At 43.3% G+C, this 115,343-nt stretch carries 123 protein-coding genes (2 of these 123 only partly in view); 24 read left to right on the top strand and 99 right to left on the bottom strand.

The annotated features are described in order from the left end of the window. Nucleotides 1–54: the final stretch of a hypothetical protein gene (locus NSS87_RS13800; RefSeq protein ID WP_339247799.1), read on the top strand. Its footprint begins 441 nt before the window's first position; the window shows 54 of its 495 coding nt (coding positions 442–495); the start codon falls outside the window, past its left edge; it ends in the stop codon at nucleotides 52–54. A 97-nt stretch (nucleotides 55–151) separates the two neighbouring features. Continuing rightward, nucleotides 152–910 (top strand): hypothetical protein, encoded by a 759-nt coding sequence (locus NSS87_RS13795; protein WP_339247797.1) that lies wholly within the window; start codon nucleotides 152–154, stop codon nucleotides 908–910. A 71-nt stretch (nucleotides 911–981) separates the two neighbouring features. Here NSS87_RS13795 and NSS87_RS13790 read toward each other — a convergent pair whose 3' ends face one another. The 4 genes from NSS87_RS13790 to NSS87_RS13775 form a co-directional block, all read right to left on the bottom strand. Next, complete coding sequence (locus NSS87_RS13790; protein ID WP_339247794.1) at nucleotides 982–1,455, bottom strand: GNAT family N-acetyltransferase; 474 nt, start codon at nucleotides 1,453–1,455, stop codon at nucleotides 982–984. 24 nt (nucleotides 1,456–1,479) lie between these two features. Next, on the bottom strand, nucleotides 1,480–2,175 hold the full coding sequence (locus NSS87_RS13785) for an HAD-IA family hydrolase (protein WP_339247792.1): 696 nt from the start codon (nucleotides 2,173–2,175) through the stop codon (nucleotides 1,480–1,482). A 78-nt stretch (nucleotides 2,176–2,253) separates the two neighbouring features. Further along, nucleotides 2,254–3,300, bottom strand: a complete 1,047-nt coding sequence (locus NSS87_RS13780; RefSeq protein WP_339248557.1) for a Gfo/Idh/MocA family oxidoreductase — start codon at nucleotides 3,298–3,300, stop codon at nucleotides 2,254–2,256. An 18-nt stretch (nucleotides 3,301–3,318) separates the two neighbouring features. Further along, complete coding sequence (locus NSS87_RS13775) at nucleotides 3,319–4,206, bottom strand: sugar phosphate isomerase/epimerase (RefSeq protein ID WP_042127341.1); 888 nt, start codon at nucleotides 4,204–4,206, stop codon at nucleotides 3,319–3,321. A 123-nt stretch (nucleotides 4,207–4,329) separates the two neighbouring features. On the opposite strand from NSS87_RS13775, the gene NSS87_RS13770 reads away from it, so the two are divergent. Next, nucleotides 4,330–5,214 carry an AraC family transcriptional regulator gene (locus NSS87_RS13770; protein ID WP_042187825.1) on the top strand — a complete coding sequence of 295 codons (885 nt, stop codon included), beginning with the start codon at nucleotides 4,330–4,332 and terminating at the stop codon, nucleotides 5,212–5,214. A 64-nt stretch (nucleotides 5,215–5,278) separates the two neighbouring features. Here the strand turns inward: NSS87_RS13770 and NSS87_RS13765 are convergent, their stop codons facing one another. From NSS87_RS13765 to NSS87_RS13740, 6 genes are all read right to left on the bottom strand, one after another. Further along, the gene (locus NSS87_RS13765; protein WP_339247789.1) at nucleotides 5,279–6,106 is read right to left on the bottom strand and encodes a hypothetical protein; all 828 of its coding nucleotides are present in this window, start codon (nucleotides 6,104–6,106) and stop codon (nucleotides 5,279–5,281) included. A gap of 75 nt (nucleotides 6,107–6,181) precedes the next feature. Then, nucleotides 6,182–7,285, bottom strand: coding sequence for a Gfo/Idh/MocA family oxidoreductase (locus tag NSS87_RS13760; protein ID WP_339247787.1), 1,104 nt, complete (start codon nucleotides 7,283–7,285; stop codon nucleotides 6,182–6,184). Nucleotides 7,286–7,305: 20 nt separating this feature from the next. Further along, entirely contained in the window at nucleotides 7,306–8,028 is a 723-nt protein-coding gene (locus NSS87_RS13755; RefSeq protein ID WP_339247784.1) for a ThuA domain-containing protein, read from the bottom strand. 49 nt (nucleotides 8,029–8,077) lie between these two features. Beyond that, complete coding sequence (locus NSS87_RS13750) at nucleotides 8,078–9,238, bottom strand: Gfo/Idh/MocA family oxidoreductase (protein ID WP_339247782.1); 1,161 nt, start codon at nucleotides 9,236–9,238, stop codon at nucleotides 8,078–8,080. Between the two features lies 1 nt (nucleotide 9,239). Then, nucleotides 9,240–10,340 carry a LacI family DNA-binding transcriptional regulator gene (locus tag NSS87_RS13745; protein WP_339247779.1) on the bottom strand — a complete coding sequence of 367 codons (1,101 nt, stop codon included), beginning with the start codon at nucleotides 10,338–10,340 and terminating at the stop codon, nucleotides 9,240–9,242. Nucleotides 10,341–10,450: 110 nt separating this feature from the next. After that, nucleotides 10,451–11,326, bottom strand: coding sequence for a LysR substrate-binding domain-containing protein (locus NSS87_RS13740; RefSeq protein ID WP_042187813.1), 876 nt, complete (start codon nucleotides 11,324–11,326; stop codon nucleotides 10,451–10,453). 129 nt (nucleotides 11,327–11,455) lie between these two features. Between NSS87_RS13740 and NSS87_RS13735 the strand changes: the two genes are divergently transcribed. Further along, the gene (locus NSS87_RS13735) at nucleotides 11,456–12,349 is read left to right on the top strand and encodes a DMT family transporter (RefSeq protein WP_042187811.1); all 894 of its coding nucleotides are present in this window, start codon (nucleotides 11,456–11,458) and stop codon (nucleotides 12,347–12,349) included. A gap of 84 nt (nucleotides 12,350–12,433) precedes the next feature. Here the strand turns inward: NSS87_RS13735 and NSS87_RS13730 are convergent, their stop codons facing one another. The 4 genes from NSS87_RS13730 to NSS87_RS13715 form a co-directional block, all read right to left on the bottom strand. Further along, on the bottom strand, nucleotides 12,434–13,933 hold the full coding sequence (locus NSS87_RS13730; RefSeq protein ID WP_042187809.1) for a DHA2 family efflux MFS transporter permease subunit: 1,500 nt from the start codon (nucleotides 13,931–13,933) through the stop codon (nucleotides 12,434–12,436). Nucleotides 13,934–14,177: 244 nt separating this feature from the next. Continuing rightward, nucleotides 14,178–14,927, bottom strand: a complete 750-nt coding sequence (locus tag NSS87_RS13725; protein WP_339247775.1) for a DUF3887 domain-containing protein — start codon at nucleotides 14,925–14,927, stop codon at nucleotides 14,178–14,180. 126 nt (nucleotides 14,928–15,053) lie between these two features. Continuing rightward, a complete protein-coding gene (locus NSS87_RS13720) occupies nucleotides 15,054–15,818 on the bottom strand; it encodes a M15 family metallopeptidase (RefSeq protein WP_339247772.1) in 765 nt (254 codons plus the stop codon). Nucleotides 15,819–15,863: 45 nt separating this feature from the next. Further along, nucleotides 15,864–16,769, bottom strand: a complete 906-nt coding sequence (locus tag NSS87_RS13715; protein WP_339247770.1) for a hypothetical protein — start codon at nucleotides 16,767–16,769, stop codon at nucleotides 15,864–15,866. Nucleotides 16,770–17,004: 235 nt separating this feature from the next. Here NSS87_RS13715 and NSS87_RS13710 point away from each other — a divergent pair, with 235 nt between their 5' ends. Both NSS87_RS13710 and NSS87_RS13705 read left to right on the top strand, forming a co-directional pair. Continuing rightward, complete coding sequence (locus NSS87_RS13710; RefSeq protein ID WP_339247767.1) at nucleotides 17,005–17,538, top strand: PadR family transcriptional regulator; 534 nt, start codon at nucleotides 17,005–17,007, stop codon at nucleotides 17,536–17,538. A 58-nt stretch (nucleotides 17,539–17,596) separates the two neighbouring features. Further along, complete coding sequence (locus NSS87_RS13705) at nucleotides 17,597–18,415, top strand: SDR family oxidoreductase (protein ID WP_339247765.1); 819 nt, start codon at nucleotides 17,597–17,599, stop codon at nucleotides 18,413–18,415. Nucleotides 18,416–18,574: 159 nt separating this feature from the next. Here NSS87_RS13705 and NSS87_RS13700 read toward each other — a convergent pair whose 3' ends face one another. Both NSS87_RS13700 and NSS87_RS13695 read right to left on the bottom strand, forming a co-directional pair. After that, complete coding sequence (locus NSS87_RS13700; protein WP_042193817.1) at nucleotides 18,575–20,029, bottom strand: DHA2 family efflux MFS transporter permease subunit; 1,455 nt, start codon at nucleotides 20,027–20,029, stop codon at nucleotides 18,575–18,577. Nucleotides 20,030–20,078: 49 nt separating this feature from the next. Further along, nucleotides 20,079–20,648 carry a TetR/AcrR family transcriptional regulator gene (locus NSS87_RS13695; RefSeq protein ID WP_042187803.1) on the bottom strand — a complete coding sequence of 190 codons (570 nt, stop codon included), beginning with the start codon at nucleotides 20,646–20,648 and terminating at the stop codon, nucleotides 20,079–20,081. A gap of 162 nt (nucleotides 20,649–20,810) precedes the next feature. On the opposite strand from NSS87_RS13695, the gene NSS87_RS13690 reads away from it, so the two are divergent. After that, on the top strand, nucleotides 20,811–21,245 hold the full coding sequence (locus tag NSS87_RS13690; protein ID WP_076298904.1) for a DUF4395 domain-containing protein: 435 nt from the start codon (nucleotides 20,811–20,813) through the stop codon (nucleotides 21,243–21,245). A gap of 3 nt (nucleotides 21,246–21,248) precedes the next feature. Here NSS87_RS13690 and NSS87_RS13685 read toward each other — a convergent pair whose 3' ends face one another. From NSS87_RS13685 to NSS87_RS13595, 19 genes are all read right to left on the bottom strand, one after another. After that, nucleotides 21,249–21,782 carry a hypothetical protein gene (locus NSS87_RS13685; RefSeq protein ID WP_042187799.1) on the bottom strand — a complete coding sequence of 178 codons (534 nt, stop codon included), beginning with the start codon at nucleotides 21,780–21,782 and terminating at the stop codon, nucleotides 21,249–21,251. A 103-nt stretch (nucleotides 21,783–21,885) separates the two neighbouring features. Next, on the bottom strand, nucleotides 21,886–22,761 hold the full coding sequence (locus tag NSS87_RS13680) for a serine/threonine protein kinase (protein WP_339247761.1): 876 nt from the start codon (nucleotides 22,759–22,761) through the stop codon (nucleotides 21,886–21,888). A gap of 22 nt (nucleotides 22,762–22,783) precedes the next feature. Beyond that, on the bottom strand, nucleotides 22,784–23,041 hold the full coding sequence (locus NSS87_RS13675) for a GNAT family N-acetyltransferase (RefSeq protein WP_081951111.1): 258 nt from the start codon (nucleotides 23,039–23,041) through the stop codon (nucleotides 22,784–22,786). A gap of 92 nt (nucleotides 23,042–23,133) precedes the next feature. Further along, nucleotides 23,134–23,400 carry a PQ-loop domain-containing transporter gene (locus tag NSS87_RS13670; protein ID WP_042187794.1) on the bottom strand — a complete coding sequence of 89 codons (267 nt, stop codon included), beginning with the start codon at nucleotides 23,398–23,400 and terminating at the stop codon, nucleotides 23,134–23,136. A gap of 87 nt (nucleotides 23,401–23,487) precedes the next feature. Continuing rightward, nucleotides 23,488–24,462: an ROK family protein gene (locus NSS87_RS13665; RefSeq protein ID WP_042187792.1), complete on the bottom strand. Its 975-nt coding sequence runs from the start codon at nucleotides 24,460–24,462 to the stop codon at nucleotides 23,488–23,490. A gap of 106 nt (nucleotides 24,463–24,568) precedes the next feature. Continuing rightward, nucleotides 24,569–26,077 carry a PLP-dependent aminotransferase family protein gene (locus NSS87_RS13660; protein WP_042187790.1) on the bottom strand — a complete coding sequence of 503 codons (1,509 nt, stop codon included), beginning with the start codon at nucleotides 26,075–26,077 and terminating at the stop codon, nucleotides 24,569–24,571. Nucleotides 26,078–26,110: 33 nt separating this feature from the next. Beyond that, nucleotides 26,111–26,422: an AzlD domain-containing protein gene (locus NSS87_RS13655; protein ID WP_042187788.1), complete on the bottom strand. Its 312-nt coding sequence runs from the start codon at nucleotides 26,420–26,422 to the stop codon at nucleotides 26,111–26,113. Beyond that, nucleotides 26,419–27,162 carry an AzlC family ABC transporter permease gene (locus tag NSS87_RS13650; protein ID WP_042187786.1) on the bottom strand — a complete coding sequence of 248 codons (744 nt, stop codon included), beginning with the start codon at nucleotides 27,160–27,162 and terminating at the stop codon, nucleotides 26,419–26,421. The genes NSS87_RS13655 and NSS87_RS13650 overlap by 4 nt, the downstream gene beginning before the upstream one ends. A gap of 147 nt (nucleotides 27,163–27,309) precedes the next feature. Then, nucleotides 27,310–28,413: a PRK06851 family protein gene (locus tag NSS87_RS13645; protein WP_042187784.1), complete on the bottom strand. Its 1,104-nt coding sequence runs from the start codon at nucleotides 28,411–28,413 to the stop codon at nucleotides 27,310–27,312. A gap of 91 nt (nucleotides 28,414–28,504) precedes the next feature. Next, entirely contained in the window at nucleotides 28,505–28,960 is a 456-nt protein-coding gene (locus NSS87_RS13640; protein WP_042187782.1) for an NUDIX hydrolase, read from the bottom strand. Between the two features lie 151 nt (nucleotides 28,961–29,111). Beyond that, the gene (locus NSS87_RS13635) at nucleotides 29,112–29,732 is read right to left on the bottom strand and encodes a thermonuclease family protein (protein WP_339247756.1); all 621 of its coding nucleotides are present in this window, start codon (nucleotides 29,730–29,732) and stop codon (nucleotides 29,112–29,114) included. Between the two features lie 171 nt (nucleotides 29,733–29,903). Beyond that, nucleotides 29,904–31,082: an MFS transporter gene (locus NSS87_RS13630; protein ID WP_042187780.1), complete on the bottom strand. Its 1,179-nt coding sequence runs from the start codon at nucleotides 31,080–31,082 to the stop codon at nucleotides 29,904–29,906. A gap of 82 nt (nucleotides 31,083–31,164) precedes the next feature. Further along, the gene (locus NSS87_RS13625; RefSeq protein WP_060624147.1) at nucleotides 31,165–31,476 is read right to left on the bottom strand and encodes a winged helix-turn-helix transcriptional regulator; all 312 of its coding nucleotides are present in this window, start codon (nucleotides 31,474–31,476) and stop codon (nucleotides 31,165–31,167) included. 47 nt (nucleotides 31,477–31,523) lie between these two features. Continuing rightward, nucleotides 31,524–32,477 carry a phospho-N-acetylmuramoyl-pentapeptide-transferase gene (mraY, locus tag NSS87_RS13620; RefSeq protein WP_042187778.1) on the bottom strand — a complete coding sequence of 318 codons (954 nt, stop codon included), beginning with the start codon at nucleotides 32,475–32,477 and terminating at the stop codon, nucleotides 31,524–31,526. Nucleotides 32,478–32,798: 321 nt separating this feature from the next. Beyond that, on the bottom strand, nucleotides 32,799–33,428 hold the full coding sequence (locus NSS87_RS13615; RefSeq protein ID WP_339247753.1) for a hypothetical protein: 630 nt from the start codon (nucleotides 33,426–33,428) through the stop codon (nucleotides 32,799–32,801). Between the two features lie 114 nt (nucleotides 33,429–33,542). Then, entirely contained in the window at nucleotides 33,543–34,286 is a 744-nt protein-coding gene (locus NSS87_RS13610) for an ABC-2 family transporter protein (protein ID WP_179085851.1), read from the bottom strand. 48 nt (nucleotides 34,287–34,334) lie between these two features. Then, entirely contained in the window at nucleotides 34,335–35,084 is a 750-nt protein-coding gene (locus tag NSS87_RS13605) for an ABC-2 family transporter protein (protein WP_042193809.1), read from the bottom strand. A 127-nt stretch (nucleotides 35,085–35,211) separates the two neighbouring features. Further along, a complete protein-coding gene (locus NSS87_RS13600) occupies nucleotides 35,212–36,267 on the bottom strand; it encodes an ABC transporter ATP-binding protein (protein WP_042187774.1) in 1,056 nt (351 codons plus the stop codon). 78 nt (nucleotides 36,268–36,345) lie between these two features. After that, the gene (locus tag NSS87_RS13595) at nucleotides 36,346–37,125 is read right to left on the bottom strand and encodes a GTP cyclohydrolase II (protein ID WP_339247749.1); all 780 of its coding nucleotides are present in this window, start codon (nucleotides 37,123–37,125) and stop codon (nucleotides 36,346–36,348) included. Between the two features lie 193 nt (nucleotides 37,126–37,318). Here NSS87_RS13595 and NSS87_RS13590 point away from each other — a divergent pair, with 193 nt between their 5' ends. After that, complete coding sequence (locus tag NSS87_RS13590) at nucleotides 37,319–37,645, top strand: helix-turn-helix domain-containing protein (RefSeq protein ID WP_042127276.1); 327 nt, start codon at nucleotides 37,319–37,321, stop codon at nucleotides 37,643–37,645. Between the two features lie 91 nt (nucleotides 37,646–37,736). Here NSS87_RS13590 and NSS87_RS13585 read toward each other — a convergent pair whose 3' ends face one another. From NSS87_RS13585 to NSS87_RS13500, 18 genes are all read right to left on the bottom strand, one after another. Continuing rightward, on the bottom strand, nucleotides 37,737–38,621 hold the full coding sequence (locus NSS87_RS13585) for an ABC transporter permease subunit (protein ID WP_042187770.1): 885 nt from the start codon (nucleotides 38,619–38,621) through the stop codon (nucleotides 37,737–37,739). Continuing rightward, nucleotides 38,618–39,580, bottom strand: coding sequence for an ABC transporter ATP-binding protein (locus NSS87_RS13580; protein WP_339247748.1), 963 nt, complete (start codon nucleotides 39,578–39,580; stop codon nucleotides 38,618–38,620). Before NSS87_RS13580 ends, NSS87_RS13585 begins: the two co-directional genes overlap by 4 nt. Then, the gene (locus NSS87_RS13575; RefSeq protein WP_339247747.1) at nucleotides 39,577–40,698 is read right to left on the bottom strand and encodes a hypothetical protein; all 1,122 of its coding nucleotides are present in this window, start codon (nucleotides 40,696–40,698) and stop codon (nucleotides 39,577–39,579) included. Before NSS87_RS13575 ends, NSS87_RS13580 begins: the two co-directional genes overlap by 4 nt. A gap of 53 nt (nucleotides 40,699–40,751) precedes the next feature. Then, on the bottom strand, nucleotides 40,752–41,270 hold the full coding sequence (locus NSS87_RS13570) for a sigma-70 family RNA polymerase sigma factor (RefSeq protein WP_076286416.1): 519 nt from the start codon (nucleotides 41,268–41,270) through the stop codon (nucleotides 40,752–40,754). Between the two features lie 173 nt (nucleotides 41,271–41,443). Beyond that, nucleotides 41,444–41,761, bottom strand: coding sequence for a hypothetical protein (locus tag NSS87_RS13565; RefSeq protein ID WP_339247744.1), 318 nt, complete (start codon nucleotides 41,759–41,761; stop codon nucleotides 41,444–41,446). A gap of 146 nt (nucleotides 41,762–41,907) precedes the next feature. After that, nucleotides 41,908–43,365, bottom strand: coding sequence for an N-acetylglucosamine-specific PTS transporter subunit IIBC (gene nagE, locus NSS87_RS13560; RefSeq protein ID WP_339247741.1), 1,458 nt, complete (start codon nucleotides 43,363–43,365; stop codon nucleotides 41,908–41,910). Between the two features lie 48 nt (nucleotides 43,366–43,413). After that, a complete protein-coding gene (locus tag NSS87_RS13555) occupies nucleotides 43,414–43,920 on the bottom strand; it encodes a PTS glucose transporter subunit IIA (protein WP_042187759.1) in 507 nt (168 codons plus the stop codon). A gap of 22 nt (nucleotides 43,921–43,942) precedes the next feature. Next, nucleotides 43,943–44,815 (bottom strand): PRD domain-containing protein, encoded by an 873-nt coding sequence (locus NSS87_RS13550; RefSeq protein WP_042187757.1) that lies wholly within the window; start codon nucleotides 44,813–44,815, stop codon nucleotides 43,943–43,945. A gap of 215 nt (nucleotides 44,816–45,030) precedes the next feature. After that, the gene (locus tag NSS87_RS13545; RefSeq protein WP_042187755.1) at nucleotides 45,031–45,417 is read right to left on the bottom strand and encodes a DivIVA domain-containing protein; all 387 of its coding nucleotides are present in this window, start codon (nucleotides 45,415–45,417) and stop codon (nucleotides 45,031–45,033) included. A gap of 93 nt (nucleotides 45,418–45,510) precedes the next feature. Continuing rightward, on the bottom strand, nucleotides 45,511–45,870 hold the full coding sequence (locus NSS87_RS13540; RefSeq protein WP_042187753.1) for a helix-turn-helix transcriptional regulator: 360 nt from the start codon (nucleotides 45,868–45,870) through the stop codon (nucleotides 45,511–45,513). 308 nt (nucleotides 45,871–46,178) lie between these two features. After that, nucleotides 46,179–47,195, bottom strand: coding sequence for an extracellular solute-binding protein (locus NSS87_RS13535; protein ID WP_339247735.1), 1,017 nt, complete (start codon nucleotides 47,193–47,195; stop codon nucleotides 46,179–46,181). A gap of 109 nt (nucleotides 47,196–47,304) precedes the next feature. After that, entirely contained in the window at nucleotides 47,305–48,387 is a 1,083-nt protein-coding gene (locus NSS87_RS13530) for an ABC transporter ATP-binding protein (RefSeq protein ID WP_339247734.1), read from the bottom strand. A gap of 23 nt (nucleotides 48,388–48,410) precedes the next feature. Beyond that, nucleotides 48,411–50,066, bottom strand: coding sequence for an iron ABC transporter permease (locus tag NSS87_RS13525; RefSeq protein ID WP_339247732.1), 1,656 nt, complete (start codon nucleotides 50,064–50,066; stop codon nucleotides 48,411–48,413). 91 nt (nucleotides 50,067–50,157) lie between these two features. Continuing rightward, nucleotides 50,158–51,195: an ABC transporter substrate-binding protein gene (locus NSS87_RS13520; RefSeq protein ID WP_339247730.1), complete on the bottom strand. Its 1,038-nt coding sequence runs from the start codon at nucleotides 51,193–51,195 to the stop codon at nucleotides 50,158–50,160. A gap of 22 nt (nucleotides 51,196–51,217) precedes the next feature. Then, nucleotides 51,218–52,006, bottom strand: coding sequence for a DUF3919 family protein (locus tag NSS87_RS13515; RefSeq protein WP_042187743.1), 789 nt, complete (start codon nucleotides 52,004–52,006; stop codon nucleotides 51,218–51,220). 61 nt (nucleotides 52,007–52,067) lie between these two features. Beyond that, a complete protein-coding gene (locus NSS87_RS13510) occupies nucleotides 52,068–53,483 on the bottom strand; it encodes a HAMP domain-containing sensor histidine kinase (protein WP_339247726.1) in 1,416 nt (471 codons plus the stop codon). Between the two features lie 3 nt (nucleotides 53,484–53,486). Next, a complete protein-coding gene (locus tag NSS87_RS13505) occupies nucleotides 53,487–54,152 on the bottom strand; it encodes a response regulator transcription factor (protein ID WP_076298889.1) in 666 nt (221 codons plus the stop codon). 267 nt (nucleotides 54,153–54,419) lie between these two features. Further along, entirely contained in the window at nucleotides 54,420–54,995 is a 576-nt protein-coding gene (locus NSS87_RS13500) for a GNAT family protein (RefSeq protein ID WP_339247722.1), read from the bottom strand. Nucleotides 54,996–55,116: 121 nt separating this feature from the next. Here NSS87_RS13500 and NSS87_RS13495 point away from each other — a divergent pair, with 121 nt between their 5' ends. After that, on the top strand, nucleotides 55,117–56,007 hold the full coding sequence (locus tag NSS87_RS13495) for a GNAT family N-acetyltransferase (RefSeq protein WP_339247719.1): 891 nt from the start codon (nucleotides 55,117–55,119) through the stop codon (nucleotides 56,005–56,007). Between the two features lie 113 nt (nucleotides 56,008–56,120). On the opposite strand, the gene NSS87_RS13490 is transcribed toward NSS87_RS13495, so the two are convergent. The 5 genes from NSS87_RS13490 to hrpB all read right to left on the bottom strand — a co-directional run bounded on the left by NSS87_RS13490 (nucleotide 56,121) and on the right by hrpB (nucleotide 61,853). After that, complete coding sequence (locus NSS87_RS13490) at nucleotides 56,121–57,065, bottom strand: GNAT family N-acetyltransferase (RefSeq protein WP_339247716.1); 945 nt, start codon at nucleotides 57,063–57,065, stop codon at nucleotides 56,121–56,123. A 407-nt stretch (nucleotides 57,066–57,472) separates the two neighbouring features. Then, nucleotides 57,473–57,601 carry a hypothetical protein gene (locus NSS87_RS13485; RefSeq protein ID WP_256716254.1) on the bottom strand — a complete coding sequence of 43 codons (129 nt, stop codon included), beginning with the start codon at nucleotides 57,599–57,601 and terminating at the stop codon, nucleotides 57,473–57,475. Between the two features lie 26 nt (nucleotides 57,602–57,627). Continuing rightward, nucleotides 57,628–58,494: an NAD(P)-dependent oxidoreductase gene (locus tag NSS87_RS13480; protein ID WP_339247714.1), complete on the bottom strand. Its 867-nt coding sequence runs from the start codon at nucleotides 58,492–58,494 to the stop codon at nucleotides 57,628–57,630. Nucleotides 58,495–58,679: 185 nt separating this feature from the next. After that, nucleotides 58,680–59,264, bottom strand: a complete 585-nt coding sequence (locus NSS87_RS13475) for a general stress protein (protein ID WP_339247711.1) — start codon at nucleotides 59,262–59,264, stop codon at nucleotides 58,680–58,682. 96 nt (nucleotides 59,265–59,360) lie between these two features. Next, nucleotides 59,361–61,853, bottom strand: a complete 2,493-nt coding sequence (gene hrpB / locus NSS87_RS13470; RefSeq protein ID WP_339247710.1) for an ATP-dependent helicase HrpB — start codon at nucleotides 61,851–61,853, stop codon at nucleotides 59,361–59,363. A gap of 157 nt (nucleotides 61,854–62,010) precedes the next feature. Here hrpB and NSS87_RS13465 point away from each other — a divergent pair, with 157 nt between their 5' ends. After that, nucleotides 62,011–62,430, top strand: a complete 420-nt coding sequence (locus NSS87_RS13465; RefSeq protein ID WP_042187724.1) for a GNAT family N-acetyltransferase — start codon at nucleotides 62,011–62,013, stop codon at nucleotides 62,428–62,430. A gap of 115 nt (nucleotides 62,431–62,545) precedes the next feature. On the opposite strand, the gene NSS87_RS13460 is transcribed toward NSS87_RS13465, so the two are convergent. Then, on the bottom strand, nucleotides 62,546–62,944 hold the full coding sequence (locus NSS87_RS13460; RefSeq protein WP_042187722.1) for a DnaJ family domain-containing protein: 399 nt from the start codon (nucleotides 62,942–62,944) through the stop codon (nucleotides 62,546–62,548). A gap of 1,053 nt (nucleotides 62,945–63,997) precedes the next feature. Between NSS87_RS13460 and NSS87_RS13455 the strand changes: the two genes are divergently transcribed. Continuing rightward, nucleotides 63,998–64,474, top strand: coding sequence for an SRPBCC family protein (locus NSS87_RS13455; RefSeq protein ID WP_339247708.1), 477 nt, complete (start codon nucleotides 63,998–64,000; stop codon nucleotides 64,472–64,474). Here the strand turns inward: NSS87_RS13455 and NSS87_RS13450 are convergent. From NSS87_RS13450 to NSS87_RS13435, 4 genes are all read right to left on the bottom strand, one after another. Then, nucleotides 64,466–65,275 carry an SDR family NAD(P)-dependent oxidoreductase gene (locus NSS87_RS13450; RefSeq protein ID WP_042187718.1) on the bottom strand — a complete coding sequence of 270 codons (810 nt, stop codon included), beginning with the start codon at nucleotides 65,273–65,275 and terminating at the stop codon, nucleotides 64,466–64,468. The two genes, NSS87_RS13455 and NSS87_RS13450, sit on opposite strands and share 9 nt — an antisense overlap. Before the next feature lie 138 nt (nucleotides 65,276–65,413). Then, nucleotides 65,414–66,280, bottom strand: a complete 867-nt coding sequence (locus NSS87_RS13445) for a transglutaminase family protein (protein WP_042187715.1) — start codon at nucleotides 66,278–66,280, stop codon at nucleotides 65,414–65,416. After that, nucleotides 66,277–67,230, bottom strand: coding sequence for an alpha-E domain-containing protein (locus tag NSS87_RS13440; protein WP_042187712.1), 954 nt, complete (start codon nucleotides 67,228–67,230; stop codon nucleotides 66,277–66,279). Before NSS87_RS13440 ends, NSS87_RS13445 begins: the two co-directional genes overlap by 4 nt. A 72-nt stretch (nucleotides 67,231–67,302) precedes the next feature. Further along, nucleotides 67,303–68,766: a circularly permuted type 2 ATP-grasp protein gene (locus tag NSS87_RS13435; protein ID WP_042127226.1), complete on the bottom strand. Its 1,464-nt coding sequence runs from the start codon at nucleotides 68,764–68,766 to the stop codon at nucleotides 67,303–67,305. A 353-nt stretch (nucleotides 68,767–69,119) separates the two neighbouring features. Here NSS87_RS13435 and NSS87_RS13430 point away from each other — a divergent pair, with 353 nt between their 5' ends. Next, entirely contained in the window at nucleotides 69,120–70,007 is an 888-nt protein-coding gene (locus tag NSS87_RS13430; protein WP_052404267.1) for a DUF1835 domain-containing protein, read from the top strand. 127 nt (nucleotides 70,008–70,134) lie between these two features. Here the strand turns inward: NSS87_RS13430 and ftsY are convergent, their stop codons facing one another. From ftsY to NSS87_RS13370, 12 genes are all read right to left on the bottom strand, one after another. After that, nucleotides 70,135–71,133: a signal recognition particle-docking protein FtsY gene (gene ftsY / locus NSS87_RS13425; RefSeq protein ID WP_042187710.1), complete on the bottom strand. Its 999-nt coding sequence runs from the start codon at nucleotides 71,131–71,133 to the stop codon at nucleotides 70,135–70,137. A gap of 105 nt (nucleotides 71,134–71,238) precedes the next feature. After that, the gene (gene smc, locus NSS87_RS13420; protein WP_339247702.1) at nucleotides 71,239–74,808 is read right to left on the bottom strand and encodes a chromosome segregation protein SMC; all 3,570 of its coding nucleotides are present in this window, start codon (nucleotides 74,806–74,808) and stop codon (nucleotides 71,239–71,241) included. Between the two features lie 171 nt (nucleotides 74,809–74,979). Continuing rightward, the gene (gene rnc, locus NSS87_RS13415) at nucleotides 74,980–75,684 is read right to left on the bottom strand and encodes a ribonuclease III (protein WP_042127220.1); all 705 of its coding nucleotides are present in this window, start codon (nucleotides 75,682–75,684) and stop codon (nucleotides 74,980–74,982) included. A gap of 12 nt (nucleotides 75,685–75,696) precedes the next feature. Then, nucleotides 75,697–76,935 carry a beta-ketoacyl-ACP synthase II gene (gene fabF, locus NSS87_RS13410; RefSeq protein ID WP_076282776.1) on the bottom strand — a complete coding sequence of 413 codons (1,239 nt, stop codon included), beginning with the start codon at nucleotides 76,933–76,935 and terminating at the stop codon, nucleotides 75,697–75,699. 218 nt (nucleotides 76,936–77,153) lie between these two features. Then, nucleotides 77,154–77,387, bottom strand: coding sequence for an acyl carrier protein (locus NSS87_RS13405; RefSeq protein WP_036686493.1), 234 nt, complete (start codon nucleotides 77,385–77,387; stop codon nucleotides 77,154–77,156). Between the two features lie 224 nt (nucleotides 77,388–77,611). Further along, nucleotides 77,612–78,361, bottom strand: coding sequence for a 3-oxoacyl-[acyl-carrier-protein] reductase (gene fabG, locus NSS87_RS13400; protein ID WP_042187706.1), 750 nt, complete (start codon nucleotides 78,359–78,361; stop codon nucleotides 77,612–77,614). Nucleotides 78,362–78,413: 52 nt separating this feature from the next. Further along, nucleotides 78,414–79,337: an ACP S-malonyltransferase gene (fabD, locus tag NSS87_RS13395; protein ID WP_339247699.1), complete on the bottom strand. Its 924-nt coding sequence runs from the start codon at nucleotides 79,335–79,337 to the stop codon at nucleotides 78,414–78,416. Between the two features lie 37 nt (nucleotides 79,338–79,374). After that, nucleotides 79,375–80,364 (bottom strand): beta-ketoacyl-ACP synthase III, encoded by a 990-nt coding sequence (locus NSS87_RS13390; protein WP_139328492.1) that lies wholly within the window; start codon nucleotides 80,362–80,364, stop codon nucleotides 79,375–79,377. An 8-nt stretch (nucleotides 80,365–80,372) separates the two neighbouring features. Next, nucleotides 80,373–81,362: a phosphate acyltransferase PlsX gene (gene plsX / locus NSS87_RS13385; RefSeq protein ID WP_042187701.1), complete on the bottom strand. Its 990-nt coding sequence runs from the start codon at nucleotides 81,360–81,362 to the stop codon at nucleotides 80,373–80,375. Further along, nucleotides 81,346–81,942 carry a transcription factor FapR gene (fapR, locus tag NSS87_RS13380; RefSeq protein WP_042127208.1) on the bottom strand — a complete coding sequence of 199 codons (597 nt, stop codon included), beginning with the start codon at nucleotides 81,940–81,942 and terminating at the stop codon, nucleotides 81,346–81,348. The genes plsX and fapR overlap by 17 nt, the downstream gene beginning before the upstream one ends. Before the next feature lie 423 nt (nucleotides 81,943–82,365). Further along, nucleotides 82,366–82,539 carry a 50S ribosomal protein L32 gene (gene rpmF / locus NSS87_RS13375; protein ID WP_019911234.1) on the bottom strand — a complete coding sequence of 58 codons (174 nt, stop codon included), beginning with the start codon at nucleotides 82,537–82,539 and terminating at the stop codon, nucleotides 82,366–82,368. Nucleotides 82,540–82,608: 69 nt separating this feature from the next. Next, a complete protein-coding gene (locus tag NSS87_RS13370) occupies nucleotides 82,609–83,121 on the bottom strand; it encodes a DUF177 domain-containing protein (protein WP_042187699.1) in 513 nt (170 codons plus the stop codon). Between the two features lie 218 nt (nucleotides 83,122–83,339). On the opposite strand from NSS87_RS13370, the gene NSS87_RS13365 reads away from it, so the two are divergent. Then, complete coding sequence (locus NSS87_RS13365; RefSeq protein WP_042187697.1) at nucleotides 83,340–84,578, top strand: nucleotidyltransferase; 1,239 nt, start codon at nucleotides 83,340–83,342, stop codon at nucleotides 84,576–84,578. On the opposite strand, the gene NSS87_RS13360 is transcribed toward NSS87_RS13365, so the two are convergent. Beyond that, complete coding sequence (locus NSS87_RS13360) at nucleotides 84,568–85,605, bottom strand: SepM family pheromone-processing serine protease (RefSeq protein WP_042187695.1); 1,038 nt, start codon at nucleotides 85,603–85,605, stop codon at nucleotides 84,568–84,570. The genes NSS87_RS13365 and NSS87_RS13360 overlap by 11 nt on opposite strands. 152 nt (nucleotides 85,606–85,757) lie before the next feature. Between NSS87_RS13360 and NSS87_RS13355 the strand changes: the two genes are divergently transcribed. Next, nucleotides 85,758–86,984: a nucleoside recognition domain-containing protein gene (locus NSS87_RS13355; RefSeq protein WP_339247693.1), complete on the top strand. Its 1,227-nt coding sequence runs from the start codon at nucleotides 85,758–85,760 to the stop codon at nucleotides 86,982–86,984. On the opposite strand, the gene coaD is transcribed toward NSS87_RS13355, so the two are convergent. The 8 genes from coaD to NSS87_RS13315 form a co-directional block, all read right to left on the bottom strand. Then, nucleotides 86,956–87,474, bottom strand: a complete 519-nt coding sequence (coaD, locus tag NSS87_RS13350) for a pantetheine-phosphate adenylyltransferase (RefSeq protein ID WP_076282781.1) — start codon at nucleotides 87,472–87,474, stop codon at nucleotides 86,956–86,958. The two genes, NSS87_RS13355 and coaD, sit on opposite strands and share 29 nt — an antisense overlap. Then, nucleotides 87,458–88,066 carry a 16S rRNA (guanine(966)-N(2))-methyltransferase RsmD gene (gene rsmD / locus NSS87_RS13345; protein WP_060624086.1) on the bottom strand — a complete coding sequence of 203 codons (609 nt, stop codon included), beginning with the start codon at nucleotides 88,064–88,066 and terminating at the stop codon, nucleotides 87,458–87,460. The genes coaD and rsmD overlap by 17 nt, the downstream gene beginning before the upstream one ends. Nucleotides 88,067–88,658: 592 nt before the next feature. Then, on the bottom strand, nucleotides 88,659–89,114 hold the full coding sequence (locus NSS87_RS13340) for a DUF6773 family protein (protein ID WP_042187687.1): 456 nt from the start codon (nucleotides 89,112–89,114) through the stop codon (nucleotides 88,659–88,661). Nucleotides 89,115–89,491: 377 nt separating this feature from the next. After that, a complete protein-coding gene (locus NSS87_RS13335) occupies nucleotides 89,492–89,596 on the bottom strand; it encodes a sporulation protein YjcZ (protein ID WP_081951108.1) in 105 nt (34 codons plus the stop codon). A gap of 120 nt (nucleotides 89,597–89,716) precedes the next feature. Continuing rightward, nucleotides 89,717–90,139 (bottom strand): hypothetical protein, encoded by a 423-nt coding sequence (locus NSS87_RS13330; RefSeq protein ID WP_042187685.1) that lies wholly within the window; start codon nucleotides 90,137–90,139, stop codon nucleotides 89,717–89,719. Nucleotides 90,140–90,250: 111 nt separating this feature from the next. Further along, a complete protein-coding gene (locus tag NSS87_RS13325; RefSeq protein WP_339247685.1) occupies nucleotides 90,251–90,535 on the bottom strand; it encodes a holin in 285 nt (94 codons plus the stop codon). Nucleotides 90,536–90,555: 20 nt separating this feature from the next. Then, on the bottom strand, nucleotides 90,556–91,365 hold the full coding sequence (locus tag NSS87_RS13320; RefSeq protein WP_339247683.1) for a glycoside hydrolase family 73 protein: 810 nt from the start codon (nucleotides 91,363–91,365) through the stop codon (nucleotides 90,556–90,558). A gap of 579 nt (nucleotides 91,366–91,944) precedes the next feature. Then, entirely contained in the window at nucleotides 91,945–92,553 is a 609-nt protein-coding gene (locus NSS87_RS13315; RefSeq protein ID WP_042187679.1) for a pentapeptide repeat-containing protein, read from the bottom strand. A gap of 123 nt (nucleotides 92,554–92,676) precedes the next feature. Here NSS87_RS13315 and NSS87_RS13310 point away from each other — a divergent pair, with 123 nt between their 5' ends. After that, a complete protein-coding gene (locus tag NSS87_RS13310) occupies nucleotides 92,677–93,057 on the top strand; it encodes a PilZ domain-containing protein (RefSeq protein ID WP_042187677.1) in 381 nt (126 codons plus the stop codon). A gap of 113 nt (nucleotides 93,058–93,170) precedes the next feature. On the opposite strand, the gene NSS87_RS13305 is transcribed toward NSS87_RS13310, so the two are convergent. Genes NSS87_RS13305 through NSS87_RS13285 form a run of 5 tightly spaced genes read right to left on the bottom strand, consistent with a single transcriptional unit; the run spans nucleotide 93,171 to nucleotide 96,680 of the window. After that, nucleotides 93,171–93,899, bottom strand: a complete 729-nt coding sequence (locus NSS87_RS13305; RefSeq protein WP_042187675.1) for a hypothetical protein — start codon at nucleotides 93,897–93,899, stop codon at nucleotides 93,171–93,173. Beyond that, nucleotides 93,893–94,594, bottom strand: coding sequence for an ABC transporter ATP-binding protein (locus tag NSS87_RS13300; RefSeq protein ID WP_339247678.1), 702 nt, complete (start codon nucleotides 94,592–94,594; stop codon nucleotides 93,893–93,895). The genes NSS87_RS13305 and NSS87_RS13300 overlap by 7 nt, the downstream gene beginning before the upstream one ends. Nucleotides 94,595–94,607: 13 nt before the next feature. After that, on the bottom strand, nucleotides 94,608–94,982 hold the full coding sequence (locus NSS87_RS13295) for a GntR family transcriptional regulator (protein WP_042187671.1): 375 nt from the start codon (nucleotides 94,980–94,982) through the stop codon (nucleotides 94,608–94,610). Nucleotides 94,983–94,984: 2 nt separating this feature from the next. Then, nucleotides 94,985–95,731: an ABC transporter permease gene (locus NSS87_RS13290; RefSeq protein ID WP_339247674.1), complete on the bottom strand. Its 747-nt coding sequence runs from the start codon at nucleotides 95,729–95,731 to the stop codon at nucleotides 94,985–94,987. Beyond that, a complete protein-coding gene (locus NSS87_RS13285; protein WP_339247672.1) occupies nucleotides 95,724–96,680 on the bottom strand; it encodes an ABC transporter ATP-binding protein in 957 nt (318 codons plus the stop codon). The genes NSS87_RS13290 and NSS87_RS13285 overlap by 8 nt, the downstream gene beginning before the upstream one ends. Nucleotides 96,681–96,879: 199 nt before the next feature. Here NSS87_RS13285 and NSS87_RS13280 point away from each other — a divergent pair, with 199 nt between their 5' ends. From NSS87_RS13280 to NSS87_RS13270, 3 genes are all read left to right on the top strand, one after another. Then, nucleotides 96,880–97,251 (top strand): hypothetical protein, encoded by a 372-nt coding sequence (locus NSS87_RS13280; RefSeq protein ID WP_339247669.1) that lies wholly within the window; start codon nucleotides 96,880–96,882, stop codon nucleotides 97,249–97,251. Between the two features lie 131 nt (nucleotides 97,252–97,382). Next, nucleotides 97,383–97,754 carry a hypothetical protein gene (locus NSS87_RS13275; RefSeq protein WP_076282790.1) on the top strand — a complete coding sequence of 124 codons (372 nt, stop codon included), beginning with the start codon at nucleotides 97,383–97,385 and terminating at the stop codon, nucleotides 97,752–97,754. 99 nt (nucleotides 97,755–97,853) lie between these two features. After that, on the top strand, nucleotides 97,854–98,690 hold the full coding sequence (locus tag NSS87_RS13270) for a sulfurtransferase (RefSeq protein WP_042187660.1): 837 nt from the start codon (nucleotides 97,854–97,856) through the stop codon (nucleotides 98,688–98,690). Between the two features lie 417 nt (nucleotides 98,691–99,107). Here NSS87_RS13270 and NSS87_RS13265 read toward each other — a convergent pair whose 3' ends face one another. Then, nucleotides 99,108–99,248, bottom strand: a complete 141-nt coding sequence (locus tag NSS87_RS13265; RefSeq protein WP_339247668.1) for a hypothetical protein — start codon at nucleotides 99,246–99,248, stop codon at nucleotides 99,108–99,110. A 127-nt stretch (nucleotides 99,249–99,375) separates the two neighbouring features. Continuing rightward, nucleotides 99,376–100,059, bottom strand: coding sequence for a hypothetical protein (locus tag NSS87_RS13260; RefSeq protein ID WP_042187659.1), 684 nt, complete (start codon nucleotides 100,057–100,059; stop codon nucleotides 99,376–99,378). 677 nt (nucleotides 100,060–100,736) lie between these two features. Here NSS87_RS13260 and NSS87_RS13255 point away from each other — a divergent pair. The 5 genes from NSS87_RS13255 to NSS87_RS13235 all read left to right on the top strand — a co-directional run bounded on the left by NSS87_RS13255 (nucleotide 100,737) and on the right by NSS87_RS13235 (nucleotide 107,364). Next, nucleotides 100,737–100,937: a hypothetical protein gene (locus NSS87_RS13255; RefSeq protein ID WP_339247666.1), complete on the top strand. Its 201-nt coding sequence runs from the start codon at nucleotides 100,737–100,739 to the stop codon at nucleotides 100,935–100,937. Between the two features lie 561 nt (nucleotides 100,938–101,498). Next, on the top strand, nucleotides 101,499–102,158 hold the full coding sequence (locus NSS87_RS13250) for a response regulator transcription factor (RefSeq protein ID WP_339247663.1): 660 nt from the start codon (nucleotides 101,499–101,501) through the stop codon (nucleotides 102,156–102,158). Between the two features lie 2 nt (nucleotides 102,159–102,160). Then, a complete protein-coding gene (locus NSS87_RS13245) occupies nucleotides 102,161–103,564 on the top strand; it encodes a HAMP domain-containing sensor histidine kinase (protein ID WP_339247662.1) in 1,404 nt (467 codons plus the stop codon). 61 nt (nucleotides 103,565–103,625) lie between these two features. Beyond that, nucleotides 103,626–104,708, top strand: coding sequence for a hypothetical protein (locus NSS87_RS13240; RefSeq protein ID WP_339247659.1), 1,083 nt, complete (start codon nucleotides 103,626–103,628; stop codon nucleotides 104,706–104,708). Between the two features lie 379 nt (nucleotides 104,709–105,087). Further along, nucleotides 105,088–107,364, top strand: a complete 2,277-nt coding sequence (locus NSS87_RS13235) for a DEAD/DEAH box helicase (RefSeq protein WP_339247657.1) — start codon at nucleotides 105,088–105,090, stop codon at nucleotides 107,362–107,364. A gap of 23 nt (nucleotides 107,365–107,387) precedes the next feature. On the opposite strand, the gene NSS87_RS13230 is transcribed toward NSS87_RS13235, so the two are convergent. From NSS87_RS13230 to NSS87_RS13195, 8 genes are all read right to left on the bottom strand, one after another. After that, entirely contained in the window at nucleotides 107,388–107,573 is a 186-nt protein-coding gene (locus tag NSS87_RS13230; RefSeq protein WP_042187647.1) for a hypothetical protein, read from the bottom strand. Between the two features lie 115 nt (nucleotides 107,574–107,688). After that, the gene (locus tag NSS87_RS13225; protein WP_339247655.1) at nucleotides 107,689–108,942 is read right to left on the bottom strand and encodes an MFS transporter; all 1,254 of its coding nucleotides are present in this window, start codon (nucleotides 108,940–108,942) and stop codon (nucleotides 107,689–107,691) included. Nucleotides 108,943–109,175: 233 nt separating this feature from the next. Beyond that, nucleotides 109,176–109,940: an ABC transporter permease gene (locus tag NSS87_RS13220; RefSeq protein ID WP_042187644.1), complete on the bottom strand. Its 765-nt coding sequence runs from the start codon at nucleotides 109,938–109,940 to the stop codon at nucleotides 109,176–109,178. Continuing rightward, nucleotides 109,937–110,881, bottom strand: a complete 945-nt coding sequence (locus NSS87_RS13215; RefSeq protein WP_042187642.1) for a daunorubicin resistance protein DrrA family ABC transporter ATP-binding protein — start codon at nucleotides 110,879–110,881, stop codon at nucleotides 109,937–109,939. The genes NSS87_RS13220 and NSS87_RS13215 overlap by 4 nt, the downstream gene beginning before the upstream one ends. Before the next feature lie 11 nt (nucleotides 110,882–110,892). Continuing rightward, entirely contained in the window at nucleotides 110,893–111,246 is a 354-nt protein-coding gene (locus NSS87_RS13210; RefSeq protein ID WP_052404266.1) for a DUF1048 domain-containing protein, read from the bottom strand. Then, nucleotides 111,239–111,568, bottom strand: coding sequence for a PadR family transcriptional regulator (locus tag NSS87_RS13205; RefSeq protein ID WP_042187640.1), 330 nt, complete (start codon nucleotides 111,566–111,568; stop codon nucleotides 111,239–111,241). Before NSS87_RS13205 ends, NSS87_RS13210 begins: the two co-directional genes overlap by 8 nt. 229 nt (nucleotides 111,569–111,797) lie before the next feature. Next, nucleotides 111,798–114,035: a M56 family metallopeptidase gene (locus NSS87_RS13200; protein ID WP_339247651.1), complete on the bottom strand. Its 2,238-nt coding sequence runs from the start codon at nucleotides 114,033–114,035 to the stop codon at nucleotides 111,798–111,800. 5 nt (nucleotides 114,036–114,040) lie between these two features. Continuing rightward, on the bottom strand, nucleotides 114,041–114,418 hold the full coding sequence (locus tag NSS87_RS13195) for a BlaI/MecI/CopY family transcriptional regulator (protein WP_042187637.1): 378 nt from the start codon (nucleotides 114,416–114,418) through the stop codon (nucleotides 114,041–114,043). Between the two features lie 298 nt (nucleotides 114,419–114,716). Between NSS87_RS13195 and NSS87_RS13190 the strand changes: the two genes are divergently transcribed. After that, nucleotides 114,717–115,343 carry the 5' end (the start) of a 4-hydroxyphenylacetate 3-hydroxylase N-terminal domain-containing protein gene (locus tag NSS87_RS13190; RefSeq protein WP_339247648.1) on the top strand. Its footprint extends 864 nt past the window's final position, so 627 of the gene's 1,491 nt are visible here — the first part of the coding sequence; its start codon is at nucleotides 114,717–114,719; the stop codon falls past the right edge of the window.

Here is a 115,343-nt window from a genome sequence, read left to right as displayed (position 1 = left end):
GTGCAAGGAGATCGTTTTGACTCGGAGGCTTTAATGAAATTGATTTATGACTAAACACCCTTCATATACCATATTATTACTGGAACATATTGTCTAACAATAGTAATATTAATTTCCAGTACATAGTAATATGATAAGGAGCTAATGAGTCATGAAACGAACTGCATGGATCATAGTAACATTACTTTTATTATTGGGGAGTATTCCAATTACTGCGTCAGCAAAAGAAGCAACTGCAAAATCATGGAAGACACTTTACTCTGAGTATATCAAGAAAACGTTAATGGATGCTACTAGAGATAGGTCTTATGACGGTGACTTCAATTATTTCACTTTAGTAGATTTGAACTTTGATGGTACTCCTGAACTTATACAGGGGTATTCTTTACGATTCATTCAGCCCATCAACATTGCTCTAACCGTCCAAAATGGAAAAGTCATTCCATTCAATTATCAAGGAAAACTGAAGGATATTTCAGAGGGTATATTTAATGTAGGTATGGGTGGATTTCTACCACGCGATGAAAATCGTGGCCTGCATCTCTATAAGAACAAAAAAGATGGAACATTACGTTATATCGCTTTTGTAGATGGCAGTGGTTCGTACAATTCTAATTTGCAGGTTTATGAGATTAGTATCCAAGGAACCAAATTTAATGACAAAGAGATATTCTTGGCCGACATTCCAGATCAAGAAAAAACGGATGATTTGCCAAGCTATTATGTAAATCAAAAAGAAGTGAATAAATCCGCCTATGATAAGGCGTATAAGCAATATTTTTCAAACTTGACGTTAGTACCAAGTAAAGTTATCACTGCAAACTATACAGACCTGTTTAATAATGAAGTTAACAAATTCGTTCCAAATGGAGTCGCTAATTTTATAAATCGTTATTCTTCATCCAAATAAAGCTTGTTGATTGATCCTCCTTCATTAGATAAAAAAAGCAGACTGCTCACCATAGCAATCTGCTTTTTTGATTAAATTAGCTTTTTACTCATCCGATAATTAACTAACAGCACTCCTTTTCGTTCTACATTTTGTTTCATCATAAGCTGGTATCCCTGTCGTTCAAAAAAGGGTCTAGCTGTAATACTTGCTTCGGTATCCATTTCATGAAGACCAAGCTCTCTCGCCTTCATTTCAAGCTTGTTCACGAGAGCAGAGGCTACGCCTTGGCCTTGGAAATCTTTGTGGACATAAAGACGATCCAAATGTCCTTCCAACGTCATATCCGAAAAGCCAACTATGTACCCGTTAATTTCGGCTACATAAGTAATATTTTGACGTAAAGAAGTGCTCCAAGCATCAAGTTTGAGGGTCTTTTCTTCTTTAGGTGCCCAAGCATCAAGCTGTTCTTGTGAATAATGTTGTTTGTTTACGAAATGAACTGTCTCATAGAACAATGAGATAAGCTGACTAATATCCGATTCTTGATAAGCTCTAATTTCCATTGTGTGTTCTCCTTGATCGCATTGCTACAACCCCACTACATCTTTAAGCTCCAGAAGAGAAGTAATCATATAGTTAGGCTTGAGGTCTTTAGGAACCTCTATATTCTGGCGATTGTAATAGCAGAAGTCAATGTCAGAATTCACAGCACCATGGTAATCATCTTGTAAAGAATCCCCAACGAACAGCACTTCATGATTGCTTAGCTGTAGATCTATTAAAGACATTTCAAAAATCCTTTTATCAGGTTTTCGGATGCCTACCTCATCAGAGATCATTATGGATTTGAATATTTCATAGATCTTACCGGCTTGCAGTCTTTTTCTTTGTGCCTCACTGATCCCATTGGTGATAATCCCCAGAGCATACTTATCTTTAAATGAAGTTAAGATCTGTTCCGCTCCTTCTTCAAAATAACAGGAATTGCAAAAATAATCCCAATAAGTATCTGACAGTTTGCTATGAAAAAGTTCCTCCTGTTTAAGAGTGTCTCTAAAAGAATACCTCAATACCTCTCCTATAGTCTTCATCTCACCACCACCCACAAAGTTCATCCAATGGCGAAAATTATGACCGGAAAACTCTCCATAAAATAAAGACCACGCCTCAATATCTTCTACGAAGAGATTATGATCGTTACAGGTTCTTTTCATCGCTTCGATTTCACAAGTACTATAATTTATTAATGTATTATCTAGATCAAATATAATGGCTTTGTACATAATATCCTCCCCGAATAATGTTCTTATCTATCATAACATGAACATTAAAGTTTGGATAAAATTAACAAAAGGTTTTGATCACTCTGAGGTACACATGAACTCTACTAGATCAATTTTCTGACCTGTTTTAGCACTTTCCAGCGCTCCAAATACCATTGCCATACTATACCGATTATCTCTACAATTCGTCTCTGCTGAACGCTCTTCTGCTAGGGACAGGAACATTTCCTCCAAACATCCTTGATGGAAGGTTTTGTCCATATCAACAGCTTCTCCATTTACACGCTCAACATCACGAATAAATCTATCACTCTGATCTCCTGCTACGACTACCTCTGCATATGGCATGTCATGACCATCCCAAATCGCAGTTCCTTTTTCCCCATTCAGACGCCAAGCTGCTTCCCAAGAGGTAGAGGCACCTTCTGCACACCAAGACCCCTGATAAGTAAATACAGATCCGTCCGACATCTCAAAGATACACACTGCCGACGCATTCCCCTTATACCATGATCCAGGAGGATTAAACTCCTGACAGTAAACGGAAATCGGATTGGCTCCACTAATAAATCGGGCCTGATCAAAGGTATGAATCGCCATATCCAGCAGCAGAGGACTTTCCATGACATCACGGAACCCTCCGAAATGAGCGCCGAGGAAAAAGCTAGAACTGATGTATCCTACTCTACCAATGGTGTCAGACTCGATTAAGTTGCGTAAAGAACGAATACGCGGATCATATCGGCGATTTTGCATCACAGCATGGGCATTTCCGGTTCTTTCTGAGATCTCAACAATCTTAGTGCACTCTTCCATAGTCTCGGCCAGTGGTTTCTCACTAAACACATTACATCCGAGTGCTAATGCAGTGCTAGAAATGCTGTAATGGCTTCCCGGAACTGTAACGTCAAACACAAGATTAGCTCCAGTCGCCTGAATCGCTTCTTTAATGTCAGTAAACGTTAGACAGGAAATCTCATGCTTTGCCGCCATCGCTTGTGCTGACTCCAATCGTATATCTACAAGAGCAACAATCTGAGTATCTGAACGTGATAAAGCGTATTCAATCCAGGCGTTAGCCATTCCTCCGCAACCTGCAACCGCTACACGGTACTGTGCTGTCATCATTCTCCCCCTCTACGGTTACAGCGGATTAGGTACAAAGCTACCGCCCCGGCATTGTTTTAAATAATTTAAAGCATGTACTTGTCCCATCATTTCCAGCTCATCCCGATAAACAGGATCATGCCAGCCTTCAATATCAATCGTACCTTTATAACCTGCCTGACGCAAAATAGAAATAACATCAGTCCAGTTCGTATCTCCAAAGCCGGGAGTACGGTGCCATACATAAGGATTGGGGCCATGAATTCCATATTCTTTTACGATATCCCAAGCGATGGTGGCATCCTTACCATGTACATGGAAGATCTTATCTGTCCATTTACGAAGCTGCGGAATCGGATCAATCAATTGGACCATCTGATGACATGGCTCCCATTCGAGTCCTATATTATCAGCAGGCACAGCATTGAACATCTTCTCCCAAGCTAATGGATTGTGAGCAATATTCCAGTCACCTGATCCCCAGTCTCCACCCATGGAACAGTTCTCGAAAGCAATTCGCAAACCGCGATCCGCTGCTCTTTTGGACAACTCTCCAAACACCTCGGTGAACTTCGGAATAGATTCATCAATGGATACCCCTGGTAACCTTCCTGTAAAACCTGATACCATATCCGTTCCGAACAAATGAGCATGATCAATCAGTCGCTCCCAGCTCGCGATTGCATCGGAATTATCACCAGTATTCGTCAAAGGATTGCCGAAGATCCCAACAGATGAGATCACGAAGTCATGTTCTGCTGCAAGCTCTTGCACACGCTTTCCAGTTTCCACGAGATCTGTTTCCCCTGTTGTTTGCCAGAAGGTTAAGCTAAAAGATTCAAATCCATGTCCTACAATTTGTGGAATCACTCTTACAGCGTCGCCGCCGCCTACTAATGTTCCAATTCGCATTGTATCCTTCATCTTGTGACCACTCCAATATTGGTTTATAGTAAGTGCTACAACCCGAGTATATACTGCTTCTGAGCTTAAAACTCTTATTATCTTGTGTTTATATAGTCGTATCTTGTGGGAGTTGAGTGATTTATGAGTTACCCTAATGATCTTAAAGAATATCCTCAATTAGAAGAAAAAACGTATCCATTCCGATTATTTTTTAATGAATGCAAGAACGCAAAGATCGGTCAGAATATCCTGTATTTACACTGGCACGAGCATTTCGAAATCATCATTATGCAAGAAGGCAGCGCCATTTTTCACATAGACAGCAAGCCCTATGAACTGCATGCCGGAGAGGTATTGTTTGTTCCCTCTGGAGGATTGCATGTTGGGTACAGTCTGCGGGATGATCATGTTCGTTTTATCTCTGTCGTATTCCATAGTTCTTTGTTTAAGGATTGGAAGCAGGATCCTCAGCATGAGCAGTTTGTAATCCCTTATTTAGAGAATCGTTATCAGCTGCCGGTCAAACCTGCAGAGCTTGTTCCGACCTGCTCCACATATTTTTCTCTTCTGGATACCATCGTTGATGAAGTACTGCAGAAGGGACCTGCTTTTCAACTGGTCATCAAGAATCAACTGCATTTACTCTTTGTGCTGCTCTCTCGCACCTTTCTACCTGAACAAGTATCCGGTAGAACGAATGAGCGGCACTCCTTTAATCGCGAACGTTTTAAGCCACTTCTAGAGTACATGGAGAATCATTTCGATGACAAAATGACCGTAGAAAGCGCCGCAAGATCCGTAAATCTAAATCCATATCATTTCTGCAAAACCTTTAAGAAGCTAACAGGTCGAACCTTCATCGATTATGTTAATCTTTGCCGAGTAAATGAAGCAGAGCGATTGCTGCTCGAGACCAATTTTACAGTGACTGAGATTGCAGGTAGAGTCGGCTGCGACAATCCCAATTATTTTACCAAGCTGTACAAGCAGTACAAAGGGATCACCCCTTCAGGGGTTCGAAAATAGGCGATTCTCTCTATTCACGAAAAATAGCACCGTTTGCCTCTCCCAAACGGTGCTGGCTATTGGATTATTCCGTAGCATTAAGCTGTAACCTCCGCACACTTGCAAGCGCGGGAAAAGATTCATCCACCATACCGGTACTCCATAGCTCAACCTGCTGGCCAACCTTCAAATCCTTAAAGCTAATCGATTCTCCAGCTTCATTAAACAATGTTGACTTCTGATTGAATGAGAACCAGTAAGAGGGATCTTCCATGCCAGGTTCAAGGATGAGAATCCGCTTCGCCTGTTTGGTATCGATATCTACGATTTGACCTATTACATGTGGTTCGCCTAGCTCTGAAATGTCGTAGGTCAACATATCCGGAGCGATCCATTTTTCTATCTCAAGTATGGCCGTGTCAGCATAATCAGATGGAATTGTGATCGTTACTTTATTACCAATCGTGTCCACACCGGAACCGTATAGATTAAGCTTCTGATAGAGTTCTTGTTTATGCAAAAGCTCTTGTGCAGCTAATAACTCTTGCATCGAATATTTAACATCATGGAGCTCATAAGTACCTGCCGCGAAAGTCTGAGCAAACCGCTGCTCAATCTGCGAGTTCAAACCCACTATATTGATATGAATCTTATTATCCTGTAGATAGATATCTCCGTTAGGAATCTTCTGAGCGGATAGGAAAGCTTTAATCGCTTCAGGATCACTGGAGTAAAGTACTTTTTCAGCTTTAGGATCTTCTATTCCAGCGCTCGCAGTAGGCAAGATATCTGGAGTTGCAGTAATTGCAGCAGCTGGAGCCGGCTCCTTATTCGATTGTTGATCTTCTGAACAACCAATTATGAAAAGAATAACAACTGAAATCCATATCCAGCCACCAAGCCTCTTACGCATCCTTGTCACTCCCTCACTCTTTATCTTCTCAAACGGAGATTGGAAGTGATAGGTTGCAGATTCAGAATGAATTCTCTAATCTAATGTGTAAGGAGCGAGTCCAATCGGAAGAGCTTCAGGACGGGTGCAGGTACTCTTCATTTCGTAGAATGAATGAGCATCTGAAGAATCATGGAATGCCCACATCGCTTCTAGTACATGATAAGCCAATTCTCCACTGGCACGGTGCTTTCTTCCCGTCCGAATGGCATAAGCCATATCCGCTGGACCAATCCCCCGTGTGTTCTGATCATATCCAGGTAGTAGCGGCTGTTCCGTCCAGTCATTCTCACCCATTAGGCGGTACTTCACTGGACCTCCAAAGTTATTTGGATCTGGAACCTGTATCGTTCCAAGTGTTCCATAGATTTCTATATGCGGCAGATTACTTCCGCCAAAGATATCAAAGCTTGTAATCAACGTTGCAATGGCACCCTTCTCAAATCTTAATGTTCCGGCAACGTGAGTTGGAATTTGAACAGGAATTTTATTACCCGATTTCTTCTCACTTGTAATCGTACGTTCTTCTAGTGCTTTTCCAGTCATCCCGCTAACCGTACGAATTGGACCCAATAACTGCACCAATGCAGTCAAATAGTATGGTCCCATATCGAACATTGGACCTCCTCCAGCAGCATAGTAGAATTCAGGATCTGGATGCCAATGTTCATGTCCACGACCCATCATAAACGAGGTGGCTGCAACGGGCTGACCAATTACACCCTCATCGATCAGGTTCAATACGGTTTGGATGCCCGATCCAAAGAATGTTTCCGGTGCGCTGCCTACTAGTACGCCCTTTTCTCGAGCCGCTGACAGAACTTGGCGTCCTTCTTCTCTCGTCACAGCAAGTGGCTTCTCAACATACACATGTTTACCCGCTTCGATAGCTTTCAGGCATACATCCGCATGAACAGCTGGAATCGTCAGGTTGATAACGATCTCTATCTCTGGATCATTCAGTAATTGCTCTGTGGTGTAAACGCTTGGAATATTGTATTTATCGGCTTGTTCCTTCGCTCTCTCCAAGTCCAAGTCCGCACATGCAACTAGATCAAGAATCTCGAACTTCTGACAGTTCTCCATATATATGCTACTGATTTTACCGCATCCGATAATTCCTACTTTGACTTTATCCATTCGTTGATCGCTCCCAGAGATTATTGACTGTCTGCCATTCCGCTATAGGTAATACTAACCGCTGAAATTTGGGATTGTGCGCGAACTTTACCTTCGGCAGCCCATAGCAGTCCTCTGCGCATCATTTCCTTTACCTGTGGCATAGCTACAATATCGGCATGATGTCCGAGTGAATTATAATACACTCTGCCATGACCCCACCGCTTGGTCCAGGCTACTGGCATATCCACGGCTTTGTTGAAAGAATGTGGGCCTTCAACAACTGGAAAACGAGTCGTTGCAAGTACTTCTACAGCTGGATCTACATGCAGATAATATTGCTCTGAACAAACGGTGAAGTCTTCTAATCCTTCTACGAGAGGACTTGAGCTTTGGCAAATCTCTACGGTGTAGTTCACACCATCATTGCCGGGATGAGCTACCCATTGCCCCCCGGTCATAAACTGCCAATCCACATTATTTCGGAAAGAATCACACATCCCGCCATGGCAACCCGCAAGTCCCGTTCCGTTCTGAACAGCTGCCGAGACATTATTCACAAGATTCTGTTCGATTGTACCCATCGTCCATACCGGAACGATCAAATCTAGTTCAAGAAGCTTCTCCGCATCGGCAAAAGCCTCAAGTGTATTCGATACCTCAACTTCAAATTGTTCCTCTTGCAGTACCTTAGCGAATATATCAGCTACCTGTTCAGGCTCATGACCATCCCAACCGCCCCATACTATCAATGCTTTTCTCATCTTTCGCACTCCTTCTAATAGAGATTGTTCAAACACGCATTTTTGTTGATTACATCTCAGAGATATCGACCCACCGGCGCTGTTCAATAGAGCGTTCTACCGCTTCTAACACAGCTTGGCATTTCACTCCATCATGGAAATTAGGTACAGGCTGACGTCCTTCTTCAATCGCGTTAGAAAGCTCCAACATTTCGTGAATAAACGTATGTTCAAAACCAATTGTATGACCCGGCGGCCACCAAGCCTCCGCATATTCATGAGCTGGGTCCGTTGCTAGCACACGCCGAAAGCCCTGAACATCCTCTGTATCTGAGGTTAAATAAACCTCGAGTTCATTCATTCGCTCGAAATCAAATTTCACACTGCCAAGGCTTCCGTTGATCTCAAAAGAATTGGTAGAGCGATGACCTGCTGCGAATCTTGTAGCTTCAAAACTACCTAAGGCACCGTTATCAAAACGGGCTAAAAACAATGTGGCATCATCTACAGTTACCTTGCCCTTAGGAGCATCCTTATCCCCTTTGGCACTTAATCCGGTCATTTCAGCAGCAAGTGGACGTTCTTTAATGAAGGTCTCACTCATACCGATTACTTCCTTCACATCACCTACTAAGAAATGTGCCAGATCAATGAGATGCGCACCCAAGTCACCATGTGAGCCTGAACCCGCAATCTCCTTCTGCAATCTCCACACTAACGGGAACTCCGGATCAATAATCCAGTCTTGTAGAAACCAAGCCCGAAAATGATAGATCTTCCCAAGCCGCCCGCTCTCTACTAGCTTCTTAGCAAGTCTAACCGCCGGTGAAAAGCGATAATTAAAACCAACCATATGTGTAACCCCTGCATCTTCAGCGGCTTGCAGCATTTCACGAGAATCCGCTAAGGTCAGTGCGAGTGGTTTTTCACAAAAAATATGTTTACCAGCTTTGGCTGCTGCCAGAGCAATCTCCTTATGTGCATTACTAGGGGCATTTATATCAATAAGATCGACATCCTCACGAGCGATTAGATCTTTCCAATCCGTAACACAATCCGACCATCCTAACTGAGTGCCAGCCTCTGCAAGCGCTTCGGCATTCCGTCCACAAATCACAGACATCTCAGGTTTAAGCGCTTTCGGGAAAAACATTGGCAAACTGCGGTAAGCATTACTGTGCGCCTTACCCATAAATTTATAACCGATCATTCCAATGCGAAGCTGTTTCATCTTATTCCTCCTCAGATTTCTTAGATTTAGATGAAGCTCGTATTACTAGTTCAGTCGGTAAGTTAATCTGGATAACTTGGGAGGGGGTTGATATTTCTGAGCGACTATTCCCGTGCAATTCTAATACCTTAGATACAGCAATTTCTCCTAGCTCATAAAAGGGAACACGCACACTGCTTAAGGCTGGTGTAGTAAGCTCAGCAGCATCTGAATCATCATAACCCACCATGGCTGGGATGCGATCTCTTGGGATGCCTAGTTCCTGTAGACCTTGCTGCAATCCAATGGCCATTCGATCATTGGCCGCTACAATCGCATCAATCTCATTCAGCAGAGGCAACATCTTCTTGGCAGCAATAGCACCGCTTTTACGACTGAAGTTACCTTCGAATAGAAGTGATTCATCTAAAGGAAGGTTAGACTCCTCCAAAGCGCGCAAATAACCAGTTAAACGATCTCGGCTGTTCGAATAAGATGCTGGCCCGTTTAGAAAGGCAATCCTCGTAAAGCCCTGATCCAGTAAGTGCCTGACCGCTTGCCAGCTTCCTTCGACATGATCAGCATCCACCTCGTGAAAAGCCTCTCCTTCAAAATGCTGATTAATCAGGCAAAACGGATGACCTTCCTCCTTCAAACGTCGAAGTGAGGCTAGCTCACCTGGATCCTCTTTGGCACCGAGTACAATACAAGCATCAATCTTCCGCATCTTAAACAATTCGTTATAGTCCACTCTCTCTTCGGCATTTCGAAACAGCATTAACAGATCATAACCCTCTTCTCGCGCCTTACTCCCAATTCCACTTAATATTTCTGAAAAATAATAAGTGGAGAACAAGCGTGCATTTGGCAAATAAGGCATTACTACACCAAGGTGCCCACTTCTTCTACGAGCAAAGCTCTGCGCGAGTGAACTAGGGGTATATCCCAGCTTGAGCGCAGCTGCCAACACACGTTCCTTCGTTTCTTCCTTGAGCGGGCCTACGTTGTTTAACACGCGGGAGACTGTGGCTTCTGAGACTCCGGCAAGCTCGGCAACCTCTTTACGGCTGGCGATAAAAACCCCTCCTACGAAAGCGCATTCAATAAATGTACGCGCGTACATTCTCTCATGAACAAAGTCCCTCGTCAACCCTTATTTTGGATATTCATTCATAATAAAACCCCTGAATTAATCAGGGGTTTTGCTCATTCTAAACGGTGTATTCTTAGGGTTCAGGGATGCCCCATCAACCACGCTTGTACATGCTTTAGAAACTTTTTAGTGGCGGGAGATGCGTATTTCATAGAATGTACAGCGATTCCAAGTGATCTGAAACTACGTTCTTCCAATTCAAGCATCGTTACATTATAATTCTGACGGGTTAATACAAGCTCTGGCAAAATACTAATTCCGAGTCCCTTCTCCACCATGGCCATAATGGCATAATCATCACCTGCTGAGAACTTAATATTCGGTTTGATGCCCGCCTTATCCAGTACACGCCTAACATCATAATCTGAACCTGCCTTCGGGATGATGAAATCCTCTTTAGCAATTTGGGATAAGGAGAGAAAAGGTTCTGCACTAAGCGGATTTTCTTTGGATACGATTCCTAACATCCGGTCCTTTTTTAAGGGAATCACTTCGAACTTCTCACGCGTAGGCAGAGAAATAAAACCACAGTCAACGACTCCAGCCTCGATCCATTGTTCAACCTCTAAATAACCACCTTCCATCAACCTGATTTCGATATAGGGGTATTCACTGCGAAATTGCTTAATCATTCCTGGCAGCCAATGCACGGATACACTGGTGAATGTACCGATGGTAATGGTCCCGACCTCTAGCCCATGTATATCTGCTACTTCCTGCTTCAATTTTTCATTCCACTTCAGAATTTCACGGATAGGCTGTAGTACTTGCTCCCCGTTTACCGTCAATTTAACGCCAGATCTATTTCTAATTAATAACGTGAAACCAAACTCCATCTCCAAGCTACTAATCGTGTGGCTAATTCCAGATTGCGTAAAGCCCAGTACATCTGCTGCTTTTGTTAAACTACCTAGCTCTACAACTTTTAGAAAAATCTCATACTTATTGATGCTCAACCTCTATCCCTCACCTTTTTAATTTACATAAGTTTTACTCATGTATCCTATGATAAACATTCAGTTACCTTATGTATAGAGCCGTATTATACTAAATTGAGTTGAAAATGAAGAAGGATGGATGACGAGATGAAACCGCTCAAAGCTGAGCTGATGCTGTTAGTTGTAACATTATTTTGGGGTTCCTCCTACATATTTATGAAAATGGGGTTAGGCACGTTAGGCGAATTCAATCTGATTGCACTCCGCTTCGGACTTGCTTTTATATTAGCCACAGTGATCTTCCACAAACGTTTACGAAAAGTTGACATCAAAACATTGAAATATGGTGCTCTACTCGGATTCTTACTCCTCGGCGTGTTCACATGTATAACGTTCGGACTGAAGACTACGACAACCTCCAACGCTGGATTTTTAGTAGCCTTGACGGTCATATTTGTACCGATAATAGATCGTATACTTTTCAAAAAAAGAGTTGCACCTCCGCAAGTCTTTGGCTCCGTACTCGCTATAGCTGGCATTGGACTTCTTACATTAAATGCTACCTTAAAAATTGGACCAGGTGACTTCCTCTGTATTCTTTCGGCGGTGTTTTATGCGGTACAGATCTTATTTACAGGCAAGGCTGTAAAAGAGTGTGATTCACTGAATATTGGAATCTTACAGTTGGGTTTTGCCGGAGGGTTTGCTCTAGTGTTATCTGCGCTATTCGAGACACCTTCGCTTCCTTCGACCTTACCAGCATGGATTGCGATCCTCGCACTTGGGATTCTCTGTAGTGCCTGTGGCTTCATCCTACAACCCATTGCTCAAAAATATACTTCACCTACACGCACCGGACTGATCTTCTCCCTTGAGCCGGTATTCGCCGCGTTGTTTGGCTATTGGTTCGCCGCTGAAAAGCTATCGATACAAGGATATGCTGGTGCAGCTCTTGTTCTACTAGGCATTGTAGCATCGGAGCTACTCGGTAAAGTTACATTCAGCCCTAGGTGGGCTCAGAAGAAACCAGAACATCTATAGGATGATTTTCTCATACAAAAAAGGCGTCGTTAGCTATACAAGCTGAACGACGCCTTTTTTTATTATCTAAGATTATCGTATAAATTAATGTCCCATCATCATTGCTGCATCTGCTTTCTGACTCTCTTCGGAGGAGGAATCATTCGAGGAAAGCTTTGGTTTGCGCAGGATAATACTCATAAGTACACCGACTACAGCTATACAACCAGATAGAAAAAATACATCATCAAAACCTAGAACTGCTGCTGATAAAGGATTACTTCCTGCTTTCAATGCTCCCATATGCACAGTAATTTGACTTGTCAGATAACCCGTCAAGCCTGCTACGGCAAAGGCCACAACCACCTGCTGTGCCGCTGCTGTAAGCGATGTGACCCGGCTCACCAATTCACGCGGTGCGGCATTTAGAACATGTGTATTGAGTGGCATCATCGCTATACCCATCCCAAATCCCAATAAAGCAAGATACATCATAATGGTGTTTAGACTTGTAGTCATCGAAATCCCAGACAGTAGGAATAGGGTAACTGTAATGATGCTCAGACCCACAAAAGCCAGCGGTCGTGCCCCTATCTTATCAAACAATTTACCACCAAGCGGCATGCCGATTACACAAGCTAAAGCTTGCGGAAGCAGAATCAGCCCCGTCTCTAGTGGTGTATAAGCCCGAATCTGCTGTAAGTATAGCGGCACGAACAGCATGGAACCAAACAATGCGGCTTGCATGACCCATGTTAAAATAATGCCGCGGGTGAAATCTGAGGAGCGAAAGACGCGCAGATCCAGCAAAGGCTGTTTATGCCGCAGCTCAACGATTATAAATAGAATCAGTGCAACGCCCCCAACAGATAATCCAAGGATTGCTGGAGTCGATGACCAACTATTCGACCCACCTTCATTTACTCCATAAGCTAGCATGGAAAACGCAATCGGTGCCAGTATAATGCCAAGTATGTCGAGGTTGCCTTTACCGATCTTCTCCGTCTTGGGCAAATACTTAACACCAAGAATAATACCAACAATCCCAATCGGCACGTTAATCAGGAAGATCCAATGCCAGCTAACATATTCAACAAGCCATCCGGACAATATCGGGCCAAGTGCAGGTGCAAGCAGCATGGGAATCCCAAGCATGCCCATAATCGATCCTCTTCGTTCTGCTGGAGCTAACTTAAACACCATAGCCATCCCAATAGGAGCTACCATCCCCCCACCAAGTCCTTGGATCACACGAAAAATAACAAGCTGCGAAGAAGTTTGAGCCACAGAACATAACATGGAGCCGAGAATGAACAACGTGAGCGTCACCAGAAACACTTGTTTAGAACCGAAGCGATCTGTCATCCAGCCTGCGAGCGGTATTACAGCAGCTAAAGCTAACGTGTAGCCTGTAATCGCCCACTGAATCGTTTTTAAATCTGAAGAAAAATAGTCCACCAGTTTGGGTATAGCCACATTCACGACGGTTCCATCCAGAATAACCATAATCATTCCGACGATAATAGCAAGAAGCGGGGGAAGGATCGCTCTTAGCGAGAAGGGCCGTTCTTCTGTCGGGCTACTCTGAGTAATTGATTTTGTCATCCAGTACTCCACTCTTTTCTCTAATTTAGTTAAATGCTTTAACAATTATTTCAAATTTTAATTTACCTTCGATGAATGTGAAAGTCAACAAATAAAACCCTTTTTTACAATAAAAATACATTGCAATCTCAGTATGTTTATTGAAACACAAAAAAGGCTATGCATGGCTCCAAGAAGAAATCTCTTCTTAAGGGACGCACACATAGCCTGTTGTTCTAAACCTAAATCTTTATTATTCTCAAGATTAAATGGAAGGAAGGTTTCCTTTTAATTCAACAATCTTACCAGACTTATTGAGAACAAACTCAAGGGACGCATCGGTTACAGCAAAGCCAAGTACACATTGTATTGAGATTTGATCTTCTTTTTGAATACTTTCAGTAGACTTTATCCCATGGTAAGTACCAGCTCGTGCAGTAAAATCAGCCCAATATTTCTGTAAACCCGTAGTGGAAAGCGAACGCTTCATTTCATCACTAAAGAATCGATTCTCTAACTCTTGAAATTGTCCAGTGCTCAGCAGTCCCGCTATCACACTTGCTGTAACCTCGGGCGCATAAACTTCCACTAGATTAGCTTCAGCATTATAAGAGGTTACCAGTCCAGCACTAGTGAAAAAAGAGAGCGGAACATATAAGTGTTCCTTCCTAAACACAACATTATCCTTAAAGTCTCTTTTCTCTTTATCATTAATGGTAATATAGTCGTTTCCTACTTTATATTCAATCTTTTGTTTGACTCCGCTTACTGTAATGGTGTCCGTACTTTTTTGATAAGTGGTTTGATATTTCAAGACGCTTGATGCCTCTCTAAGGGGTAGCATGACCGTAGAACCGTTAGGATACGCTGAATATTGATCTGATTTCAGAACCTGACCATTCAAAACCACCTTTACTTCACTAGCATCTGCCCAAGCCGTAGAAGAGGTATTTCCTCCAAATCCATTTACCAATAACAGTACACTTAACACTACAACAACCGCGATTTTGTTCATCCGTTCGAAACCTCCCTTTTTTTGACTATTAGTATTATGTGCGTTTCCAGCATCTGCTAATCCTAATGGTAGTAAAGCTCAACAAAAAAAGTGAATCGCTTCTTACATGGACATTCAAGTTCTAGGTTATTCCACCTTGAAGTCAAAATATTGTTTAGGATAAGGTTCCTTGATCAACGTAAAATGCCACCATTCTTTGCTGTAAGGTTTAAATCCCTGTTTTACCATCGCCTCTTTGAGGATCGCCCGATTTGCTTTCTGAGTCTTGTTGATTAAGGGCGTATCGTAATAGGAAATGTCTCCGAAAAAATCAAACGGGCTGCCCATATCTACTTCAGCTCCCGTTTCTTTATTTACAATCGTTAAATCGACGGTGCTACCTCTGGAATGGCCTGATTTTTTAGCTATAAAACCAAGTTTAAATAGATTACGTTTATCCAGTCGCGGATAATATTGCTGTTTCATTTTAGTATCTACGGCATTCTGTGACCATCTTACAAAATGATTCACCGCCGTCTGCGGACGATAAGCATCATAAATTTTAAGAATATACCCTTTGTCCGCTAAATCCTCACTTACAGCCTTCAAAGCTGTTGCCGCTGTCCGCGAGAATATCGCTAAAGGCGCCTTGTAGCCATCAATCCGCTTCCCCACAAAATTATTATCTCCGTAATATCGAATCTCATATTGTGCCGTTGGAATCACTTCATCCAGATAGACAAAACCTTGCGGTAAATGGTTCTTCTTCACCATTTGCATTTGCTGCAGGACAGAGTCTGTTGAAGAGCCGACATAAGCAGCTTCAGCGCTACCCATAAACATACTGTTTGTCCACAACAACAGCACAACTGCGAAAACTGCGATTCTTATTCCTTTTGATCCTATTCTCAATTAATCCAGCCTCTTCTCAGATGTTGTCTTTACATACTCTAATAATTACGAGTTTACGGTTTCAACTAGAAATTTTTCTATTACAGGAGTGAATTTATTATTCGTAGAATTAAGTAATTGTAGTAGCTTTTCTAAAATCGAAAGAATTCTAGTATCAACTTTGCTATTTTTTAGTGCATTCTCATACGCCTTTTTTACTTCTGGTTTGATAACTTGCTCATCATAGTCATATGCAGGTGTATTACTTGTTCCATACAATAAGCGGGACGTTGCAATGAGAAGTTCTTTTTGAAGAGCGGTTGAACGGTTAGAAGCAGGATATTTCGTCACAAAATCCTCTATTGCAAGCGCTCTATTCGTTAACTCGGTCCAACTGATTACAATCGCTGCATCAGATACACTCGGTTGATTAGATTCGGTGGCCATGATGTCAATATAAGCTGCGATGTCCTTCGTAATATACGGCTTAAAGATCTTAAATCCCTCATAATGCATCACCGGATAGTACATGCCCTCACTGGTCTCCAGCTTATATCCCTTATCCCGGCCTTCAATTAACACATTGCGTACATTGGCATCTTTGATCGTATTAAGGAGTGAGGTATAGGTTAGATTTTTGCTTTTGGAAAAAGCACTGTTTATCTCTTTCTGCATCTTGTCCGGAAAAACCTTTTCTGAGTATACAGATAAATGTGCCTTCTGTGCATTCTCGAGCTGAAGTGTCATCTGAGTCGCTGTCCAGGTATCCACTTCTTTGATATGGTTAATTAAATAATTACGTGCGTTAGCAAGAGATGTCGGCTTCTGTACATACTGCTGGAATTGATTATAAACGCCTGCAGATTCCGTTGTCGTTGCGGCAGATACTGGCTCTATACCCAAAGTACTGAATCCTGTCACTGAACCAAGGGCTATAGCAATACTTAACAAGCCGGATTTTTTCCAGTTCAATAGATGACCTCCCTTTTGCCATATATGTAATTGTACTTAATATTTAGACATACGGGAATAACCTGAAACTAATTGGTTCATAGTACCCATTCCAAACAATCCTCAAGGAACAAGTGATTTATGATTTCGATAAAGTTACCTGTATCAAAATAATATATATTGACACAATATATATCTAACCGATATATTATAAGCGTGATATACAAATATTTCTAAACAACAAGGAGGTTCTATTTTGAACAGTCAGGATGTTATTTTAGGCATGCTTATGAAAGAATCGAAGACTGGTTACGAAATAAAACAGTTATTGGAGGATGTATTCTCTAATTTCTATAGTTCTAGTTATGGAACGATTTATCCCACACTTGCTCGCATGGAAAAGGAGGGTTTGATAACTAAGGAAAATGTGCAGCAGGAAGGTAAGCCTAATAAGAATCTTTTAAACATCACGGATAAAGGAAGAGATAGTTTTAACGCCTATTTACTAGCCCCACTAGAGGCTGACAGTATTAAGAAATCTGATTTTATGATGAGACTATATTTTGGTGAATTTGTTGGGTATGACAAGGTGATTCTTTGGTTGAAGCAGGTACAGGAGGAATCACAACATAAGTTAGATCAGTTACTTGCGCAGTATTCATTTTATAAAGATGAAATGCATCCAGCACAGATCATCTGTATCCAGATTGGCATTGAAGAATATAAAGCAAAACTCAAAATCATTGCCAAAGGGTTGTCAAACATGGAGCAGTTAGTGCTTACGAAGTAAGTTTTGTACGTACCAAGTGAAGATGTAATGCTAAGAAAACTTTTAGGAGGAATTGTTAATGAAAACAATTTTTATAACGGGTGCTTCGTCTGGCATTGGGAGAACTACAGCAAAACATTTTGCTGAAAGAGGATGGAACGTCGTAGCCACGATGCGTTCACCTGAACAAGAAAGTGAACTTATTACACTTGATAATGTATTGGTTTTACAGCTTGATGTTGAGAAATCAGACACAATTCAACCTGCGTTAGCGGAAGCGATTAAGCGGTTCGGTAAAATTGACGTTCTTCTCAATAATGCTGGTTATGGAACAATGGGTCTTATTGAAGTAGCTACGGATGAGCAGATCAGAAGACAGTTTGAAGTGAACGTGTTTGGTCTTATCAGTATGACTAAAGCCATATTGCCACATTTTAGATCTAATCAAGATGGTTTGCTAATCAATATCTCTTCTATGGGAGGGAAAGTAACCTTTCCTACGATGTCTCTGTATCATTCAACGAAATTTGCGGTAGAAGGTTTTTCTGAATCCGTATCTTATGAATTAGCATCACAAAACATCAAAGTAAAGTTAATTGAACCTGGTGCCATTCAGACGGACTTTGGTGGAAGATCGATGGAGTTCTTTTTTAATGAAGAATTAACGGACTATAAACCCTTTACAACTGCATTTTTGGGTAAATTGGGTGAGATGGAAAAACAACCTACCTATGCTTCGCCTTCAGAAATTGTTGCGGAAACAATATATCAAGCCGCCACTGATGGGACAAGTCAGTTCCGGTACATTGTTGGAGAAGATGCAAAAATGCTCATTCATATGAAAGAAAATACAGATGAAGCAGAGTATCTGACTAATATAGCCCAGCATTTTTCTTAAAAAGAAGTTAGGTGGCGGACGCTTCTCGGTATTCTACCGGGGAGAGGTCCCTCTTTCTTGTTATGATTAAAAAAATCCCCTCCGATTAACAGTGGTATGTTCATACGTACATGAACCTTCTCCACTATCTACCGTAAGGGGATTTTACAAATTTAATGATTAATGCATTGGTGTATTCATTTTATGATTAACAACTACTCTTTTCACGAAGAACGCAAGGATTAGACCTACAATCGCCATACTCATTCCAAAAATAAATGCATTTTGTACACCTTGCGTGAATGCAGGCAACATATTAGCTGGATCGGCAGGATCGGCCACAGTCTTCAAATAACTCTTAGAACCTGCGGACATAATGCTGACAGCTAATGCAGTACCGATCGCACCAGCAACCTGCTGCAAAGTATTCATGATCGCTGTACCATCTGGATATAATTCTAACGGCAGCTGGTTAATTCCGTTGGTTTGTGCAGGCATAAATACCATCGACACACCAATCATAAGCGTACTGTGAAGTACGATTACGAATACAACCGTAGAAGCAACAGTAATACTGGAGAAGAACCACAAAGCAGTAGCTGCAATAATTAGACCCGGAATAACGAGCCATTTGGGACCGTATTTGTCGAACAGACGACCCATGATTGGGGACATCAATCCGTTAATAATCCCCCCTGGAAGTAGCAGCAAGCCTGCCTTGAACGCTGTATACCCTTGACCCTGTTGAAGATACATTGGAAGAATCAACATGGATGACAGGATAACCATCATACAAATAAATACCATAGCCACACCAATAGAGAACATTGGATATTTAAAAGCTCGCAGATTAATCATAGGCTGCTTCATCTTCATTTGGCGCAAACCAAACAATAAGAGTGATACCACACCTACTACGATAGCAATGATTACTTTTGGACTTCCCCAACCAGCTTCTTCACCGGCGCTACTGAAACCAAACACGATTCCACCAAACCCGATTGATGATAACACTATGGAGAGGATGTCGATCTTCGGCTTCGTAACCTTCGTTACATTCTGCATGAAGAGGATCCCGAATATCAATGCGATCACCAGGAATGGCAGTGACAGCCAGAAGATCCAGTGCCAGCTAAGGCTTTCAATTAGAAGACCGGCAATAGTAGGACCGATCGCTGGTGCTACCATGATAACCAATCCTATCATCCCCATCGCGGCACCACGTTTTTCAGGAGCAATGATAATAAGGATCGTATTGAACATAAGTGGTAAAAGAAGCGCTGTACCCATTGCTTGTACCACACGCGCTGTTAATAGGAACTCAAAACTAGGTGATACTGCAGCTAAAAACGTTCCAAGTATTGAAAAACATAAAGCAGCAACAAACAACTGTCTAGTCGAGAACCACTGAAGCAGCATACCCGAAATCGGTACTAGAATTCCCAGTGTAAGCAGATAAGCCGTCGTCAACCATTGTGCTGTTGCTGGAGTAATTTGAAGGACATTCATAAGATCACTTAAAGCTACATTCAGTGCGGTTTCACTGAACATTCCGATAAATCCTGCAAGTAGTAAAGAGACTAGAATCGGAATGGTTTTAAACTTCTTTACTTCCTTTTGTTGCTTTCCTTGCATAGTTGCTTCCACTCTTAATCCCCCTGATGTTCTTATCTATTGTCTATCTCTAACCAAGTATTGCTGGGATAATCTTCGCCGCCGCGAGAAGCGGCTGTTCATCCCGTAAAGTCAGCGTCTGAAGAAGCGCTCCTTCAAATAATGAGACTATTACTGAAGCCTTATCGGCTGCAGTGTTGCTCTCCACACCTTCTTCCAGAAGGCGTTTCTTGATCACATCTTGCAAGTCCATAAACACAGATTTACATGCAGTCCGCAGCTCCTCACTAATACAAGAGGTCTCCGCCGCTAACCAAAAACTAAATGGAACAATCCCCTCAAATGAAGATTCCACTGCATCCATAGCCATGCCTAGAATAAAATCCTCCATTGCTTCAGCTGCACTATTGCTGCTCTCCATATGACAGTTCAGTTTCTGAGCGACTGTTAGACTAGTCCGGTTAATGCATGTTAAAGCCAGCTCTTCTTTACCGTGGGGGAAGTAATAATAAAGAGATCCCTTCGGTGAATCGCTGTCTTTAATAATCTGATTTAGTCCTGTTGCATGATATCCCTGAGAAAAAAATAATTTCGAAGCGGTGTCCAGAATCGCCTCACGCGTATTCGGCTTGTTCGACAAGCTGACACTTCCTTTGCATTATAACAATTGGTCTACATAATAAAACCATATTTTTAAGAGATATGTCAACATATAAATTACTTAAATTCAAAGTAATCTACTTCCCATTCCCTCAACCTCAGCGTATACTATAATTATTCCAATAAGAAAGGTGTGAATAAGATGCAAGACGTGCCCAAAGGAATTCCACGACCATTAGTAAAGACTAATCAGGCGTTTATCGTCATTTCTGTAATATTGACATGGCTAACAGGACAGCACTGGATTCTTGCGCTGCCCTTGTTTGCCGGATTGCTCGGACTCTTGTTCGGTTATAATCCCATCATTAAACTGGCTGCTAAGTTTCTGACAAAAGAACGTTCGCACTATGTACTCGAAGACTGGTCACAGCAACAGTTTAATCAAACGATTGCTGTCTTCTGCCTCACAGGTGGTCTGATCAGCTTCATCGCGGGGTGGACGATTGCTGCCTATATTTTCACAGCGCTAGTTGCAGTGGCAGCCACTGTTGCGATACTTGGATTTTGCATCGGATGTTTTATCCATTATCAGTGGAGAATGTACAATTACAGACGTAAACAGAGCAGCACACATTAAATCTTAATCTTTCTCTTCTCCAACAACATCCCAGCGATGGCGAAATTTTAGTAGCCTTGGATGAAGTGATGAAGGTGCAGATGGCAACAATAAGCGGATCTTTACAATCCATTCTTCAAAAGAGGAGTAAGACGCAAACTGATTCGCCACCTCAGGTGTTAAATACAAAAAAATCGGCGAAGGATAGATTTCTGCAAGATGTCTAAGCGCAGAATCAAGCGGAGTATATTTCTTTCGCTTTCCTTCCAAACTCTCTACCGTGATGAAGCTAAGTCCTTGCTCCCTCTTCCATTCATGCAGCCGGTCCTCACGCTTATAATAAGCGCTCACCGGCTCTTTGGTCATCCGTCTCACCGTTTCTTCATGAAGCGGATATAGCACTAGCTTAGTGAAACGCCGATCGGTGGCCGTTTTTGCCGCGATTACAAGTTCCTGATCTGTTATATGTTCAAAAGAATCGTAAAACACTAACGTCCCTTTACGTTGTTCAACCGGTGGCTCATAGCCGTAGGGAACATGCTGAATGTCTCTTTTCATTGAAATCCCTCCTGCTTGTTCTATTTATAAATCATATCATGTGACAATAGCAGGGCTATCATTCTTATCTTACAGCTTAAGCAGTTCTCATTTCCCACCTACCTCAAACAATTCCTGCTCTATCCCAAGCTAATTTAAATTCCGCTACACTCTGATACCGCTGCTCACGCTCCAGGCTAACCGCCCGTAAAGCAACCTCGTAGTGAGCTTCGCTCGCCTCCCATTTTGCAAACGACCGGTCGGAGGCTCCTCCTAAAAGAACAAATGAAGTTGCGCCCATATTGAATACATTGGTAACTTCATCAATCGGTGCACCCAAGATAAACTCTTCCGGTGACTTGAATCTGGATGAGCCCCAGAAGTTCTCTCCCAGATCATTTACAGTTGGCTTAGGTCTATAAAAATCAATATCACAAATCCTTGTTTCATCGTTCGCGAAATTATAAAGAATACTTCCATCATAAAAATCGACGGCGACATAACCCTGCAACTCAACATGTTCATGAAACGCAAAGATTACGTCTAAGGACGCTAAACGTTTTTCAATAGATAGTTGCTTATAGCGGTAAAAAGGCGATTCCGGATGGTTCAACTTAGCTTCTCCCGCAAACAGCCAATGCGAATGCAAACATTCACCTTCAAACCATTCAAACACTGCTGCATATCCCACTCCAACTTCAAAATGTGACACCAGATAGATCAGCACTTCAGATTCAAGCTCTTTATATATCGGAATAGCTTTAATCAAATTATCAACAGCATCCGAGGGGTTTCTATCGTAAGTCAAAGGCTTTGCACCAGCAAATTTCACAAAATACTTCTGACCCTCCTTCTCCACACCAAAAGAAAGATTTCCCGAGTCCTGCTGATCGAACACTTTGAACACCCTGCCAAGTTTAGATAACCAAGCAAAATCACAAGGCTCTTGCAATTGAAAAGTTACTGCATCGATTTCGTATGTAAAATATTTTTCGCTCAAATGTACCTCCACATTTACTAACCTAAGTTAGCTCTATTTTCATAAAGATTCCGGCGATGATTGTTTCATGAGGACCTGTTCTTTTGACAATTTCATACGGCTTAAACCCTAACCTGGAGTATAATAACATCCCTTTAGTATTCACATTATGACAAACTAGATGTAACTCTTGAAGCTGTAAGTCCTCTTTAGCAGCAGCAAGCATGGTACGAATCAAATACTCCGCGGCTCCCTTACCTCTATAATCGGTTGAAACAATAACATTTCCTAGCCAGTACAAATCTTGTTCTTGTCATATTGCGGCATAATCCGTAGATGCGGCTTTTCGATAACTGTACGTCATTCCGTTTCCTACCTTCTTAACTTTAATCATTATCTTGCTCGATATTTAAGCACTAGAATAATAACCAGCAACACAACACATAAGGACATCGTATTCGTAATCAAAAAAGCTAAACCTACTCCCGTAACCGCCAAACTTATCGCGTATGCTTCCATTAGACTAATCCCGAGCAGCATAAGTAAATACGACTTCAAATTTAAATCGACTACGGATTTTGATTTAAGGATTTGAATAATTTGAGGAATCCATCCCAAAGACAGGATCACCCCACCTATTAATTGCATGATTGCAAACATATGAGCACCTCCACGGATTTTATTACTGTTGTATTCCGGGCGGCTCCATCTGGTTCCAGTTCATACTAATTTAACAATTATTTTTAGCTACTCTGCTTCTTTAAGCTTACTATATGCATAAGAGGCAGCACCAATAGTTCCGGCCCGACTTCCCAGCGAAGCTTGAACAATTTCACACTTACTGCCAGATAGCTTCAACGCATGCTGACTTACAGTTTCTCTTACAGGTTGGAGCAACTTATCACCCGCTGCCGCCATCCCCCCACCTACAATAATAAGATCAGGGTTGAGCATATTCACTACATTCGCTAATCCAAAGCCAAGTATAGTCCCTGTCTCCTGCATGACCTCCATAGAGAGATCGTCTCCGAGTTCGTAGGCTTCAGATATCATTAGCGCGGTAATTTGCTCTTCTTGATTATTTGCCCAGGTCTGAATCATGCTGGTTCGGCCTTCCTTCAGCTTCTCTTTAAAAGTGTTCACCATGCCAAGCGCGGAGACATATCGTCCCAAGCAGCCCGAGCTCCCACATTTACAAGGTCGTCCGTTCCTGTACATATTCATGTGCCCAATTTCACCAGCGCTATAAGACGTGCCGTAGATTACTTTCCCGTTATTCACAATACCCGATCCTAAACCCGTTCCCAAAGTAATCAGAACTAGATTGTTATAACCTCTGCCTGCACCTTGCTGCCATTCTCCATACAGATTAACCCTCACATCGTTATCAATGAAAATAGGGAAATCATAAAACTGCTTCATCTCGTCAACAACATATACTTGCTCCCACCCCGGAAAATTAGGCGAGAAAAAAGAAATGCCCGCTACCGGATCAAGTAATCCGGGCACTCCGATTCCCATACCTTCTACTAAATCTAACGAAATATCCGCTTCAACCGTAATCAAACGTACAGCTTCTCTAATCCGTTCCAGCACATGTAACGGGCCTTTGGCTGCCTCTGTAGGTGTAGATATTTCTTTTACAGCTATAAAATCGAAATCGTAAATTCCTGCTTTAATATTCGTTCCACCGAGATCAATTCCTATAATGTAGCGTTTCATAAGAACCTCCAGAATTAGAAATAACTTCACCTTTTATTATGAATGTCTGAAGGCTGAAACTATAGAGGGAACATACAAGTTATATGATAAAGTTCCAACATTTCTATTACAAATGACTACTACTAACTGTCGCTTCTGCTTCGGCTAACATCAGTCTGTTCACACCCATCTTAATCTGATTCTCGGTAAGATTAGAATAGCCTAGTAGAAACACAGGTCCCTTAGGTTTACTCTCCAGAAAATAAGAAGATGCAGGATATACACGAACTCCGTAATGGAGCGCCACTTCAGCTATACGATTCTCTTCGGCATCCGACTCCAGCTCAATCAGTAAGTGCAGCCCCGCTTCCTCGCCATAATATCGCACACGACTCCCAAATTCAGTATTCAAGCTATTTACGAGACAGGCTCTACGTGAGGCATACAGCTTACCCATCTGTGTAATATGCCTTGCATAGTGACCATTCTGTATAAATTCAGCTAACGCTTCCTGATCCAAAGCAGAAGACATGCGATCTGTAATCCATTTAACGGCCAAAAAAGGTTGAAGCAAAGCCGGAGGCAATACAACATAACCTATCCGCAGAGAAGGAAATAATACTTTACTAAAGCTGCCTACATAAATGACTCGACCTTCAACATCTAGACCAGCAAGCGCAGATAATTTCGGACCCTCGTACCTATATTCACTGTCATAATCGTCTTCAATAATAAAAGCATGATTAGCTTTCGCCCAATCCAACAGCTGAACTCTTCGTTTCAAGGACAGTGTCGTCCCAAAAGGGAACTGGTGAGAAGGCGTAACATAGACTAGCTTTGGCGATTTTTTAAGATTACCTTCTTTATCGTTATCACTGTTTGTCTGGATCTCTTCCACACAGATGCCATCTTGATCTACTTTAACAGGTATGACCTCTACCCCAGCAAAAGAAAATATTTCACGCACAACGCTATGTGATGGATCTTCAACAATGACTTGATCACCTTTAAATAAGAAAATCCTCGATAAAATATCAAGAGCTTGCGTAGCTCCAGAAGTAATCACGATTTGTTCTGGAACAACGGGCATAGACCGCGTGGAACGTAATAAACGAGCAATTTCTCTGCGTAGTCCCAGTGAACCCTCCGCAGGGCCATAGCCTAAAGTATCCGGTGAAGCGCGGCGGCAAGCATTCATTAGAGCTTTTTGCCATTGATCCATAGGAAACGCATCCCAAGCAGGTACACCATGTCGAAAATCGCAAAATACCGGGTTCAAATGATCAACTTCTCTAGTAGCAGGAGGATTAAGCGTAAGGATATCAGGTCCCTTCGTTATAAAATTGTAAGGGCTCTCATAATCTTTTGTAATTTTCTCCTCTAACGTCAACTCCGCAATAAACGTTCCCGCCCCTTTTCTCATCTCCAGATACCCTTCTGCCTGTAGTAGCTCATAGGATTGAAGGACCACGCTTCTGGATACTCCAAGCTGATTGGCCAAAGTTCTAGACGGAGGCAGGGGGTCCCCCCCGCTTAAAGCTCCTGAATGGATAGCATTTCGAACTTGCTCGTAAATTTGACGGCTAAATGGTATCTGTCGTTCTTTATCGAGTGTGATCAGCAAATCATGCTTCATAAGAGGTCCTCCCCTTCTTTTCCGACTTTTGATTTAAAAATATAGGGTTAGCATTTTTACGAGTATTGCTGCGGAAACAGAGCCTAGAATCACGAAGAGCAGCGGAATTTTTCTAATTAATACCAGTATAACAGCGACAGTCCCTGATGCGATACCCACAAGATTAACATCTGGGTCTACCTGAATGATTCCAGGTACCGTTAACGCACTAAGTACCGCTATGGGCAAATACTCCAGTAGCGCTTGGACTTTGGAAGAACCATTCGTATGGTTCGTAAGCAGTAAAGGCACAAAACGAAATAAAAATGTAATAACAGCCATACCTATGATGATTAATATAGTCATATGGATACCCCCTTCTCCGCTTTGACTTGCCCTTTAATTAAGGAACCCACTGCCATGCCGATCAACATAGCTATAAGAATCGATGAGTTTCCCAGCAAAGGGTTCAGTAGCCAAGATGATCCTGCAGCTGATATACATATAGCCATATTCCGTAAGCTGCCTTTCAATTGAGGTACAACAAGTGCAATTAGTAAGGCATATAATGACGTGTTTAGCGCCGGTAAATATAAAGCTGGGATATAGGAGGCAAGGGTGATCCCCGAAGCTGTTGCTATCAGGTTAGCGACATAGGGAGGAATTTGTAGGCCTAGCAGATAAGGAAGTCCTAAGGGCTGGTTCATTTTTTCATTCTCCGTTTTACGATTTACTCCTTCTCGAGGGATCATACTAACGGCATATACCTCTTCTGTTAAACTGAATCCAATCCAAGTTCTCGCTAGTACACTGATGTTACGATTTAACTGCCCTCCAAAGGATAAGCTGATAAACAAATATCTTAAGTTAATGATCAGAGTAAGCAGTAAAATCACTGGAGCGGCTGCTCCTGCGGCAAGCATTTTTACACCGATAAATTGACTAGCCCCCGCAAATACGAGCGCTGACAATAAGAATACTTCCAGACTTTCTAGACCTAACCCCTTACCGACCAATCCAAACGTAAAGCAAGCTGGGATAAATCCTGCAACAATTGCGATAGAATCTTTTAGCCCTGTTCTAAACATTACTTTTTGATCATTCATAAGCTTCTCTCCCTTATCGTTGTTACTAGAGAGAGCATACTTGGATACAGTTCCAGTGGAAATAACCACATTGGTGCGTATGTACCATACCAATTTCTTTTCTCACAAAAAAAGACCGCCCTCTAGAGAGCGATCTTAAATGTAGGTTTAAACCTCCAGTGGACTTTCAACAATCTCGTTGATTTCCTCTAAAATCTGCGATTTAATCTGGTCTACACGATCAAAATTCAGGGTAGAAGTATAGATTTGCTTTAATGCAACTAGGAATACTTTTGCGTCTGTAAGATGTTGTGTGGATTGCTTCATGGTACTCGAATATCGCTCTTTAATGCCGGCAATAGCTTCGGAATATTCTTCATCTGTACCAGGCAGTATACAGCGGGAATACATATCGACGATCTCGTCGGTTGCCTGATCTGGGTAGTACTCGTGTGGAGCCGTACTATCAAAAATAGCAAAGCCAAGCTCACGCACAATAATCATATCAAGGCTATTTGGATCGAAGCCACAGTGGTAAATTTCAACATCGAAACCACGTTTGATGCCTTCAGCCGCTATTTTCTTCAACAATGTAGATTTTCCGGAGCCCGCACGTCCTTTAACCAGATATCTTTTTAGTCCTGAGGTTAGATTAGGAACAAAATCCACGGCCCCCTTAGGCGTCGCCGCACCTAAAAAACGATGATCTACCCGGCTGGATTTATCAGATTTCTGATCACCATACAAAAGCTTAATATACTCCTGTGTCAGCTCATCAGCTGCTTGAAAATCCATTTTCGCGATATAAATTGCTTCCCATTCGTCATGAATGCGAAGAGCTTCAGCAAAGCCAGCATAAGCCAATTCATGTTCTTGTTTAATGGCTCCGACTAAATTATCGATTTCCAACTTCTGCTGACACAACTGGAACTGATCAGCGGCCTGCTCCAAATCTACGAATACGATGGACTCTTCAGGCAGTTCAGGGTTTATTACTCGCGGAGCTGTTCCATCCACAATTCCTATATTTAATTTGGGAATAATCACACCGTCGAATGAATCGTTATCTGATGCAGTGTGGATGAACCAGATCTCATAACCTTGTTGATTCAACTGCTCTCCAATTTCTCTAATCAGTTTGGTCTGCCCCGTACCTGGGCCTCCTTTTAAAACATATAGACGCGTTAAACTTTGCAATGACGACTCATAGAGGCTGTAAAAGCCGTGAGCCGTATTCCCGCCAGCAAAGAAATTGAGGATTGTTCCGTTCATAATCGCACACCTTTCCGGGCTAATGTCATGGTTCATATTTCATCGTATTATGGTTCCCTGGGAAAGGTGACACTTTAAGTGAGATGTGGTCTTACTTCATAAAATGATCCATAAATCTCTTAATGACTGGAACATCAGGAGGTGATAACTCGCTAGGCAATTCTCCATAATTAAAAAAACGGACTTCTTGCACTTCAATTCCATCTTCTTTAAGCGCACCGTCAAATTCTGTACATAGATAAGCGGCTACAACATTATATACTTCATCACCGTTTGGATATTTGTAATAAAGCTCTTGTCCAGAAAACATGTCGAACAATTCAAGTCCTCTGGCTTGTAAACCTGTCTCCTCAAAAAGTTCCCTTTTAGCAACCTCTTCCAAAGTCTCCCCAAGCTCCATCGAGCCACCTGGCAACCCCCAGCAACCGTTGTCCGTTCTACGTTGTAATAGTAATTGCTGCTCGCTACACAACAAAACACAGGCTCCTGCCATAATAAGCGGCCTGGTACCTACTAGTTTTCTTAGCTCCATAATATAATTGCTCATTACACAGCATCCTTTTCCTTAATGGCTTGTTTTTTTGTTCATCCCCAAATATAATCACAGGAACCATACCACAATATTACATTTATAACATTCGAAAGCAAATAAAAAAAGCTACCTCATGGTAGCTCTATAAATCCTGATTACTAGATAATCATTTCGTTTTTGGAACATGAAAACCATTGTTTTGCGCGTAATTTTCAATACTCCAGATGCCGATTTCCTGCTCTCTTGCTTTATCCTGAATAGCTCTAAATTGATCTACGTATTTCGTATTAGGTGCAAATACATATGCCACACGTGCATAACCCTGCTCTAGCAGAAGCTCATTAAACATTTTGCCATCGATATAGAGATAACAGAGTAGACGACCATATTTATCTCGTTCTGATACATCTAGTTCAATTTGCACATCTTTATTGGTAAGCATCTTTTTGGCATAATCAGAGGCTTCTATCGAAAATGGCTGTGGCTCAGGAATGTTCGGATTAACGGATTCAGGGGTATCGACTAGTAGCAAGCGTACTGTTTCTTTTTTACCGTCGATAGTCAGCTTCATGGTGTCACCATCAACTACCCGTGTTACCTTAGCATCTAATAAACGTCTGTTATCCTCTTGTGTATTCTTTGCCGTAGCATCAGATTTAGGGCTAGGACTTGTTGTTATAGATGGAGCTTGATCTGGAGTAGACTGCTCGGCGAAAGTGCAAGCGGTAGCTGTTCCGAGTATGAGGGTGATGGCTAAGCAGATTTTTAATAGATACGTTTTACTCATGGTTAAACCTCTTTCTTATACATATGTAATAGCTTCATGGGGTCTAATTAAAATAAATCAAAATAGTAAAAAACACAAGTTTGTAATATTTAATATAGAAAACAACGACAGCTATGTACCAGAAAAATAAGATACATGGCTGTCGCCGTTTTAATAAATTCATAATCTCCGTTAATCACCCAGCTTAGCTTCTGCTACGTTTAAGTTGGAAATTTTTATTTTGATTATGATCGATAAGAAAGCAAGCAGGGAAAACATAATTCCGATCCAGATGAGCTGATGTATTCCTGCATGAGAAATAAACCAACCACCTATAGCAGTCCCTATAGTAATTCCAAGATTGGAGAATGAAATAAACAAGCTGTTACCGAATTCGGGAGCTTCTTTCGCCTCGGTCGTTAACCATGCTTGACTGACAATGAGTCCTCCGGAATGCACTGCCCCCCAAATGATTATGATAATAACCATCGGAATGAAATAAGATCCTAGATAATAAACGAAGAGGTAAGTTACCGCATATAGCAGAGGAAACATGATGACGGTCTTTGAAATGCTTTTATGCAAAAGGCCCCCAAATAAAAAGTTCCCAAAAATCATGACTATACCAAAGGCCATCAACATGATACTAATCCATGATCCATTCATATGTGTTACTTGTCCAAGATACTCAGCGAAGTAACTATATACAGAAAACATAGCTGCAAAAATAAAAATAACAGTCACAATATTTAACCATAATAGGGGTTTGCGTAGTATACCAAGCTGCTTGCCATAAGACATTTTTTCTTTAACAGGCATGGAAGGAAGCCAAGCGAGTATCCCTAAAAAGGCAATTATACTTACAACAGCACCAAACAGGAAAGCAACTTCTAATGATATTTTGTCCGCAAGATAAGAAGTCAAAGGCACACCAAAAGCAAACCCGACTGTGATTCCGGCGAAAACCTTTGTAACTGCTTTAGTACTCTTTTCTGGTGGGACAAGTTGAGCAGCGGTCACAAGAGCAACTGAAAAAAAGACAGGATGAAAAATAGCAGGGATAATACGAAAAATCAGCATTACTTCAAACATAGTTGTATAAGCGTACACAACATTTGAAATTGCAAAAATAAGTACAGCCGTTAATAGAATAACTTTACGATTGATACCAGAAGCCAGTAATGTTAGAAATGGACCAGAAATGGCAACGACTAAAGCAAATATACTTACAAGCCATCCAGTCTGTGAAGTCGATATATTAAATTTTTGAGTTATCTGCGGTAGAACACCTATAATCCCCATTTCCGTAGTGATAATACCAAATACACCTAAAGCCAAAATAATAATAAGCAACGGGTTAATCTTTTTCATTTTTAAAATAATCCTCCATTTATATTTACATATACAGAATTGTAGATATGTATTATCAAAAAAAAGTCTTCCCTCCTCTCATTTATAGTTTCTGTTTAATATACTCGGAAAATTCCTGAATTGTCTTCTCGTTCCGACGATAGTACGTCCACTTCCCAATTCGCTCAGATTCCAACAAACCAGCTTTTTGCATTGTCAACAAATAACTCGAGATAACAGACTGTGCAAGTCCCGCTTTAGCTTGAATATCTCCCACGCATATTCCAGTTCGAAAACTTAGGCCTTGTTGTAAATAAGGCTTCTCATCAAAGAATTCCTCCGGAGTTTTTAACCACATCATAATCTGACTACGTGTCTCGTTAGACAAAGCTTTAAATATCACTAAAGGTTCCATGCATTTCATTATATCTACTTTTATAGATTTGTAAATGTAAAATTAATTTAGTGCATGAGATATTTCCAAATTAACCAGCAAATCAGTACGGATACCCACGAAATGAAACCGAAAATCATCACGATTTTATTTTCGCTCCATCCGTATTTTAAACTGAAATGGTAATGAATCGGAGCCATTCGGAACAGCCGCAGCTTATTCCGTTTATAGTACCAAACTTGTAATATGACCGACAACTGCTCCGCAAAATAGACGAAAAACAAAATCGGAATCAAAAGCTCGACCTTCTCAATGACAGCTAAAATGGAAAGGGAACCACCAATCGCTAGTGAACCTGTATCGCCCATAAACGCTCTTGCCGGATAAATATTGTAAAGGAACAGCCCCAGCAGACAGCCAATCATGACAAGGGAAAATGTCTGCACTTCAGGTTTGTCCGAAATCATAAAAAAGAAAAAATACGTTGGAATGGCTACATTGATCAGTAGCCCATCAAGACCGTCCGTAAAATTGATGGCATTTGCGGAGCCCACCACAAACAGCAAAATGATTCCGACATAAAGGTACAAAGGCAATTGCAAATAGTGCCCTTGAAATAACCCAATATCGCTCGTCAGGCCGAACGAATGGAACAACATATACAAAATGGTTCCAGTAAAAATAAATTGTAACACTAGTTTTGAGCGACCGGTGATGCCGGACGGATTTTGCCAAAAAGCCTTTTTGAAATCATCGAGAAATCCGACTGAGCTGAACAACAAAAACGTGACGCATAAGAGTAACATTAGAGGTCCGGGATGAAACTGTAACGAGATCGCTATCCCGATAAGCAGGACCAACCCTGCCATAAGCGGTGTACCACGTTTGGCCTGATGATCCGCTGGTAACTCGGAGCGAATCGGCTGCGTTAGCCTCAGCCTGTGCAGTGTCCAGATCAACAACGGCGTAAATATCGCCACTAGAAGAAAAGACAGGCCGGAAATAGCCATAATTCCAAACATATAACAAACTGCCCCCTCTTTGAAAAACAATATTTTAATACTTCCACTCCAAATACTCTACTCTGGAACCTAACTCACACTCACGAAATTGATTTGAGAGTTATTAAGATCGCTTGATTTATGTAAAGTTTTATCCCTCTCACTTGTATCTTTAGTAAAATGATATATGTAAATAAAACTTTGATAAAGAGAAAGTATTCTGTTTTTATTTCCTATTTTCGCTCCTCATTAAGAAATACTTCCGATCAATAAATAAAGGACTGCCTATCGGCAGCCCTTCATTTATTTCGCATCCCTCACTGTTTTCAAATCGATAATTACCTAAGAGTCTAGCTCTGCTAATTCCTGAAGGATTTTCTCAATATCACCATCAGGATTTAACGCTTTAATCATCTCTTTCGTAATAGCTGCACCCTCATAAACTTGTGCAACAACCTCTAAGGGGAGTGTGAGTTCAAAATAACCTTCGGCAAATTCCACAAAATCCTCAGCTGTGCGGAAAATAGTTCCTAGCAAAAAGTCCGAACCATCTTCTGTCCCCGCTGGAATCTCTACCTTCCCCTTTTGCCACGTCAAGTCATTATCTTCACGCCAAAAACAAAAAGTAACATCATCCTTAGTTATCGCCTCATCTTCCAGTAAAGACAATAGTGAGGTCGGGACTTCTTCATAGATTCCTGGCCAAACTTCATGTTCGTCGCGCGCATATGGACTTACTTCTGACTCATGATCAAATCCTTTAATTATCGTTCCTTGAGGTGAAAAAATAATAAACAAATGATCACCTGATCCATTGTCAATCGATGCTAAGGAAACATTCTTATCGAATTCAGAAACAAAACTATGATAGCGAAGCCATTCCTCTGGACATAGGACAATATTTAGAGAAGCAAGTATTTTCATGAGTTTTTTTAAGTTTTCGGGTGATGGTAAAATATTTAACACATTCATTTATGATTCCTCCCCATTGTAGTTATTAATGATTTTAGCATATTCATGAATTAGGAGTGAAAAAAAAGACTACCCGAAGGTAGCCTTTCCAACTTAAGAAGACACTAGCTTAGCTTAAGATCCCGCGCCCTTATATCTTCTAACTCCATAACTCCAAGCTAACAGACCAATCCCAAGGAATATCGCACCTACAACAGGTGTCATCAGCGCCAGGCTCGTCATTTCTTCACGCTGCAGGAAGAGCGCTGCTGGATAAACTCCGACGAATGCAAACGGGATAATCCAAGTTAGAAGTACCTGAATAGCACGATTGTAAATCGTTACCGGATAACGGCCATAGGTCTGAATATTGTACATTAGAGGAAGAATACCCGTTGGTGCATCGGAATAGAAAGACAACGAAGTCAATGTTGTATAAATTCCAGTATAGATGGCGACGGCACTTAATGTAAGAATGATCAGAGCCGGTATCGTCCACCATTCAAAGGGAAGACCCAGATTACTACCACTGATGGCCATAATAATAATACCTATGAATGAGCCCATTAGTGCTGGTGGATCAACATTTTCCAAGAAGATCTGGAACAGATTATGCGCCGGACGTGTCAAAATACGGTCCATCTCACCTTTGACGATATAACGCTCACTAAATCCCCATAGATTCACAAAACAACTAAACACCCCAAAAGGCACCATAAAGAACCCATAGACGAACACTACTTCGTTCTGATTCCAGCCGCCAAGGCTATCCGTATGCATGAAAATTACTAGTATAAAGATAAAGTTTGTAGCCTGAAAGAGCAAATCTGATATGACCTCTACCCAAAAATCGGCGCGATAGGTGAGCCGGGACTTCATATAGTTTTTAATGTATTCAATTAATAATCCAAGGTAATACACGTTTCCTCAACCTCCCTGCACGAAGAGACGCTGCCGCGCCGCATGATATAACCAGACAATTGGAATCAGTAATGCCAGGAACCAAACGATCTGTATCCCTAGTACATTCCAAATCCCAACCCCTTGCACCCGTCCTGTAAATACAGAACCTGGCAAGTAAGTAATCGCCTGAAACGGCAGCACCTTAAGTATAGAAGATAGCCAGTCAGGAAACAGACTGATCGGCACGATCAGACCAGAGAACAGATCAACAATTACCCGCTTCATACGCATCATGCCCTCATTATTCTCAACAAAGAAAGCCGAGAGCCCAGTAATAATATTGATCTGTGAATTAATCAAAAAGCTGAAAAAGAGCATTACAAGAAAACCCGCCCAAGCAGATGGTGCTGTCGGTAATTGAACCGGGAACAACAACATCGCTATAGCCATACCCGGAATCATAAACAAGAGGAAGCGGAACATTCCCTCTCCGAGTCCTTGCATCATTTTGACTAAGACATAGTTATAAGGCCTTATAAACTGGATAGCGATACTTCCGTCTCGTATATCCGTAGAGATCTCGCGATCTAGGTTATTAAAATAAAAGGCTCGAGCCATCCACGACACAGCAACATATGATGTCATTTGCGTTGCAGTAAAGCCACCCAATGAATCCCCATTACCATAGATGGCCATCCAAGTGAAATAGTTAACCCCAATATTCAGTGAATAGATAAGAATACCTGAGTAGTAGTTAATCCGATAAGCAAGCATGGTAAGGAACCGGATCCGTATAAAATCTAAGTACGCCCCAAACAGTAATCTACGACTATTATCTGGAGGACCACCTGAAGACGAACCTCCTGAGGACGAAGACATAGCTGTTGCAGCATTAAGCTTATCAGACATGTAAAGCCTCTCTTTCATCCTTCAGAGCGGCAGCTTGTTTCTCTGGTTTATCCGCAGACCCGGATTGATAAATACTGCGAACAATATCGTCCGTATTCGTCTCAATGATTTTGATATCAGTAATGTCGGCTTTCCCTACTACCCGTCCCAAAACATCGGATACATTTATATCCAGCGGTATCCAAACCGATGCTCCAAGATCGTTGTCTGCAGACCAAGTAACCGGCATCCCTTCAGTCCAAAGCTCAAGCAATTGCCGTTTCGTTGCATTTCCGAATTGAAATTGAACTTCACGTCCGGTTCCCCAGCGCTGTTTCAGATCTTCTAGGCCGCCGTCATAAATAATTCGACCATCGTCAAGCATAATCACCCGCGAGCAAAGGGCTTCAATATCTTGCAGATCATGTGTAGTCAACAGTATGGTTGTTCCATGCTCACGGTTCATATCTTTAAGGAATTCACGGATCTCTGACTTCACCACAATATCTAAACCAATGGTTGGCTCGTCCAGAAATACAATCGAAGGGTTATGAAGTAATGCTGCGACTAATTCACAACGCATCCGCTGACCGAGACTGAGCTTACGAACAGGACGATTCAGTAGTTCTTGCAACTGCAATCGTTCGACTAATTCATCCAGCCGTTTCTTGAAGTCTTGTTCAGATACCCGGTATACCTTGCGCAGCAGCTGGAAGGATTCAATGACCCCAATGTCCCACCATAGCTGGCTGCGTTGCCCGAACACCACACCTATATTCTTCACAAATTTCTCGCGCTCCAAATAAGGAACATAACCACCCACCGTAAGATTTCCTGAAGTTGGTACGAGAATACCCGTGAGCATTTTGATCGTGGTTGATTTCCCAGCACCGTTCTCGCCGATGTAACCACAAATCTCACCTTCGGGAATGGAAAAGGAAATATCCTTCACGGCAGTTACTTCCGTATACTCCCTTTTAAACAAATCAGCGAAGGCCCCTTTGAGACCTTCGCGGTTTTTTTGTACTTTGAATGTTTTGCGTAAGTCTTGTACTTGAATAGCAGTCATATTGTACCTCACTAAGCTTAAAGTTGGGTTCCAGTAACCCATTATAATTGAAGAAGCGCAAAAGCACTACCTCAATTTTTACTTAGCCAGTCTTCCTACAATTGGATTCGCTTCTTTCACTGCCTCTAAATGTCCTGAACGAGCCACTTTGGTGCGTAAGTATTTCTCGTTAAAAGAAGATACATCTCCCCACAGCGCTACTCTTTTCACAGCATTCATACCTGCAGTCTTGAGAGCTTCCAGTTTCTTCGGATTGTTCGTAATTAACGTGACTGGTTTATGACGTAGCTGTTGTAGAACGCTGATCGCTTCTTCATAATTTCTTGAATCATCAGAAAAACCCAGTTCTAAATTAGCCTCAACTGTATCGTATCCTTCTTCTTGTAAAAGATACGCTAAAGATTTGCTAAACAGTCCAATGCCTCTACCCTCATGGTTAGCAAGATAGAATAACGCACCTGAACCGTGTTCGACGATCATTTTCATGGACTGATGCAGTTGGAAGCCACAATCACAACGTTTGCTGCCAAAAATATCGCCGGTATGACAAATGCTGTGCATCCGAATCAATGCTTCATCTGAGCCTTCGAAATCACCATATACTAAAACACTGGATTGCTGACCATCTGCGAGGCTCATGGATGGTAACTTTGAAATCAAAGCGGCTGTTGCTTCACTATTATCACCAAGAAGCTCTGCATCCGTAGTGTTCAGCCAGTTGTACCATTTAAAAGTAACAGTCTCTCCGTCTAAATTCACGGGTAAAGTAATCGGTCCAACTAATATATTTGTACTGTTTTCTAAAGGAATCCGAGTAATTTTATTTTGTAGGATAGAAATAATATCTGGTTTTGTCATGTGTAACACCTTCCTCAATTTCATCTGGTATAGCTATAGCTATACATAAGGATCGAATATTAGTTAAAATATAAGTAACTATTTGTAAGTAAGTTTATCATTGTAATATAACTTCGTCAAGTTATAATATATCTTTAAATATTTATAATTACTTTATGTAAGTTTATGATATAATGAATGTCGAGGTGATATTATGAATGATTTCAACATGTGTCCTCGCTTTGAAAAAGCGGTAGACTTGCTAAGTAAACGTTGGGTCGCGCTGATCGTTTTCGTGCTTATGCCAGGTCCACGTCGTTTTGGCGAAATAGAAAGCTGTCTGTCCAATCTAAGTGGTAAAGTGTTATCTGACCGATTAAAAGAAATGGAAATCGAAGGTATTATTGAGCGAACCGTATATCCAGAAATGCCAGTACGCATTGAGTACTCCCTTACTCCAAAAGGAACCGCGTTGGCTCCTATACTTGGTGAAATTGGAAATTGGTCTACAGACTGGATTGAGCTTGGTGTTACAAATTAATCCGACTTATACTAACTTGAAGAGCCCTTTTTGTTCCGTAAATCCGGCAACAAAAAGGGCATTTTAAGTTCTTCGATATATTGTTAAACTACTATAGATCTTTCCGTTGAAAACGATACAATCCGATTAAGAACGCGATTAGTGTATAGAAGATCGCATAGACGATAAATGAATTAGATGGGACTGAGGTGAAGTTATCTAACCCAAACAGACTATTGGAAGCGTTAAACATCCCGTTCATTTCGTTAATACTAAACAGTTCAGCAGTCATTCTGCGCTGTAACCCATCTACAGGCATAAGTAAGGACATTATACCCGTCATATTATTTAGAGTGCTAAGTGCTTCGGGCTTAGATAATAAAGAACTACTTACCTTGTCAATCATTCCTCCTAGCCATCCTGCTCCATAAAGCATCGTCATAAAGACTCCATTCCCAAGGGCTGAGAAGAATCCTGAACCCAGCATAGAAACAGTTATTAGCAACGGTACGATGGAAGAAAAGAGCAAAAATGATTTAAATAACGCTAATCCATCTCTTGGAATTGCGGTATGGGCTTGCGTAATTAGCAATATAGAAACAAATAAAATAAGTGCATAACCTATTCCTAGCGTTACATAACCAAGCCAGCGACCTGCGTACCATTTCCAGCGTGGAATTGGTCTTGGAAGCAAGGCTTGCATCACTCCCTGCTCTGCCTCACCTGAAATGGCGGAAAACGAACTAAAAATAGCTAAAAAAGCAATTACAAATGCTCCGAAGAAAAATCCAAACGATAAAATAAATAAACCATTTGTAAAACGAATAAGGAGTTCTTCTCCGCTTGGAAAACTCGATCCGTGAGACATAGAACTTTGCCCGATCGTACCCGCAATAAACCAAAACCCAATAAGAAAGACCACGGTCATAATTAATGTCAGCACCATTACTCTTTTGCGCATCAGTTCTTTCCAGGTCATACCCATTATAATTCTCATTCGTGTTCACCTCTGTGGCTTAGTCCTGATACAGCATTCATAAACCACTCTTCTAGACGTTCTTGCTGATGTGAAACTTCATATAAGGTCATCCCTTGTTCTATAATCAGTGTATTCAGCCAACCCACCTGCTCTTCACTTTCCAGCTCCGCTTCCAACCAAACCCTACTACTGTCTATGGATTCTTCGGTATGGGAAGACACCCGGATCTGCAAGCCTGTCTGATCTTTTAGCCACGACAATAAAATAGGCGCAAAGCCGCCTACTTTAAATCGCCAGCTCATACGCTTGTTTAACACCTCGGACACTTTACCATGCCGGAGAATAACTCCGTTATTAAGTAGCGCCATTCGGTCGCAAAGTACTTCAACATCCTCTAACAGATGAGAGTTTAGAAATATCGTAACCCCTTTTTCTTTTAGATTCTGTAATATACGCCGGACTTCCTGACGTCCGATTGGATCTAGTGCCGATGAGGGCTCATCCAAAAAAACGATAGCCGGCTCATTAACAAGTGCACAAGCCAAACCCAGTCTTTGCTGCATTCCCTTAGAGTAATGCTTCACTCGGTCACGTCCACGCTTACCAATTCCAACCTCATCAAGAAGTTGTGGAATTCTCTTATCTGCTACAGACCGCTGCATTCCGCATAGTCTTGCATGCAGCCTCACAACCTCCTCACCCGTTAGCCATTCCTGATAACGATACAATTCGGGTAAATAACCGATTAGTGATTTAGCTTCTAACGAACCAATCTTATGCCCGAACAGAGTTCCACTCCCACTTGATGGATGAATAAGTCCTACAAGCATTTTTACAAAGGTGCTTTTACCTGCACCGTTAGGGCCGAGGAAGCCAAAGGCTTCCCCTTTCCCTACAGTAATACTTACATCTCGACAACCGCGCCCGTTATCATATTCTTTAGTTAGTGACTTGGCTTTAATTGCAGCAGTACTCATGATTCAATCAACTCCTGAACCTTGGTCATAAGCTTCTCTTTACTCGAATAGAGCTCACCTGACAAATTGAATAGCTGTCCATCCTGAATCCATGTAGCTTGATATACAGGACCGCGGCTGTATTCATAATTGTCAACTATAACTAAAGTGTCACCCACAGTTATTTGCTCCGTATTTTCACCAGCGATTAACGGCATTGGGATTTCTCCGGATAAGACCCTGCTTTGCATTAAGCTAGTCTTCAAGTAATCTGGGAGCAGTGGGAAATTCATTACAGCTTCCAAAGCCTCTTCCACTTTAATAGAAGGATCAACGTTAAGTACAGGTGCATTCATCTGCGACAGACTTGCCCAGTGCGTTTCGTCAGATGAGAGATTGTAATTCACAAATTCCGGGATATGAAGTGTAATTGGTTTACCGTCAATCGATTCGGGCAGCAGATGTTCTGCTCCAATTTTCTTCAGGGCTTTGTTCACTTCGTCCACTTTCAGATTAAGCGTGATATCCTGTGAAGCACCCACCGTAACTGAATTATGCCCTTCCACTAAAGCAGCGGTTTTCGCTGGATAGCCTAGGGTAGCCTTCAGTTGATCCGCAGGCAACTCACCAATGTAAGCCCCGCTAGCGTTTGTAAACTCACCGAATTGATTAATTGATCGATTAAGTTCACCGTCTTCAGCCACCTGTGTGAAAATATTACGCAGATCACTCTCATGAACAACCGTAACCTGTTCCATCCGGAACTGATTCAGAATGGATGCCATTGCTGTGTTTCCTATTGGGGTCGCGAGAATGACTGCAAAAACAGCTACACTCGCAGCTACAACTCCTAGTTTCCGACGACGGTTCATACGCAGTCGACGCGGACGTTGTACTTTCTTATCATGGGTAGTTATAAGTATGTCCTGTACTACCGTTGGAGTTGACTCTGATTCAAGGTTCTCTACATTTTCTACCTGACTTAAGTTAACAGAATCCTCAGTTTGGGCTTCCGTATTTTGACTCCATTTTGCCCATTGAGGATTATAAGGCTCATTCTCTAACTTACTCTGTAGCTTGGCCCAGGCTTCGTCTGTACTTTGCTTATCTTTATCTTGCTTTCCTGAATAGTTATTCATTATTGTACCTCCTGATTTTAAAGATTACTTCTTAACTTCTCCTCAAAAGAAGTCTACTTCGTCTGGGGTATCGCCTTCGTTGCATTTTGTCTTAGTTTCTCTGTCGCTCGGTGAAGCAGGGTCCCTACTACTGGAGGTCTTACTCCAAGCTCTCCCGCGATTTCCACATAACTGTACCCCGAGTAGCGAAGAAGAAGCGCTTGTCTGTCTCTTTCAGGCAATTCATTCAGCCAGATGTGTACATCTTCCTGATCTAGCTTACTAATAATGACTTCTTCACCTGAAGGGGGAGATTCACTAGCATCATAAAGCTGCTCTTGTTTATTCTGCAGTCGCCGTTCCCTTGCTTTTTTGTCCAAATAATCATATCCAATACGAGTAAGGACTCTATGAAGCCAGGCACCCAGCGCTGCTGGATCATCTGGTGGATTACGGTACAATCTCAGAAAAACTTCTTGAGCTAAATCATCAGCCGCCGATTCATCACGTACCAAAGCGGCAAGCTTACGGCGGACAACAGGGTAATGTTCATAAAATATTGTTTTAAAAATTTCAGATTCCGGAATTTCCATCGTGTAAATCCTCCTTATCAGCTGCAGCTATAAGTAAGACGACTGTCAGTACATTTTTGTATCAGAATTCTTCATAATTATCATAATCCATTATAAAACATACAAAAAGACAGCCCCTAATTAATAAGGTAACTGTCTTCATTATTGGTCTTACCTATCTGTTTTGATCCCAATTATCGAATTCGAATATATCGGTTAAGAATCTTCTTGGACAAAATACTCCGCTCCAGCTTAAGCTCCAGCAGTTGTTCTTTCCAATGTAACACTTCATCTGATTCTTCATTCTTACGCAGCTTCTCAAACAACTTCATGATCAATATGTTAACGGAATCAAACCGTGACCATAATTCTATCACACTTTCTTCTTGAACCTGAGGTTCTTCCGATACTGTGTTAAGATTCTTTAAGCTCTTTATGATGTCAGCCTGCCACTGTCCATCGTTAATTGCTTTGGCATAATTTAAAAGGTCCAGATAATCGTCGACTGACATATGTACCGACTCCTTTGCATGGTTATACCAAGTATTATACTAGGTATTGTGTATATTGCAACACTTTATACCTGTAAGTATACAAAAAAACAAGGGCTAGTATGCGGACTAGCCCTTGCTAATAAATTTAAACGGAGTACGTTAAGTTATAGTAACTTCTCGATTTCCTCTTTGTATTGCTCCGATTTCGGACCAAATACGATTTGTACAGCACCTTGACCAAGTCTCATCACACCAGAAGCACCGAGTTGTTTCAGTGCGGAATCTTTAACGGCTTTTTCGTCTTTAACGATCAGACGAAGGCGTGTAATACAAGCATCGATATTCTCGATGTTTGAAGGTCCTCCGATGTGCTCAAGAATTTGAGCAGCTTTGGAAGAAACAGCTGAACCTGTTCCATTACCTCCAGTTGGTGCTACAAGCGCATCATCATCATCATCTTCACGACCAGGGGTCTTAAGCTTGAACTTCGTGATGATAAAGCGAAACAACACGTAGTACAGTACGAAGAAGCACAGACCTACAGGGATAAGAATCCATGCATTGGTGGATAGCTTCATGTTTATTAGGTAGTCAATCAAACCAGCGGAGAAGCCGAAACCAAGCTTAACATCTAGAATGTACATTAACGCCATAGAGAAACCAGTAAGTAAAGCATGCACTAAGTACAGCACTGGTGCCAAGAACATAAAGGAGAACTCAAGTGGTTCTGTGATCCCTGTTAAGAAAGAAGCGATGGCAGAACCGATGAAGATGGAAGCAACCATTTTACGTTTTTCCGGCTTAGCGGTATGAATAAATGCAAGTGCTGCACCTGGAAGCGCAAACATCATGATTGGGAAGAAGCCAGTCATAAACATCCCAGCCGTTTTGTCTCCAGCGAAGAAACGATACAAGTCACCGTGTACCAATTCACCAGCAGCATTCGTAAAGTCACCAATTTGGAACCAAGCAATCGTATTAAGTACGTGGTGAAGTCCAATCGGAATCAATAAGCGGTTAGCTGTACCAAAGATGAAAGCTCCAACTGCACCAAGGGATACAACCCAGTTTCCGAAATCACTAATTACATCTTGAACTGGGCTCCAGATCATCCCAATTAATACTGCAAGGACCATCGTGGAAGCTGCGGTAATGATTGGAACAAAACGTTTACCTGCAAAGAATCCAAGCCAATCTGGCATCTTTATATTGTGATATTTCTTATATAGGAATGCTGCCCAAGCACCGGCAAATATACCTCCAAGCACACCCATGTTCAACACTACATCATCATTGATGAAGGAGAATTGAAGGGGTACGACAGCTAGTATCTTAGTCAGTACCAAATATGCAATTACTGCTGACAAGGCTGCTACGGCGTCCTTGGCAAATCCAATGGCAACCCCAACTGCGAAGATCAAGGCAAGATTTCCAAAGATAGCACCCGCACCGGCGTTTAGAAATGGAGCAAAATATTGGTTCAGGAATCCCCCAACTGCTGATCCTAGATGTAAATCTTTTTCATAGTCAAGCAATCCAAACCCTTGAAGAATAGCTGCCGCTGGCATGGTTGCGACCGGAAGCATTAGCGACTTACCTAATTTTTGTAGAAAAGCCAACATAACAATATCATCCTTTCGATTCAATAGTAGTAATGCTGTATTAGCTTATTACTTTGAAGCCACTGTAAGAATCAGATCCTGTCCTGCTGTAACCTGACCATAATGTCCGTTCACTTGAGGTGGTGTTTCCTCCGTACTAGTCACGATTACAGGTGAAATTGTGTCACAGCCTGCTGCGCGAATAACGTCCAGATCAAATTCGATTAAGGTTTGACCTGCCTTCACTTGATCTCCAGAGGCAATATGACTAACAAATCCGTTGCCCTTAAGACTGACAGTATCGATTCCGATATGTAACAGCAATTGCACACCGGAGGAATGTTCCAGAATAACTGCATGACTCGATTTCACGATATGAGCAACCGTGCCATCAAAAGGAGCCTTTAGGATCCCCTCAGAAGGTCTGATTGCAACTCCGCTACCCATATGACCACCAGCAAAGGTTTCATCCGGAACCTCTGTTAATGAAACTGCTTCTCCACTGATTGGTGCCATGATTTCGATTGTATGTCCAGTATGTTTCTCTTCTTTTTTTGATTTCCATTTGGAAAACATATGCTCCACTCCTCTAAAGATGTTAGTTTTGTTTCACTAAAGTCTGAAATAATCGGTGTAAGTGCATCGCTAGGAAACACAGCTCTTCTTCCGGGATATCTACACCAAGAGATTTTTGCATCACTTTACCGAGCTTTTGAGATAACTTGTATTCCTCTTTGTATTCCTTCTTAATATGTTTCACAAAAGGATTATCTATTAGTGATCCTTTCAAAATACGTTCCAGCGAAAACCGCAAGTGGATCATTAATCGAATATGATTCATACTGCCATGCTCAAAAGTTATATTCCGTTCTTGCTGAATCATGTCTAGAAGTTCACTCACGATATTAGATGCTTTTACTAACTGACCCACCGATACATTGTTAACTGCGGAGTACACATGATAAGTTAGAAATCCAACCTCGTCTTCGGGAATTTGCACCTGAAATTCAGCATTGATCTTCTCTGATGCCTTGTAAGCGATATCAAATTCCTTCGGAAAAGACATCTTAGTTTCTTGTAAAAAAGGATTAATAATATCCATCCCGTTGCGCAGACGGTAAATGGTGAACTGAATGTGGCTCGGGAGTGCCAAATAAATCTTGTCGTTTAATTTGTCAGGAAATTGACTTTGGATATCAGCAATTATTTCATCAGTTATTCTCATCACTTTGGGATCTATGTCTTCCAGCAATATTTGATACTGACTCCAGGATTCGCGGTCTTCTAGACGAAACAATTTCTCAATACGAGGATCGTTTCCTTCAATCACACCTGAACCTTTCACAGCAAAACCAATGCCTTTACCGATAATGACATATTCCTTGCCGTTCTTGCTTCCCTGAACCATTACAACGTTGTTCCCAATCACACGCTGTACTTGAAATTGCTCGATCTCCCGCGACAAGCTCATCACTCCTTTCCCATATTATCGTCAATTAGGAACAAAAAAAGCCAAGAAATGTCTCATCGAGATGAAGACAATCCTTGGCTCATGCCCTTAACGGTAACACGCCACTAAAATATAAATGATCATTTATGAACATATCATAAATCATGAACTGCTAACTCGTCAATGGTAAATTTATAAATGTCAAGCGCAGCTCCAGAAACTCAAAAATCCACGAGTTATAAATAGCTTTCAATTTGGGGAAGCTTTTCTTTAAGCTGACGGACATTGGTCTCTAGTTTTAAAATGACCTCTTCTAATTCCTTTGGGTCGATGCCTCTAAGTACTGGGACCTGAATAACCTCTGTGGCTTTGGTTTCTGATTTTAATTCTCGCATCTCCAGCTGCTGTTCTTGCCATTTATCCATCAGATCAGCAATTGTCGCATAAAAACGCTCATAATCCTTGATTACGCTATCTAAAAATGTATCCACTTCCTCCGCATCGTAACCACGAAGCTTCATACTGAATTCTTTTTCATGTATGGTTAGAGCATCTAGAGTGATGCCAAGTTGGCTGAATAGCTTACGTTGTTTGTCCAATCGACGTTTCATATGTTCATCCATCATTTGTTACCTCCAAGTATATACTGCAATTATCCGGCAGTAACCATTATAACAGGGTGAGAGCATCCTGAAAATATAACTATAGTTCCAGTTCTAGAAGTTATCCGCAACCGCCTTGTTCAAAATACCTAAGCAGCGATCAAGATCCGTCTTCACCTGCTTCTTATATAGCTTCGCTTTCTCTTCTCCATCAGTTGTGAAATGGTATAAGACGATTTCTTGAAAATCCACCTTCGGATCATTCCCTTTTAGCTGTTTAGTACGATATAAAATTCCTTGCTGTACCAGCTCATGCAGCGCGCGATAAATTTCGCTCTGTGGAGGGGAATATCCATGTGCCTTGAAATCTCGACGTAAATCCTCAAGCATTTGGTATCCATACCCGCGATGTTGTTCTACCATTGTTATAAGATACACCTTGATAAAAGCCCGTTGAGCAATCATAAACGCCATATAAACCCTCCTCATGTTGTGTTTTTTTTGGTTAATCTTACCTTCTATAACTCTAGTATAAGCACTATTTTCCAACTTTCACAACCTGAAATGTGGTAGTGGGTTCACTTTTTCCGATTTGTATAGAATTTTAATAGGGATAGATGATGAATTTATTGAAAGTAACTAGATAGAGTTGTTTATTTTGTGATTTTCTATTGTGAATTTTTCATATGATGAAAGTTGGTTTTCTCGAGTAATAAATAACGGCCATTGAGAACTTAACCATAAAGTTCTCGATGGCCGTTGAATAATGCGTGAACAATCCCTTAGCGTTTATTGGCCTCATGCCATTTAGCGAGTAATTCCTCTCGGTTCGCAGCAGCGATATCGAATCGATACGTAATCATTAATTTTCCCAGCTTAACAGAAGACAATAGCGGATGGATCTTAATATTCGGCATCACAGGTAAGGAAAATGCGGAATTCATATAATCTGTCTGAGCATCTGTTGACAGTACAAAATCTACCAGCTGTTTAGCAGCAGTCACGTTGTTCCCACCTTTCAAGATCGACACTGCACCTATCTCCCATCCAGCTTGTGGAGGAATAGAAGATTGTATAGCATATCCCGAATTCTTAAATCGAAGCTGGTCGCCCATAAAGCTGATAACAGCAGCAACTTCACCTACTGCAAGCCGCTGGGCAGAACTAATTCCTGAGAATGTAGTTGATGAACTCTGCTTCTTAAGAGCACTCACCAATGCTAGAGCTTGCTCCTCCCCACGTTCTTGTGCAAGAGAGGCTAGCAATGTGTATCCTGTACCTGAGGTTTCTGGGTCCGGAATTTCAATTTTCCCCTTGAGCTCGGGACGTAATAAGTCTTCGTAGCGTTCCGGAAGAGGTAAAGCTACAAGCTGAGGATCTTGATTCCAGACCTGCTCATTTACACCAATAGCCAATGCACCCATGTATATACCTGTCCAATAGCCCATTTTATCTTTATAGATGTCGGGGATCTCATCAGCAACATGTGATGAATAGCGAATTAATTTCCCTTTGTTCTTGAGCTGCTCATGAAGATCAGCAGGCCCACCGAGAACAACATCAATGCCTGTCTTATTGATCGACATCAAATGGTAGCTTGCCTCACCGCCAGACATGCGAATAAGCTCATAAGACTGTCCCGTCTTCTTCTTATATTTCTCCAACAGAATACGCGCTTCATCCTCTTGAAAAATTACATATACTTTGAGAGGCTGATTGCTTTTCTGTCCAGGATAGAAATAAATTAGAAGAAGTATTGTTACCGCAACCAATGACAGGATAATTACCTTTGTTCTCAATTAGAACGTCTCCTCCCGCTAAACTAGCCTATAGCCGCCGTTCTATAAAAAAATTATACGCCAAAAAAGGAAAACGACTGTTTTCCTTTTTTGGAACATCTACTTCAGTTTACGGACTAACCTTTTTAATAATATGAATTTTGTCTATTGCCGCACTCATCCGAACTTGACCATTGAAAGTCTTTTGACCAATATCATAAGCATCGACAATCCATTCTTTGCCCCATTGATCTGCAAGGAAATATCTTTCCTTTTCTCCTAGAAACATCGAGGATTTGACTACTCCCATGATGTTAAATCCACTAATGTCTGGATGATTTAGTCGCAATGATTCGGGGCGGACACTCAGAAGAACTTCCTCACCCTCTGCTAGCTTTTCATCTGTAGTAATAGTAACGTTATCCCCTCCAAAGCCGTAGCTAACTGTTGCCGTACCCTCTTTACTTTGCATGACTACTGCCTCAATAAAATTGGTAGAACCAATAAAATCAGCTACATATTGTGTACGAGGTTTATAATATATTTCATGCGGCGTACCGTACTGATCAATAGCTCCTTTATTAAAAACAACGATCTGATCTGACATCGACAAAGCTTCCAATTGATCATGCGTTACATATATTACGGTTAGTCCAAGTTCCTGTTGAATTGTTCGCAGTTCAACGCGTACCTCTTCACGTAATTTAGCATCTAGATTACTTAGTGGCTCATCCAGGAGAATAATCGGCGAATTCATCACTAAGGCACGAGCCATAGCTACACGTTGCTGTTGTCCACCAGACATTTCATGGGGATATCGCTCTTCAAGTCCGGATAATTTGACCTGAGCCATAACAGCCATTACCCGTTCCTGTACTTCTGCTTCAGGTCTTTTCTTAATATCTAGTCCATAAGCAATATTATCAAATACCGTCATATGCGGGAACAAGGCATATTCCTGGAACACCATTGGAGTGCCCCTTTTATATGGAGGTAATTCATTAACCAAATTCCCGTCAATCCACACCTCACCATCATCGATGGTATAGAAACCCGCGATGGAACGTAATAAAGTCGTCTTCCCACAACCACTCGGACCAAGGAAGGTAATGAACTTCCCCCGTTCAATCTTTAGGTTGATATTTTTCAAGACATGGTTATTGCCGAACACTTTATTCACATTTTTCAAATCTAGTAGTATGTTGGATTCCATCGTGCCCACTCCCTTCAAAATCATTAGAAATCAAATATTTTCACTTTGGAACGGAAGATCAACTTGATCACTCCCAGTGTTCCGAGCGTTGCACCCATCAAACCGACTGCCACAGCGGCTGCCCAATAATAGGTTCCCGTTTCGGCATAGTTAAAGATCGATACTGCTGCAACAACCCATTTAGGGGTAATTAGGAAGATTATCGTACTCAAAGTATTCATATTTTTCATAAACGCATAGACAAAGTTCGCTACGACGGTTTTTTGCAACATTGGAAATACAATCGTTGTTAGCGTCTTACGGCTACTCGCACCCAGATTGGTGGCTGCTTCTTCGATCGATTTATCCACTTGTTTAAAAGACGCAGTCAAGCCCCGATAACCTACAGGCATCTGTTTAAGTAACATCGCAATGACAATCAATGCTGCAGATCCCTGCAAAACAATCGGACCTTTACTAAACGCAACAATCAGTGCAAGACCAACAAATGTTCCTGGAAGCGCAATTGGAAGAACCGCGCTGAAATCTAGTAATTTTTTACCCGGAAAAGGTTTGCGAACTACTATATAGGCGAGCACTAATGCAAGAGCCACCGCCAGCAACGCACTAATTAGTGATAACACTAAGCTGTTCAAAACGGCTGGACTAGATGAACTAAAGACAACTTTCATAATATGATCCAGTGTGAACGTATTATCTCGACCAAAGTTTTTCGTAAAGGCGAAAAGAATGGTGATCGCAAACATCGAAATAATGAACAATGAGATTAAACTGTTAAAAGAGAAAAGTAATGCATCTGTCTTCTTAGATGTAGTGATCCGTTTCAAACCAGATACCGGCTTACCAGTTATCGTTGAGTAGGAGCCTTTAGATAAAATCTTATTCTGAACCCAGAATACAATCAGTGCAGGAATTACTAAGATAATCCCCATGACCGAAGCTAGTCCTGCCTCGTTATTAATGATTTCTCCGTAAATTTCAACTGCTAAAAGTGAATAGTTACCACCAATTAGCTTTGGATTTCCGAAGTCAGCGAAGCAGTTAATCGCTACCAGCAAGAATGCGTTAATAACACCTGGAAGTGCAAGTTTCAGCGTAATCGTCCTGAATAATTTGAATCCTCTAGCTCCAAGATTCTGTGCTGCTATCTCCAGATTCGGTGATATAGCGCGGAGCACACCCGTTATAGTCATGTAGGCAAGTGGAAAATAGGATATCGTCTGAACAATCCACAACCCCGGTAATCCATACAAATCAAGCTCAAAATTAAAGTTGGTATATAACCATTGTGAGATCATTCCCCCACGTCCAAAAAGCAATAGGAATGCTAAACCACTCATAACCGAAGGAGCTAATAATGGAATAAAGGCTATAAATCGAAAGAACTTCTTTCCTCTGATGTTACTGTAGTGAATTGCATACGCGTATATAAATCCAAACACTGTTGCTGTAAAAGCGGATAATGATGAGCTAACTACCGTATTTAATAGCGCTTTTCCATAACGGGGTTTACTAAAAAACGTTGCCCAATTATCAAATCCAGATGTAAACACAACGATTACCAGCGGATAAATAACAAATAGAATGAGAAATGCAAAGCTAGTCAGTACAAGTACGAGTGACGACGGATCTTTAAAGAGCCTGTTGATCGACTCCCCAATGCCTTTTTTTTCTTTCATAGGGGGCGACTCCCACCTTTCTGCCATCCAATTTGAGGGGCATTACAGTCATCATATATGGTACAGCCCTGCAATACCCCTATTGGCTCTTTTATTTCAAATCTTTTAATGCATTTTGCAACTCTTTACGCTGCGATGCTGCTTTTAACAAATCATAAGCATCGTTGTATTTCGTTGTTTTAATATCAATGCCACCTTTAGGAATCGGTACTGATGCTTTAACGGATACTGCGTATGCAGATTGCGTATACAACTCACCCGGTTCATTGGTAAGCATATAGTCCATAAGCTTCTTCGCAGCCTCTGTATTAGGTCCACCCTTAACAATGGATAAGGCTCCAACTTCATAACCTGCTGCTTCTGGAACAACACTAACAATTGGGTTGCCTTGGTATTTAATCTTCAATTGATCGCCTAGGAAAGTCACGCCAATTGTATACTCCCCTTTAGCAGCTTTCTGAATGGGCTCAATGCCAGACTTAGGTCTTTCCTTAAGGTTAGGCAGCAACTGTTTGATATAGTTCAACATCTCATCATCACCCCATACTTGGGCTAAAGAAGCTACTGCTGTATATGCTGTACCCGATGTTGCTGGATCCGACATACCAATTTCACCTTTGAATTTAGGATCAAGCAAATCCTTAAAAGTTTCAGGGTATGGATCACTACCATATTTCTCTTTCCAGCGTTCTTCATTAATACCTATAGCGATTGGATTTAGATAAAACCCTGTCCAGAAGCCATCTTTGTCTTTCATATTGTCAGCGATGTCAGATGCATTCGGAGAAGCATAAGCTTCCAATGAACCTGCCTCTTTCAGTACTTGGTGCGAATCCGCTGGCCCTCCCATCAGAAAGTCGGCTTGTGGATTCGACATTTCATTCTGTACACGTGATACCGCTTCTCCACTTGGCAAACGTAGGATGTCATAGTCAATTCCGGTTTCAGCTTTGAATTTATCCAGAATTTTACGAGCCTCTTCCTCTTGAAAAATGGAATATACGGTGATTTTTTTCATTTCTTTACCGCCAAATACTCCTGATTTATACATGAAGAACCCCGCTACCAACACAACTACTATGACTGACAATAAAATGACTGACTTACTGTTTTTTTTCTTTCTCGCCATAGACTAAACCATCCCTTCAAGATCAGTATGAGGCATTATTTAGTTTGAAATAGACTCGTTGATTGGTCTCATCCAGAAGGTCATAGACCACGAAGTAAGCGCCGTTATAACGATCCACATGGATCCAGTGCTTTTTCACTCGATAATCATTCGTGAGCTGAATGACAAAGTGAGCATCGGGTGTACGTTGTAAGTCATCAAAATGGCTGAAATCGATAATACGCTCTGCTGCACGAATCTGCGATATCAACGCCTTCCTCTCAACCTGAGTGAGAGCTGTAAGTACTCCCTGCTGTAGTGTGAACACATCATTAATCTTGTTTTCCACAGCAGATCCAATACTCGACGTTGTTAACATCTTATCGATGAGTGTACTTTGCAGCTTGCGGATAGTTGCACTTACATTAAGCGAATTAACTGACTCTGCACCGAAGTGAAACGCATTCGTTTCCACTTGAAAAGGAATATCTTCTTGATCCAGATAGGCCATCGTTCCCGTCAACAGAAGTCTCGGAACTAACTGTTGTGGACGCTGCATTCCTGATGATAACAACCCAGAAAAAGTAGATCTCAATTTCAGCAATTCCTTCGGATCCTCAATGGATATCGTCCCTAGGCCTGGATACGTAATATCCACGCGCATCGGAACGCCTGCAATCCGGTCAAGCTGATCCTCCTGTCGAGGTACAACATGTACTTCATCAAGAGGTATTCGAAAAGTGTAAGCGCACATGCCGATTAGCAGACTGCCTATGATGACTTGTAACAAGATGAGGCGAAACCATGAAAGCCCTTTCTTATCCTCTGGCACTTACTTTAACCTCCTCATATATCAGAAAAATTTTAAATTTGTATCAGTTTTGTAACAGCGCTTACATTTGTTGTGTTAAGGGGAATCTCAGCTGAATCTCTGTCCCCTTCTTCTCCGAGCTAGTAATGACGATACTCCCTCCTTGAAGTTCCATAAACTGTTTACATAGAGGTAATCCTAACCCATGTGATTCGTTTGAAATAATACGATCCTGTTTCTCTGCCGAGGGTAGAAATAATATACTTTGCAATTGTTGTGATATCCCTCTCCCGTTATCTATGATACGAACCAGCCCACAGTCCCCATGCTCCGTTAACTCGATATAGAGATTTGTACATTCACTATGCTTAATAGCGTTATCAATCACGTTAAATAGAACTTGCTGAGTTCTCTTGGGATCTAAATTCACTTCACAAGCTGAGATCTTTAGCGTGGTAACAATCGCGGATTTTTGAAGGGTCGGCTCTAAGATACGTAGACTATCCATAATGACAGCCCCTAAATCAGTACACTCCAGCTTGATACGCCAAGCCTCATCACCAATCAGTGAGGTCTGTAACAAATCCTCAACCATATTTAACAACCGAGTACTCTCTTTACGGATATAGGTATTACATTCCTGTATATCATCCTTCTTATTCATTCTTTCAATTAAATCCGAAAACCCGATAATCGAAGTTAATGGTGTTTTTAATTCATGAGTTATGTTGTCGTAGAAAGCTTTCTGCTTTCCCTGTTCATACTTTAACATTTTGATATGATGTTGCAGCGCATCCGACATATGATTGAAATCCTTGGCTAATTCTCCTACCTCATCCTGACTACTCGCCTGTATCTTTCTGCTAAAATCGCCAATGGATACAAGCTTAAGCGCCTGCTGCAAGGCATGTAGAGGCCTCACCAACAAAGATGAGAATGAATAGCTGACCATAAGCGAAAAAATTAAACATCCTACAGCTGCAGCGATGAACCATGTGCGCATCTGGTTTAATGTCTGCAAATTCTCATGGAGGTCCAATAAATATCGAAATCCACCCACAATTTCTCCTTCATACCAGAAGGGAACTGAGTAGATTAGATATTGTGTACCTTCACCTGCAGTTATGACTGTGGCAGCATTACCAGTAAGCGCTTTCTGAATATCGTTACGTTTAAGTAAGTTTTCTTTATCGCTGCTGCTCCCAACAATCGTCTCATCTAGTGCGAATAGTTGTACTTGAAAATTGCTGTTTGACGCCAAATGCGACGCAATAAAGGGGGCGTACTTACCTGAAAATAATTGTTCTATATTAATTTTCTGATCACTGACAATCTTCAATGCCTCAATACGATGCAAGCCAAAATACTGACTTAAAGTCTGAGTATCCCGTTTAATCATACTTTGGTTAAGCGTATAATTAACGATAAAAAACATCGCTGTGAGCAGCATAACAATCGTAACGGCATGCTGAATAAACATTTTATTTCGCAGCCCCATCTTCTATACCTCCAGCTTATAGCCTGTCCCATGTATAGTGGCGATCAGATGCTCGTTGGGTTTCATTTTCTCCCGAAGACGGTTTACCACCATGTCCACGGATCTTGTATGCCCATAATAATCATAACCCCAGACCTGATCAAGCAAGTCTTCGCGAGTGAAAACTTTCTTAGGATGAGCACATAAGAGCCACATGAAGTCAAACTCTTTACTAGTTGTCTTAAGCCATTGTTCCCCTATCTTACAAGTACGTCCATTCTTATCAATTTCAATAGGTCCAATCTTGATCACTTCAGGAGGCGCCACCATCTTCATTCGTCTCATAACTGCCTTAATGCGCTCGATAAGTTCCCTTGTCTCAAAAGGTTTCGTTAGATAATCGTCTGCTCCCAACTGAAAGCCAAGGATTTTATCATTCATTTCATTCTTAGCGGTGAGCACGATTACCGGGACTGACTTATACTGTTGTTGAAGCATTTGAAGAAGCTCGAACCCGGAACGGTCAGGTAACATAAGATCTAACAGTATTAAATCGGCAGACCATGTTGCAAGTTCATCCCACGCCTTAGTCACCGTTCCTACAGCTTTCGTCTGATACCCTTCCACCTCTAAGCTCAATTTTAGCAGCATTTGAATGCTGGGATCGTCTTCAATAATTAAAATATTCATACGTAGCCCTCTTTTCCTTAGATGCTATTTTACACTGAACTTTCATATTTTTAGTTACCCTCTTATAATAGCGGATATCGTTCAATACGAAAACGCTTTCCAAATATCTATAATTAAAAATACAAATCAAATAATTGACTATAAACTTACATTTTATGTCTCTGTATAGTAAGTAAAATCCAAAAAAACTCCCACATAATGGGAGTATTGCGGGATGTTGTGGAACGGACTATATTACTCGAAAATCCCTTGATCGAGCGATTGCGCTCATGATTGCTCATCTCCGTTTTGTTCCATAAATTCTTCCTTCGTCAATCCAAACAATATCAAATCATAATATCGTCCGTTCGTGTAAATGACTTTCCGTCGCACGCCCTCTTGCACACAGCCGACTTTCTTTAACATCCCTATAGAACCTTCATTACCTTCAAGCGCACATTCATTGAATTTATTTAGCCGTCGCTCGAAAAAAGCATATTTTAAGAGGATGGTTATAGCTCTCGTTCCATACCCTTTACCTCGATGATCTTTATCCACCTGCACACCTATGCTGAACGTACCATTTTTCTCGTCAATGCTGTTCAGATTTACGCCGCCAACATTTTCACCATGCAAATCTTCGATCGTAAACATTAGTCTATCCGATGAGAACTCAGCGTAAGTCTCCGCAAAATTTTTTGCTTCGGCAATGGTGGGTGGTAGTTCAACTGCACATTGTAAGAGTCGCCGTGCTGGGGTATCAAAACGATTCGTATAATAGCCTTCCCAATCCCCTTCTTGTATTGATCGTAATCTTATTTTCTCGTCTTTCCAGTAATAATTGCTATAATCTATCTCTCTCATTTTCTAGCCTCCAAATAATATTGGGATTGTTTTTTTATAATAAACATTACTTTATAACCATGTAGTAAGATATAACCATTAAACGTGACTATGAAAAACACTTTGGAAAAGAGGCAAACTAATGAGTGATTACCAATTGGTCAGTGATTATAAGCATATCGAAAAATATAAAGAAAGCTTTAATTCCTTAGCTAAATCAATCTTCGGGATTGATTTTTCCCCATGGTATGAACAAGGAGGCTGGAGTGACAAGTATATTTGTTATTCCTATATCGATGGGGACCATGTGATCGCTAATACGTCCATAAACAAAATGACGATTCTCATAAATCAAAAAGAGTATAACGCCATTCAAATTGGCACTGTAATGACACATCCTGATTATCGCATGCAAGGATTATCCAGGAAATTAATAGATCATATTATCGCGAAATACGAACATGAATATGACTTCATTTACTTATTTGCAAACGACAGTGCTTTGGACTTTTATCCTAAATTCGGATTTGAACGTATGCAAGAAAGCAGCTTTTCGATTAACGCTTCTAATCTTAGAAATCAAACGTCTAAAATCTTCTCTGTGCGTCCCTTATCTATGAATAACTCCGTTGATTTCACCATGATAAAAAAATTCGCTGAAGAAAAAATTCCGGTGTCCTCTATACTCAGCGTTGTAAACAATGAACATCAGCTGCTGTTTTATTTTATCCTTCCTTTCCATGATTCTTTTTACTATATTGAAGAAGCTGACGTCGTAGTGGTCTTTAGACATGAGGAGCATCAGCTTCATATTTTTGATATTATCAGTACTAAAAGTATAGATATTAACGCGATATTGAATAGCATTATTTCTCCTGAAACGGAGGTTATACATTTTTATTTCACACCAGATTATGCCATAGATCACATAGAGTCAGCATTAATTCCCCAGAGTGAGGATACGTTATTTGTACGTCCATTTTTAAAAGAACTACCTAAACATTTCATGTTTCCCATAACCTCACATGCCTAGATAGAATGAAGAAGGCTGCCATCCGGCAGCCTTTTTTTTATTTTTAGAAACTATAAATTCCCCGCCTATACTTGCTTAAGCGCTTACCGCCCTTATAAGGACGCCGAAAACTTTTATGCTTTATCGTTCACTGGAATATACATGCTCTGTATCTCTTGTACTCCTGGAACAAATCCTAGATTCGTATAAACAGACTCCGCATCATTACCTTCCATGACATATAGTCTAAGGAAAGGATACTTATCTTTAAGGAGACTTAGTCCTCTTTTCAACATCAGTGTCGCTATCCCTTTGCCTCTATAACCGGGCATTACACCAATACTATAAACTGCTGCGTAATCTCCTTGTAAGCCCAAGAGACAATTCGCAATTAACTGTCCCGATTTCCTATCATACACAAGCGTTGACGCGGTAAGTAATGCTTCATTCGTATAATTCGGTTCTTCACTTGGAATAAAATCTTCATAGGAAAATTGCTTTCTTCTGGTCGCTTCGAGACTTCCGGCAAAGCTAGCGTAGCTACATTCGGCGATCTGATCTTCAAGAATAAAGCGTTTAGCTCCTTTTCCATCCTCTTCGATCTGTGGACTTTCAATTCTAAATTCTTCGTTCCATTCCACCTCAAAATGATCTGTAGGACGCTGCATCCAGCGACATCTGAATTCATCAGGCCAAAATCCTGCCCGCGCAAATAAATGAACTTGATCCGGTAGAACCTCAAATGTTTTTATAGGCTCCGTTCGGTCAGACCAATATATCAAAAGCTTTTTTAGAAGTTTAAGCACCACAAATGTATCGTTAAAGGGTGGAATAACAAATAAATGATAGATCCGATTAGGTGACATCCTTACTCCACCTATTTTCGCCTCCCCTTTATAGATCCAAAAAGCATTCTTTTGGGCAGAATTGAACCCATCTTCTCTAAAAAAGCCAATATATTGAATATTATAATAAATGGAGCAATACACTCCCCACTCTTCCGATTCAGCCTTACGAATTGAATAATCATTACTTAGCTCATACGATATTTCATCCTCGGACCATCCCATTAATTGCATGTACAATTCCTCCTCGCTGATACTTCACCTTCTATTTTCTATAGTATCACTTCTTAAAGTAAATGATTGGTAATAAACATTTATAATGATTATTTACTAAACTACAGCAAGTGTAATTGCATCTGGAAGTCCAATATATAAGAAGAAACCTTATAATAAAAAAAAACTGCCTATTGGCAGTCTTATCCTCAATAAATTCTAGAGCATAGCCAAATGGCGGTTCCCACAGCGATAATACCTGCTAACGTTACAAATAGGACATACCCTCTCTTTGTTCTAGTAACCGTGTGATTATCATAAAATTCAGGTTTTCGTATGATTCCAAACCATAGATCCGCGATTAAATTCACGACCACTAGAGAGAAATTTTTTATTACCCCCACGTCATCACTCCTTTTCAACTTTAGCTAGCCAAGTTTATTATTAATTTCACTTAGTGACTCATTCATTTCGTCCATTTTCTTGATCATCGCATATTGATTGCTAATCATCATGATTAAACCAATAAAGAACAAAATCACAAGAAGTAAACTCATACTGCACTTCCTTTCAGTAGCTGAATTCATTCACTCTGGACATTCAAGCTCCGAGCAAATCCTGATCTCCATGACGGGTATAGTGGACTCCATTCGTAATCCATTCGAGCTTTCGTATTGTAGGCTCCCCGTTCCCATCCTGCTCTGCCTTCTTGAACATTAGGAGCAGGAGCACCTATGGTATCTGAATAAGCTGATAACCAATCCAATCCTTTAGCAGGCTCGTCGTCTACGATGTTCACAGGGCCTGAAGGCCAGTTCAGAGCAAGCACCGCTGCGTTAGCTGCATCCTCCACATGTAGGAATGATACAACGGCATCTGTCGCTGTCATTCGTTCTTGACGAATTTCCTCTGCCATATAGCCATTAGTGTCATACCATGTTCCTTGGCCGTACAACATTCCATACCGCAAGATCACATGATTGGGGATCTCGGCAACTGCTTTCTCTAGTGAGTATATACCTTCAATCGTTCTTCTCCGAGGCTCTAAAGCCTTAAGATCTAAAGGAGTTTCCTCCGTAGCTGGCACATCTCCAGCTTCATAAGCCCATGAAATACTTTGTGCAATGATTTGTTCCACGCCAGCTGCAAGAGATGCATCCACAATATTTCGTGTTCCTTCTATTCTTATCCTGGAATTATCTGAGAAATTCCGCTGACTTAGTGAAGTTAGCTGATGGATAACCACTTCTGGCTGTGCTTTGTGAATGGACGCAAATATGGCCTCTCGATCGAAGACATCCGCGATTACCGCCTGTGCTCCACACTTCTCAATAAATGCTCTATTTTCTTCCTTATGGGTCATTCCGACAACCTCATGCCCCGCTTCTAATAACTTAGGTAGCAATAGCCGTCCAATCACGCCCGCCGCACCGGCTACAAATATCTTCATCTACGCCCTCCTTAAGAACAGCCTCTAAGTATAAGATTGCTAGTTACTTCTCAAAATCCCAATTATAATTTGGATTATTATCCATATCATACCACATGTATAATAAAGACTGCACCTCACAGCTTATCGCTAGGAGGTGCAGTCTTTAATGGATTGTTTATAGTAAAAGTAGGTCGATTAACATTTTAGATTTTATCGCGGTTGTAAACTTCAGCCGTTCGGTCTGCTCTGTTAGCCATCGAATTACCCAGTCGAGTGTCTTCGTTATAGACGCCTTCGTAACGCTGAGCATTTAGTGAGCGATTGTCTCGGAACACATCATGCGCTTGATACCCTCGTCCATTATCCTCAACAAGCACAAGGATCTTGCCACTTTCAACGTATCCTTCGTACTCTTTTGCCTCATCCTCAGGAATGCCAAGACCGATCAAGCCACCAACTAAGCCACCTGCACCTGCACCCACGGCTACACCTGTTAACGTTGCCACAATAGGTCCCGCTGCCAGTATAGGACCAATCCCCGGAATTGCGAGCGCTCCGATACCTGCTAGCAGTCCGGTAACACCACCCAATACGCCACCTGTAGCTGCACCTGTTGCAACGCCCTCGGGAGCTTTTGTGCCTGTATCATCCGAAATATGTCTTAGCTCATCACGATCACGTGTGATTACTGATATTTCTTCATTACTGAACCCTTGATTGTGAAGTCCTTCAATTGCTCTGGTTGCTTCTTGTTCTGTATCAAAGATACCTACGATTTTTTTAGTCACTTGAAGCCCTCCTTAGTAATTGTCTTCGCTAGTTAATTACCCTGTAAGCTGAAGACAAAACATCTAATTAAAATTTCAAGTGCACGAAGGACCCTATTATTTCTTGGGACGTGTTCGATTGGTCGGAACTGCTTGCAAGGGATCGTCTGGCCAATAGTGCTTAGGATAACGTCCTTTTAGATCCTTTTTAACCTCAAAATAAGTACCACGCCAAAAGCTTGCCAGGTCAGAAGTCACCTGCATCGGTCTTCTTGCCGGTGACAAAAGATGAAGCAAGACAGGTACCTTTCCCCCACCAATTCTAGGGGTGTCTAACTGTCCAAACATCTCTTGCAAACGCACAGCCAGTACGGGAGCAGCTGGATTAACATAGTCCACGGGCACACGCGAACCACTAGGAACTGTTATATGTGTCGGCGCTTCCTGTTCAAGAAGCTGTCGCTGATTCCAGTCCAGGAACCCCTCAAGCGCACGGGATAACGGGATTCGCTGAAGGTCACGCAAGTTACGCATACCGTGAATGTAAGGTAATAGCCATTCATCAAGCATCTCAATTAATGCTTCATCAGAGACATCCGGCCAATCTGAACGTAAGGCGTGCATAAACATGAGCCGCTCACGAAGCTGCAGAGGTCCCTTTTCCCACGGTAAGATATCAATCCCATCCTCTGCGATTACACTTAGCAGTACTTTCGCTGTTTCTTCTGAGGAGGGTCTTTCATGTGACGTTTCTTTTAAGACAAGAGCTCCAAGCATCGTTCGGCGGCGTTTCTTCACACTTCCACTTTCTTTATCCCAATACACGTCAGAATCCTCTGTGATGTGATCTATATGATATTTAAGCAATTGTCCTTCTTCTAGCTCAGCTGCCAGCAAGATTGCACCTTGTGTGGCTCGATCGTCAACAGACGCGGCCACAATATAAGCGGATCGGGCCAGCGGTTGCCCTTCCCGCATGGCCACGCCACGACCGGCGGAGAGCAGAAACGCGCCATCACCGCGTTTCTGCCCGATCCGGTCGGGATAGGCGAACGACAGAAGCAGCCCGCAGAGGCTGATGTCGTTCACGGTCCCGCCTGGCGCTGCTTGCAGCTGCGCCAGGAAATTACGGCTCTCGCGCACCACCGCGCGCAGAGCCGCAGAGTCCGCTCCGCCCGTATCGGCGGAGCGTTCGAACCGGAGCAGCGCCTCTACGCGGAGCGTGAGGTCGCAATCTAGTGCCGCGGGACCCTTGAACAGGTCCCGCTCTTGCAGCAGCGCCGCCAGCCGGCAGGCGAGCGGTGCTGCGCCAAGCTCTGCCGCGCGCAGCAGCATATGCGCGGCTCGCGGGTGCGCGCCAAGCGCGGCCATGCTGCGGCCGTGCGGCGTGATGGCGCCGCCGGCGTCCAGCGCGCCGAGCTGGCGCAGCAGCGCGGTGCCCTGCGCATAGGGCGCAGCGGGCGGCGCGTCAAGCCAAGCTAGCGCGGCAGGATCGCGCACGCCCCACAGCGCCAGCTCCAAAGCGAGCTGCGCAAGATCCGTCTCCATAATCTCCGGCACATTGTCATCCGGAAGGCGATTATGCTCCTCCTGACTCCACAGCCTGTAGCATACGCCCGGAGCTGTCCGCCCGGCCCGTCCTCGCCGCTGATCGGCAGAGGCTTTCGATACCGGAACCGTCGTAAGACTTGGCATTCCCGTACGCGGAGAGAAAATCTGCGTGCGACGCAGCCCTGTATCAATTACCGTTCGCACACCTTCGATTGTCAAGCTTGTCTCCGCAATGGAGGTCGCTAGTACGACTTTACGTTCGCCGTTTATGGATGGAGCCACTGCAGCATCCTGCATAGCCTGTGGTAATTGTCCGTATAAAGGACGAAGCACTACCCCGACAGGCAGTTTTCCATGTTCCAACTCATTTTGGGTTCTGCGAATCTCCCGTTCACCCGGCAAGAATACCAGTACATCTCCCGGCTGTTCAGCAAGCGCACGTCTCACTGCGGCTGTGGCCGATTTTTCAATCGGAAGATTCCCTGTAGTTGGGGTATAGATAGTTTCCACCGGATAGGTTCGTCCCGGACAATCAATCACTGGCGCATCGCCCAGCATAACCGAGACCCGTTCACTATCTAGTGTTGCTGACATAATCAGAATCCGAAGATCATCACGCAGCACAGCCTGCGCTTCCAGCGCCAGAGCAAGTCCCAGATCCGCATGTAGACTACGCTCATGGAACTCATCAAAAATAATCAGCCCCACATCCCCTAGCGATGGATCACTCTGAAGCATCCTCGTTAAGACACCTTCAGTCACTACAACAATTCGTGTATTCTTGCCTACCTTAGTGTCGTTCCGCATCCGATAACCTACCGTCTGTCCAACACTTTCTCCAAGATTGGAAGCCATGTAAGTTGCAGCTGATCTAGCGGCAAGTCTTCTAGGCTCAAGCATAAGAATGCTTTTACCAGCCATCCATGGCTCGTCCAGAAATGCCGGAGGCGTTCCAGTTGTTTTGCCCGCACCGGGTTCTGCGATCAGAACAGCCGCCCTTGTTGAGCGAAGTATGTGTTTCAGGTCTGGAAGCACCTGTATTATTGGAAGCTGTTTCATTATATCTCTCCATCGTTTGTAATAATATGTTATGATTTCCTTTGATGTGGTCTAAACCCTATTCATCATGTGCGAAAAAACTTCAAAGATCAAGACAATCTGTACTTACCATTTCAAGTATAACTTTATTATATTATAAAAAAGGAGACTTTCTAAAATGCTCGTAACTAAAGCCACTATTTCAGATTTATCTATACTCAGCAAGATCGATAGCATGGTCATTGGCAGCGAAATTCGCAAACCTAAAATTGAACAATATATTCTAAATGAGCAATGTGTTGTAGCATCGATTAACAGTGAGCCTGTCGGTTTTGCTTGTTACGATACCACTTTTTTCGAATGCTGTTTTATTCAGCTCATAATTGTGAATCCCAATTTCAGACGTCTTGGCATTGCCGGTGCACTTATTCGTTACATTGAAGAACACTCTCCAACCCCCAAGCTGTTTACTTCCACCAATGAATCCAATACGATCATGCAGCAAGTGTGTCTTTCTCTAGGATTTGTAAGAAGCGGAATCATTGAGAATTTAGACGATGGTGATCCAGAATGGGTATATTTCAAGCAAGTAAAATGACACTTGTGAAACGAAGCACGCAAAAAGGCAGCTCTTTCGTCTCTTTATGGACTAAGAGCTGCTTTTATTTCACACTATTTATCCTCATGTCCATACAACAGGACCCTAATAAGCGTTATTCTTCTTCCCTAATTATCTGTTCATGTATTTGAACACTGTATTGCATAAAAGCAGGATTACTATCTAAGCCTCGTTCACGCAGAAGCTCTTGCAGACGCAGCCTTTTCAAAGACAATTTTGCCCGGATTGCCTTACCTTCACTAGTTTCAGCGCCTCCGCTATTGTGGCAGGCAGCAAGCAGCCCTTCGAGGGTAACGCATTCTGCACGCAAAGATACTTCCTCGGGCACCAGCCCGGAATTCTTCATAATTTTGAAAGACATGCGCAATTCTTCTGGCACGCCCGATAAATCCTCAAGCTCCAGTGGCTTGCCATGCCCAGGTAAATCTCCAAATTCCCCATTACGCATAGATTCCTGAATCCGCTGCTCAACCAGCCAGGACATCATCCCCATATACGCAGCCTCCTTCACCAATACCACTACTATGATCTATCCCGCCTAAGCAAAAGTATGGTAAGCAGAATTGCGTCTATTTTAGCATAAAAAACTGTAGATTTACATCAAACTGCCGCAATGCATTCTTATAAAAGGCGATCCTTCTCCGTTCTATGAATCTTCCTCGTCATCGCAGATCGTTCGGACTAAGGAGCCCTTATTTCGCAATTTCAGGCTATTTTGCTACACTATCGGACTCAGTTGCACCTATTCACGCAAATACACCCTATTTTTAATAGAAATTGTGGAAATAAGAGCTCTGCAGTCCGAAAAGTCTGCGCATCCTCATATTCGCCTCCGCAGATCGCTCAGGACTCAAGAGTCCCCATTCCGCAAATTCAATTCATTCTGCTACACCATCATTCTCTGCTCCCTGTCCGCAACATATTACAGACGCCTAACCAAACCGTACAATAGTTTTTTTTCATGCGAACAATTGTTATACTCGTTCTAATAAGCCTCAACTCAACAAGAAAAACGCCTGACGTCGTCCTTGGAGGTAGAGTTACAAGCTGAGTACATCCGTAATTCCATACTCGTATCCATATACACCTTCGTAGTGAGGTTCCGCTTACGGACCGAATGGCTTTATTTTGATGAAATGAGCACATATATTAGGGACGGACCGTATTGCACTTGTTCCCTAATAACAAGCCCCTTCCCGGGTGATCTGGGGCGAATAACAGCGCTGGCTCATTTACGTTACCGGCGGCACATTGTATTCGGTTTTTCGCATACATTTGGCTCGTTTACGTTACCGGCGGCACATTGTATTCGGTTTTTCGCTTACATTTGTCCGTAGGCTCGACTAAAACATGCATTTCGGAGGATATAAGGTCCGCTCGGTTTTTAGAATCTGACGGATGACTCCTCGTTTATTTCATGTCTCCTGCTTCTTCACGTTCACCCCTCCTTCCTCTTTCTTCGGAGTTATCCACATTTTTTTGTATTGTATAATTTCCTAAACAATAAAAAAAGGACTACAGCAGTAGTCCAAAGGAGAAATATAACATGATAGCTAACCTCAAAAAAGCAGATGATCATTATGTCGCTCGTTTCGAACGTCAACTAAAACATCCCGCATCAGAAATATGGTCCTTTCTGACAGAGAATGAGAAGCTTGCTTTATGGTTCACTGAATTACGTGTTGAAGACCTGCGTGAAGGGGGATTAATCAAGTTTGATATGCAAGACGGCACCTTTGAGGAAATGACGATTACCGCCCTGCAACATGAATCTGTTCTTGAATTTACGTGGGCTGATGATTCCGTTCGCTTTGAGCTATATCCTAATTCAGAAGGATGTTTACTCGTCTTGAATGAAACGATCCGAACGCTCACGCCACACACACCCCGAGATTTAGCTGGCTGGCATGTATGTCTGGACGTGATCCAGCATCTTCTGGATGGTACGACGCTGGAGTCACGAAAAGCTGAATGGAACGTTTGGTATGAACGATACCGGGAAGCGATCTCTAAATTAGGATAATAAGGACTCTGCTCCATCAATCACAATTTGCGCACCTGTAATATGAATAGATTCATCGGAAGCCAAAAAAGAAACTAGATCGGCAACATTATCCGGTTTACCCGGCCCATCCGCCAGCGGCTGCGCACCATCGGGAAATTCAATCGGAATGACGATCGCTTCTACTTCTTCGTTCATTTCCGTGGTTTCATCTATATTGGTAGCAATCGCCCCGGGGCAGATCACATTCACTCGAATTTTAAACTTAGCTAGCTCAAGTGCAGCCATTTTGGCAAAAGCTACCTGTCCAGCTTTGGTAGTACTATACGTAGACCACCCAAAGCTGGCAAATCTAGTATTCCCATTGATGGAGCTAGTGATGATAATGCTACCTTTCCCTTTATCCTTCAGATGAGGGATCGTATATTTCAAGGTCAAAAAGGTCCCCGTCAAGTTCACCGACATCGTGCGCTCCCAATCACTCAGGCTCAGTTCCTCTATTGGTCCCACCGCACCATTGATTCCCGCGTTAGCGAATACTACATCTAAGCCGCCGAATTGTTCGACAGTCCTGCGAACGGCTTCCTCCATCCCTTTTTCATCTGAAGTATCTACCTCTATGGCCAATGCGCAATCTTTCCGAAACTTGTTCAGCTTATCCGCCAAAGATGAGGTACGTTCAAGATTCAAATCAAAAAGCGCTACATTAGCACCTTCCCTCGCCAGCTTAATAGCGGTAGCCCGACCAATTCCTGAGCCCGCTCCTGTTATAATTGCTGTTTTTCCAATGAATCTTTGTTTCTTAGCTATGTTTGGACTCATATGTAATCTCTCCCTTAAGATCTCTTAGTGATGTACTATGGATCAAGATTACCCAAATACATGCACACTGGAATCATCTTCACAAAAAAACTCCCCGTTCAAAAACTTGAACTGAGAGTTTCATCTAGATCTATACATCTAATTGTCCAGCTTCCGCACATCCACTTTCACGGTCAGAGTGCCCGCTCCACCACGATATACACCTTTTACAGGTACAATATCTTTGTAGTCCCGTCCGTGACCTAACTTAATGTAGCGCCAATTGACCTCAACATTATTTGTCGGATCGAAACCAAGCCAACCTGTACCCGGAATGTGAGTCTCCACCCAAGCATGAGAAGCTTGCTCAAAATTAGCATTACTCCCTTGCAGATCACCAACAAAATGATATCCACTTACATATCTGGAAGGCAGACCGACACTACGGCAGACAGCAATCATTAGATGAGCATAATCCTGACATACACCGCGTTTAAGCTTCAGTGCTTTTTTTACCGTAGTATTTACACTTGTAGCCTCAGGGTCATAGGTGAACTGTTCATAAATCGTCGCAGATAATTTAAGAATCCATTCATACATATCCTCTGCTTCATTAAAAGGGTACTGTGAGGCAAATTCCACTAATTCAGGCGTCACCTCGGTATAACGAGTCGGCAATATAAACTCAATATAACGGTTCTGAAATCCCTCATCATTTAACAATCTAATTTGTTCTTCAAGAGATGTTCTCGGGAGATCTGTCCCCTGAGCTTTATCCAGTGTAACTACAGTAGCTTTAGTGTGGATGACCATCTCCGTATGCGGCTTATTAACCGAATAGGCATGGACCCGATTCCCGAAGAAATCCTCATAGGTTAATAGATTGGCTGGCGGGTAAATATCCACTTCATGGTGATAACAGGATTGGCGATAATTCGTACGTGGCGTGAGTCTGATCTCATTGACACTGTCCGTAACCGGCTCTGGATAGCTGTATGTGGTGGTATGATTGATTTGAATCTTCATACAGACACTCCTTCTCGCCGAAAAAAGGCGCCCTCCATTGTTTTACCAAGTTTCTGACAGGATATCACCAGCGATTTAAGCAAATCTTCCACTAGCTCGCCGGACATTTCTTCCTTTTCCATATAATCCAGTTCTGCTTTTAGCTTACCCGCTTGCCGGATAACCTTCTCATGACCTGAACCTTTCTCTGAGGGATCTAGTTCAAGCTTTGCTAAATGCTCTTCCAGCTGATGAAAAGAAAAACGAATGGAACGCGGAAATTTGGGATTCGCAATCAAGAAATCTAAAATGCTCTCCGGGGACATAGCATCTGCATAATAACGGCGAAACGCCTGGTACCCACTAACGGATTTAAGCACCGCCTGCAACTGAGTATAAACCGCGTCAAGCTCCTTAAATCGGCATGAGGCAATGACCGCCTGCAAGATACGAGTTGTATTCTCTGCCCGCTCTAGAAACCGTCCGCTCTCAATGAAATGCCACTCATTCCCTCTAAGCATTACCGACTGCTCTGCTCCGAGAAACATGGCTGTACGCTCCTTAACCTGCTGATAGAACTGATGTGGGCCGCTCATAATATCTGCAACAGACCGCTCACCAAGCCATAGGTTGAAGCTGTTGACAACATCCCATAATTCACTTGGAAGCTGCTGACGGAGTGTTCGCAGATTATTTCTGGCATGATGTACGCAAGAGAATAATGAATTAGAATTGCCTAAATCAAGTGTGATGAAAGATAGGACATCCTGCTCGGAAAAGGTTTCGAACTGCTGCATATATTCACCTCGAACGCCTAGCGCATCGATTAACCTTGACCATTTATTTCCTTCTTCATGAAAATCCTCTTCCTGCTGGATATGATAATGAACATTGATTAGCCGCGCATGATTCTCTGCCCTTTCAATATATCTGCCGATCCAGAACAAAGCTTCAGCATTTCGATTCAGCATCTCCAGCCACTCCCTTATTTAACAAATTGATGCTGCATTTTGTTAATCATCAACGAGCCTCACTAGATTGTATCAAGCCATGACCCAAGTATCTTTTACGCCACCACCTTGCGAGGAGTTTACGACCAAAGACCCTTCTTTCATAGCCACCCGTGTCAATCCCCCAGGGATAACATGTGGCTTACGGTCAGCACCCATTAATACAAAAGCTCGAAGGTCGATATGTCTCGGTGCCATAGTCCCACCAGACAATACAGGTGCTCTGGACAGAGACATAATAGGCTGTGCTATATAACGTTCCGGATCTGCGATAATCTTCATTCGAAATTCAGCGAGTTCTTCTTTCGTAGCTTCGCTTCCGATCAACATTCCATATCCCCCGGATAAAGAGGTTTCCTTAACAACCATTTCAGATAGGTTCTCAAGGACATATAAACGTTCATCAGGCCTGCCTAGCAAATAGGTCGGGACATTCCCAAGAATCGGTTCTTCATTCAGATAATAACGAATCATATCCGGTACATAGACATACATCGCTTTATCATCAGCAACACCAGTCCCCGGGGCATTAGCAATCGCTACATTCCCTGCCCGATACGCATTCATCAGACCCGCCACCCCTAGAAGTGAATCCGGCTGAAAAGCTAACGGATCGATGAAATCATCATCCAAACGGCGATATAGTACATCTACGCGGCGAAGTCCGTTCATTTCTTTCAAATATATTTTGTGATCCTTTGCAACCAAATCTCGTCCTTCAACCAAATGTATACCCATCTGTTGTGCTAGAAAAGCATGCTCATAATAAGCAGAATTATATTCCCCAGGTGTAAGGAGTGCTATAACCGGGTCTGACTTTCGTGAGGGTGATAAACTACGTAGAACGGATAAGAAGCGATTCAAGCTATGATCAACATCTCGGATGGAGCTGGCAAAGGACAATTCAGGAAACAACTGATTCATAAGGGTTCTGCCTTTAAAAAGATATGAAAAACCTGAAGGCGTTCGTAGATTATCTTCAAGCACATAATATTGCCCATCATGATGGCGGATCAGATCGATTCCCGAGGTAGTGATGTAGGCTCCACCAGGTACCCTTAGACCAGCCATTTCTGGCCGGAAATAACAGTTAGAGATGATCATACGCCTTGGGACTATTCCATCCTTTACGATGTACTGCTCATGGTAGATATCATGAATGAACAGATTCAAAGCCGTGATACGCTGAATAATTCCAGCCTCTAGCCTCTCCCATTCATTCTTAGGAATAATGCGTGGAATCATATCGAAGGGAATCGTACGCTCCATGGGATGATCCTGAGCCGGATTGTATAGCGTAAAAGTAATTCCTTCCTCCATCATCCTGCGCTGCATCAAATTCTGCTTACCCTGCAGCTCTTCGGAGCTCATTCCGGAAAACATGCGATTCACATGTCTGTAATGCGGCCGGACATTTCTCTTATCTGCATACATTTCATCGAAAAAATGTTGCAGCGGATACGGAGACAGACCTGGCAGAGGATCTAATTTGGACATGAGCCCGACTCCTTTCGATAAATGTTATCTTTACTAACAATTCATACTTTAATTTCTGAAAATATCCAAGAAAATATTGTTTTGTATTCCCATAATACGTAAATCCTATCACCGATGTCAATATATATAACAGAGAAATGCGATCTCTGAATATTTCCGTGTTTTGGAATCGCTTCCTTTCTCTCTTATATAGGTTGCCGGAGCTGAAATGTAGTTTCTTCATTGAATTGTATGCAGGAGTAGTGACAAGCATTACTATTATGAATTTTTCATATGTTGTATTTTTTATATAGTTGTCTGGGAAGGTGATTTCAGTTATATGGTATAATTTGGAGCGTTAGGAGAGTGAACAAATGGATCACAAATATACTATGACCATGGAGCAGGAAGAGGCTAGGCGGGATCATATTTTTCTTTTATTTGGCTTGTCAGAAGCTGGTTCGATGAAGGTAGCACTTAGTCGTGTAGGCAGTCGTCATTTAATAAGAGTACTTTCATTTAATGAGACGTTCTCTGCTGGACCGCTGTGCAAATTACCTAATGATGAAGGGTGTCAAGCCCGTGAGTTATGGTTTCAGGAACGATTTCCGGATCAGGGTTATCATCTCAATCCCCAGCATAAACTGGGAGCCATGATTCAGACCTTAAAAGAAATTCCCGAGGACAAAAAAATCACTATTTGGTGCGGAAACAACTCCCATGATCAGACAGGTTTACGATTTGCACTTTCTGTTCTTAGTGAGAGGAAGCAACCTATTTATGTTATAAATCCAATCGAAGCTTATGAGGAGCTTCCCGGGATTGCTGAACAATTTACCATGAGCTTATCTCCCCAGTCCCTGGGTCAGCTCCCAAACGAAGCTGTGCAAACTATTATCAAAAACACCGAAAATACGCAACCCCTTACCTCCGCGCAGAGAAAACAGTATGAGCTGGAGTGGCAAGAAATCAGCAACACTGAGGATATGCTTCGAGTCTGGTCCAAAGGTCAGCTAACGAATGTACCCGAAACATACTATGACGAAGACATTCTATCCTTAATTCTGCAACTGCAAAAGAATGAACAGGGAGATCATTTCGTAAATGCAGGACTTATTGTAGGTGCAATTATAGGGCAGTGGAATTTATTTATCAGTACCTCATTTATAGAATATCGCTTCTGGAGGCTTATTAGTGAGGGAAAGCTGTTATTTAAAGGGATACCCTACGCGATGCATTTGTACTTTTTAAGAATTCCTTAGAGGTCACTACATTAACAACTAACAAATATTTTATAAAAAAGGAATGCCCTCATAAACTAAATATAGCTTCGAGGACATTCCTTGTAAATATGACTTCTTTATGATCATGTGTAGGGATGGATTACACTTACTCTTCCGATTCTTCTGACTCTTCCTCAGCAATTAATCCGGCAAAAAGAGCATGCACGAACTGCTGAGAATCGAATGGCTGCAAGTCTTCCATCTTTTCTCCGAGCCCTACGAGCTTCACTGGTAAGTTCATTTCCTGACGAATGGCTACTACAATTCCGCCTTTAGCTGTACCATCCAGCTTCGTCAAGACGAGCCCTGTTACCCCACTCTTTTCACCAAATAGCTTGGCCTGAGTAAGCGCATTTTGACCTGTGGTCGCATCTAGCACCATCAGTACTTCATGCGGAGCACTAGGAATTTCTCTTTGAATAACGCGGAAAATCTTGTTGAGCTCTTCCATCAGATTGCTCTTATTCTGAAGTCTGCCTGCCGTATCGCAAATCAAGATATCTACATTCCGCTGCTTAGCCGCTTGAACAGCATCGAACATAACAGCGGCTGGGTCAGAGCCAGCTTGTTGCTTAATTACGTCTACGCCAGCACGTTGACCCCAAACTTCGAGCTGTTCAATCGCTCCGGCACGGAACGTATCCCCTGCGGCCAAAAGAACTTTTTTACCCTCTTGTTTGTAACGATGTGCTAGTTTACCGATCGTAGTCGTCTTGCCTACTCCATTTACCCCAACGAACAAGATAACTGTAATGCCATCCGGATTTTCCTTCAGGCTGTTATCGTCATCGCCGCGCAGCAATTCCATGAGCTTACGGGACAAAATGGGTTGCAGCTCAGCTGCATCTTCAATTCGTTTTTGCTTCACTTCGGCGCGCAGATCCTCGACAAGTGTCATTACTGTATTAACACCTACGTCCGCACCAATCAAGATTTCTTCCAGTTCTTCGTAGAACTCTTCATCTATTTTTTTACGGCGGATAATCAGATCTGCTACCTTCTCGACAAAGCCTTTACGGGTTTTCTCTAATCCGTCGCGGAATTGTTTGGTTACACTTTCCGTTTTGCCGGAAATGCTTTCTTTTAACTTCCTGAAAAAGCTCATTTGTTTCCTCCTAAAAGTTTTGTGAGCGACACTTCATTGTTTTAACTTCGTACAAAACTCGCTTCGAAAGCAGACACTTAAAAAAATCACCATTTTGGCAAGCCGTTAAGCGATCTCTGCTTCCTCATCCTCTAAACGTACAGAGACAAGCTTGGATACTCCGCCTTCTTCCATCGTCACTCCGTAGAGCACATCCGCCTCTTCCATCGTTCCTTTGCGGTGTGTAACGACGATAAATTGCGTTTGTTCCGAGAACTCACGCAAATACTGTGCAAAACGCACGACATTCGCTTCATCTAACGCAGCCTCTACCTCATCCAGTACGCAGAACGGAACCGGCTTCACTTGCAGGATGGCAAACAAGAGGGCCATCGCAGTTAAGGCGCGTTCCCCACCAGATAGGAGCTGCAGGTTTTGAAGCTTTTTACCCGGTGGTTGGGCTACGATATCTATACCTGTTTCAAGCATATGTTCTGGATCCAGCAGCATGAGATCAGCTCGACCGCCTCCGAACAGCTTCGAGAATACCGTACCGAATTGTTTACGGATCGCATCAAAGGTCTGTTTGAAGCGTTTGGACATTTCATCTTCCATCTCACGGATAACTTGATACAGGGTAGTCTTGGCTTCGACCAGGTCATCTTTTTGTCCACTGAGGAAGGTATAACGCTCATGAACACGCTGATATTCTTCAATCGCACCTAAGTTCACTTCGCCCAATGCAGAAATACTGCGTTTCAGACGCTGTACATCTGCTTGTGCGGCAGGCACATCTTCGGGCACAGGATAACGTTGCTTCGCTAGTTCATAGCTTAGCTCGTAATCATCACTCAGCTTACGAAGAATATTATCAAGTTCAACATCGAGACGACCCACAGAAACTTCAGTAGAACGCAGCTTGTCCTCCACGACTCTAAGTGCCTGACGCTGATCCTTGGTCTTGCCCTCCTCTAGCTCAAGCTTACGGGTTAACGCTGAACGTTCCGCCCGAGCTAGATCCAAAGTACCGGCTGTCTCTTCCTTCTTCAGACGATAACTATTCAAATCTTCTTTCTGTTTCACGGTTTCCAAAGCATTACTAGCCAAATCCTGTTCGATCGTATGTAACAGATTTCGATTCTGGCGCAGCTCTTTATCCTGTGAACCCGCATCTTGTCTTAGACGACGTAATTGCTCCTCCAAGGAGAAGATCTCCTGATCGAGCTTGCCTTCCGAAACCTTCATACTGGTCAGCTTACCTTGCAACTCTTCCTTAGCGGATTCATTCGCTTTACGCGCCGATTCGGCATTACGGATACCCTCATGAGCTTCCTTCTCTTCCTTCTCGAGACGTTCAAGCTCAGCAGAGGCTTGTTTCCGAGTCTCCTCAAGCGTACGGACCTCACTTTCAAAGCCACTACGTTCCGCGCCTGTGCTCTCCACTTGTTCCTGCACATGCCGCAGCTCCTGTTCAAGCTGCTTCAAATCGCCAGAAACACGTTGCTCTTCCAGTCTCTTCTCATCACCATCACGGCGCAGGTCCTCTAGCTTCACGCTAGCGTTTTCCTGCTCTTCACGAAGTCTGGCTATGCCTTGTTTCAGCTTAACAATTTGACGCTCGCTCTCTTCGATCTCACTGCTCAGCTGATCCAGCTGGCGTTTACGACTAAGTAAGCTATTGTTCTTCTTATGCTGGCTACCACCAGTCATGGAGCCCCCGGCATTGACTACATCACCCTCTAGCGTAACCACACGATAACGATACTGGCATCTAGCGGCGATGCGGTTAGCCTGCTCCAGGCTCTCAGCAATAACTACATTGCCAAGCAAACTGCCAACAATACTTGCATACTTATCATCGTATCCAACGAGTTCGGAACCAATTCCAACAAAACCTTCAGCATCTTCCACCATTCCTCGGTCGCTACCGGAAATTTGGCGTGGCCGGATAACATCGAGTGGTAGAAAAGTAGCTCGTCCCAATTGACGTTGCTTCAGGAAAGATATCGCTTGACGAGACACGCTCTCATTATCCATAACCACGTGTTGCAGCGATGCACCCAGCGCAGTCTCAACAGCCATTTCCAGCTTCTCAGGAACGGAGATGAGTTCAGCAACCGCACCATGCACACCGTTAAGCTGTCCTTTACGAGCTCCTTTGAGAACTTCTTTAACCCCAAGCATAAAGCCATCGAAATCATCCTGCATTTCTTTCATGGTCTCGTGACGAGAGACTTGTGCTTCCCGCTTCTGTTCCCACTTTCTCAGACCTGATTGCGTCTCTTCAATCAGCTTCTGACGTTTACTAAGTTGTTCACTTTCAGTAATATAAGCACCACGAAGATTGCTTAGTTCTTTTCCAAGCTGGGCAATCTTGTCTTTTAGCCCTTTCTGGTTAGCAGACAGCTCTTCATGCCGTGCAGTCCATTTGCCGCTTTCTTCTTCACTGCGGCTCATACGACGCTCCAGGTTCTCCTTCTGTTGATCCGCGTAACGAATTTCGTTACGTGCATTCGCCATAAGGTTCATTAACTCCAGGAGAGCACTTTTCAGCTTCTCCTCCTGGCTCTGACTAATACCGTCAGCGACACCTTCGAGTCTTGCCTCTTCCGCTTCGATCTGTTTCCGAAGCTCAACAAGCTTAAGCCGGGACGCTTCGAGCTTAGCTTCTAAATCCCCAAGCTCACGCTGTCGGTCCGCAGAACGCTCACCTACAGAACCTAATGTGAGCATTAACTGTTCACGGTTGCTCTCAAGATTACGCTTGCGTTCCTTCAACACTTCCCCGTAACCTTCGCTCTTCTCATAAGCTTCACTATAACGGAGCAATTGCTCTTGCTGCTTCTCGATCTGTTCTTCAAACGCGCGCAGTTCAGCACGTCCGCTTTCCAGCTTGGCATCATGGGCTGAGACAACTGTAGATAATTCCAGTTGCTCATCCTTTAAAGTTTCGAGCTTAGCGTTACCTTCCTGCCAAGCTGTATGAATGCCTTCAATCTGATGCACATAGACTGAAATTTCCTGATGCTTCAGTTGTTCCCGAAGCTCTTTAAAGCGAATGGCCTTCTCCGATTGATCCTTAAGGGGACCAATCTGATCCTCAAGCTCACTAATCAAATCGTGAATACGAAGCAAGTTTTGCTCCGTGTCGTCAAGCTTTCGACTTGCATCTTTTTTGCGCGATTTATATTTTACAATACCCGATGCCTCTTCGAAGATGCCTCGCCGATCCTCGGAACGAGTACTCAGAATCTCTTCAATCCGACCCTGTCCGATAATCGAATAAGCCTCACGCCCGATACCGGTATCCATGAACAGCTCTGTGATATCCTTTAGTCGGCAGGATTGCTTATTAATTAAATATTCACTCTCACCACTGCGGTGAACACGCCGAGTCACTGTAACTTCGCTGAAATCCAGTGGAAGCGTGTGATCCTCATTATCGAGCGTAAGTGATACTTCACCATAATTCACAGCTTTACGCGCGTCACTACCGGCAAAAATAATATCTTCCATCTTGCCGCCACGCAGTGATTTAGCACTCTGTTCGCCGAGCACCCAGCGTATGCCGTCAGAAATATTGCTCTTGCCGCTTCCGTTCGGACCCACTACGGCCGTTATTCCGCGCACAAATTCCATTTCTGTTTTGTCGGCAAATGATTTAAAACCAGCTAATTCTATCCGTTTCAAAAACATACTTGCCTATCACCTCTGACCCATTATACCATAGCGTTTATTCGCCTAAAATAGCTTCAAAATGAAGCTTGGCTATTCTTTCGAAAAAGAGCAGCAACGGTCTGAGCTCCGCCTAAACGCCGGTATTCAGACCTTTGCTGCTCTCCTCCGCTTGTCCACATGATGCAAAATTCAGGCACCATCTTCTTTCAGATGCAACAGTGCAGCTGCTGCAGCCTGCTGCTCTGCTTCCTTCTTCGAGCGGCCGCTCCCTTTACCAAGTGAACGGTTAGTCATTAACACTTCAGAGACGAATTCACGCTCATGCGCGGGTCCCCGTTCTTCAATGATCCGATATTCCAACGTACCCATATTGTGCTGCTGAATTAGCTCTTGCAGTTCCGTCTTATAATCGGTCATCTGCATTTGCAGTTTCCCATCCGTCTCCACAAGTGGAAATACGTGATTATCAAGAAAAGACCGTACAGTTTCCAGCCCTTGGTCAAGATAAAGCGCTCCCACGAAGGATTCGAACACATCAGCCAGCAGGGCCGGGCGAGTACGTCCGCCCGTAAGTTCTTCCCCTTTTCCCAGCAGTACATAACGGCCAAAACCTAAACTCTCAGCGAACTTAACCAGCGAAGGCTCGCATACGATAGCGGCACGTAGCTTGGTCAGTTCCCCTTCAGGTCGATCTGGCAACAGATTGTACAAATATTCAGAAACCGTCAGCTCCAGTACAGCATCCCCTAGAAATTCGAGGCGCTCATTGTCCTGATGCTGATTGAAACGGTGTTCATTCACATAAGATGCATGGGTAAAGGCCTGCTTCAGAAGCACAGAATCGTGAAATTGGATTTGAAGTTGCTGTTGTAACTGCTTCAGTTCTCCTTTCACCGCGCTGTCCCCTTACTGATTATATTTTTTTAGAATAACTGTTGCGTTATGTCCCCCGAATCCAAACGAATTCGACATTACGATATCAAGATCCGCTTTACGTGGAACATTTGGTACATAATCCAAATCACATTCCGGGTCCTGGTTGTCCAAATTAATCGTTGGAGCAATCATGCCCTTTTGCAAAGAGAGTCCGCAGATAATAGCTTCTACTCCACCAGCAGCACCTAGAAGATGACCTGTCATGGATTTCGTTGAGCTAATAGCTACTTTATAGGCATGTTCACCTAATGCTTTCTTAACAGCAGCCGTTTCTGATCGATCTCCTACAGGCGTTGAAGTACCATGTGCGTTGATGTAATCAATATCTTCAGGAGAGATACCAGCATCACGGATTGCCATCTTCATGCAGCGAGCTGCACCATCTGGATCCGGTTCAGTCATATGGTGAGCATCAGCACTTAGACCATAGCCGATTACCTCAGCATAAATCTTCGCTCCACGTTTCTCAGCATGTTCAAGGGATTCCAGAATCAAGATCCCAGCGCCCTCTCCCATAACGAAACCATCGCGATCTACATCAAATGGCCGACTAGCCTTCTCCGGCTCATCATTACGAGTGGACATTGCTCTCATTGCACAAAATCCTGCCATTCCTGTTGGACGAATGGTCGCTTCCGAACCACCGCAGATCATAGCATCCGCGTCTCCACGTTGAATCAGACGGAATGATTCCCCAATGGAATGACTTCCTGTAGCACAGGCCGTCACTGTAGTCGTATTCGGTCCCTTTGCACCGAGGTTAATGGACAGCTGTCCAGAACCCATGTTAGCGATCATCATCGGGATAAAGAACGGGCTAACCCGTTTTGGCCCTTTTTCAAGCAACAGATTATGATTGTCTTCCCAAGTACCAAGACCACCGATACCCGAACCAACAGATACACCGATCCGTTCAGCATCGATATCTTCACCGATCTTAAGTCCACTGTCTCTCAATGCATCTTCACCAGCAGCCACTGCAAATTGTACAAAACGGTCCATTTTGCGGGCTTCCTTGCGGCCAAAAAGCGCCTCCGGATCAAAGTCTTTAACTGATGAAGCAATTTGCGTAGTGTATTCACTGACATCAAACGCTTCAACCATCGATACACCTGATTTACCGCTCATCAGATTATCCCAGAACGTCTCCAAGTCTTTCCCCAGTGACGTAATTACGCCCATCCCGGTTACAACCACTCTATGACTCAAACACAATCACCCCATCTATAGGCTGTATACATTATATTCAGTACTTATATACTGCAAATTATTACTATATGAACAGCGATCACCGCATCATTAAAGCTTCTGCGGTTCTGTTATAATCCCTATGAAGCTGCACATGGCAACCTGTAATACATCTTTAATGCTGTATAAATGAGGAGAAGCCCCGCCCAAGTTGGAACGGGACTCTCAATCATATGACTCTAGGTATGAGATTGTATGTACTTCACAACTTCACCCACGGTCGTAATCGTCTCTGCATCTTCATCAGAGATTTCCATGTCGAATTCATCTTCCAATTCCATAACCAATTCTACTACATCAAGAGAATCAGCACCTAAATCATCTTTGAAAGACGCTTCTAATGTTACCTCAGCTTCATCGGCACCTAAGCGGTCGATGACAATGCGTTTTACACGCTCTAATACATCGGACATCCGGTTCACCTCCTCTTTTGGTATTATACGAGATATGAGGTCAAAATACCATAGACCGCAAAAAACGCTTTCCTGATCCCTCACATTTCATCTTTAAAACAGTGTAATTTCTCCCAAGCATAAACGCTTTCGGCGTCCTTATAAGGACAGTAAGTGTTTAAGCAAGAAATATAAAGATAAAGTATAGTGTGAAACTTATACTTTCTTATATTTTCAAAGGAGAATTACATATACATCCCGCCATCCACGTGTAGTGTCTGGCCGGTCATATAAGCGGCGCCTTCAGAAGCTAAGAAAACAACTGTCATAGCTACTTCTTCCGGACGCCCAAGGCGAGCTAGTGGAATGCCCTTCTCTAGCTCACTGCGAACTTCTTCAGAGAGCTCACGTGTCATATCTGTATCAATAAACCCAGGAGCAATACAGTTGACGGTGATGCCCCGCGAAGAAAGCTCACGAGCCGATGCCTTCGTTAAACCGATGACACCAGCCTTAGCTGCAGAGTAATTAGCCTGACCAGGGTTACCTGTCACGCCCACAACCGAGGAAATATTAATGATTCGGCCATAGCGCTGTTTCATCATCGGACGTGTTGCTGCTTTAAGGCAATTAAACACACCTTTCAGATTCGTCTCAATCACTTGATCGAACTCTTCCTCTTTCATGCGCATAATCAGGTTGTCCCTAGTAATGCCGGCATTATTGACAACAATGTCAATACGTCCCCAGGTATTAAGAACCTCTTTCACAAGGCTCTCGGCCTGTTCACTATTGCCGACATCTCCACGGAGTGCAATACCCTCCGAGCCAAGCTCGACAATACGGGCCACAGTCTCCTGTGCCGCCGCTTCACTTCCTGCATAGTTCACGGCCACCTTTACACCGTGTTCTGCAAGAGCAAGCGCGATACTACGACCAATGCCACGTGAGCCGCCAGTTACAAGGGCCGTTTGGCCCCGCAATGCTGAGAACATAGTCTAATCCCCTTTCAATCATGATGCTGTTGTCAAAATGTTAAACCATTTCTTACAAAACAGTTTGGACACCTTCAAGTGTATTAATGTTGATTACTTTGACTGTTTTATCTATTTTGCGGATCAGACCTGCCAGAACACTGCCAGAACCAATCTCAACAAAAGTGTCAACACCATCCGCAATCAACCATTCAATACTGTCTTGCCAAAGCACAGGAGAATACACCTGACGAACAAGCAGTTCGCGAATTTCTTCGGGATCTGTTACCGGTGATGCAGTGACGTTAACGATGACAGGTACATTTGGAGTGTTGAAGGTTACTTTCTTCAACTCTTCTGCCAAACGATCTGCAGCAGCTCTCATCATAGAAGAGTGAAAAGGTCCACTTACTTCTAGCGGAATTGCCCGCTTGCCACCAGCTTCTTTAACACGCTGCACAACACCATTAACGCCTTCCTGAGATCCGGAAACAACGATCTGACCTGGACAGTTAACGTTAGCCAGTTCTACAACACCATTCTCTTCAGAGATAGTTTGGCATAATGCTGCCAGCGCTTCACGTTCTGCGCCAAGCACTGCAGCCATTGCACCTTGTCCTCCTGGAACAGCTTCTTCCATGAAACGGCCTCTCAAGCGTACAAGTGTTACAGCATCTTCATATGACAACACACCCGCAGCTACTAGTGCACTGTATTCACCAAGGCTATGACCAGCAACATAATCCGGCTTCAAACCTTGTTCACGTAGAGCTTCAAGATAGGCTACGCTTGCTGTAAGAAGCGCTGGTTGCGTGTTTACCGTTTGCTTCAACTCACTGTCAGGCCCTTCAAAAATCAGCTTACTTAGTGGAAATCCGAGAACTTCATCCCCTTTCTCGAACACTGCACGGCTGTTTGGAAGAGCATCATAAACATCCTTGCCCATTCCAACTGCTTGTGCTCCCTGACCGGGAAAGACGAATGCAATTTTACTCATAAGTATGAACTCCTTCCCGTATAACGGTCTTAGCTTATTACCAGATCAACACAGATGCGCCCCAAGTCAAGCCCCCGCCGAATCCAACCATCAGGACGGTGTCGCCTTCTTTCATACGTCCTTCTTCCGCCGCTTCAACAAGCGCAAGTGGAATGGAGGCAGCCGAAGTATTGGCATATTTATCAACATTGATTACACATTTCTCTGGTGGCAAATCAAGACGCTGCATAGCGGATTGAATGATACGAATATTCGCTTGGTGAGGTACGAACAAATCGATATCTTCCTTACCCAGACCAGCTTTAGTAAGCACACGTTCTGTAGCTGAGCCCATTACACGAACAGCAAATTTAAAGACTTCACGGCCATTCATATAAATGAAATGCTTCTTATCTTCAACGGTTTGCTGAGAGGCAGGCAAGCGCGAACCGCCGGCTTCTAGCTTAAGCAAGTTCCCTCCAGAGCCTTCAGCACCCAGATCAAAGGATTGGAAACCACGACCTTCCGGAACCTCACCAATGATAACTGCACCTGCTCCATCACCAAACAAGACACAAGTATTGCGATCCGTATAATCTGTGATGCGGGATAAAGTATCCGCACCTATAATAAGTGCATTGTTGTACATTCCGTTCTGAATAAAGCCAACCGCAGTAGCTAAGCTGTATACAAAACCAGAGCAGGCTGCTGACAAGTCAAAAGCCGCAGCGCCTTTAGCACCCAGCTTATCCTGTAAAATACAGGCTGTAGAAGGGAAAGCACTATCTGGTGTTACTGTTGCAATAATAATAAGATCCAAATCTTCGGCTTTCATTCCAGCGGAATCAAGTGCCTTGAGTGCTGCTTCATACGCTAGATCAGAAGTTGCCTCGTGAGGCGCAGCAATATGTCTCTCGCGGATGCCTGTCCGACTGACGATCCACTCATCGTTAGTCTCCACTATTTTTTCCAGATCGCTATTTGTCAATATTTTCTCAGGTACATATTTCCCAGTTCCTATAATTCCAACCGGTCGCAACTGTCTCATGTCGTCACTCACTTCCCGCTAATTTCCTTGGATATACTTGGCACAAGATCGGCTTGTAGAGCAATCCGCGCTTGTCTTACCGCATTCTTAACTGCATTTCCGTCAGAAGATCCGTGGCCCTTAACTACCAATCCGCTAAGACCGAGTAGTGGTGCACCACCGTGCTCTTTGTAATCCATTTTACCCTTTAAAGCTCTAAGCTCCGGCATCAGCATAGCCGCGCCAAGCTTAGTCTTCAGGGAACGACTAAATTGCTCCTTGAGCAAAGAGAACAAAGCACCCGCCGTACCCTCAAGGGACTTTAGCAAAATATTACCGGCAAATCCATCGCAGACAAGCACATCGCAATTCCCTGTCAGTACGTCACGTGCCTCAACATTACCGATAAAATGAATGCCTGGCAAGTTCTCAAGCAGCGGATAAGCTTCTTTCGTCAGTTCGTTACCCTTTCCAGGCTCCGTCCCTACATTCAGAAGTCCCACACGCGGCTTAGCAATACCATGAACCTTGCTCCGGTAAATGCTGCCCATCAGCGCATATTGTACCAGATGTTCAGGCTTCGCATCCATGTTAGCACCAAGATCAAGAGCCAGTACGCCAACATCGTCAAGCGTTGGAATCATAGGCGCCAGTGCAGGACGTTCAATCCCCTGCATCCGGCCAACTACGAGGAGTCCTGTGGTCATTAGTGCACCCGTGTTACCAGACGAAATCATAGCATCTGCTTCACCTTCACGCACCATTCGTCCAGCTACAACCATGGATGAGTCTTTTTTACGACGAACTGCCTTAACCGGCTCTTCATCAGAACCAATGACGTCTCCTGCATGACGTATTGTCAGATTAGATGGCTTGTCTTTGAGTAGTGGCTCTAATCTGGCTTCGTCACCAACGAGCACAATCTGCGTATCTTTCCATTCCGCGGCCGCGGACAACGCCCCCTCGACATTACATTCAGGAGCGTTGTCCCCGCCCATGGCATCAATGGCGATCAGCACTATGGTTACCCCCTTCACTGTGTTCATCATTTGCGGACCGATACACTATAAAATGGCCCTGAAACACTAGTTCTTCTCCGACATAGGTGAATACGTCCACCTCTGCTTTGCCACCCCTACCGGCGAGTGACCGCACCTGTGCTTTGGCAATACACTTCTCACCTAGCTGAACTGTGCGTACAAAACGTATATCGGCTGAAGCGGTCAGAGCAATTTCATCGTTGATTACGGCAACCGCAAGCGAGTTCGCTTGAGCAAACACATAGTGACCACGAGCGATCCCATTTCTAGAGAACACATGGTCTTCGCGAATCTCAAATATCGAAATCCCACTCTTGTCCAATTGTAAATCCACAATGTCTCCGATGACTTCATCCGCAGGCAAAGAGCGCACCTGATCATAGGAGTGCTCTGCCATTTGCTTCATTCGTTCACGCAGTTCCGGTATCCCCAGCTCCATTCGGTCTAACCGAATCGTCTGAATGCTAACTTTTAGCTGACGAGTCAACTCCCGATCCGTTACAAAAGGATTACCTGCGATTATATGTAGCAGCTGTTGCTGACGTTCTTTCTTGGACATCCGCTCGATTGCGGCTCACCTCCTGGCACGTGCCAAGCATAAACGCCTTCGGCGTCCTTATGGACGATAAGCGTTTAAGCGAGAAATATAAGACATCAAGTATAGGTGCATAACTTATACTTTCTTATATTTTAAAGAAAGCATTCGGCCGCTTGGATGGCCGCTGTTATATTAGGTCAAATAACCTCAAACATTATTTAGAACCAGGTACTAATATGTAGTATAAAGCATGCCGCACCAAAAATAAAGCATTGACTTCTGGGCGGCTTATGTTTGGATAAGCATAAACGCCTCAGCGTCCCTAATAGACGGTAAGCGTTTATGCAAAAAATATAAGGATAATGTATAGCGTGAAACTTATATATTCTTATATTTCAAAAAAAATAGTACTTCACCGATAGTGAAGTACTATTTATTCCGAAACTATTGTTTGATGATTTCTCTTGCTTTGTAAGTTCCGCAAACTTTACATACGTGGTGAGCCAATTTCAACTCTCCGCATTGTTCGCATTTCACCATGCCCGGCACAACCAACTTAAAGTGGGTGCGACGTTTGTCACGGCGTGTTTTAGACGTTCTACGTTGTGGTACTGCCATGTGTTCCACCTCCTTGTGATATTTCTGTCAGCCTGCTCCTCAGAGCAGAATGTGTTTTGTTGTAATGTTTCATTTGAAAAAGTCTTTCAACCCAGCGAGTCGAGGATCGATCACTGTGTTGTCGCAACTGCAGGTGCCTTCGTTCAAGTTCTGTCCGCATTTCTGACAAAGACCAAGACAGTCTGCCTTGCACAATACCGAATCCGGTAAGTGCAGTACGAAATTTTCTTCCACATAAGGAATAAGATCCACAACCTCATCCTTGACGTAAATGAGTTCCTCATCTTCGTCATCATCTGGAAGAACTGGCTGCTTTAGCCACTTGAAAGTCTCAGCAAAAGGAATGTTCAAATCACTTTTGACCTCCGTGAGACAACGTGAACATAACATGTCCACATCTCCACTCAGTTTTCCCACCACGTTCACACAATCGGTTCCCGCGGGCAGCGCTTTAAGGTCCACTGAGAGCGGAGCAACAGCTAGAATATCCTTGCGCCCTTTGACTACCTCGCTGACATCCACAACATCGTGAATATGTAACGGTTCGTCGGCATTCGCTAATTTGCGAAAGTGAATCTGCATAACTTATCACTCCCAAACAAACAAAATTTATTATACCTAGTATTATATACCTTTGTCAACCATTTTCCCTTTATATTGTTTCAGGAATTGGAGAGAATTATGATATAACTATTAGTGTAAATCAAAATGACAGCATATGCGAACTGAGTTTCTAAATATTAATCCTACTAATCTCCACTTATATTTTAAATAATGGTTACATACGGAGGGAAGCAGCAGTGACAACAGTTGGAATAATAGCAGAATACAATCCATTACATAACGGACATGTCCATCACTTCACCGAAGCCAAAAGACTATCTGGCGCTGAGCGCGCCATCGTCGTCATGAGCGGTCCCTTTACTCAGCGCGGCGAGCCGGCGGCGGTAAGCAAGCAAGCCCGGACAGAGATGGCGCTACGAATGGGCGCCGACCTCGTCATTGAGCTGCCGGTGGCCTATGCTGTACAGCCGGCAGAATGGTTCGCCTTCGGAGCAGTTGCACTGCTGGAAGCGACCGGAGTCGTGGACAGCTTGTGCTTCGGCTCCGAAGCCGGCACTTTGGGTTCGCTGCTTCCTCTGGCCAGGTATCTGGCAGAGGAAAGCAGCGAACTTCAGAGCGAGATCCGCCGCCGCATGGCGCTCGGAGCGAGCTTCCCCGCCGCGTACAGCGCAGCGGCGGCGGTGGCCTTTGAAGGGACTCTCCATGAAGAGGAGAGTCCCGGCGATGCTGGCGAGTTGCTGCGTCAGCCGAATAACAGCCTTGGCTTGCATTATCTCATCGCCTTGCAGCGGCTAAATAGCAAGATCGAGCCGCTAACCGTTCCGCGAACGGCAGCCGGATTCCATGATCCTTTGCAAGTTGACTCATCGATCGCAAGCGCCACTGCTATTCGCAAGCTGCTGCAAGAAGGCGGCTCTCCAGCAGCATACATGCCGGATTATAGCGTGTCCATATTAGAAAGAGAGCATGCAGCAGGTAGAGGTCCTCTGGAATTGGAGCATTTCCGAGGTCCCCTCCGTCACCTGCTCTCTACACGTACCGCTGCCGAGCTACGAACCATCCAAGACATGAATGAAGGCTTGGAGAATAGAATCCTTCGCCTTATGCCCGATCTTGAGCAATTCTCTATCTCGGGTTTGCTTCAAGCCCTTAAGAGCAAGCGTTATACGCATACACGACTGCAACGTCTACTACTGCACATTTTGCTAAATCATACAAAGGAAGAAATGACCCCTTCTGTACTAGCGGAGGGGCCCGGATATATTCGAATCCTTGGTTTTAGAGAAAGTGGACGAGTTCTCCTTAAAGAGATGAAACAAAAAGCAACCTTACCCATCATCATGCGGCCGTCACTGTGCTCCCATCCACAACTTGAACGAGACCTTCAAGCCGCGTCTGCTTTCGCAGGAGCTTTTCGAGAACCGCACAGAACCGATCTGTATCGCGATTATTTGGAACCTCCGGTCATGGTTTGACCGGTAGTTCCTCCATATACTTCAGTGCTTCATCCAGTGTCGATACGGGTACCAACTTCATAGATGTGCCGATTTTATCAGCTTTCGTTTTGGCTTCGTCGTAATTCTTAACAGGAACGAAAAAAATCTCCGCCCCTTCTCGATCCGCAGCAACAATCTTATGCTTCACTCCACCGATAGCACCAACCACACCCTCAGCGTCGATCGTGCCCGTTCCTGCAACCCTATGACCTTTGGTTAAATCACCAGGCGTAAGCCGGTTGTAAATCTCCATAGTGAACATCAGTCCTGCAGAAGGTCCACCAACATTCGTATCCACAAAGCTGACCGCTTTGCCTTGTTCTTTAGGTTTTACCTTTTGAACTGCGGCTATAGTGACTCCAAAACCAGGTCGGACTGCAGAACCTTCTTTATCTTTGATCTCGACAAGTGTCACTTGTTCCTTTACTTCCTTACCGTTTCTTTGTAAAACAACAGCGACCTGATCACCGATTTTTTTGGTTGAAAGTAAAGCAGAAAGTGCTTCTGGATCGGGTACCTTCTGGCCTTCTACACTTATGATTCTGTCACCCGGCTGGAATTGTCCTTTATTACTGGCAACCGGAACTGAAAAAACATACAAATAATCCACAACATCCTCATACGGAATTCCTGCAGCATGATAGGCCGCCTGAACGGAGTAAGATTGCGAGCTGTTCATATAAAAAACCTGCTCCGCAGCATACTCATCTTCAGACTTATCTCCTAACCGTGTTTCTTTCCGCACAACCTCTGAATTGGAGTTAAAAACAGAGGCGACCAGTAACGCCACATTAGCGTAACTAGCAGATACTGTAGTCATCATGAAGGTTCCTTCTTCAGCTGGATCAGCATTTTCCACTTTAATCATAGGGGCAACTTCAGAGGCACTACCCGGTTGATATACAATGTACGGGGTGTTCATAAAAACAAATACATACACGATAACTACAAACGTAAAGAGGTAAGCTGTGGCACGGAATCCCGGCCGATGCTTCAACTGCTTCACTACTCTTCCCTTCTTTCCCACGGCACAATTAGGAGTTGAATGTTTGAACTTCATTACCGCTTCGACTAGTGGTTTGGCATGATGGTTGTCTACTCTGCATAAATTGATAACACATCCGCTATGCCTTAAGTTATGAAGAGGTGATTCTAGAAATGAACAATATTAAAATACGCCGGCTAGCTAGTCGCTCCACACCTTTTTTATCTGGGGTGATCGCAATCCTGTTAGCCATTGCCATCATTATCTCACCAGAAAGCTCTTTCGAGGCTTCTCTCCAAGGGTTAAAGCTCTGGTGGACACTCGTATTCCCTGCACTTCTACCCTTCTTGATGTTGTCTGAGATGCTAACCGCTTCGGGCTTCGCACATGGTTTCGGAGTGCTCCTGGAACCATTGATGAAAAAGGTCTTTCGACTACCTGGCGCGAGTGGTTGGACTTTGGCGCTTGGGATCACCGCTGGATTCCCCGGCGGGGCCGGAGGTGTAATGCAGCTTCATAGGCAGGGCAGCATTTCGGACAAGGAAGCCGCTCGTCTTGCTTCACTTACGCATTTCGCCAGTCCAGTAACCCTGCTCATTGTGATTGGTGTAGCTTTCCTACATAGTCCTACAGCAGGTTACTTTCTACTTGCTATCCACTGGGTTTCAGGACTTCTGGCCAGTTATACAGACGCTCTTTTAAATGGCCGGCTAGACAATCCGCAGCCTTCTGTAAAGGAACGCACGAATACCAAACGACCTTCTTTATATAGTCGTGTCCAATTTGCAGCCACTGAAGCCAGATCAAGAGATGGCCGAAGCTTCGGTAGACTTCTTGGGGAGTCAGTAGCTACAGCGGTACAAAATTTGATGGTTGTGGGCGGTTACATGATTATGTTCGCCGTGGTCATCAATATCATTACTACGGTACTTCCTGTATTGCCAGCCGCTCTGCCAGCGAGCTTGCTCGAGATTCATTTAGGAGCCGACGCTATAAGCAAAGGGCTCTCGAGCATCGGAGCCGGAGCATCAGGTGTACTAGGCTTGGCCTTACTCTCTGCTGCACTAGGCTGGAGCGGGCTCTGTGCGCAACTACAGGTGCTGACGTTGCTTAAACAAGCAAATGTCCGATTCCTCCCCTATGCTGTCGTTCGCCTGATGCACGGCGTTTATGCTTTTTTATTAACACTGCTACTATGGAAACCACTTTTAGTAATAAGTGAAGCCGCTTTGCCTGCACTCGCTGATTCACAATCCATACCAAACAGAACCATTAATGTAACTGCCATATGGAGCTCTTTTCCACAGTTGCTTAGTTTGCAATCGCTTCTGCTAATCATCCTACTGGCATTATCCGCAACGATCTATCTCGTTAGCGCTTTTCGCCATCGGCTCGATTAAATTTAAGCTTCATCGCCTGTTCCACCTCAGGCGTCACGAAGTCAGACACATTCCCACCAAAATGGGCAATTTCTTTTACAACGCTGGAGCTTAAATAGGAATATTTCGGATTAGTCATCATAAAGATCGTTTCCGCATCCGGATCCAGACTATGGTTGATGGATGCGTTTTGCAGTTCATATTCAAAGTCAGTTACGGTACGAATACCACGTACAATGACTTGAGCATCTTTTTGACGAACATAATTGACTAATAGATCTCTAAAGCTGTCGATTTCCACATTGGGAATATCAGCTGTTGCCTGTCTTAAAAGCTCTGTCCGCTCTTCTACAGTAAACAGCGGGTTCTTACTCAAATTATTAAGCACCGTTACGATTAAACGGTCGAATTGCTTGGATGCGCGCCGAATAATATCCATATGTCCCATAGTCACGGGATCAAAGGTGCCTGGATAGATGGCAACACGTTCTTTTCTAATTTGCTGACTCATTCTCTACCTCCTCACCAGTCTCGCTTTCCACAGAAGGATTAGCTTCATACTGATAAATAGAAATTGTCGTTTCTCCGTATACGGCCTGACGCAGCCTATAAAATCCTGGAATATCCTCAGGATAGGCATAACTTGATTCATGCTCCAGAACAATGATTGCGTCCTCTTGCAGCATTCCTTTTTCTACCATAGATAGCATCAGCTCATCTCCGTGCTTCAATCGGTAGGGAGGATCTAGAAAAACTAAATCAAAAACACGTCCCCGCTTCTCCAATGCACTGAGTGCTCTTCCTGCTTCATTTCGGTACACTTGCGCACTCGCTTCAAGATTAGTCGCCTTCAAATTGGCACGAATAGTGTCAATACTCTTGGGATCCATATCTACAAATACGGCACTTTCCATCCCTCTGCTTAAAGCTTCGATACCCAAACCACCTGTACCTGCGAACAAATCCAGTACCGCTCCACCTTCAAAATATGGACCGATCATACTGAATACAGCTTCCTTCACCTTATCGGTTGTAGGTCTTGTTCCACTTCCCGGCACACTTTTTAGTGGTCTTCCTTTTGCACTTCCCGATACCACTCTCACCGTCAATCACCCGCTCTATGTCTCTGTTTGTTATACCCAAAAGGGCATAAGTCCACGCCTATCGTAACACATTTGCGCGATGAAATAAAAAATTTGTCTAGATATGAAAAATGGAAAGATCAAGACTATTCTGATAAATAAGTCTTCCTTATGTATAAGACTGGGCTTCCAGGGACATCATGTAATTATCGACACCACAAATGTCGTAGACAACCGCGGAGCAGGCTTACGTTTCCCCATAAGCTCTTCGTCCGGTTTCTCCTCTCCCATGAAAGGGGCCCTAGAGATAGGGCCCCGAATTTATGTTTAAAGACATTAAAAGTTATTATTATATATGGAATAACCAATACAAAATCACTAGTTTCGGACAATGAGTAAGAAGAACGCACACAGTGGCTTGTGAATGCTGCCACCTTAGGAATACCCCAAATTTCTGCAATTGCCTCTTGGCTCAAAGATCACGGTCATAGGGAAATATAGGCTCTCGTGCTTATCCTTTCGGAGATCTGCGACGTGCCATATTTTCAGCAGCGTATTCAACTCCCTCCGATAAAATTAAAGCTCATAGATGAGGATGAAAAATCCGCGCATTTCATTCAACTGTATCATCACTACCTAATTCATCATCGATTTGCTGTTGTCTTTTTTTGTTTATATTCCGTAACACTAGGTGTGTAAGAAAATAAACAATTGTAAAAGATACAAAGATTAAAATAATGCTCCATACATTTCTTTCTCCCGCCAAAACTATAAGCAACGAAACACAAATTCCGCCTGAAATAATGCTGTTTATGAGCAGCTTTTTATTTGTGTTTCTTCGGGAATCCCAAATATCAACACCAACAGACAAGTGCCGTATCGTTATATATATTCCACTACCAATTAAACAGAAAAACTCGACTGCAAATTGCTCAAACGGAGCATTCATTATGAATTGTTGAATCAGTACTGAAATCAGCAAACAATATACTAATATTTGATAAGCATCACTTTGAATCGTTCTTCTTTGAGATACAATTCGTTCATCATTCATTTTACTTTTTTTCATTATTATCCCTCCCTATAACCAGAATTATAATATATTTATTACATAATGCAATTTATATATTGCATTTAAATGTGAATAAAAAGCAAACTCACACAATAAATTCGCTAAAGAGTATATACATCACAAAAGGACCACCTTTCGGCAGCCCTTTGTTAGACAGTCACGTTCGGGGTTACATGATAGAAATAAAAGCTTCCCACCGTTACGACAATGATTAATACTACAATAATGGAAGAAATCCGGATCAGCATTTTTTATGTACTTCAATACGAGAGTAGAATCCTAACGACTTTTGCTTTGCATGGCATAAATCGAAATAGTACCATAAAGAAAGTCTGCTTCCAGCACGAATGCCAGAAGCAGACTTTTTTATATCTTTAGAATATGCATGCGCTCGTAATAATAACTAACAAGATGAACAACACTAAGATTGCGCCTGTGGAAGTAAAAGCGCCACCAACCCCGCCAAATTCTGCACCCATGAGAAGACCTCCTCCGTATTTTAGAATACATCATAAGATATGTAATCATCTTCTTAGAAGATTGGGCGAACGGTTAAAAAAAGACCCCACTGGCAACCAGTGAGGTTAAATGCTCTGCAATTAATCAGAAACTAAAATACCGTCAAAGCTTTCTGGACCCACACGAACTGTGCCGAGTAGATTAGATGAAACAAATGCTGTATAAGTGAGTTGAGGTGTGATTGCAGGTAAGAAATCGTCTGCTGAAAAGGTTATGACTTGCGGAGCCAAAATACTTAGACCAAAAGTTGAAGTAGCAGAATATATAAGCGGATCGGTCGGCAAGGTTCCCCTTACAATCGTAATTGTGATACCCACTAAAGCTAAAGGAAGCGTTACAGAGATCGTTCCTTTAAGCAGCACACGCGGATTTGTAGTCACTCCTGCAGTCAACAACCCAATCTGTCCAAACAGCTGTGGAGTATTTAGAACGGTTATAGGAATGGCTATAGAGTTGGCGAGGCTGGCATTTTGCGACGTTCTTGCATCAAGATAAGTTCCCATTGTTGCACCCCCTTTATAATTGACATAAGATAATATATTAGGGTTCTCGATAGATTGCATAGTCACAATACCTGTATAAAACGATTGTTTTATATAACTGATAGGCCGAGTCTATTTATCATCTGTTTTGGTTCCATCCCTTTTGTTAAAAGCAAGCTCAAATAACCCCGTCGCCGAAAGTCCTGCTAGCCCTCCAGCCCATAGCCGCAGGATCAGATTCATATCAGTGAACGGATAGGCCACTGCTCCAACCAGCAAGCCAATAGCTAATCCAACAACCGGTACAATATTCCGCGGAAGTCGCACGCTATTCTTCACAAGTTGTACAAGTGCCATTACGAAAACAGCCAGCACAGAAGCAAAGGCAAGCACACTGTTGAGAGCATCATTATACATGGTGTTTAATCCTCCTTATTTCATTTTCCACTACCAGAAGCAAGTAAGCCTGCACGGTTCAGCACTGTTATTATGCGATAGAAGTCATAACTGCCACCTGACGGTGTATCTAGCAGCCCTGCAGCACTCGCTGCCTTTACTGCCGCTTCAGCCCATGGGGGTACATTCATCACTGCTCGGTCTTCAATTAAAGTCACACGATCTGAAAGCTTAGTAATCGACTGACCTTGTTCCTGCATACCTGTTTTTAGCGTATCCTTGCTATCCGTAAGGCTCACAATAAGAGCACGCAATTCTTTTATTTCCGTTTCCAGACTAGCCAGCCTTTGTTTATCCTCTGCCGACATTTCGTCATCACCTTCCTTGGCTTCATCATCATATTTATACAGATTGTAGGTATTCATGATTTGGATTAGCTTTGCTGCATAGTTTGGGTCGGTAGCATAACCAGCGGCAGCAATCTCTTGTGCGGCTACCTTGCCACTAGCACCAAGCACTTTGCTGTAAAGATTACGATTCCACGAAACACCATTCACAATCAACGCGGAATGATCCGCAACAGATTCTCCCCAGTTGTTATAGGCCCGAAAAAGAGCTTCTACTTTAACAGCTTTACCATTAACATATTCAGTAGTTTGCACAGTAATACTACCGGCTGGTCCGCTACCTTTAATCCCAAACAAATTGTTGGCCTTAACAGTCAATCCGCTGCTGCCAAAGCCCGATTCCAGCGCCGCTTGAGCTATCGTTAGCGATGCCGGAATCTTGCTGATCTGCATGTCCTTTACAGCAAAATTTGCGATCTTCGCAATAAACTCGGTCTCCGTCATTTCATCACTTCCTCTCCTTTTATTAAATGCTGACCATAATGAAATGCTTGTGCATATCCCTACTAATAGAGCGTCATTGCTAGATTCCATTCAAAATAAACGTCAAAACACGCGCCCAAAGAGCGCGTGTTAGTATTTGATAATTCGAATGTGACATAAGTAGCTGAAAAGAATTAAATGAAGCATGCAACTAACATAGGGCTATTGGTCCTGCTCACATGAGCAATTTACTTCTCGTAGATTCATAATATGTAATTATAAGTAAAATTGTCTTGAAGTTTCATTAAAACTAGCGTAACATATAGTATTAATTGACTATATAGGAGGGTCTAATAGACTATGCCTTCATATTACTTTAGAGAACTATGGACACCCTTACGCTGGGTAGGCATTAAATTTTTCCGTGATGACGAAGGTTTTCTTTGGATTAAATGGTGGGCCAAACCCAGAAAAAGACTGCGTTAACCGTTAAGCAAGCAAATATACATAAGAAGTTTCATACAATGTGCATATGTATTTCTTGATAACAATCTAAAGGGGCATCAACCGCTACAACATTAGCAGCTGATGCCCCTATTCCTAGTTCCCTACCTTAGCCCCAAAAGAGCGTGCTAACAGTACAGCCTGATCTATATCCATACGAACACCCTGCAGATCCAAACTTTTCAAATCAATTCCTTCAACAATAGCATCCCGTAGGTCAGCCCCCTTAAGCTTGCATTGAGACAGCTGTACACGGCTCAGATCAGCCCCTCGAAGATCACTTTTTTGCAAATTACAACCCATTAGATCGGCCTCAGTAAATCGAATCCCGCGCAGATCCTGTCTGCTAAGATTGGTATGTCTCAGGTTCGTGTAGGACCAGTCCCCGCCGATAAGTGTGATCCCGTCCAAATAAGCATTTGAGAAATCAGAGCCTACCATTTTACAATCTTCAAATTTCGATACGAACAGATTCGCACCCGTGAACTTACAGTTAGTAAAAGCCGTGCCTTTATGGTGTGATGCATTGAGCATGGCTCCAGTAAAATCGCAATCTATAAATCGGCAGCCGATGGAAGTCATCTCTTCCATAGAGCTTCCCTTGAAGGAACACTGCTCAAATGTACAGTTATTTAGTTCCCCGTCCTGTAGACTTCCTTGGTCAAAATTGTGTTTTTGGAACGTTTCATTAAGGTATTGGTACATGTTAAGTCTCATCACCTTCATTAGGATTAAATAAATTTATTCTTATTAAAAATAGCACTTTAGTAGATTGTTCTCAACAATCTCTTTCGATATAATTGCAAATAAACGATATGGAGGGAAATTATGGATGTGTCCAGCAGGAAAGAACCATTTCGCTATGTAATGAACCAGCCGCTTGAATGCTGGATTGAAGTTCCAATAAGTAGTAGCGGTCCGGGTGCCGGAAAGCTAACAGAAGCTGTGTTGCTCGATCTTAGCCGATCTGGCTGCAAAGTGCGCACCCCCCTGAATCTTCGATTCACGGCGGGCGATACAAAGCTAGTAATTCATCTTCAATTAAACGAAGAAAAGCTTCAACTCGTGGGTAGCGTCCGTTGGGGCTGGATGTTCGGACTCGGCCAATACCAATATGGAGTTAAACTTAAATTGAACGAGGACGAAGAAGAACAGCTACATAGAGAACTCGATATATGGACAGCCTCTCTAAATGTAGAGGGCCTGTAGAATTCTACATAACAGATGCCCTTCTCATGGAAGGGCGTCTTTTTTTTGCATAAAAACGAAGACAAAGCTAATCGCTCTGCCTTCGTTCTAAAAAGCGTTATTTCACCGTGTACCTAGGACTCCACTCTTTTTTTAACGAGCTTAACAATAGCAAATACTAGAATCGTAATAATCACAGCTTCGAACAGGGTAGGAAGTAAGCCAAGAACATACTGAGAGATCTCAATATCATTTAATTTAGCGGCCTCATCCGTCACTTCAAATCGAAAAGCTCTTTCCAAAGTGATATTTTTATGATCGAACATCGATGACTCTAATAAAGAAATTATATACTGTATTACAAAAAAAACGGCTATCCCAATCCATACTCTTCCTTTCACTCTCACACTCATTGCAACGGTCATGGAGAACATCACGAGCAACATAGAGTAGGCGGAAGCCCAAAAGACAATTAGCACTGTATATGCGGAAATCAGCCAAAATTTTTCCGGTAAAAACGAAGTTGAAAACATCATAATATCTACTGCTAAATGAATATAAGCGACTAGAAATAAACCGAGTAACGACCCTAAAAACAGCATTACTGGTGAGAGAACGGTATACAGGACTGGTACTGGCACAAGCCTCCGATTGAATAATCTCAGGTTCTGACCGAAGGTGCGCAGACTAAAAAAGAGAAGCACTACACCTGCTACTGCATAGGAAGTGATGTTCATCATGAACATATCTTGATCTGATTGAACAGTAAATCCTATCACAAACTGCACAAGAATGGTGATTACAAAAACAGCAAGAAACTTATCCCTATCTCGTCTAAAATCATACTTCACTAGCTTTAGCATTCTGCGTACACCTCTCTGAACAGTTCGTCTATGCTTTTACCTTGGCGCAGCCGGATATCTTCTACCGCCGTATGCATCACAATTTCTCCCTCTTTTATAAAAATCACATCATCAAAGATCCGCTCGATATCCGATACTAAATGAGTAGAAAGGAGAATGGTGCTGTCCTCTTCATAAAACTCTACTAACGCGTTTAGAATTTTAGTTCTAGCTACTGGATCAACACCACCGATTGGCTCATCCAGTAAATACAGGCTAGCTCGACGTGATAAAGCAAGTGTAAGCTGTAGACGTTCATTCATCCCTTTGGACAAATCCTTCACCTTATCTTGAGCTCTTAGCTTCATAAACTCCAACATTCGAGAAGCCTTAGTCTGATCAAAATCCGGATAGAAATCACTTTGGAACTTTAGAGCATCCTTAACATTCATCCAGGATTCTGTAAGCGGCTTATCGGGCATAAATGACACTACTGCTTTACTATCTAAGCCTACAGCCCCTCCAATAATGGATACACGACCGGAAGTAGGCTGTGCAAGCCCAGCAATGATTTTCATTAGTGTACTTTTACCGCTGCCGTTACTGCCCAGCAGTCCCGTGATTTTACCCGCACTCAGATTAAAGGATACTCCGCGGAGGGCGTGCTTAGATCTATATTTTTTTGTAACGTCATGAATCTCAAGTATATTTTCCAACTTGCTTCCCCTCCTATTCTCCATCCTTGTTTCGGATACTCTCTGCAACTGCCGCTAAAATATCTTCACCTTGAAAACCAAGGTCCTGCATGCCACGAATGAAACGATCTAGTACATCCTTTGCCATTTCTTTTTTGATGGTCAAAATAGTTCCTTCATTACTAGTGACGTATCTTCCCATTCCACGCCGGGTCTCCACGATTTCTTCACGCTCCAGTTCCTGAAAGGTTCTTTGTACTGTATTCGGATTAATCTGCAGTTCATTGGCAAGCTCTCGTACCGAGAGAATTTTATCTCCTGGTTTTAACTTACCTGTGACGATTTCTCCTTTGATGTAATTCATGATCTGAATATAAATCGGCAGGTTGTTATCGAATTCGATTGTCATGATTAAGCAACATCCCTTCGTCTAAAGACGGAGAAGCCTATGAGTAAAAAGACAGCTGTGTATAAAACTAGCATTACTATGGAAAAGGTCAGCGTCATTCCAGGCATAGGTGCTCCTCCACCTTCATAAGCAGCTAAATTTAGGTTGGGGAATAATACATATTTATAAAATTCACGAAAAATAACCAATTTGTCTATCATCAGCATAAACATTGTAGCACCAATTGTAACACCCGTAGATGTTGTCAAAATCCCGATCATAAAAGCAAGTGTTGTATATACAACTGTACTAACTGAGTTATACATTATACTGGTTAACATCTCACGAATACCAGCCTCACCACCACTCAAGCCAAACCATAAAGCTCCTGATGCAAAAACCGCCAACATGCCGACAACTGCCACTGAGAACGCGTAAATCAACACAACAGCATATTTGGACGCAAGTATTGCTGTACGACTTCTCGCACGGATTAGAAGGAATTTGATGGTGCCCTGACTATACTCTTTTGAGACAATACCCGCTGTTCCGATGATTGCGAGAATGGTAATCACTTGCCCAATCCCTTGTGAAAGCAGCATCATTGCTGAAAAGTCATAAGCTGATCCAAACATATCCGGTGAGGCAGAATGAACAATGTAACCTAATAGCATGGATATTAGAATTAATATCAGGTAAGGTACAAAAAACGTACGTTTCTTCGAGAGCTTGAGCCATTCATTAACAACCAAATTATTAAAGCTACGCAATTCGGTTCCCTCCTGTCCATTTCAAGAAATCTTCCTCTAAGCTTTGTTTATTCTCTGCAATCCGGTAAATACCTACCCCTTTATTACTAAAAGTCGACACTAGTTCCGGCACTTTACTGTCATGCAGATTTATTGTCACCTCAGAACGAGCACTATCCATAGACAATAGCTCTGCGTATTCTAGACCTTCCAAGATGTTAATTGCTGATTCTACTGAGCCTACACGAATGGTTAGTTTCACGTCTGCAACTGTCTCCTGCTCCCCACCTATCGCTGTAACGGTCACCAATTTGCCGTTCTGAATCACGATGGCCCGGTGACAAATTTGTTCAATTTCAGTCAGTAAGTGGCTGGATATTAGAATAGAAATCCCTTCAACCTCAGCAATCCTACGCATATAATCACGCATTTCTCGTATGCCTGCTGGGTCAAGACCGTTCGTAGGTTCATCTAGAATCAATAACTTTGGTCGGTTCAGTAACGCCTGAGCAATCCCAAGACGTTGACGCATACCAAGCGAATAAGCCTTCACTTTCTTATTCATTGCTTCCTGAAGTCCTACCAATTCAACAACCTCATCAATTCTGCCAGCCTCAATATTATCTGTCATTCTCTGGTACTGCTTTAGATTATCAAGCCCTGTCATATACGGATAGAACTCTGGATTTTCAATAATCGCTCCAATATGTCCAATAGCTTTATTAAAATCACTCTTAACACTATGACCTTGAACGATCACATCGCCTTCACTCATCCGTATAAGACCCGTCATCATCCGGATCGTTGTTGTCTTCCCTGCACCATTGGGTCCCAATAGCCCAACAATTTCTCCCTTACGGATATCAAATGTCAGCTTATCCACAATGGATTTCCCTTTAATGATCTTGCTTACCCCATTCATTTGCAGCACGATTGAATCCTGCACGCGTTCATCATTTCCCTGCTTCATGGTAATCCTCCCTGCCATCTTTTGTATTATTGATGAGTTTATTTTAATGTGTCGGTGTTATAGTTGAATAGTACACTAATATATTGTTGATGTAAAGCCCGAAATTATGGATTACGCAAAATAAGGGCTTTCTATTAGACTATCTGCCAAACCAAAAATTGAAATGAACATAGATTAGATTACAAAGGAGGAATGACAAATGAAAAAAGAGGTTCATGTATCACAGACTAACCCACGTTTGACTGTATACAATGAAGAAAATTTTAGAGGTAGCAGTAGAATCTTTACCGGCAACCTTGGCATTCGTAATACGGATAGGATTTTAGATGGTATTGAGAGTCTTCGTTTCTTCTCTACTAGCAGTAATGCAACACTGGTACTCTTCACTAGAACCCAGTTTAGAGGGAACTTCCGTGTACTTCGTGGAAACCACAGCATCCGTGATTTGGACGACTTCATTTCCGGTAATGATGTGGAATCCATTATTTCAACTAATCAACGATTAACTCTCGAACAGATTCGTAATATCCGCAGCAGCGGCACTTTGCCTGCGGGATATCGCTTGAGCTAACATCTCCATTCAACAAGAAAGGAGCAATCTGGAGCAAGAGCCCAGGTTACTCCTTTTTCCCAACTTATCTTCTGAGGTCAAATAGTTAGTAGATTTACCTGCTAAGTCAATCCAACAAGGAGAGATAAAATATGGTAACCATAAAAGCAGCGTCCGTAATCTATCCCAGATTAAGAGTATATAGTGAGGAGAACTTTCGTGGGCTCCGCAGAACCTATCGCGGCAATCTAGGCATTGCAGATATTGATGCAGTACTTACTGGAATAGAAAGCTTACGCTTTTTCTCCACGAATCCGAACGCTACGCTTGTGTTGTTCGATCGCTCTCGCTTCCGTGACAATTTCGTAATTCTGCGTGGTAACCGCAGCATTCGCGAACTGGATGACTTTCTCCGTAGAGGAGATGTCGAATCGCTCATTTCAAGCAATCAGCGTCTGACTCCGGCGCAGGTTCGCGCCATACAGCGCACTGGTAGCTTGCCTTCAGGATATCGTTTGATCTAATTACTTGAGGACGCAGTTTAAGCTATAAGCTTAAGGTGCGTCCTCATTTATTTTCCGCTATAATGACTCCATACATATTAATAGAAAGAAGGTATCTTTATGGAACCAATCGTTTCTACCCGATGGCTGCTTGCTCGGTTATACGAACCTGAACTGGTTATAGTCGATTGCCGTTTTTTACTTACGGATCCGGAAGCTGGGCGTAAAGCATATACGGAAGATCATATTCCCGGCGCAATCTATTTTCATCTAGAAGAACAACTCTCCGCTCCAGTAAGCGCACACGGGGGGCGCCACCCCCTACCAGAAATCTCGAAGCTTACCACCGTTCTTAGCAAGGTTGGCATTAACAGAGATAGTATTGTCGTTGCTTATGATGATCAAGGTGGTGCATACGCTTCCCGTCTGTGGTGGATGCTTAAATATTTGGGACATGAACGTGTGTTTGTAATGGATGAAGGCTACTCTGCTTGGAAAAAAGCATCCTTCCCCGTCAGTGATCATCAAGCGGTTAGGATTCCTAGCCAGTATGAAGCAGATGTTCAGAAGAAGATGCTTGTTAGCATGGAGGATGTGCAAAATGTGGTTAACGACGGTGGTGCACTATTGATTGATTCCCGCGAGTCCCGTCGCTATGAAGGGCTGGAAGAACCGATTGATCCGAAGGCAGGTCATATTCCTGGGGCGATCAATAAGTTCTGGAAAGAAGTGTTGGATGAGCAAGGACGCTGGAAATCAACTGAGGTGCTGAAAGAGCATTATGAGGGAATTGATCCTGAGCAAGAAATTATCGTGTACTGTGGTTCAGGTGTAAGTGCCTGCCCGAATGTGCTTGCGCTTGGAAAAGCTGGGTATAGGAATGTGAAATTGTATGCGGGTAGTTGGAGTGATTGGATTTCGTATGAGGAGAATCCGGTGGCGATAGGAGAAGAATAGAATAAAGAACCTGCGGCGCAGATTCTTGTGATTCCCTGGAAATCAGAGGCTTGATTTACCAGACTGGAAAAATATCGTTTTCGGTTTTTCGCATACATGTGGCTCGTTTAGCATGCCGGTGGCAAATGTATTCGGTTTTTCGCACACATTTGGCTCGTTCAACTTGCCGGCGACACATTGTATTCGGTTTTTCGCATACATTTGGCTCCTTCAACTTGCCGGTGGCACTTTGTATTCACTTTTTCGCATACATTTAGCTCGTTTACCTACCGTCGGCACATTGTATTCGATTTTTCGCATACATTTGGCTCCTTCAGCTTGCCGGCAGCACATTGTATTCACTTTTTCGCATACATTTGGCTCCTTCAACTTGCCGACGGCACATTGTATTCGATTTTTCGCATACATTTGGCTCATTTACGTAACCGGCGGCACATTGTATTCGATTTTTCGTGTATATTTGGCTCGTTTATGGTACCGGTGGCACATGTATGCGGTTTTTCGCATACATTTGGCTCGTTTACCTGCCGTCGGCACATTGTATTCGGTTTTTCGCATACATATGCCTCCTTCAACTTGTCGGCGGCACAATGTAATCGATTTTCCGCATACATTTGCCTCGTTTACCTACCGTCGGCACATTGTATTCGATTTTTCATTCACATTCTCACGACGGACTTCATCTTCAAACCAAATCTGGACTTTGTAGCGTACCAATATATTCATAGTAAATGATCCGCTGAGATGAACCTCTTGCCACCGGGCGAAATTTTCCTTTATCCACCAGCTGACGGCAGTATTTAATGATCGTCATCGTGTGCAATTCCAGCTCTCTCGCGGCATCAGCCGGGCGAAGGACTCGATGGTGCCGGATGGCTGCCCGCATCAGATCGCGCTCGATTCTGGAATAGGCTCTCTCAACGGTTGTCTTCGCAGACTTTTCTGCTAACAAATAAGAAAAGAGAATGTTCCGCAGCGCGGAGAGAATGAAGGATGGATTTTCTTTTAGCTCATCCAGCGAGATATAGAGCACCGTGCAGTCTTGAGACTGTAGAAAAAGCCCGCGGTTCAAGTCCATCCGGTATTTGCTACGATCCGTTCCATGTGAGCCATAGTCCATGATCTCAAATGCAATACGCGAGGCTCCGATCTCCCACAAAATATCCACAAAATAGGATCTGCCGCGCCAGTCCTTAACTTCGTATTCTGGGTGTAATCCGTGAAAATGTCCGGCTAGAGGCCACCACACCCGCTCGACAAACAAGCGGTTTCCGTAACCATGACCGCGTTTAAGTGCATCAAGCCGCTCTCCCTTCCTTTGTTTAAGATGATTACATAACCATTCATTATGCTCGCTCTCGAAACCCATTACCTATCCCCTCGCTCTGCAACGAAATATGTTTTTAATCATACAAAACCCCGCCTCTATTCCAAAAGGAAAGGAGACGGGGCATTCTTTGCCTCGTTTGGTTTTATCTATACATAGTGTGCCACATTATCATTAGAATGCACAATAGGAAATTGGCAGGATCATTCAAAATAAACTCCTCTTTTCTTTTAATATTTTCACTATTAATACATTTTCATATGGCATATTTTTTATTTTCTATTTTTAGGTTTACTTTCCATTTCAATCAACTGGCCGCCGGGGGTATTATCGCTGGAGAAGGCCGGATATACGAATATACAACGGTATGCAGTAAGTTAGAGTGATTGGGTTTCGTATGGGGATTCCGGTTGCTCTTGAGGAAGATTAAAGTTAAAAGCGCGTGCTTGATATCTGGTTAAACGATTATATAAAAGAGAAGCAACTGTCAGCATACCGGAGTATCCGGCCGCACTTCTGCGAAACGGTCCGCTGAGGACTCCCGTTCCATTCTAAGTAGTGCTCACCCTATCTGAGGACGGTTGGTCCGCGTTGGGTTCGACCAGGATTTTCTGTATAATGGTAAACGTTACGTCGGATGTGATGTTAAACGCACGAAATGACAAGTAAAGAAAGTCCATCCGGCGTTTGAAACCATGAACCGGAAAGGATGAAGTAAATTGAGTTATACGGAACTGCTGGAACGGAAGAGCGAAATCTTGAAGAAAACGGTCGAGAACTGGGTTTTGAAAGAAAATCGCGACGGACTGAACCTTCAAGAGGCTCATATTTACCAGACTATACTCAAGGAATTTCATCAGAACGAACATGAATTGAATGGGGTACGAGACGAGAAAGCAGTTAAGCGTCAGGACAACTGATCCACGGAAAAAGAAGACACTGTAACAGCTCGCAAACGTGCGTCGCAAACGGCTTGATCTCAGAAGACGTACGCGTAAGAATATGAGAGGCTGCCCGGGAAGTTTGGGCAGCTTTTTACGTACAATCAATTCGCTGCCGGCCTCCGAAGCAAACGCTCTAAAATCCAGACGTTCGTATAATCCAGTAACCTGAGGATATCGCTCTATGATGTTAACCTTGTCTGTGCCAAGTAAACCATTAGAGTACAAAGCTAACTCCTGTGCGTCACGACGGCCCGAATGTGCTGGTGGTACTGGAGGTGGCCCGTATACCTCACACTGGAGTTTCTCAGATGTATTCGATATCAATAGTTTATATTTATAAATATTTTCATGATAGATGGAAGACCAATACAAAAGTTTGTACTGTTAAGGTAACAATTCAGCACATAATTTTCTATCCTATTAGGTATTAACGCTTGATGAAACTACCAACCTTCTGGACAATCCTTCCTCTAGTTGTATATAGTGTATAACGAAAGTGGCACTTAGTGAGCAAGGTACCAGGAGGAGAAATACGAAATGGCAAATATATTGGTAGTAGAAGATGAACGAGCGATTAATGATTTAATTACAATGAATCTCAAGCTGGTTGGACATACATATAGCAAGGCTTACCGTGGACCGGAGGTTTTCGAAATTCTGGAGCGTGAAAAGACTGATTTGATTCTGCTGGATGTTATGCTTCCGGAATTGGATGGTTTTGAGGTGATGCAGCGGATTGCACATTTGCAGGTTCCAGTGATTTTGATCACCGCCAAGAATTCTTTGGCTGACCGCATTAAAGGCTTCGAGCTGGGCGCGGATGATTATATCATTAAACCCTTTGAAATTCTTGAATTACTGGCAAGAATCAATGTAGTCCTGCGCAGGGGTGAAAAAGGCACCTCCAGCTTCATTTGCGATAATGTTGAGGTGCGTTACCTGGAACGGCAAGTTTTAGTAGATCAGACACCGGTTGATTTGACCGTTAGAGAATTCGAGCTGCTTGAGGTGTTAATTCGTAACCGGAATATTGCATTGTCGAGGGAAAAGCTGCTGGAATTGGCATGGGGCTATGATTTTGAGGGCGACACCCGCACCGTGGATGTTCACATCCGGCAGCTACGTAAAAAGCTGGGCTGGGAAGAACGGATCAAAACCATTTTCAAGATAGGCTACCGCCTGGAAGTTCAGAGCTAATCATGAGATTCTGGCATAAGATTCTGCTGTCGGTACTCGCTCTCTTTATTGCTGCTCTGGATGTAAGTGTCATTATGGTGATGAAAAAAAGCTGGCAGCTAAATATGGACAGTGAAATGCAGAGAGCATCCAGTGAGCAATTGTTAATCGCCAACAATATTTATGAGAACCTTAATTCTATTCAAGCACGGGGAACGGCATTGACCCCTATTCTACTGGCCAGCGTCTCTGAGTCCTATGGCGATTACTACCGTAAGCAGGGAATCTATTTGCAGCTATGGGAGAACGACCGAATGATTTACCCTCCCCAAAAAGGACAATTCGGGAAATCTAATTTGGGAAAAGGCGATCAGCCTGAATCTTCAGACGAACGCTCTATTCAGCTCTCCACTCAGCTTCCTGCTCCTTACCAGCATTTGCTGCTTGTCTATCAGCGTGATATCAGTGAGCTCTTCAACAAGCAACAGGAACTGAACCGCTTTTTTGTAATGATTAACTGGATCGTGGGACCCGTTCTGCTGCTTCTTCTTTATCTTCTAATCCGGCATCTAAGCAAGCCGCTAAAGCTCCTGTCAGAGACCAGCAAAACAATCGCCGAAGGCGACTATACGAAACGGGTGCAGCTGCGCAGCAAAGATGAATTTGGCGAACTGGCCTTGAACTTCAACCGGATGGCGGAGGCCGTGGAGCAGAGGGTTACCGAACTCTCAGATATGGCTGAAGAGAAACAAAGGATGGTGGATAATTTGGCCCACGAGTTACGCACGCCATTGACCAGCATGCAGGGGTTCGCCGAATTTCTGACCACGGCCAATATTGGACAGGAAGAACAGCAAACTGCGGGCGGCTATATTCTTAGTGAAACCCTTCGTCTCAAGAATCTGGCCTTCAAGCTGCTGGATTTGTCTGTCCTCCGGCATCAGCCGTTGGCACTTCAGCAGGTGGATATTTCGGAACTATTTCAAGCTATCCAACAGACGGAGCGCCCAAAATTGACGGATGCTGGCATAAGATTTCATGTCCAACATACGATTTCAAATGTCTGGGGAGATCCCGATTTACTAGCTTCATTATTGGTAAATCTGGTTGAGAATGCGATTCATGCCTCCAAGCAAGGCAGCGAAATCCACATGCTGGCCTATGAGCTGGATGGAGAAGCCGTGCTAGAAATCCGTGATACGGGAACCGGAATCACCGCAGAGATGGCTAAACGTGTGTTTGAACCTTTCTATCGGGGAGACCAGGCTCGTTCACGTGAATATGGCGGCGCTGGCCTAGGATTATCCTTATGTCGGCAAATTGCTGAAGCGCATAAGGCCAGACTGTCCTTAAACTCTGTCCTCGGCGAGGGAACTAGCATCAGACTCTTTTTACAACTCTATAACAACTGCCCTCCTACTCTATAACATCTTTGGATTAAGGTTAGGAAGATTCATCATCATCCGATCCCAATGGAGGTTAAGTTAAATGAAGAACAACAAGATTTCCGCTACACTCGCTGTACTCTTGTTCTCTGGAAGCGTGCTGGCGGTGAGCGCAATGATTGTCCCAGGATTTGTGAACACCACCGCCGCCAAGAGCATTTCTGCAGTACAAGACTCGGGCAATCTAACCTTGAACAGCAGCAAGGCACCCGTACTAAAAGTAGAAGCAGAAGCTCCGGTATCTACTGTGAACAGAGATCTAGAGCAGCTGATGACCCAAGAAGAAATGCAGCAAATTTATGATTTTGCGGACAAGCCCAATAACGAAATTATCACCATCGGAAGGGAGATGACCGAGGATGAAATAAACCGGAGGCTGATATTGGAAGACCAGTATGTGTATGACGGCCTTCGTCCCAAGGAGCTGTTCCCGTTAAAATCGGGACAAGCGGAGTTTTATTTTGACTTGGAGAAAAACACGCTCAAGTATCCGAATCGGACATTGACTGACGAGGAACTGTTACAATATATTGACTGGTTCTACCGGGAGGCCTATGCCTTGTCCAAGCGGAATATTGTAACCCCTCCAGAAACAGGGAATTTGAGCCAGACCGACGCCGTTGCCATGGCCGCTTCAAGTGTGCGAAAAATATTCGGAGCTGACGTCTCCAAGCTTGAAGTAAAAGCAAGCCAAGGAGAATCCATGCTATCAAAGAAAAAGACCTGGATGGTAATATTCACCCCTTATAAAACCAACACCTTAAGAGGACAAGGTAAGGAATTTTGGCAATATACCGTAATTATTGATCCCTCCACCCGCACGGTAGTAGATACGACCGCAGCTAATTTTTCACTCACAAGAACCCCAATCAATGCTGAAGCTGCCATCGCTATCCAAAAGGATGCAACCTGGATTAACGAGGCTATAAAAATAGTTACAGACAGACAAGGAGAAACCCGGAGAATCGCCACGGCTTCCCTTACAGACACTGACGTAAATAATAAGCGCGGTATGGTAGCGGTCAAAATGTTGCTCGAAGACGGCAGCAGTTATACTGCAGAGTTACGCTACCCAGATCAGACTCTTCGGTGCCTCATCTATGAAGAAGCAGAAGCTGCTAAATAGCGATACTAAGGATGAACAAAGGTGAAATTGTATTTCAAATCGGTATAACCAGTTCTTGAAAAAGTTAAGGAGGCTACTGAGTAAGAGTAAGAATTGCGAGGCATTTGGATAAGTGGTTTGTGGACTGAACTAGGTGATGAGTTAGATCCCTGTTCAGTCCTTTTTGGGTTCTTTTGCAAACAATCTGTAAACAAGAAGTCGAAGATGATAGTTGTAGTGTACCTAGAAGCATCCACGCTTTAATAGTCTCTATCCTTTGTCCAAATTGCATTTAATAGAATATTTTGGTAGATTGAATCCAGGAACTTGTTAACCGACTGATCAGCGCAAATATTGTTCAAAACTAAGCGTATTTCTACCGAGGGGAGATCAGATTTCTATGAATATAGCCGTCAAATTGATGCAAAAATTCAAAGACCGCGATACCCAGAATAAGCTGAAAGTTTATCAGGACAAAGTGGAGCTCATCAGAAAACGGAATTTGGAAGCATGGGAAGATGGGCAGCTTCAAGCGGAATCCCTCCGGCTACAAAAGGAAGCAAAATCAGGTACACCTTTGGATGAGCTGCTTATCGCTGCTTATGCGTTAGTATGCGAGGCAGCGAAGAGAAAGCTTGGATTAAATCCTTACGATGTCCAGATCATGGCTGCCATCGCTCTGCACGAGAGATTCTTGATCGAGCAGCATACCGGTGAAGGAAAAACACTTTCTGCTGTTATGCCTGCATATCTAAATGCACTGACTGGCAAAGGCATTCATGTGCTGACTTTTAACGATTATTTAGCCAAACGGGATGCGGAATGGATGGGCCCGATCTATCGTTTTCTCGGATTAACGGTAAACTCGGTTCAAGCGGGCATGAGCCTGTCCGAGAAACAGGAAGCATACGCCAAGGATATAACCTATGTTACGGCCAAAGAAGCGGGATTCGATTACTTGCGCGATACAATTGCACTAAACGAAGCCGATACCGTGCATCGTCCTTTCCACTACGTCATCGTCGACGAAGCGGATTCGCTGCTTCTCGACGAAGCTCGGGTGCCGCTAGTCATCAGCGGAGATATGCCCTCTTCCAGGAGCGACGGCTTTCGTTTCGCAGAAGTAGCTCGGCAGCTTAAGAGAGATGGACATTACGACTTCGACGAGTTCCAGCGGAACGTTTACTTAAATGAAACAGGCGCTGCGCATGCGGAATTGATGCTGGGATGCGGCAATTTATACGATAGCCATAACAGTCACTTGCTGACTTCTTTAAATTGCGCGCTGCATGCGGAATCGTTATTAAAGAAAGACATAGATTACATCGTCCGGGACGGAAAAATCGAGCTGATCGAAGAATATACCGGCCGAGTGGCGGAGAACCGGTATTTGCCGGACGGGCTGCAAGCCGCGCTTACGGCAAAAGAAGGGCTGTACTCCATAGCCGGCGGGAAAATTCTCGGGACGATCACCATTCAACACTTCATTAGCCTGTATCCGCAGATTTGCGGAATGACGGCTACCGCTCATGCTTCCGCGATGGACTTCGAAGATATTTATGCGCTCCAGGTGCTGCAAATTCCACCGAACCGGCCAAACATTCGAATCGACCATCTGCACCGGATTTATACCCATAAAGAAGCCAAGCTTAAGGCACTCGTACAAGAAATCTCATCCGTCCATAGGACGGGACGTCCAATTCTCATTGGTACGTCAAGCGTCGAGGAGTCTGCCATGCTGGCAGAGGCGCTAGCGGTTTCGGGCGTATCTTGCCATGTTCTAAATGCGAAAAACGACGCAGAAGAAGCCGACATCATCGCCAAAGCGGGAGAAACCGGTGCAGTGACTGTGTCTACAAATATGGCGGGACGCGGGGTCGACATCCGGCTCGGCGGCGGCGACCCTGCGCAAGCAGAGGTAATCGCCAAGCTAGGCGGGTTGTACGTAATTGCCACCCATGTGAACGAAAGCGTGCGGATCGACGACCAGTTGCGCGGGCGTTCCGGTCGCCAAGGCGACCCCGGAGCTTCCGTTTTTTATGTAAGCTTGGAGGACGAGTTACTGCTTCGCTTCGGCATCCATAAAGCAGTTCGCGCTCCCAGGCAGGATGAGGCTCTTGAAGAGACAGGGCTCAGCAGCAAGATCACAAGTACTCAGCGTATTGTTATGGGCCAAAACTTCGATATCCACAAGGAACTGAACTGTTATTCGGATATGGTGGAGGATCAGAGGCGAATTCTATACGCGGAGCGGCTGCGAATTTTGAAAGGCGAGCAGCCGTTGAGCCCAGCGGAGCAGCGGGTACGGCTTTTTTATATCGACGAATTCTGGGCTGACCATCTTGCATACGTTTCTTACCTTCGTGAAGGCATTCACTTAGAGAGCCTTGCCAGCCGCAATCCAATCGACGAATTTCATGCGCAAATCACTGAAGCCTACGAGCAAATTCCTTCTAAAATAAATATCGCGTCAGAAAATATGCTCGAAAAGCTCGGAGGTTCAAATGATCCGGCAGAGTGGGAAAAGTTCGGTCTGAAAAGCCCTGCTTCCACCCGGACTTATATTATCAACGATCAATACCTACAGAGTAAGCGAACCTCATGGACCGGAACGACCGTATTTGCTTATTGGCTTCGCACAGTTGCGAGGCCGATATTCAAGCTGTCAAAATATTGATGCAACGATGGGGCGATTAGCCCCTACTCCTCTAGCTCATCCAACTTCGCTTCCAATTCAGCCAACTTGCGATTCGCTTGATCCAATATCTCCTGTTGTTCTGCGGTTTTTGCTCGTTTTATTTCTTTTTTGATGGCCATAATCTGCTGTTCCAAATAGAGAATTTCAGCTTCATTTCCTGCGTTGTTCCACATCTGTGAATAAGTCATTGTCGGTCTCCTTTTTTCTAATTAAGAAAAGCCTTCCATAAAGTTCAATCGAACTTTAGGAGAGCTTCTTTTTTTATCTACACAAGGGTTTCAAGTTCTCGCTTCTAGCAAAATTCTACTCTTGTGATGCTTCCTGTATTAAAGGCATCCCAGCTTCAACTAAACGTTTGTTTCGAATGAAGATAATGGACAGTATTACAGTTAACACCCCTGTTCCAACAAGGAGCCATTCAATCTCAACTACATCTGCGAGCGGACCGAATATCAGCATTCCGATTGGCATCATGGAAGTCGATATCATACCAAAGACTCCGAATATGCGTCCCAAGTAATCCGGATCTACCTTCTCTTGTAGCATTACGGTTGTCGGTGTATTAAAGACGGGCATAGCTACGCCGAAAATAGCCATCATAACCAAGTAGATCCAAAAAACAGGTACAATACCCAAAGCGAACGTACATACACCCATAATTAAGCTAGCAAAAGTCATCGTATATACTTTGTTTCGAAAGCCGCCCCATGAAGCAATAATTGCTCCGCCAGCCATCATACCGATAGAAAAAGCAATTTCAATGGCTGTTAATCGCCAATAATCATCTCCGAAGCTGCGTGTCACTTGTAGCGGTGTTAAAAATGCAGCCGGTGCCATCAATACGAAGAAAAAGGCGAAAAAAATGAAAAAAGTTTTGAGAAAGCTGTGGGTTTTAATATAGCTTAAACCCTGTTTAAAATCGTCCAAATAGCTTGTCGTTTGTTTATCAGTCGCTTTTTTATGCAACGGTATTTTCAAAAAGAAAGATAATGTAAAGATCGCTATCGCCGCTGTGATAACATCGATAAAGAAAATGACCTCAATTGTTGCCAATGAAAGCAATGACGCGCTAACGATAGGTGCAACAAACATCATTAGTGCTTGAAGACTTCCGTTAATCCCATTTACTTTCGTCAGCTTATCCTCTGGTACAATTTGAGGTAATATTGCCCCAACCGCAGGTGATTGAACCCCAGCTCCGAGCGCACGAACTGCAGCAATGGCGAACAACAACCATATCTCATCATAACCAAGCAAAAATGTAATGGCTAAAATCAGTGTAACAAAGGCAATCATGGCATCTGCTATCATAATAAGATATTTCCGGTTGAAACGGTCCGCCCATACACCTGCAAACGGTGATAATAAAAAGGTAGGAATGAATCCACAAATAATAAATAATGTCATCATCATACCTGATTTTGTTGTAAGCGTAACGTACCACATAATAGCATATTGAACTAAAGCAGAACCGAATAACGAAAATGTTTGACTACTTAGAAAGATAATTATATCCCGTTTCCAATGTTTTTTGTTTTGTGCTTCGTTTGGTATCACTATAACTTACTCCCCCATTTTTAAAAAATATCATTCATTCCCCATTCGCCTATTAAAATTAATTACCAAATCCGGTACTTCTAATTCTATGTACAAAAATTTTATATAAATCACATTTCTAGAATAGCACAGAAATATTCACCCCACCATTCAGCCAGAATCTTAAAATTAGCCTGTGCACACAAAGAGCCGGTATCCCCCTCTTTCGAGAAGCCACCGGCTCTTTTTTACGTCTATTTCATTCTCCGTTTATACACTCGCATTGCGGAAGCCCAGAAAAACGCAAGTATTGCTAAACTCCATAATACCGCCACAAGCGTAGTTTTATCTGCCGTTCCTCCGAGTAAAAGAGAACGAATACTCTCGATAAGCGGTGTCATGGGCTGATATTCTGCGAATACGCGTATAGCCGAAGGCATGCTGTCGGTCGGCGCAAAGGCAGAACTAACGAATAAAAGTAACATCAAAATGTAAGAAAATACTCCTGCTCCTTCGAATGATTTAGCAAGTAAGCCGAAGGTGACGGCAATCCAAGTAAACGCAAGTACGCTAAGCAACAAAATACCAATGGCTAATACCCAACCGAGCACATCCGCTTTCGGCCGAAATCCCATTCCGAAGGCAACAAGGAAAATGGCAAGCAATGAAATGACGTTAAAAACTAATGAAGCAACCACATGACCGCCTAGAATAGAGGCTTTTGCGATCGGCATGGAGTGGAAACGCTCGAATATGCCTTTCGTGAGATCGTTATTGATACGAAGAGAAGAATAAGCCACGCCACTAGCAATGCAAAAGAGCAATATTCCGGGCACAATATAATTGATATAGCTTACATCACCGGTGTTCATCGCTCCGCCAAAGATGTAAACAAAGAGCAGCATGATCATGATCGGCATGGCGATGACGGTAATAATCGTGTCGATGCTACGTGTGGAATGGCGAATGACACGCCCACTCATGACGGCGGTATCGCCTAGAAAATGAATGAATTTCATCGGGAGTCCTCCTTTTTGCTAGTGACGATCGCGAGAAAAACATCCTCAAGCGAGGGCAGTTTCTGCGCAAACTCGGCAATTTCTATGTCAGCTTCCGCTGCTTTCGTTAGCAGTCGCATCATCTGTCTCGTACTTCCGTCTGTAATGACGGAGAGCGTGAGATTGTTCGAATCTGCAGTCGCGTTAAATTCCTTCAACAGATCTTGTGCTTGATTTAGCGTTGTTTCATTGTCGAATCGAAGCTCGATATGACCCTTAGGCAATCTATTTTTTAGCTCCGCGGGACTGCCGCTTGCCACGATATGACCTTCGTGTAAGATCGCAATTTGATCAGCTAGATGGTCAGCTTCCTCTAAATACTGCGTAGTTAAAAAAACAGTGACACCTGATCTCGCTAAATCCTTGATCATATCCCACATAGCAAGACGCGCTTGCGGGTCAAGTCCGGTGGTCGGCTCATCGAGAAAAATGACCGAAGGGTTACCCAATAAGCTCATGGCCAAATCCAAGCGCCGACACATCCCTCCGGAATACGTGGAGATTCGGCGATCGGCGGCATCGAGCAAGTCAAAACGACGTAATAACTCCTCGGCTTGTTTGTCAGGATCGGGCAAATGGCGGAGTTTGGCCATCATTCGCAGATTCTCGCGTCCGGTCAGGATATAGTCAGCGGTGACGCTTTGTCCTGTCAGGCTGATCTCCTTACGTACTTGCTCTGGTTGCTTAGTTACGTCGGCTCCATTAATCTTTGCGCTTCCGTTGTCGGGCTGGAGCAGGGTGGCAAGAATTTTAATCATAGTGGTTTTACCCGCGCCGTTGGACCCTAGAAGAGCAAAAGTTGAACCCTTCTGAACAGTGAAGTCCACCCCCCGCAACACTTCCACGTTCTTATAGGATTTTTTGAGGCCTATTACTTCAATCGCCCAATTGTTCGATGTCATCCTAATCCCCCCTATCTTCCAAGTTTTTTGTGAATGGACTCGTTCATTTTGGCTCGCATTTTCCCTGTCCAAGTCTGAGCGGAAACGTCCTCGAGCAGCCCGTCACAGAACGCCATTACGTCATTCCCTACGATCTCCAGAACATCTCGACCTTCAGCAGCTCCCATCTCAAACATGTCAAGCATTTCGGGAAACAGGTTGATGACGCTAGAATCGTTTGTTGAGAAGTTCAGCATGTAGCGCGATGCGATATTGTAAACTTCTCGGTAATCGTTCGGGAGCGCTTTTGAACGTTTTACGCACTCTTTATAAGCCTTTTTTTGTTCACGTAAATCTTTAAATTTAGCGAGCATGTTCTTATACACGGCTATCCTCCTTCAGTTGGGTAAGTCTTGACGAAACATATCCCCATTTCTCCCAAAACATGGACAGTTCCCGCCATCCCTCTTCATTTAAACTATAAAATTTCCTTGGTGGTCCTATTTCGGACGGTTTTTTCTCGATATCGACGAGTTTATTTTTTTCTAACCGTATCAAGATGGTGTAGACCGTTCCTTCAACAACATCTTCGAAACCGAGCGCATTTAGCGTTTTTACGATTTCATACCCATAGGTTTCTTTCCGGCTGATGATTTCAAGTACACAGCCTTCCAAAACTCCTTTCAGCATTTCTGTTAGGTTATCCATTTAAATCCTCCAATGCTACTCTGTATTGCTTAGTACCACTATATAGTAACACCGAGTAGTGGAATTGTAAATAGGAGGAAAAGCGGATTGCTAAAAATAAATACGACAGCAGTAGGGACTGGATTTGGTATGAGTGGAAAGCATTTGCTTTTAGTCAGTAACAATAAAGAAAGCCCGCGCTGGGCACGGGCTTTCTTTATTGTTACGAGGTTCTTCGACATCGACAAAACTATTTATACGGGTCAGCAATTTCTTCCCATTGACCAGTGAAGACATCCACTTTTATCGTGAACTCCCTGCCGCCTTGCCTAACATTACTGAACAAATAACCATCTCCAATAAAGCCGGAAATCCAATCCTCATCTATTGGCTCGAAGCCTTCTGTATCAAAGATTGGCTGAAGTAACTTATACAGCTCCTTCTTGTATTCCGTACCGTTAGATATGTTCCACAGATCTATCGCTTCTCGATTCACAAGGCTTCTCACTGGACTGCCAGAAGTTGTATCATGAACCGTTCCGGTAAGAGGATTAATTTTATAGCTAAGGCCTTCCCCTACGCCATTCGGTGGATCCATAAAATTAATCGTGTATTGATCGCCTTTTTTACCAAAAGTCCAGCCGCTAGCTGGAAGCTTTTTTTCCAGCAAGGACTTAATATCCTGTTCACTGAGCGGAGGAGAAATAAACGAGCCATAGTACATCTGTACACTCTCAATGGTCAATTCCTTGCCGTAAACGACAATAACTTCAAGCGGAAACTCAGAGATGGATGCTGCACCTGCCAAACGAGCTACAATACGGTCCCCATCAAGCTCATACGAAACTACGGCGCCAAATCCAATCTTCTCGCCCCAAGCCCCCTCAGTGTAATCATACACTTTAGTCAAATGCTTTCCGTCTAGTTCAGCGGATACGTAAGTGTGGTTATTCCGGTGTGTAATGGAGGATTTCAGCCTCCGATTTAGCGTCTCGACCGGTTCCTCTACCACAAGCTCTTCCAGAGTGACAGGCTGGAGCACATGAATCTCACTCATTGAGAGCCCTGTTCCAGTACCGGTAGTAATACGAATAAAGATTTCTTTGGTACCATCCCCGTTAAGATCGGCTTCTTCAATGGAAGGAGGCCGCGTTTCATCTTCGCCGGCATTCCACAAAAACGTTCTGTTAACCTCACCGCGCACATCAACCGTGACTTCATGCAAAAGTGCATGCTCAGCCGTGGGCTTCGCAGTTACAGTAATTCCGTTTTTCTCCGCTAATAGGGTTCCTTCGGGATCGATTGCAGTTGAATCTTTAGCCTGAGAAGCTGACGGGATAACAACACTCTTCTCCGGGGCTGACGTAGAACTCAGCTTTGCCCCAGTCAAGGTACAGCCACTTAAGACCATAATTACTGCTAACCCCAACACCGTGTTTTGTACAGTGATTTTTTTATGCCTGGTGATCATGGTTATCCTTCTTTTCATTTCCTTCTTGCTGCTTGAAATGCCGGCCGCACCAGCCACTCGGATTGGATCGGTCAATGTTTCCAATAGTTTAAGAAGAGTCCGTGCGTAGTCTTTGTGGTGCTCCGATGCAAGATGCTTTAAAGCCAGCGCATCACAGGCGACCTCTTGATCCCGTTTCATTTGGCTAACGGCATACCAAAGCAACGGATTGAACCAATGCAGGGCCAGCAGCAGTCCTGTCAGCAGATTCAGCGAAATATCACGACGTTTCACATGCGCCAGCTCATGCAGAAATATATGACGCAGTTCGTTTGCCTCCAGCGTGTGCAACATGGATGTCGGCAGCAGCAGCTTGGGGCGCATCACACCAAGCAGTGTGGGCACGGCAATCTGCTTCGTCTCAACCAGCTTCACTGGGCGCCTTACCTTCATCTCTCGTTGACACGTTTCGAACAACCACAGGATATCTGCGGAACGGATCTCCGGTTCCCGTCGAACCCGTGCCGTGAATCGCAGCTGCTCACGAACCGACAGACTTATCATTACCACTGCTCCGCTAAGCCAGATCAGAACCAGCAAATGCATCGGCGTCCAGCCTGTATTGAATGTCTCATAAGGATCGTAGATTTCCGGAGTCACCAGTGTCATACTATCTGGTCTCTCGGCTTGCTTTGAAGTTCCTGTTCCTGTTATTTCAGCGACCTTGGTCGAGTCCACCTCTTGAATGTTCATCCCGGACACAGGCAAATCACCTACATCCGGCTGCGCAGAAGGAATATTGAAAGTCAGAGCTGATTCTGTCTCCAGCGGAAACAAATTAAAAATACTGAACGCACTTTCCGGTGTCCAAGGGACGGCTAACCTCACGATCAGCGGTATCCACAGAAGATACGTCCAGGTCGGTTTTAATCTATTCTTGATCAAGAAACGGGTTGCCAGGATCAGCAAAGCCAGCACGCTCGCCATAGCGGATAGTGACAATATCTTAACGAACAGATTGTATGCAGCTTCCAGCAAGCGACTCAGTCCTTTCGCTCATCCAAAATTCTCTTCAATTCTTCAATATCTTCTCGGGACAGCTTCTCATTCTGTAAAAAGTTGACTAACATCGGGCGCAGCGTTCCACCGTAGATCCGCTTCAGAAAAGATTGTGTCTCCGATTGGACGCATTCCTCTTCCCGCACCAGTGGGTAATACGAATACACCCTTCCTGTCTGGTTGTAACCGATAGCCCCTTTCTCCGTCAGACGCTTAATCAGCGTCCGCACCGTTTTTGGGTTCCAGTCCCGGCTGCCCTCCAGAGCTTCAACAATCTCTCCTGCCGTGCGCGGGGCTCCAGTCCACAGCACCTTCATTACTTCCCACTCGGCATCCGAGATTTTTGGAATTTCCGTAGACATAATCCTATCCGCCTTTCTTTCTACTGAATGACTACACTTGTAATCCAATGTAAAAAATATACAAGTAAGTCTCGTTTATGTCAACCATAAGTAACAATACGAATCACTATTAACAATGAATGCAGATGTGGGGTTAGTGCAGAACACTATATTTGGGGAGATAATTGTGAATATCCTCTTTTTATAGTTTAAATTAAGGTTGGCCCCTTCACTGACCCGGTGTATGGACAATGTACAAGAAGAATTATGATTACGTACATTAAAAATATTAATACAACTCTCCAAAGAGGTGGAACGTGTGCCTATTAAAAATGGTAATCAATACATCGAACGAATCGACCGGCAAAATATCAATATCTGGTACAAAGGGACGCGTATCGAAGGACCATTATCCAAACATCCTGCATTTCAAGGCCTCATACAAACACAAGCCGAAATGTACAACATGCAGTGTGACGAACGTTATTTAGCGCAGATGACCTACCCTTCGCCTGATACTGGAGAGCTTGTTGGTCTATCTTTTCTCCCACCCAAAAGTGTTGATGATTTAGAACGTCGAAGAAAAATGATTGAACTCTGGTCAAACAGACATCACGGTTTTTTAGGACGCTCCCCAGATTATATGAATACGGCAATCATGTCTCTGTTTACTGCTGCCGATATCCTTGAGGACCTTCATCCGAAATATGCTGAGAACCTCAGGAAATACTATGCCTACTGCCGAGATCATGACATTACTTTATCCCATGCATTCATCCAGCCTCAAGCAAGTAAAATATCCGGTCAGGTTGATGCCACAGAGGATTCTATCGCTGCTAAAGTCGTAGAAATCAAGGACAAAGGGATGGTTGTGACCGGTGCTTTTATGATGGCAACTCAAGGGGCTACATGCGATGAAATGCTAGTATTCCCTACGCCTTCACCA

The sequence above is a fragment of the Paenibacillus sp. FSL F4-0243 genome (genome assembly GCF_037963295.1).
Classification (GTDB): Bacteria; Bacillota; Bacilli; order Paenibacillales; family Paenibacillaceae; genus Paenibacillus_AQ.
This window is presented reverse-complemented; position numbering and strand designations above follow the sequence as displayed.

Coding starts and splice junctions, on each gene's coding strand:
- NSS87_RS13795 (WP_339247797.1), top strand. CDS start 152: ATGAAACGAACTGCATGGATCATAGTAACATTACTTTTATTATTGGGG.
- NSS87_RS13455 (WP_339247708.1), top strand. CDS start 63,998: ATGATAGCTAACCTCAAAAAAGCAGATGATCATTATGTCGCTCGTTTC.
- NSS87_RS13640 (WP_042187782.1), bottom strand. CDS start 28,960: ATGAGCAATTATATTATGGAGCTAAGAAAACTAGTAGGTACCAGGCCG.
- NSS87_RS13465 (WP_042187724.1), top strand. CDS start 62,011: ATGCTCGTAACTAAAGCCACTATTTCAGATTTATCTATACTCAGCAAG.
- NSS87_RS13315 (WP_042187679.1), bottom strand. CDS start 92,553: ATGTACCAATACCTTAATGAAACGTTCCAAAAACACAATTTTGACCAA.
- NSS87_RS13665 (WP_042187792.1), bottom strand. CDS start 24,462: ATGAAACGCTACATTATAGGAATTGATCTCGGTGGAACGAATATTAAA.
- NSS87_RS13305 (WP_042187675.1), bottom strand. CDS start 93,899: ATGCTAAAGCTAGTGAAGTATGATTTTAGACGAGATAGGGATAAGTTT.
- NSS87_RS13435 (WP_042127226.1), bottom strand. CDS start 68,766: ATGTCCAAATTAGATCCTCTGCCAGGTCTGTCTCCGTATCCGCTGCAA.
- NSS87_RS13735 (WP_042187811.1), top strand. CDS start 11,456: ATGAAACCGCTCAAAGCTGAGCTGATGCTGTTAGTTGTAACATTATTT.
- NSS87_RS13505 (WP_076298889.1), bottom strand. CDS start 54,152: ATGAATATTTTAATTATTGAAGACGATCCCAGCATTCAAATGCTGCTA.
- NSS87_RS13755 (WP_339247784.1), bottom strand. CDS start 8,028: ATGAGAAAAGCATTGATAGTATGGGGCGGTTGGGATGGTCATGAGCCT.
- NSS87_RS13495 (WP_339247719.1), top strand. CDS start 55,117: ATGAGTGATTACCAATTGGTCAGTGATTATAAGCATATCGAAAAATAT.
- NSS87_RS13775 (WP_042127341.1), bottom strand. CDS start 4,206: ATGAAGGATACAATGCGAATTGGAACATTAGTAGGCGGCGGCGACGCT.
- NSS87_RS13725 (WP_339247775.1), bottom strand. CDS start 14,927: ATGAACAAAATCGCGGTTGTTGTAGTGTTAAGTGTACTGTTATTGGTA.
- NSS87_RS13310 (WP_042187677.1), top strand. CDS start 92,677: ATGGATGTGTCCAGCAGGAAAGAACCATTTCGCTATGTAATGAACCAG.
- smc (WP_339247702.1), bottom strand. CDS start 74,808: ATGTTTTTGAAACGGATAGAATTAGCTGGTTTTAAATCATTTGCCGAC.
- NSS87_RS13685 (WP_042187799.1), bottom strand. CDS start 21,782: ATGAAAAGAGACATTCAGCATGTTCCCTACGGCTATGAGCCACCGGTT.
- NSS87_RS13340 (WP_042187687.1), bottom strand. CDS start 89,114: ATGAAAAAAAGTAAAATGAATGATGAACGAATTGTATCTCAAAGAAGA.
- NSS87_RS13275 (WP_076282790.1), top strand. CDS start 97,383: ATGGTAACCATAAAAGCAGCGTCCGTAATCTATCCCAGATTAAGAGTA.
- NSS87_RS13580 (WP_339247748.1), bottom strand. CDS start 39,580: ATGAGTACTGCTGCAATTAAAGCCAAGTCACTAACTAAAGAATATGAT.
- NSS87_RS13530 (WP_339247734.1), bottom strand. CDS start 48,387: ATGGAATCCAACATACTACTAGATTTGAAAAATGTGAATAAAGTGTTC.
- NSS87_RS13765 (WP_339247789.1), bottom strand. CDS start 6,106: ATGCGTAAGAGGCTTGGTGGCTGGATATGGATTTCAGTTGTTATTCTT.
- NSS87_RS13270 (WP_042187660.1), top strand. CDS start 97,854: ATGGAACCAATCGTTTCTACCCGATGGCTGCTTGCTCGGTTATACGAA.
- NSS87_RS13500 (WP_339247722.1), bottom strand. CDS start 54,995: ATGAGAGAGATAGATTATAGCAATTATTACTGGAAAGACGAGAAAATA.
- NSS87_RS13655 (WP_042187788.1), bottom strand. CDS start 26,422: ATGACTATATTAATCATCATAGGTATGGCTGTTATTACATTTTTATTT.
- NSS87_RS13330 (WP_042187685.1), bottom strand. CDS start 90,139: ATGGGAACTTATCTTGATGCAAGAACGTCGCAAAATGCCAGCCTCGCC.
- NSS87_RS13600 (WP_042187774.1), bottom strand. CDS start 36,267: ATGACTGCTATTCAAGTACAAGACTTACGCAAAACATTCAAAGTACAA.
- NSS87_RS13705 (WP_339247765.1), top strand. CDS start 17,597: ATGAAAACAATTTTTATAACGGGTGCTTCGTCTGGCATTGGGAGAACT.
- NSS87_RS13450 (WP_042187718.1), bottom strand. CDS start 65,275: ATGAGTCCAAACATAGCTAAGAAACAAAGATTCATTGGAAAAACAGCA.
- NSS87_RS13370 (WP_042187699.1), bottom strand. CDS start 83,121: ATGCAGATTCACTTTCGCAAATTAGCGAATGCCGACGAACCGTTACAT.
- NSS87_RS13490 (WP_339247716.1), bottom strand. CDS start 57,065: ATGCAATTAATGGGATGGTCCGAGGATGAAATATCGTATGAGCTAAGT.
- NSS87_RS13545 (WP_042187755.1), bottom strand. CDS start 45,417: ATGGATGAACATATGAAACGTCGATTGGACAAACAACGTAAGCTATTC.
- NSS87_RS13430 (WP_052404267.1), top strand. CDS start 69,120: ATGGATCACAAATATACTATGACCATGGAGCAGGAAGAGGCTAGGCGG.
- NSS87_RS13760 (WP_339247787.1), bottom strand. CDS start 7,285: ATGGATAAAGTCAAAGTAGGAATTATCGGATGCGGTAAAATCAGTAGC.
- NSS87_RS13280 (WP_339247669.1), top strand. CDS start 96,880: ATGAAAAAAGAGGTTCATGTATCACAGACTAACCCACGTTTGACTGTA.
- NSS87_RS13615 (WP_339247753.1), bottom strand. CDS start 33,428: ATGAATGTGTTAAATATTTTACCATCACCCGAAAACTTAAAAAAACTC.
- NSS87_RS13645 (WP_042187784.1), bottom strand. CDS start 28,413: ATGAACGGAACAATCCTCAATTTCTTTGCTGGCGGGAATACGGCTCAC.
- NSS87_RS13320 (WP_339247683.1), bottom strand. CDS start 91,365: ATGACGGAGACCGAGTTTATTGCGAAGATCGCAAATTTTGCTGTAAAG.
- NSS87_RS13750 (WP_339247782.1), bottom strand. CDS start 9,238: ATGAAACAGCTTCGCATTGGAATGATCGGTTATAAATTTATGGGTAAG.
- NSS87_RS13790 (WP_339247794.1), bottom strand. CDS start 1,455: ATGGAAATTAGAGCTTATCAAGAATCGGATATTAGTCAGCTTATCTCA.
- fabD (WP_339247699.1), bottom strand. CDS start 79,337: ATGAGTAAAATTGCATTCGTCTTTCCCGGTCAGGGAGCACAAGCAGTT.
- NSS87_RS13730 (WP_042187809.1), bottom strand. CDS start 13,933: ATGACAAAATCAATTACTCAGAGTAGCCCGACAGAAGAACGGCCCTTC.
- NSS87_RS13230 (WP_042187647.1), bottom strand. CDS start 107,573: ATGACTTATTCACAGATGTGGAACAACGCAGGAAATGAAGCTGAAATT.
- NSS87_RS13250 (WP_339247663.1), top strand. CDS start 101,499: ATGGCAAATATATTGGTAGTAGAAGATGAACGAGCGATTAATGATTTA.
- NSS87_RS13195 (WP_042187637.1), bottom strand. CDS start 114,418: ATGTCTACGGAAATTCCAAAAATCTCGGATGCCGAGTGGGAAGTAATG.
- NSS87_RS13245 (WP_339247662.1), top strand. CDS start 102,161: ATGAGATTCTGGCATAAGATTCTGCTGTCGGTACTCGCTCTCTTTATT.
- NSS87_RS13485 (WP_256716254.1), bottom strand. CDS start 57,601: ATGAGTTTACTTCTTGTGATTTTGTTCTTTATTGGTTTAATCATGATG.
- NSS87_RS13550 (WP_042187757.1), bottom strand. CDS start 44,815: ATGAGCTTGTCGCGGGAGATCGAGCAATTTCAAGTACAGCGTGTGATT.
- NSS87_RS13660 (WP_042187790.1), bottom strand. CDS start 26,077: ATGAAGCATGATTTGCTGATCACACTCGATAAAGAACGACAGATACCA.
- NSS87_RS13595 (WP_339247749.1), bottom strand. CDS start 37,125: ATGACAAAACCAGATATTATTTCTATCCTACAAAATAAAATTACTCGG.
- NSS87_RS13460 (WP_042187722.1), bottom strand. CDS start 62,944: ATGGGGATGATGTCCTGGCTGGTTGAGCAGCGGATTCAGGAATCTATG.
- NSS87_RS13635 (WP_339247756.1), bottom strand. CDS start 29,732: ATGAGTAAAACGTATCTATTAAAAATCTGCTTAGCCATCACCCTCATA.
- NSS87_RS13575 (WP_339247747.1), bottom strand. CDS start 40,698: ATGAATAACTATTCAGGAAAGCAAGATAAAGATAAGCAAAGTACAGAC.
- rpmF (WP_019911234.1), bottom strand. CDS start 82,539: ATGGCAGTACCACAACGTAGAACGTCTAAAACACGCCGTGACAAACGT.
- coaD (WP_076282781.1), bottom strand. CDS start 87,474: ATGAGTCAGCAAATTAGAAAAGAACGTGTTGCCATCTATCCAGGCACC.
- NSS87_RS13570 (WP_076286416.1), bottom strand. CDS start 41,270: ATGGAAATTCCGGAATCTGAAATTTTTAAAACAATATTTTATGAACAT.
- NSS87_RS13630 (WP_042187780.1), bottom strand. CDS start 31,082: ATGAAAAAGATTAACCCGTTGCTTATTATTATTTTGGCTTTAGGTGTA.
- fabG (WP_042187706.1), bottom strand. CDS start 78,361: ATGTTCTCAGCATTGCGGGGCCAAACGGCCCTTGTAACTGGCGGCTCA.
- NSS87_RS13565 (WP_339247744.1), bottom strand. CDS start 41,761: ATGTCAGTCGACGATTATCTGGACCTTTTAAATTATGCCAAAGCAATT.
- NSS87_RS13610 (WP_179085851.1), bottom strand. CDS start 34,286: ATGAAGTCCCGGCTCACCTATCGCGCCGATTTTTGGGTAGAGGTCATA.
- NSS87_RS13240 (WP_339247659.1), top strand. CDS start 103,626: ATGAAGAACAACAAGATTTCCGCTACACTCGCTGTACTCTTGTTCTCT.
- NSS87_RS13355 (WP_339247693.1), top strand. CDS start 85,758: ATGAACAATATTAAAATACGCCGGCTAGCTAGTCGCTCCACACCTTTT.
- NSS87_RS13215 (WP_042187642.1), bottom strand. CDS start 110,881: ATGACATCGAACAATTGGGCGATTGAAGTAATAGGCCTCAAAAAATCC.
- NSS87_RS13480 (WP_339247714.1), bottom strand. CDS start 58,494: ATGAAGATATTTGTAGCCGGTGCGGCGGGCGTGATTGGACGGCTATTG.
- NSS87_RS13325 (WP_339247685.1), bottom strand. CDS start 90,535: ATGTATAATGATGCTCTCAACAGTGTGCTTGCCTTTGCTTCTGTGCTG.
- NSS87_RS13690 (WP_076298904.1), top strand. CDS start 20,811: ATGCAAGACGTGCCCAAAGGAATTCCACGACCATTAGTAAAGACTAAT.
- NSS87_RS13585 (WP_042187770.1), bottom strand. CDS start 38,621: ATGAGAATTATAATGGGTATGACCTGGAAAGAACTGATGCGCAAAAGA.
- NSS87_RS13555 (WP_042187759.1), bottom strand. CDS start 43,920: ATGTTTTCCAAATGGAAATCAAAAAAAGAAGAGAAACATACTGGACAT.
- NSS87_RS13780 (WP_339248557.1), bottom strand. CDS start 3,300: ATGACAGCACAGTACCGTGTAGCGGTTGCAGGTTGCGGAGGAATGGCT.
- NSS87_RS13205 (WP_042187640.1), bottom strand. CDS start 111,568: ATGGATAACCTAACAGAAATGCTGAAAGGAGTTTTGGAAGGCTGTGTA.
- NSS87_RS13770 (WP_042187825.1), top strand. CDS start 4,330: ATGAGTTACCCTAATGATCTTAAAGAATATCCTCAATTAGAAGAAAAA.
- fapR (WP_042127208.1), bottom strand. CDS start 81,942: ATGTCCAAGAAAGAACGTCAGCAACAGCTGCTACATATAATCGCAGGT.
- mraY (WP_042187778.1), bottom strand. CDS start 32,477: ATGTTTGGAATTATGGCTATTTCCGGCCTGTCTTTTCTTCTAGTGGCG.
- NSS87_RS13440 (WP_042187712.1), bottom strand. CDS start 67,230: ATGCTGAATCGAAATGCTGAAGCTTTGTTCTGGATCGGCAGATATATT.
- NSS87_RS13390 (WP_139328492.1), bottom strand. CDS start 80,364: ATGAGACAGTTGCGACCGGTTGGAATTATAGGAACTGGGAAATATGTA.
- NSS87_RS13785 (WP_339247792.1), bottom strand. CDS start 2,175: ATGTACAAAGCCATTATATTTGATCTAGATAATACATTAATAAATTAT.
- hrpB (WP_339247710.1), bottom strand. CDS start 61,853: ATGAAACAGCTTCCAATAATACAGGTGCTTCCAGACCTGAAACACATA.
- NSS87_RS13295 (WP_042187671.1), bottom strand. CDS start 94,982: ATGACAATCGAATTCGATAACAACCTGCCGATTTATATTCAGATCATG.
- NSS87_RS13650 (WP_042187786.1), bottom strand. CDS start 27,162: ATGAATGATCAAAAAGTAATGTTTAGAACAGGGCTAAAAGATTCTATC.
- NSS87_RS13265 (WP_339247668.1), bottom strand. CDS start 99,248: ATGCGAAAAACCGAATACAATGTGCCGACGGCAGGTAAACGAGCCAAA.
- NSS87_RS13260 (WP_042187659.1), bottom strand. CDS start 100,059: ATGGGTTTCGAGAGCGAGCATAATGAATGGTTATGTAATCATCTTAAA.
- NSS87_RS13510 (WP_339247726.1), bottom strand. CDS start 53,483: ATGGGGCTGCGAAATAAAATGTTTATTCAGCATGCCGTTACGATTGTT.
- NSS87_RS13605 (WP_042193809.1), bottom strand. CDS start 35,084: ATGCTTGCTTATCGGATTAACTACTACTCAGGTATTCTTATCTATTCA.
- NSS87_RS13745 (WP_339247779.1), bottom strand. CDS start 10,340: ATGTACGCGCGTACATTTATTGAATGCGCTTTCGTAGGAGGGGTTTTT.
- nagE (WP_339247741.1), bottom strand. CDS start 43,365: ATGTTGGCTTTTCTACAAAAATTAGGTAAGTCGCTAATGCTTCCGGTC.
- NSS87_RS13700 (WP_042193817.1), bottom strand. CDS start 20,029: ATGCAAGGAAAGCAACAAAAGGAAGTAAAGAAGTTTAAAACCATTCCG.
- NSS87_RS13285 (WP_339247672.1), bottom strand. CDS start 96,680: ATGAAGCAGGGAAATGATGAACGCGTGCAGGATTCAATCGTGCTGCAA.
- NSS87_RS13590 (WP_042127276.1), top strand. CDS start 37,319: ATGAATGATTTCAACATGTGTCCTCGCTTTGAAAAAGCGGTAGACTTG.
- NSS87_RS13335 (WP_081951108.1), bottom strand. CDS start 89,596: ATGGGTGCAGAATTTGGCGGGGTTGGTGGCGCTTTTACTTCCACAGGC.
- NSS87_RS13445 (WP_042187715.1), bottom strand. CDS start 66,280: ATGAAGATTCAAATCAATCATACCACCACATACAGCTATCCAGAGCCG.
- ftsY (WP_042187710.1), bottom strand. CDS start 71,133: ATGAGCTTTTTCAGGAAGTTAAAAGAAAGCATTTCCGGCAAAACGGAA.
- NSS87_RS13235 (WP_339247657.1), top strand. CDS start 105,088: ATGAATATAGCCGTCAAATTGATGCAAAAATTCAAAGACCGCGATACC.
- NSS87_RS13625 (WP_060624147.1), bottom strand. CDS start 31,476: ATGGAACCTTTAGTGATATTTAAAGCTTTGTCTAACGAGACACGTAGT.
- NSS87_RS13525 (WP_339247732.1), bottom strand. CDS start 50,066: ATGAAAGAAAAAAAAGGCATTGGGGAGTCGATCAACAGGCTCTTTAAA.
- NSS87_RS13220 (WP_042187644.1), bottom strand. CDS start 109,940: ATGAAATTCATTCATTTTCTAGGCGATACCGCCGTCATGAGTGGGCGT.
- NSS87_RS13540 (WP_042187753.1), bottom strand. CDS start 45,870: ATGGCGTTTATGATTGCTCAACGGGCTTTTATCAAGGTGTATCTTATA.
- NSS87_RS13405 (WP_036686493.1), bottom strand. CDS start 77,387: ATGTCCGATGTATTAGAGCGTGTAAAACGCATTGTCATCGACCGCTTA.
- NSS87_RS13520 (WP_339247730.1), bottom strand. CDS start 51,195: ATGGCGAGAAAGAAAAAAAACAGTAAGTCAGTCATTTTATTGTCAGTC.
- NSS87_RS13670 (WP_042187794.1), bottom strand. CDS start 23,400: ATGTTTGCAATCATGCAATTAATAGGTGGGGTGATCCTGTCTTTGGGA.